Origin of the sequence: Fictibacillus sp. 5RED26 (genome assembly GCF_015903895.1) — a bacterium.
Lineage (GTDB): Bacteria > Bacillota > Bacilli > Bacillales > Fictibacillaceae > Fictibacillus > Fictibacillus phosphorivorans.
In genome coordinates, this window is the sequence record NZ_JACZDU010000001.1 from 1493834 (window position 1) to 1595545 (window position 101712).

The window sequence follows — 101712 nt, forward strand, 5'->3', positions numbered from 1 at the left end:
AGTGATTCGGGATTTGGAGTACTTATCATGAATGCGTACCGTAAAGGATCACAGATAGCTAAAACAGAAGTACGCCAATACATCCACCACATTGTCGCTATGAATCGTCATAGAATACCAGAGTATGAGGCAAGAGCCATTCCAAACGACAACAGCTGTATGATTGGAAATCGCCTACCCTATTCGATACCTAAAGCAGTCCGGCCTGAATTTACAGAGCCTCTCATTATTAGGGTAGCGGAGCATACAGAAGAAGTTTCCAGATGGCTTCTTGACACGTTTGCTCAATATGACATCCCAGTTAAAGTTATAAAAGTATCGTTTGAAGACGCTATTTTTAATAAACAACTAACTGACCAAACAGACATGTTTATACATGGTGAAATTTTCGAGTTGAATCAAGATCTATCTTTCTATTTTTTCTTAACAAATGGGTTTGCTCCATTGCCTTTAATTTTAGGGAAAAACAAGAGGTGGCAAAAACGTCTTTCTCAATATGTTCATACACCATTTGAGAATTGGACCGATTTGAATATTGCAGTCGAAAAAGAACTTATTGATGAAGCCATTATGATTCCACTTTATTATCAAAAAAGGTATATTCCTTTTTCAACTGAATTGATGAACGTGAACATCAAGCATTTCGGATATGTTGATTTTTCTAAACTATGGTTACGGCCTACAATGGATTAGTAAATTAGTAAAAGAAAAAAGGATCTGAGAATAAAAAATACTCAGATTGATTTCTGAGCATTCTCGGGTTCCAATTTTTCAATTATTTGTGCACATTCATTCCTTGTGTCCGGATGCAAAATTACACGATCCGTTAGAAGATTGGCGATCAAACGATCCGAAATGGTGGGTCCTGATCGTTTCCTTCCCCATCTTCTTGAGAACGATTTGTAATCACAGATCATCTCGAGTACATACTTTCGGGGAATCGGAACCGCTTCTTTTTTAAGCGGATCAACCACCCAATAATTCCAATGATGTTTATTGTGATGTTGATGATGAAGCCAAGCATATTGCCATTCCACTTCACTTGGCTTCTCATCTGAATAAAATTTCTTTGCATAGGTAAAAAACTCAGCTGGATGAAGCTTAGATAGATCATGTGTAAACGCTTGAACATAAAGTCCTAACTTCCAGCATTCTATAAAAACATTCAATTTATGTTCAACGATATAAAGAAGATATTTTCCGTATGCCGGCATGTTTTTTCACCCACTAAGTTAATAATTTACTCCCATAAAATATAATCAACGTAAAAATAATAACTTCAATCATTAATAGTTTCAATAGAGTTCCTTTGTACTTCATTCTTTCAAACAAATATTGTATGAACACAATTGCAATTGCCGTGAAAAAACTATTAAAAAGTGTTAATTTCATAGCGGATTTTCAAACATATTCACTACGAATACAAATACAAAAACTGTAACGAACGTGTAGCGGCTTCCTATAATTATGTTTTTATCTCCAAGGATCTTTTCAAAGAATACGTCAAGTATTCGATACAAAGTCCCACTTCCTAAAATGAAAATGATGAAGTAAAAGGGCTCATCCCAAATACGTTTAAATTCCAGAAATTGAATAATCGTTAAGATCACAATAAGTCCACAAAGTTCTCCGACATTGTTTTTGGATCGTTTAAAGAAAAAATGTTTCAGTGACTTCATAAGCTGTCCTCCGTTTATGTCTATAATCTGCGATTCATATTTCATTCCTTAAAAAACTCATTTTTCCTTCTTATACCTTCAAACTTATAAAGCATTTTTAATTCAATCATCAACATAAGATGAATAAACGAATTTAACAGGAGGTTCACTATGAAAGCTGTATTATGTCTGAAGTATGGTACGCCAGAAGTACTTAGCCTACAACAAGTTCCAAAACCATCGCCTAAAGAAAACGAGATACTGATCAAAATCCATGCTACTACCGTAACAACTGGGGACGTCAGAGTTCGTGGCTTTAATAGTCCTCTATTATATTGGCTTCCGATGCGCTTATTCCTTGGTATACGAAAACCGAGAAAACCGATTTTAGGAGTTGAATTAGCAGGAGTTGTAGAAGAAGTTGGCCAACGTGTTACTCGGTTTAAAAAAGGAGATGACGTGTATGCCATGACCGGAATGCGATTTGGCGCACATGCAGAGTATATATGCCTCCCTGAAGACGGAATTGTCACACATAAACCACAGAATGTAACTTTTGAAGAAGCCGCTGCCATTCCCTTTGGAGGGACTACAGCGCTGCATTTTTTAAGAAAAGGGAAGATTCAAAGCGGACAAAAGGTTCTGATTTATGGTGCCTCTGGAGCTGTAGGAACAGCCGCTGTCCAACTTGCCAAGTTTTTTGATACTGAAGTAACAGCTGTGTGCGGTTCAACCAATCTAGAACTGGTTAAATCATTAGGAGCTGATCATGTCGTAGATTATACAAGAGAGGATTTTACAAAATCGGATAAAAAATACGATATCATTTTTGACGCTGTAGGAAAAACATCAACGTCTAAAAGTCAAAATGCATTAACAGCTAACGGTAAATTCGTAACCGTTGATGGGCAAGGTATTGCAAAAGAGCGTACAGAAGATCTAGAATTCTTAAAGAAACGAATTGAATCTGGTCAAATGATACCCGTCATCGATCGTTATTATAAGCTAGACCAAATTTCAGAAGCTCATGAATACGTTGAAACTGGACGTAAGAAAGGTAATGTTGTCATAAGAGTGGTTTAAAACCCAACCAAAAAACGCACTTCTCAATCTAGAGAAGTGCGTTATTATTTTTGTATTTACTCACTAAGTTTTTGAAGACCTGAATGGTATTTAAAAAGCTGTCCTGCATTTGACCATCTTCAATTGTCCAACAAGTAGCTAACACAGCATGTGAATAGGCTCTTAACAAAACTCGTTCTTTATTCAGATTCAGTACATCTACAAAAATTTCAATTCGTTTTTCTGTTATCTCTTCCATTCGCTGTTCAGGTAATTTATTCAGCAAATATTGAACAACCTCATATTCACGGTCTCCGATCAAACCCTTAGGATCGATCACAGTCCAAGAATCTCCATTTGCTAGTATATTGTAGTGGTGAAGATCGCCATGAAGTATATAAGGTTTGTCTATAGAACGATTTAATTCTCTAAAAATGGATAAAGCTTCTTCGATGGTAGTATTTGAGACCGGTTGATAATCGTTGTAATTTTGATAGATTCTTTTCAAGCTATTCTCACGATCAAGTACAGTCGGGAGGTTAGTATCAGCTGAAGCAGGAGCCATTAACACTTTCATCACTTTAGCAGCAATTATAGTAGCCTGATCATCATCTTCTATTTCAGCTAATGTTTGTCCTGGCTTTATTCGTTCAAGGATCATAATTCCTCGTTCCTTCTCAAACGCTAACACTTTAACTGTACTTTCACCAGACAAAAGTTGAAGTGCGCGTAATTCCGCTTCGAATTCTTTCTGATCGATCACAATTTTTAAAACCACTTCACTTCCATCACTCCTTAAAGCCGGAGCAACGAAATTGTATGAAAGATTGAAAGTCTGTTGGATGTGAAGATTATAGATTTTTTCGCAGTCAGCGAGCATTTCTTCAAAATGTCTTAACCATTCACTAGCCTTTTCTCCATGAACACCTGTAATCTGTTTAATGAATGTATCAGGAAGTTTGTAACTCATCACATCTCTCCTTATGTCATCTGTTCTTGTCTTTGTTTGGTGTATTCGTGGTACAACAACTTCATAGACTCTACTATTCTTTCATCAGATAAAGTGTTTGAATAACGATTCGGGATATCATTAACTCCTAGTACATAGAGCAACGGATATTGATGAAATTCTCCTAAAATTCCTATATCCACCACTAAATTCTCTAAACCTCCGCTCATGTGATTCAACATATGGTTTGGAATCCCTTCAAAGTGATCTTGAGGTCGAACTAGACCATTCATAACAGGTAACCATAAATGCGGATGACGGTGATACCCTTCAAAAATAGCTATTAATACAGAAAGAACTTCACTAATTCTCCCTTTATTTTCAACATCCCGAGGATTTGAAGAAATATTTATGTGTTTGTAAGATCTATTTATCTCTGTATTTACCTTTTCCCACCCTCCACAGTAATTCACAATGCTATCAGCAGCTTTACTATCGTGACATTTGATCATCACTTCAACGAGATTACCTAAAGACAAAGACAGTATACCTTGAAAATGTGGAAATAATATGGCACTGTTCTCCTCTTTATCGAGTTGAAAATCCTCAATTAAGTCATTCCAATGAAACAAGCCTCTCTCCACCCATTTTGTTACGCAATATCCAACTACTACTTTTGCGGCCGAAGCTAAAGGAACGATCAAGTCAGGATTAAATGAACATACAACTTCTTGCAGTTTCGTTGAATAGATGATTATACCTACTTGATCGGATTCAACAGTCTTTAATGATGTTACTACATTTTGCATCTAGTTTACTCCTTCACATAATATAATTGTAACTTTTATCCAATTCAACAATAACACACTTCATTTCTAACTTTTTTAAAAAATTTCGTAAAAAGCGTATAATTTCCAGTAGAATATTCGTTGTACATAGTGAACGGTAAATAGAAGGGAGCAATAACATGTCTCAGTTAACGAAAACTCTTCACGCGCAGTCCAATGATTTACGTCAAAAACTAGACGAAGAAATCCAAGACTTCAGTGATGCACTATGGAATTATTGCAGATATCTTACGGGTTCACCATGGGATGGTGAAGACTTGTATCAAGAAACGATACTAAAAGTACTTGGTGGTCTTTTTACAAGATGGCATCCAACTAACTTAAAATCCTATGTATTTCGCATCGCAACCAACACTTGGATCGACCAGTGTCGAAAAGAAAAAAGAACACTCGGCGAACTACATGAAAACAATGAAGCTTTTGAAGAATTGTCGGACAATCTGGAGTTAGAAGAAGCTCTAGTAAAATTAGATGCCCTTTTTTCCCCACGACAAACTGCAGTGTTTCTTCTTTTGGAGATTTTTCGCTTTCAAGCTGATGAAGTTGCGAGTATCGTAAAAACAACGCCTGGCGCTGTTTATGCTTCAGTGAGAAGAATGAAATATAAATTACAAACCAATAGAGATCATTCGATTAAACCGAAGCTTGAAAATTCACCTCAACAATCAAAGACGATACAAGCCTATTTGAAGGCATTTAATCATGGTGATCTAAAAGGAGTGCTAACTCTTATAAGTGATCAAGCACATTACGAAGCATCATTAGGTTTCCTAGAAGTAAACAAAGAGGAAATCATAAATGGGTCACTTTCATACGGCTTACCTGGACATCATGCTATTGAATGTGAGCTATGGGGTAAACATGTCATTGTGGTATTGGCTGAAACGGATCAAGGTCAGCTTGTACACGATATTCAATATCAAGAAGTCGAAAATAACAAGATTGTTTACCACAGAAGCTTTTTCTTTAGAAAAGAGTTCATTGTGGCTGCCTCAAAAGAATTGGGATACAAGCCACAATTAAATAAGCCTCCTCTTAACTGGGAAGAGAAATGATACATTTCGGAATAATGCTCTTTTAGTTAAAAGACTAAATATGCAACCTCAAGACACTTAAAATTCAAAAAAATGTGACTGGTATGTCCAGTCACACAAAGTTTAATAGATTTAATTAGGAAACAATCTCACACTTTAACGTATTTCGATTCACTTGGATATATTCACCTGTTGTTTTATTCATTACTTGTGACACTTGATTGGTGTGTGTAATTTCACACCAATCATTTTGTATTTCTACCATTATTTTTATTTGAACATCAGCTTCTCCATACTTCAAACCGCTATAAGATAATTTTGTCATCGGCATAACTCCTTTCTTATTTTTTATTAATTTAATGAGTCCTCATCAATAAACGGTCTAGTAGCGCAGCCACTTCCAAATCTCACTTGGTGTCGCATTTTTTCCATAAAGTAAAATACCTGTCTTAAACACTTTTCCAGCTAATTTCATCAACAGCCAAATACTAGCTAATAAGATAACTAATGCAATAATGATCTCAACCCACGGCCATTCATCCAATAAGGAAAGGCGAAGGATAAGGATGCTTGGAGATGTAAGTGGAAAATATGTGGCAACTTGAGCAATGATTCCGCTCGGGTTTGCCAAAATAGGGCCGAGAAATATAAGCGGAAGAAACGGCAGCATCATGACGATTCCTTGAAAATTGCTTGTAGCTGTCATATCTTCAACCGTTGCACCAATACCAACGAAAATAGCAGCAAACATCAAGTAACCGGCTATAGAGATCGCTAGCAAGAGCAATAGTTCCGGTACAAAGAGATATTCCATGACTGGTAGCTTATATCTCCATGCTGCAATCGGAACAACGAGTAATAGCCAAGTTCCTACTTGAACAAGTCCTAATATGAAATAACCAATGATTTTCCCTTGCATTAAGTCTCCAGGTGTTACGGAGGATAATACAATCTCAGCTACTTTTTCCTTCTTTTCTTGAGAGGCACTCTGGAAGATCATCATACCTGTCATAACGATTGAAAATAGGACGATACCAGCAAATGCTCCTGGGATGATGCGTTCCATTGAGCTGTCATCCGCACTCTGTTTATCTGAAGGATTTAGAGAGCCTGAATCAGTTTGTGTTGAAGCTTCTTCTGACTTGATCTCTATCCCTTTTGTTATCGATTGAACGACTTCAGGAGAAAGGTTAAGCTGATCAAATTTCACCTGACGCAGTGGCTCTTGTAGAAACTGCACTTCACTTGAAAAGGTGTCAGGCATTTCATTACTTGTGAAAACCTTCACTTCTCCTGTTTTTACCGCATTATCTGTCAATGCCACATAAGCTTGGTTTTCGGATGATTCTATCTCTTTGAGTATCTTTTTTGAATCACCTGTTACTTCTTCCATCTTCCAAGATAAATCTTGAGACTTAACCAATGAATCAATATTATCAAAAAGGTTCAGTTCATCCTTCACATATACTGTAACGTTCTCTGAATCAGGTTCTCCTTCCAGCTTTTCAAGGAGTGTAGGGAAACTAGCGAACACGATAAATAAAAGCGGTGTCAAGAGGAGTGAAATGATAAACGATTTATTTTTCATGTTCCGCTTAAGTTCCCACTTTGCAACTTTCCAGCTGTTACGCATACTTCACACCTTCTTTCACAATCATGTTTTTATCAGAAGCGATATCAATAAAAATTTCATGAAGAGATACACGATCGATTATTAATTCATATACATTCAACTCTACTGGCAGCTCTCTAAGCCAGGTCGGGATGTGAACGTCTTGCTCTAAATAAAGAATCGCTCGATCCTCTTTACTTTCAACGCGATGAACAGAGGGGATATTACGCAACAATTCTTCAGGGTTGTCACCAATAATCGTACATTTGAAGTTTGCGTATTCCCTCTTTACATCTTCCATCTCACCATAAATCACTTTCTTGCCTCGATGTATCATAAATAATCGATCACATAATTCTTCGACCATGTTCATCTGATGAGATGACAGGAGAATTGCTGTGCCATTGGCTGCAAGTTCTTTAATTTCTTCTTTAAATACTTCTTGACTTACAGGATCAAGACCTGAAAATGGTTCATCTAAAATAAGCAGTTCTGGTTCGTGAATAATCGCCGCGATCAATTGAACTTTTTGCCCCATCCCTTTTGAAAGCTCTTCTACCTTTGTGTTCTCTTTACCAGCAAGTCCGAATTTTTCTAAATACTCCAGAGCACGTTTCTTCGCCTTTTTTTGTGGATAGTCTTTAAGTTCGGCGAAATAAAGCAAGATATCCATCACATTTACGTTTTTATATAAACCTCTTTCCTCAGGCAAATAGCCTATCTTATGACGAGGAATTTCAGAACTCCCATGAAAATGAATAGATCCTTCGTCTGGATACATAATGCCCATAATGTTCCGGATCGTTGTAGATTTCCCAGCACCATTTGGCCCAAGAATCCCCATGATTTCACCACGATGTACTTCAAAAGAGATATCCGAAATAATTCTCTTATCTTTAAACGATTTCCCTAATCGCTCTACTTTCAATATGCGCTCACTCATCTTCTCTTACCTCCCCATTAGCATGTAAGTAATAATTTCTTCTACTTCTAAAATCTCTGATTGCATAATTTTTATTTCATTTTTCTTCAGGAATGTGTCTGTTTGATCTACATTATTAGAAATGAGTAAGCGATCGTTCAAACGGTCGATCTCACCAGGAATCTTTTCAATCCCTAACCCATCTTCAAACCAATAGCGCTTGTATCGGTACACTAATTCTTCTTTTTCGTATTTACCTAATATTTTACCTTCGTTCATGATCACGATATAATCTGCTAACTTCTTAATATCATCAACTTGGTGGGTAGCAATAACGATCGCTCTCTCATCTCTTTCCATCCAATTCACAAGGATGTTCATTAATTTTTGTTTTGAAGGAATATCCATATTGGCAGTGGGTTCATCTAAAATTAAAAGTTTTGTGTTCTTAGAGAGAGCTAAAACAATGTTAAGTTTTTGCTGCATGCCTTTAGACATTTTTCCAAAACGTTTATTAAGGTCGATTTCAAAAGTTCTTACAAGATTCATAAACATTTCTTGATCCCAGTTTTTATACCAAGGTGCCATTAAATCTCTTAGATGATTTCCAGTTAACAAATCACAACCTAAAACAGATTGTGGTTGATATGCAACATCTTGTTTCCAATGTTCGCTGGACTTTATATTTGTACCAAAATGCAACAGAAGGCCGTTGTCCGGTTTCACTAGGTTCATCATCATTTTTATGAGTGTGCTTTTCCCTGCACCGTTGTTACCAATTAGTGCCGTAATCGTACCGAGTTCAATATCTAAATCTATTGGACCCACTGTGAAATCATCTACTGTTTTCTCTACTCTTTCAATTTGTGTACAAAGCTTCATTCACTACCACCTCGATCGTTATCTTTAAGTCTTGCTAGCACTTCTTCAAACACTGATCGAATTTCATCTACTGAGTAATTGTGTCGAAGAGCGGTCTCTACACCTTTTTCAATCGCTTCAGAAACAGATGACACAGCTAATTTCTCCATCTTTTTTACCTCCACTTCAGCAACGAAAGTTCCCTTTCCTTGCGTTGTTTTGATAAAGCCTCCGTACTCTAAATCTTGATAAGCACGCCGAGTAGTAATGACACTGATCTCTAAATCTTTTGAAAGTGCTCGAATGGAAGGAAGAGGTGAACCTGCTGGTAACTTACCACTAACAATTAGTGCTTTAATTTGTCCTTCTATCTGGTGGTAGATGGGAACCCTGGAATCTCTAGAAAGCTTTATAGGAAGTTCCATTTAGTAGCTTCCTCCCTTCTTTACTGAAAATAATCCAATTTATTCATGTGATTTTTCATATATCTCATCCAAAATGCAACACTTGCACCAGCTGCGATGACGGATATCACAGATGAAACAATGGGCCATTTGCTTGCAAGCACAATGGTGAGTCCAACTAATCCGTAACTCGAGAGATAAGGAACAGCAAATAATATTAACGAGAAGCTTCCCAATAAAACGACTGCGTAAAACGCCATCTTCACGTTCGTGACTTTATCTCCCGAATCACTCGCCGGATATACACTTCCATAACAGATCCCAAAGCTAAGCCAGATGAGTGAAAATGCTATAAACTCAAGAGGCGGTAACGTTTGTCGCAATTCAGGAGCAAAGCTATACATGATCACTAATACTGCTAGATGGAACGGAAGTGAGTAAATAAAATAAATAATAAATCGGCTTCTTACCACAATCTCTCTTGGAATAGGAAGTTGGTTAAGAAATACTGTAAAAGGTTGTGCCCACATATTGTCAGAAAGTTTTTGGTATTGATATTCCTTTGGTTTAGCCCATATGGCTGCAACACCAAAAGTAAGTAAAAAGAAAATATCATAAAGCATAAAGTGTTCTTCTAAGTAAGAACCAATAGACATCGTCAAGAAAAACGAATATGGCGCTAATAAAAAAAGTAAAAAGAAAATACTTTTCTTTGAATGCATTAATTCAAATTTTGATAGCCGAAATGCTTGTTGCCACCGGTTCATAAACATCATCCACCTTTTTGTAACTGTTATAGTGTTTATATCTATATACACACTATATAACATTCGTGATTGTTTTTCCACTCTTTTTCCAAGAAAATTTTGTAATGAGCTACATTCGCTGATAGTTCAAAAAAAAGAAGAGACAACTCATTTGAGATGTCTCTACTTGTATTATTATAGGTTAAAAGTATGACAGATAAGATTGGCCACATCATCCGCACTTAAATCTGTATTGTTAATACGCAGATAATTTTTCTTTTTCAACTCGCCTTCATAAGAGTTTAATCGATACATTTCCATTGATGTTCTTACATCAGTTTCTGACCAGGTTAGATCTCGTTTGGAAGGTTTATGTTCAAGACGATGAGAAGTCGTGTTTCTCTTAAGTCTTGTCTCTAGATCAGATTCAAGTTCGACAAAATAGATCTCTGCTCCTTCCTTCTCAAACACCTGGCACACACCTTCAACAAACTCCCAATCTTCCTTATAATTAAACGCCCATACATATGTAAATATCATTCCATACTGATCACTCTTCGCATATGTTTGAAAAATCTCTGAACGAAACAATTTCACCAGTCTTCTTCCCTCATCAGAACCATATTCAAAAAACGGTGTAACAAGATCGATCGTCATGTGATTATGGAAGAGCTTTAATTTTGTAACCTTCTCTAACTCATGTCCAACAGTCATCTTCCCAACCGCTTGCGGGCCAAATAATAATACGAGTTTCATCTCTTCACCTCTATATGTTAAATGTTTATTCTCTAGTTACACAAACGAATGAAAAACACCTCTTCTTCAAAACAGCTTAAAAGACGTATTTTAAAAAGGCCGTTAAATTTAAAAGAAAGACCAGCTACGAAACCTGGTCTTTCTAATCCTAAGATTGCAGATAATCTATGACAACTTGCTTAAACTTTTCTGAATCCTCGTAATGAGGTGTGTGACCACTTTCTTCAAAGATTAATATTTCTCCGTTAATAGCATCTCGCTCGAACACCTCAAAATGTTTATCACACGTACAAGCATCATATTTTCCAACAAGTAACAACATCGGATTTTCAACAAACTTTATGTCATCTAACAATGAATCAAAAATCTTGCCTTCTTCTCTTAACAAATTGTAGTGGTGCTCTGAACGGTCATAGAATTCGTCCCATTCTTCCTCAGAAAAAAATGAATAATAATCCGTTGGGTTATTATGATTATGCCGATAGATCTCCATACGGTTCTCACCTAACTCATCACTCAACTTCATATATTCTTCTGTAAATTTACGAATGGTATGATTCCCCTCAGCAAGTAACAAACCTTTCTCGTATAGTTCGTGTTTGCCATACTTTTTTAGTAAATGAGCAGTTTTTCTGATAAGACTTCTCGATGTTAGTTCAAAATCAAAAGTTGGTCCCTCGAAAATCACTTTTTCTATAGATTCAGGATGTTGCCGAACATAAGCTAGAGCTAAAAATCCACCAAATGAATGACCAATAAGTGACCACTTTTTTATATGTAAAAGTTCTCGAAGAGCTTCACAGTCATCGATTAAATCTTGAAAACCAAAGGGTTCATTCTTTTCTATGTTTTCAGAACGACAAACTCCTCTTTGGTCTATTAGAATTAGATTGAAATGCTTTCCTAATCTTTCAGCTTGATGAAAGGAAAAATCATGACATCCTTCCCCAGGACCTCCGTGAAGATAAAGGATAGCTGGTTTATCATCGGTACCGTAACGTTCTACATATAACTTTTTGCCTCTAATTTCAATTTCTTGACCGTTTAGTTGCTGAATCATTTCTTCATCGCCTTTCTTTTTTTCATGAAGTTCTTAATGTTTACTAGATTGATAGTACAAGTGAAGCAAATCTTCTACAGGAATGTTATCTATCTTCATACCGGTAATATCACATTTTTCAATTTCAACATGTTTAAGATCACAATTTACTAGTTTGGACCCAGTAAGATCGCACCTGTTAAATAGAAGAGGATTCCCTTTGTCCCCAAGATTTGTATCTATGAATTGGGCACCACTTAACGTCACGTAAATGAATTCACTATCAGATAAATTCAAATCGGCAAACATCGTATTTCTATAGTTAATATTTTGAAACTTTGAACGACTTTGATTGCAATTGCTCATATGTATTTGACTTACGTTACTGTTGCTTATCGAACAACGTTCCATCGTAACTTGGTAATATTCAGAATGACTTAGATCAGAGTTTTCATATTGATGATGAGATAAGGTTTGATTTTTCATCATACTCTCATGTTGAAACGGCTGCTTAATATGTTTTACAAAACAAAACTCTTCTTCACCTTCAAAGGTCACAACATACCCCATCTTTTTATAAAAGTAATGGTTATTCAGCTGTCTACTCGACGTCTCAAGATCCCAAGCTCTTACATAAGGAAATTCTTTTTCAATTAAATTTATAACTAAAGAACCAATCCCTTTACCTTGGTAATCTGGATCAATAAAAATTCGATCAATCCTGCCGTATGACTTTCCTGAGATGGTGGCTATGATTCCTCCAACAAGAAAACCATCGTACATTACTTTGAAATATTCTAATTCTCTAATCATATATTTAGTCATTTCAACAGATGTGTATCCTGGTGGCTGTATATTGAAGTCGATGGTATCTAGATGCGTAAGCCATTTTTCTGCTTCGCCATCAAACGTTTTTTTCATAATGGCAGTTAACAGTACTGCATCGCTAATTGTTGCTTTTACAAGTGTAGTCTGATCTAACATGTAAGCGTTCTCCTTTTTATGTATAAAAAACACTGTGTTATTTCTTAAAAGACAGTCCTCTTTCATGCAGTGCAGCAAGAAGTTGTCCCATCGCTTTCGGACCTATTCCGTGTAATTTCTTAAGATCTGATTCCCTCCAATCTGTAAGTTGCTCGATTGAAGATATGCCTGCAGAGGCTAAAGCTCTTTCAGCGGGTTTTCCTAATTTTGTGGGGAGATTTGTATTTTGCATACTTTCACCTCTTTACAGAATTAAATGTCTGGTATTCAGATTATCGTTTTTATTAATTTTATTGCTACCTCTTGAAGCAAAATACATAGAAACCAACCGCTTATACCTAAACCTAAACAGGTGATTAATGATAATGAGTGCTTTAATGAAATATATACAATCACTAATAAAACGGCAGTCGCCGGAAATCCCCATAGAACGCCAAGAGCGAATTTACTTAACGTTTTGGTTGGCTCTCCTTGTACATAAAGCCAAATGATGCTTAACAAACTGACAAGTGGAAGAGCAGCCACCACCCCACCAAAACTAGGAAACCTTCTAGCAATTTCGGTAACAGTTGCTATAACTCCTGCAGAAATTAAAATTTTCATAACTACATACATGATTTTGCACGCTCACTTAGGAGTTTGAATGCCTTTGAGATTAACTCCTTTTCAACTTCATCCATATTACTAAAAATATGATTCAACTTTTCTTCATCAAGACTCGTGTTTTCATGAAGTACGTTTGTGCCAAAATCGGTTAACCGAAGAATGACTTTTCTTTCATCCTCCTGATCACGTTTCTTTTCTATATAGTTTTTCTGAATCATCCGCTTTACATGCTCAGACGCCGTATTGTGAGAGATATCGAGATGAGTCGCTACATCATTTACAACTACCCTCTCTTTTTTATCAATCAATTGTAGAATCCGTACCATTTGATGAGTTATTTTCTCACCATGTGGATAATGTAAATGGAAATAGATGTCTGTCCAATATTGATTTAACTTTGACGAACTAAACAAGATAAGCACCTCTTTTTACATCGTTTATTAAGATTATATCTTATAACACGATATAAAAGAAGGGTTATATGACTCCGATGAAAGATAAAACTCCAAAAATAAAGATAATAAAGAACAAACCGATACCGCTGAATGCAGTTGAACGCCAGAAACCTTTCGTACTAATGAAAGCTGTTATAAATGCTAAAAGTACCCCGACTAAAAGGATGATAAAACCAATTTCACTTAATCGGTTCTCAATGACGAATTGTAAAATAAGTAAGGTGGTTAAGAGGATTAGTATAGATGCGATGCCCATATGTTTTCTCATTAATTAGGTCACCTTTCGTTTATTTTCACTAAACCAATGCAGGTTTTCACAAAGAAATAATTCTCAAATAAATAATAATAGATCATTCAAATACTTAAATGAACAAATTCTAGTATTATCAACTATTAATTTACTGAGTTTAATACTGATTGAAATTCTTGTTCCTCTTTGTTCTGATATCCTCTAAAAATAATATCTTCAATATCTGAATGATAAAAAAATATGTATGTTCTTCATAGATGTGTCCCTCAGGATAAGGAACCGAAATATAATCATATTTTACTTCTTGTTCATCAACAACTAGTTGTTTTCTGCCGTAAATCATTAATTTTTTATTTCCGCCTGTGAGTAACACTATTGAGCCGTTAGGTAAAAGGCTTTTTATTTTCATTAACTTATCTTTTTATTAAATCTATCAAAACTATCCCACTCTACTGATAATTTTATAAATTAAATAAATGAAATATTTTATTCAATTTTTTTCATTTAATTTTGCAGCTTTTGACTTCGACAGTTTAACTAAATGTATATTTGACTTCATAAATACGTATCTATGGAAAAATTTCACTGACATATCTGTAAAGAATATTATAAGCCCTGAGTACATAATTATCATATACGTATGAAGCAAGACAGATGATTGGTTTAATAGAATATGAACAATTATATATCCACTTGGTACTGACCAAGTTAGTACTTTATTCCAAATCAAACTGTATTTATTCTTTTTAACCTCTAAATGAATGGAGGAGAACTTTTTATTTTTTTGATAAATGAAAACGGAAATTAAAAAAACATATGTAACATGTGAAATGACGTAATATAAAGGGGAATCAATATTTAATAACCAATAACTCATTTTTTGGGTGAGAACAAAGTAGCAGAATGATCCTACAGCACCCAAAAATCCTAAATATAGCAAACTCTCAAATTCAGTTTCGGATGGTTTCTTTATTAATACTCGTATTGCCCAAACATTAATGAGGAGAATTAAGGGGACGGTTACAAATAACACTCCCTCAATAAATGGGAAAAGCAAGGGCATAATAATTACTAAATCAAGCCCAATAAACGTAAATACTCCTATTATTTGTTTAATTTGATATGATGCAAAGAAGCTTAAATGTTCTTTGAATGCATCAGGTAAATTTCTAAATTTAATCTTTTCATCAAGTTTCAGAATTAATCACCACACTGTCACAAAATTTAAATAACTATAATGTTTTTCATGTGAGTTTTTCTAATTATATCTTTTTAGACAGTTTAACCACATTTAAGTTTGATTTCATGAACAGATATCTATGAATATACTTAACAGCCATATCTGTGAAAAATAGTAATAACAACGAAAAGATAACTATCATATAAGTATTCATAATTGATAACGATTGATTTATAACTATTTGAGCAACCATATAACCTGCTGGAACTGAGATAGTTATTATACTGTTGGTAAATGTTGAGTGTTGTTCATTTTTCTTCTTCAAAACTATTATAGTTGAAAATTTCTTAACTTTAATATAAGAAAAAAAACATATAACTACTATATAAAGTAGAATGGATGCCATCAAATAAAAGAGGGAATTAACTTGTAAAACATAATAATTCATCTTTTGAATAAGTATAAAAACACTATAAGATCCTACAGTTCCTATAGCTCCAAGAAATAAAATACTTTCCAATTCTGTTTTTTCAGGATTTAATATTAATAATCGAATTGCCCATATATTAATTAAAAGTATAAAAGGAATTGTTAAATAAAAAGTTGTATCTATCATTGGATAAATAATAGGTAGTAATACTAATAGATCTAACATAACGAAAGTAAAACCCGCTATTAATTGCTTAATTAAAAAATGAGGAAAGAAGCTAAGATGCTCTTTAAAATGTTCAGGTAACGTACGAAACTTAATATCTCTTTCGAGTTTTAGCATAAAAACCTCCGTATATGTGAAAATCATACTTAAACATTTAGCTATTGTTTAAATACCTTTTTGAACTCCTTTTTTATTTTATCTGAAGCCGAATCTCCATCCTTTTCGATTCCGTCAATTACATAAGTTAAAATATTTGCTGCTATAAAACCTGCACCGGCAGCAAATAGTGCTGTTCCACCGGAGGCTACTATAAGAGCTGAAACATAAACACCAATACTTAAAGACACTCCCCCACTCCTACGTCAACTCCTGCATCTCCAATTATTTTGGTTTTAGACTCTCCATTCGCGATATTTTCTCTTGAATTTTGTGTTGTTGTTATTCCTGTCCCCAACCAGCCAAGTCTATTTTTCATGGCAATTTTTACTGCTCCCTTAGGATTTACATACTTTGCTACCTCCAGAATATTGCCACATTTCACTTGAGGATCTATCCAATTATTATGATAATTCTTTCCTTTTGATATTTACTACATGTCCATTTTTTACATTGATGAACTTACCATCTTTTTTTGAGCAGTTTTTGCTAACGCAACGACTTCTGAATGAACTTTAGCCTACGTATTACTTCGGAGTTTACAGAGGCAAATAAATCAATAACTACCTTTGTAATTAATTCCATCTCCAACCATTCTAACTTTGTATACTGGATTTTTGACATTTAACTTTTTTAGAGCATAATTCACTTCCATAAACTTCAGTTTTCACAAGTATTTATATGTTTAGGTTTAATTCGAAAATGTAAAAAGATCATTTGAAAAGCAAATGACCTTTTTGGATTTTCTAAATATTTAATTTTTACTGGTATTTAAAACCGCTTGAAAGTCAAATTCTTCTTCGTTCTCATAACCTCTAAAGATTATTTTTTCAATATCAGAGTGATTAAATACATATGTATGTTCTTCATTTATATGTCCCTCAGGATACGGGACAGAAATATAATCATATTCAATTTCTTCATCAGAGATTACAAGTTGCTTCCTTCCATAAATCATTAATTTCTTATTCGCTCCCATAAGTAAAACAATAGAACCATTAGGTAATAAGTTTTGATTTTTCATAAATCGCATCACTCCTATATATGAAGTTTAAAAACTTCAGTAATAATAATACTACGTCATACTCGTTTAGCTCCGCCTGGATTCTCTTTAATTTTTGTTTTCAAATAGGCAGTTTTTAATAAATGCATGTTAGCTTTCATAAACAAATATCTATGAATAAATTTCACTGACATATATGTAAAAAAAGTTGAGAGAATAACATAAACAATAATCATTAATGAACTTATAGCCATCTGAGATTTATTCATAAAATATTGTCCAATAATATAACCTGCTGGAGGAGCAATTGCTAGCAACTTATAATGCCAAGGTAAGTTTTTGAATTTCCCAAAATTGGAATTTAATGATGTATATTTTTTATTATGAAACCATACTTGAAAATAAAGGAAAGATAAGAACATTATTATGGATATAATTAAAAAGTACGGTGACTGTATATTCAAATTTATATAAGCAGTTTTTTGAATTAGAACAAAATAACAAATTGAACCAACTGCTCCAACAGTTCCTAAGAATAAGATAAATTCGAATTGTAAGCTTTCAACTTTTCTAATTAACATAGATAAAGCCCAAATGTTAACAATAAATAACAATGGCATAGTTATCCATACCGTTAGAGTGTGATAGGGGTACAATATTGGCAATATTATCAAAAGATCTAACATTATATAAGTGACTATTACTATGCTAGATTTTATCGATCCTGGATACGTAAAAGACAGGTGTTCTTTAAAATGTTCTGGCAATTCTCTTCGTTTAATAGTTGAGTCTATTTTCATTTTTACCCCCGGTTATAATTTACATCATTAATTACGAAAACCAATTGGCAATCGTTTTAACACTTTTTTGTACTTTATCCTTTATTTTGTCAGAAATGTTCTTTTGACCCTTGCCGGTTTTTATTCCTTCCAAAATGTATGAAACACCAATCGAGACTGCCAACCCCACAGTAGCACCTGCAAGTACAGGTGCACCAACTGTACCTACAACAAATGCTGCTGTTGCTGAACCTAACCCCAATGTCACAGCACCCAGACCCACATCAACCCCTGCATCACCCACTATTTTTGATGTGGATTCATTATTTTGGATATTTTCATATGCATTTTCAGTAGTTGTAATCCCTACTCCAACCCAGGCTAGTCCTCCTCTAACAGAACTCTTTAGGGCAGAGCTTGGCTTTACATTTTTAGCTATTTCTGGTATGTTACCTCTTTTTAATTGCGAATCAATCCACTTACTATGGTACCTTTTCCCCTTAATATTTACTACATTACCATTTTTAACGCGGAATACATCACCGTCCTTCTTAATTCCAAACCCTTTGACCTGAGTATTTATAGCTGTATTATAATAAGATACCGCTTCAGTTCCTGTACTAAACTTATTTCCGGTTGAACTTACAGGAGCAGATAAATCAAAAACTGTACTTGAATCACCATTGGTATACTCTAGTTCCCACCACTCTAATTCTTTATCTTTTACTGGATTTTTAAGCTTTGATTCTTTTGATTTTGAATTTCCATTCCCTACTTTAGCTTTATTCTGGCTCCACAATTGACCTGGTTTATAACTAGCTAGACTTAATTGACCACTTTGAAACATTGAATGGATTTGTTCAATAAATTGGTTCATCTTAAGTATCTGTTGTTCAATAGAACTAAGAGCATTAGTTTGCATTAAGTCAAACTCTACTAATTTCTCTATTGTTTGAATAGATGATCTGTTAGCCTCTTCTACTTGATTCACAAACTCTAATTCATTTAGCCTAGGAAGAAAGACGATATCACTTACACTTTGCATGCTTTGATTGGCATCTTGAGTTAATTCAATTGTATTTCCTTTCACTTTCCGCAAGCCGTTTGTTAACTCATTTTCTAAAAAACTTTGTCTGATAAATGCATTAGGTGAAGCATCTAGAGATTTTAACGCACTTTCAAAATTCTTTAATGTGTTTCCGTAGTTCGTTAAACATGAAATACAAAAGGTAAGAAATGGCTCATGACAATCTTGGAAGAATGCCCTAATTGAGGTACCTCCTTTTCCTTTTAAAGAATCTTCTAAAGAAACAAGTTCATTGATTGAAGATTGAATTTGTCTTAACTGATCTGTAAAACTAGACAAAATTAAATCTAACTCATGTACCCCTTTGTACAGGGAGTCTGCATCAAGCGTTTTCATTAATTTCCATATCCTCCTTACCTTTTTATCATAGTTGTTACTAAGCCCTCATCGGTCTCTTGCATCATTTTTACAGATTTATCAGTACCTTCTATATTCTTTATTGTTAATTGTTGATAAGTCAGTAAAGTTTGTTGAAGAATTTGATTCAAGCTATTTAATTTGTCTATACATTCTAAAACATTACCTTCACCAGTAGATGAAGGTATATTGGGCTGAAATGATTGAACAGCAGATTGTATTTTGGACAAAGACTCTTCAACATCACTATATTTAATTCTGATTTCACCCAAGTTAATCACTCCTTAAGAATACGTTAACTTTTTACACTAGTTTGTTTAGCAGCAGAAATTGAATCCTGAATAGATTTAATCTCAGATTGAATATCCATTATTTTATTACTAATTACATTAAAAACAGATTCAAATTGATTATTTTCCATATCTTCGTACTCTATCAACATCCTATTTTCTCGAATATCCTCAAATTGATTTGCTAACATCCCAGTCCAAGTTACAGAAGATAATTCAGGATTTAAACAGTGGTATTTGTCATTCTGAAATGCTTGTTGATGTTGTTGCATTTCACTTTGACATCTAATCAAGCGTGCCAACTGTTCCTCTTTAAGCCTTAACAAACTATATAGGGATGATAAATAAGCATCCATGAAATTTCACCGCCTTACATTAAATATTGATATAGGCACTATATCACAATTAATTGGATATTTTTTCTACTTTTACAAATACCCTTCAAAATTAGGACTTTAAACCTTATTTCAATATTTTTCTAGTAGTTATAACATTTTGATTCCAAATGTGATTATGAATACACTTAAACTTGTTCAACTTTTCTTAAGTATTTAGTAAAATAAGCACCTAACAGTAAAAGAACAACCGAAATTCCCCAGCTCCATATCCCAAGGAAATCAAACCAGTAGGCTAAAAGATTAACTATCGCGATTAAGAAAAAACAGATTGATGTTAATGCTGTCCTCAGACCTTTAATTCCTTGTGAACGCCTTTGCCGTATGACGTATGTAATGGAGAATATCAACGTTATGAGGACAAGAACGGATAAAATGGATTCCATCTTTACTTCCCTCCTATTTGGTTTCTACTTAATAATACGATTCATATTTCCGATATGTTTCATTTTTTTCCAATTTTCAGGAGTGTTAACAAATTGACATATCGAGAAAAACCGATTAGAGTATAAAACATGAACAATCCAATCGATGTATTTAAGGCGCTTTCCAACGACATTCGCCTCGATATTCTGAAATGGCTCAAAGATCCACATCAACACTTTGATAAACCCACTGCTCATCTATCAAAAACGATTAATGAGAAAGGCGGTATCTGTGTGGGAGATATACAGGAAAAAGCGAATCTATCGCAATCCACTGTATCCCAGTATTTATCGATGATGCAGAAAGCTGGTTTGCTGGAATCAGATCGTCATGGCAAATGGACGTACTATCGGAGAAATGAAAAAAACATACAAGAGTTAGCCACCTATCTAAAAGAAGAATTATAGGTTCTTCTTTTTTTGTTTTTATATCGATAATTTTAAATATGTAAATATGAAGGAGTTTTGTTTATGAAAATATGGACTTATCTTTTAGCATTACTTGCTGGTGTTTCGCTAAGTGTTGAAGGGGCGATATATGGCGAGCTTGGAAAAACAATCGGAAAATTAGAAAGCAGCTTTTACAACTTTTTTGTTGGTGCCATTATACTTGGAATCGTCGTTCTGTTCTTAGGTAAAGGTTCTCTAAGCTATACGTTTCAAGCTCCTAAATGGGAACTTTCTGGTGGTGCCCTGGGTACCATCTATCTAACAATCTTAATCATAGCGATACCGATTGTTGGTGTAGGCATTGCTATGATTTCTGTTATCATCGGTCAGATCGCTATGAGTATACTCATCGAGCACAAGGGCTGGTTAGGGAGTTCAAAGGCTTCCGTTAACAAAGAAAAACTTATTGCAGTATCGCTTATGACCATCTCACTGCTGCTCATTTTTTAGGAAGGAAGGGATAACAACATGAACATAATAATTCTTCTAGGATCAGTCATAGGTGGTATATTACTTAGTGCTCAATCATCAATAAATGGAGCTTTCAGCAGAAAATCCGGTACGTATGAAGCTGCGTTTTTAACATTTTTCTCTGGTGCACTCCTATTAGCCATTCTTATTCTTTTCTTTGGTGAAGGTAACATCTTAAAGGTCTTTGAAGCGCCTAAGTGGCAGCTTGCAGCCGTATGGTTCGGGGTTGGTTACTTATTTTTAACAGTAGTTGCTGTACCACGCATTGGTGTCATCGCTACTAACATTGCAACCGTCATTGGACAGCTTACCGCGGGTATGGTTATCGACCATTTTGGATTTTTTGGAGGACTATCCGTTCCCTTCACTTGGGAACGCATGCTCGCGATTCTTTTGATGTTCATTTCACTTCGTTTTATATATATCGGTAATAAAAAGCAAAGTAATGAAACGATGCGATTATAAGCTACGTAAGCGTTTGTATCACATTTCTATCACATAAACCTCACAGAACGTTCACAAAACCGTTGTGTAAAGTCTCTTAAGGTGTTCTATTATTTGAACTGGGAATTCATTTAGTGCTTTAATAGAAGTGGATTTAAGGTTACACTATATGGATAATATAGAGAGAGAATTATTGTGAAGATGGTGTCTTATAGTATGGAAAAAACAATGAAAGTAGAAAAACAAAAACGGTCAGCGATTCTGTCACAAACTGTGAAAACGGGAATCATTAAATCTAACCTCGTTCCTATGTTTGCCGGACTTACGCTGGCATTATATACGTACGATATCGATCCTGGCACTAAGTTACTTGATGTTGTATTCGCATTGATCGGAACCATTTTAGTAATAGGTGCTGCTGGTACGTTAAATAATGTATATGACCGCGATATTGATGCAATCATGGAAAGAACGAAGAGCAGACCTACAGTTACGGGTGAGATCGATACAAAATTTGCGATTACACTTGCTGGCATTATGGCTGTGCTTGGGATTATCGCTCTTGCGTTCACCACACCGCTTGCGGCATTACTAGGTTTCTTAGGTCTTTTCTTTTATGTCGTTCCTTATACGATGTGGACGAAACGAAGAACGATTTATAACACTGAGGTAGGTAGTATTTCAGGTGCGATGCCTCCCCTTATCGGTTGGGCAGCAATGACAGGGACGCTTGCACACCCCGCGATTGCCGCACTGTTCATCATTCAGGTCATCTGGCAGATGCCTCACTTTTATGCCATCGCCATTCGCCGACACGACGAATATAAAGCAGCTCGTATACCGATGCTCCCTGTTGTAAAAGGTGTTAAAAGAACCTATACACAAACAAACATCTATCTAGTGTTATTAAGTTTAACGAGCTTTTTGTTCCTGCCGTTAAGCTTAGGGTTAACGCTAGTTGCTCTTCTTATGAACGTGGGTTGGCTTGTGTTGAGCATCTATGGCTACAAAAAAAACAAGGATTCTGAGAAATGGGCAAAGCTGCTCTTTATCTATTCTCTAATCCACATGACGATCCTGTTTTCAACAGTCATCGTCTACTCGTTGGTTGGTATTTTTATATTAAATTAGAAAAAAGGTTCGGGATTGCTCCGTACCTTTTTCATTTGTTGGTCCTCTTATTTTGACTGAGCAGTAAGTGCTTGGGAACTACCATTAAAGTCGAACGGCGTCGAGGATTGTAGACTCGAGGATAAACTGCATAAACTTTTGGATTTAGGACCAAAACTCGTGGATAAATTGCACAAACTTTTGGATTCAGAATCAAATCTCGTGGATTAATCCCTTAAACTCCTGGATTCGTTTATCCACCACACATAAAAGCCTGCTCCAACTATTGGAGCAGGCTTTTTCGCTACAATTATTAATGCGCCGTATCCATTCGATCTACGTGCGCTAGATGTTTGTAATTCCAACCGATGAAGATGATTGATAAAAACACGAAACCAGCAGCTACATAAAACGGTAGATGTGGATTGAAGATCTCTGCTAGTTTTGCCGCCATGTAAGGAGAGATCGCCGCTCCTAAAAACCGCAAAAAGCTATATGCTGCAGATGCTGTCGATCGCTCAACAGGTGCTGCTTCCATAACAGCTGTTGTAATTAAGGTATTCGTATTCCCCAATATTGCTCCAGCAAAAACGATCGCTGAAATGATAACCCATTGAGTCGAAGTGAATAATCCCATGATTACAAGGTCAGCTACAAATAAGAACAGCATGATTGCCATAGATTTTACCGTTCCAAATGTTCTTTCTAGCTTTGGTGCCATAAATACGGATGTGATCGCTAGCAAAGTTCCCCAACCTAAGAACACATAACCTAGTCCCTTCGGATGTAACCCTAGAACAAATGGTGCGTAAGCCATGATCGTGAAAAATCCAATGTTATACAGTGCCGCAACGATTCCGAGTACTAAGAGTGAACGATGCTTCATCGCTTTAAACGGAGCAGATAACGGTGTTTTTTTCTTTTTCACAGATAACTGCGCATTCGGTTTAGGCATCAATACCAACAGTATCATGAATGCAAGAATCATAAGAGTCGAAACTCCTATGAAAGGCGATCTCCACGAAATACTACCTAAGGTACCTCCGAGTAGAGGTCCGATTGAGATTCCTAAACCAACCGCTGCTTCATACAAAATAATAGCCTTAGCTGTACCGCTGTTTGAAAGGGATACGATCGCAGCTAATGCAGTTGCTACAAACAGAGCATTACCTAATCCCCAACCTGCACGAAGACCAACTAGCGTCCATATGTTATCAGCAAATCCCCCTAGTGCGGATACTGTCGCAATAATGAAGACCCCTGCCAAGAGAGTTCCTTTATTGCCAAGTCTAGAAGACACGCTACTCGTTATAAGCATGGCAAAAGCCATCACTGCATTATAACTCGTATAAAGTAACGTCACTTCACTTGGTGATGCTTGAAGATTTTCAGCGATAGAAGGTAAAACAGGATTGACCAATCCCATCCCCATGAAAGCTGTTATACAAGCGAAAAAAACAGCCCATACGGAGATCGGCTGATGAAATAAACTTTGTTTATCAAGTGAAACTCCTGAAACCTTAGCTCCGCCAACACTTTGTGTGTTTGTTGACATTCTCACATCTCCTTTTCAATTTTATTATGAAAACAACTTATTGTATAATACAACTATATGATTGTATAATACAACTACTTTGCTGTCAAACCCACATCCTGTTGTTGAAACATGTTCTAATCGGTTATTATGTTGGTAGAGTTTTGAATGTAAAGGTGGCAAATACGATGAAGAATCCCATACTTGAAAAGATCGAACTTGAGATGGCCGTGCTTGTAAGGCGCGTCACTTCGATCACATCCAAAAATAAAATCGGTAATCTTGACAGATCAGCCTATCTCCTTCTGCATCAACTGTCTGTTCATGGCCCTCTTGGAGTTAAGACGCTAGCTGATAACTTGCAGCTGGATACCTCTACAGTCAGTAGACAAGCTGCTTCACTTGAGAAAAAAGGATATGTGTACAAAGTTCCAGATCATGTGGATCGTCGAGCTTACTTTCTACAGTTAACAGAATCAGGGACTGTAGATTTTAATGAGTATAAAAAAGCTCGGCTTGATCGTTTTGAAGTACTTACAGTTGATTGGACGGAGGAAGAACGCAAACAGTTTGGTCATCTCCTAAAAAAATTTAATAAGGCTATACTAGAAAAATAAACCCCGCTAAAGCATGTTTAGCGGGGTTTTCCTCATCCTTATTTACCTTTTTTCATGGAGATATATTCTTTTACAACTTCATAAACATAGTCTTGATTAGCAGCTGCTGTTGTAGGATCGTATTGGCCACCGTTGGTTTTATTGTTGGAAAGGACACGGATACCGAGGAATGCCACATCATAAGCTTTTGAGATTTGTGCTGCTGATGCACCTTCCATCTCTTCAACAGAAGTTCCAAAGTTCTCATGGAACCAGTTGATACGGTCAACTTCATTGTTCCAAACGTCTGCAGAACCGATCGTACCCTCTACAACTTTTCCTTTTGTATACTTATCTTTCACTGCGTGAGCAGCTTTTAACAGCTTTGCATCACCTTCAAAGAAACGTGCTTTTTCCGCATTCGGATCTTCCCCAGCACTACCTTCTGATGCCATCAAGTCCATAGGAATCCATGATGTAGGGTGTATCCCTTCATTCGCTTCTTTATGAGGTGTCTTTAAAGACCCAAGATTTACCGTTCTTTTTCCTAATACAATATCAAATACGTTTAAGCTTGGATCATGTCCACCAGATGTACCTTGATTGATGATAGCTGCAGGTTTATATTTTTCGATTGCAATAGCAGTAGCTGCTGCTGTGTTTTCCATGCCCTTACCTGTTTTGGCCACAATTACCGGATAGTTATTCAGTGTTCCTTTATAGAAAACAAAGTTCCCAGAAGTTTCTTCTTTAACGTTCTTTAAGCGCTTTGCAAAATTCTCAGCCTCAATCGGCATTGGTCCTTGAATGATGATCGGACGTTTTACTTTTCCTTTTCCGGATGCTGTTTGGTTAAAATTAAACCCGGCTAATGCAGATAAAAATAAAACTGCTGCGATTGCTAATAATCCGTATTTCTTCATTGTAAATTTACCCTCCAGATGTCACGGATTACACGTATATACGCAATAAAAATAGCCTAGAGAATGTAGATATGTTCTACCTCTAGACCGACAGAGTCAAAGTATCAATAAGCAAAGGAAATTTGCTAAATCAATGGCTGACATACTTATTTTTTTATAAGTATAACTACTCAACCTGTTACTTCAACTCGTAGTCCAGTTCTTTCATTGGGAACCGGGTAGAAACACTCAGACCATATTACCGAGCATATACGAGTAATTCGTTTTTTATGTATGTTACTTTGATAATATAACAATAATCCGTTTCGTTTTCAACATAAAACTTAACATTTTTAATTATAATTTGTTTAATGTTCGGTTTTCATCTTCTTTAAGCAATGAATAGATGAGAAGATCATCAAATTTGCCACACGTAAATTCATAATGTCTGAGCAATCCTTCTTTAACAAAACCTATATTCTCTACTAGTTTTTGTGATGGAAAATTATCAGGTTCAATCAGTGCTTCAATCCTTTCCAGTTCCATGTGTTGAAATCCATGTATTACAACAGCTTGCAACGCTTCTTGTGCAATACCCTTACCCCAATATTCTCTATTCAGTTCAAATCCAACTTCTGTTCGAAAATGCTTTTGTGTCCTATTTAGAAATCCACAGCTTCCAATGATTGTATCTGAACTTTTTAACGTGATTCCCCACCTTATCCCTGTATGTGCTTCTAAGATGGATTCATACCATTCTATTTCTCCATGTACATCCTCGACTGTTTGGTAAGGTTCGAGGCCCATATGTTTTACAACTTCAGAGTCCGATAGATAAGAAAACATATCCTTCGCATCATCCAGAGTTACCTTCCTTAAGATCAAGCGGTTCGTTTCAATTATAGGATGATCACTCATCGCATTCATGTCCTTTCTTTAACGAATTGTCACAGAAATCAATTTGCTTAGTTCCGCATACAAACGGTTCTTCATATCTTCCAACTCATCTTGAGACGGTCTTATTTCATCTGCAAACATCTCTTCTCTATCTACCCACCATACAGGACCTTTTACAGGTGAGTCGTTTTCTCTTCGAGGAAACAAATGCCAGTGAAGATGTGAATCACCATTTCCTAATAATTCATAGTTTAATTTTTCAGCATTAAACGCGTTATAAACCGCTTCAGCTACTAAACTCATCTCATTTAAGAATGTCTTCTTCATATCTGTCTCTAGAAAATGCAGTTCTGTCTTATGTTGTTTTGAAAGAAATAGCGTATACCCATTAAAATATTGATGATCTCCAATCACGACGAAACCTGTCTCAAGCTCTGCAACAAAATAAGGATTTGTTCCGTTTTGGATCATCTCAATCCGTTCACATATTAAACAACCTGGATGAGTCATTCTTATGACCTCCTTCAACTTTTATAGTTTAACATAATTTTCCTTTTGTCTGTTTATTATGTTTAATCTTGTATGTAGTTCCCATAGCGCCGTTTTGTTGCTATCCCACTTTAAAGCGGAGACAGCTTCTTCATAGCTAACCCATTTGTAGGCAGTGTGCTCTTTCGATAGATTCAATTTCTGATCATAGACTTCTAAACCAAATGAATACTCCGGTATAACGAACACTTCTTCACCCCAAAGAAAGTGACCTACTACGTGTTCTACTGGCAAAGAAGTTTTTGAATCTAAATGGATTAACCCGCATTCTTCACCTAGACCTGTTTCTTCAAAGGCTTCTCTCCTGGCAGACTGTTCAGGGGTTTCACCCATTTCCCCGCCACCAGCAATCGCTTGCCAGTAACCCATATCTGAACGTTGTAAAATTGCATATTCAATATCAAGTTCTCTAAATACAAAAGGAATAACCAAAACCTGGTAAGGCGCTCTCATTCCCATCAACTCTCCTCCTGCATGTTCTATTTTTGTAACACTTACAAGCGGTAATTCTTCGAAAACTAGGCTATTATAATAATACACTTATTTTTGTTGGGGGCTTTATTTTGGAAATGAATCTTTTACAAGAAGCAACAGAATTTATCACTTCCTGTTATCAGGAATTAAATAGAACGCAGATTGAGATTGATGATCGAATTTCAGAAATCGCACAAGAAATTGAGTTAATAGGTACATACAGTCACTTAGCATTTGAAATTGATTACGGCGCAAAAGTAGCGTGGAGAAACAGCAATCGATGTATCGGAAGATTGTTTTGGGACCAGATGACCACGTTCGATCAAAGACATGTTGAAACAGAAGAAGAAATCTTTATGGCAATCGTAGAGCACATGAACTATGCGACTAACCATGGACGAATTCGGCCAACAATAACCATTTTTCCTCCCAAAACTAAGAAACACCATGCGCGAATATGGAATCATCAATTGATTCGATATGCTGGGTATCAGACAGAAGCTGGAATTATTGGAGATCCATCATCTGTTGAATTTACTGAAAAGTGCATAGAGCTCGGTTGGGAACCCAAATACGGAAAATTTGATATCTTGCCCATTGTAATTCAAGTAAATGATAACGTTCCTAAGTTATTTGAACTTCCAAAGTCTTCAACGCTAGAAGTAGAGATACGTCACCCTGAATTTGATTGGTTTCAAGATCTTCAACTAAAATGGTACGGTGTTCCCCTCATTTCAGATATGGCTTTAGAGATTGGCGGGCTCCGTTACACGGCAGCTCCTTTCAATGGATGGTATATGGGGACTGAGATCGGTGCAAGAAATCTAGCTGATGAAGATCGTTACAATATGCTCCCACAGATTGCTTCATGCATGGGCATAGATACGAAAAGTTCGATCTCTTTATGGAAAGATAAAGCGCTTGTTGAGTTAAACATCGCAGTGCTTCATTCATTCCGAGAAGATGGTGTTAGTATTGTAGATCATCATACAGCAGCTCAACAGTTCAAAAAGTTCGAAGAAAAAGAGTCAGAGAGTGGCCGAAATGTAACGGGTAACTGGGCGTGGCTCATTCCACCTATGAGTCCTGCAACAACTCACATTTTTCATAAACCTTACAAAAATGATATCGTAAAACCCAATTATTTTTACCAGCCTAAACCGTATTCGAAAGAAAAATAGACGATATAACAAAACGTTCAGAACGTGTTTTCTGGACGTTTTTTCATATGATTTGCTAATGCCCAATATAATAGTGAATAGGATTTCGTTTCTCCGAAAGGAGCTGTTAGGATGTCGATCAAACCGCAGCAATTAAAGCAAGGCGATACTATTGGAATTGTAACATTGGGTAGCCCGCTCGAAGCGAACATAATTAATCAAGGAATCACAATGTTAAAAAATATGGGTTTTCAGGTGATTGTAGGAGACTATGTATACGCGACGAATGGTTTCTTGTCAGGAACCCCACAGCAACGTGCTTCAGATTTGATGAAGATGTTTCAAAACAATCAGGTGAAAATGATTCTTCCAACGCGAGGTGGTGTGGGAGTAGCAGGCATTCTACCCTATCTCGATTACAATATTATCAGAACCAATGCGAAGATCATCTCAGGTTACAGTGATATAACCATTCTCATAAATGTGCTGTATCAACTATCGGATCTCGTTACGTTTCAAAGCTTGATGCTCTTGGATTTCCGGTCCGGTACTCCTTCTTATAATTTCAATCAATTCTTTAATAGCATCACCCGAACAACTGCACCATGGCAGATCATGAATCCATCAACTATTCCGCTTGTAAGTAAAGTTGCAGGCAACGTTACAGGAGTTATTGTAGGTGGAAACCTAACATCGTTCGTAGATTGTTTAGGAACACCTTATGAAATTGATACCAAGGGTAAAATATTATTTCTTGAAGAAACTCACGAGCCCGTAAACACCGTCTATAGATACTTAAACCACTTAAAGCTCGCAGGTAAATTTGAAGATTGTATCGGAATCATCATAGGAGAATGTACAAAATGTGAACCTGCATATGGAGTAACATTTGAAAATGTAATCGATGAATTTCTTGTTCCACTCGGCAAACCACTCATGACCAATCTAACAAGTGCTCACGGCTATTATAAAGCGGCGATCCCACTAGGTGTAAATGTGAACATGAATACGGTGAATCGTACTTTAACTGTTATGGAGCCGACGGTTATACAATAAATAGATTTCTCATTCTTATGTATATTAGAAGGATGAGTCGTTGTGAACTCACTTGAAACTTTTAACTATTTGAATATAGTTTCATAAAAAAACACAAGGCTACTTCTCGATAGAAAGTAACCTTGTGTTTAACTGTTTTATCAATTGCTCAATCACAAAACAAATCATGTTTTTCCAAATTCATCTTGCTATATGAACGATTTAGAACCTCTTTTGCAATACCATTACCATGATGATACTTTTCAACATACATAGCTTTAACTATTCGTCTTACTTCAGATTTCGATATTTCTTGTTCTGTTTCCTGTTTCATGAATAGATGAAGAGGTACATCTACGCCATCATCATGTATAGGTGGCTGAAAATAGAGAAAATCCTCCACTTTATAAAAGCCATTTTTCATAAAGAAGTTCGTTCGCTTTACGCAGTCTTCTTTTTCTTTTTAGCTGTGTACCATCTCTTGCGTCTCAGTCTCAAGAACGATTGCTTTTAATGACTCATTTCCAGCATGAATACTATCTTGTTGTAGAACTTCTTCAATCTTTTGAAGAGATTTTGCTCCTAACCCTTTACTTCTTATTTGAGGATTTGTTACTAGATACACGATAAATCCTGCATTTACGTCAGCTAAATAGTGAGCTGTAACAACACTGATTAACTCATCTTCCAGATATCCAACTAGAAAACGATAATGATTTGGCCGGTTCGCTTCAGCATTCTTCAGACTTTGAAGAAAAACCGATTCTGGTTCCCGAACCTCAATCGGAAAAGAGTTGTGATACAAAGTAAGTGCTCCTTTCAAATTTTCTTGATTTGAAAAAGCCACTTCTTTCCAAGTGATTTCCATTTTTGATAACCGCCTTTTTCCTTTTAAAGCAAGTTAAAATATCTATTACTTTATTTATTCAATGTAATTTTGACAAACTTTCGCTTCCCAACTTGAATGACCATACCCTCAGATAAGATGAGGCAAGAACTTGCATCTTCCACTTTCTCATTATCTACTTTAACACCACGGTTGAGGATCATTCTACGAGCTTCGCTTTTTGATGAAAGCATCTTCAACTCAACAATTAAGTCTATAATTGACATTTCTAAAGGGCCGTCCCATTGAATGACCGGAATATCAGATGGCAGAGAGCCTTGTTGAAACACGGAGATAAAATGCTTCTCTGACTCTTCCGCTGCTTCTTGGCCATGGTAAATGCGGACAATCGTACGAGCTAGAAGCATCTTTGCATCACGTGGGTGAAGCTTCCCAGTTGCAACATCTGACTTTATTGTATCAATCTCTTCTTTGTCTAAGTCCGTTACGAGTTCGAAGTACTTGACCATCAGCGTATCTGGAATGGACATCGACTTTCCGTACATTTCATTGGGAGCTTCATCAATACCAATATAGTTTCTCTTGGATTTAGACATTTTTTCAACGCCATCTAAACCTTCTAAGAGGGGCATAAGCATAGCAACCTGCTTTTCTTTTCCAAATTTCTCTTGGTAGTGTCTTCCCATTAGTATGTTAAAGTGTTGATCCGTTCCACCTAATTCAATATCACAGTCTAACCTAACAGAGTCGTAACCTTGCATGAGCGGGTAGAAGAATTCGTGCAGTGAGATCGGCTTTCCTGTTGAGATACGCTCATCAAAATCATCCCGCTCCAACAGTCTTGCCACTGTAATTTTACCAGCAAGGTTTATTACATCTTCAAAATTCAGCTTAGAAAGCCATTTAGAATTGTAGTGCAGCTCTACTTTTTCCATATCTATGATTTTTCCAAACTGTTCGAAATATGTTTTCGCGTTGTGCTCCACTTCTTCTGTTGTCAATTGTTTTCTCGCAACAGACTTTCCTGTAGGGTCACCGATCTTGCCTGTAAAATCTCCAATGATCAATTGAATGACATGACCGTTTTGTTGAAACTGTCTTAACTTATTCAACACCACTGTGTGACCAAGATGTACATCTGGTGCTGAAGGATCAAGTCCAAGTTTAATTTTCAGTGGACGATTCTCTAAAATGGACTTTGCTACTTTTGTTTCTAACTCTTCGGTAGGGATTATATCCTGAACGCCTTGCTTATAGATTGCCATTTGCCTCTTCACTTCATTTTGCTGTTGCTCTGTTAGTTGTTCTAAAACTGGAATCATCCTTATTTCCTCCTCTAATTATTGTAAAAACCTAATCTTCAAGAAATTATAAAAAGACCACATCCCTATAACACAAGGGACGTGGTCTAAATTTACACGCGGTACCACCCTAATTGAAGAACAAATATTCTTCCACTCAAGTTAAATAACGGTTTTCCCGTTCTTCGTCTGTTTCTAATATAAGTGACGAAGAAAGCTCTTGGAAATGTAATTCACATGATCTTTGTACTGATTCACACCAACCACCAGCTCTCTAAAACAGGGAGATCATTGCTACTGCGTTTCCTGTCATCGCATTTTTTTATTAAATTTAAAAGTCGTTCTCTCGAATAACTCTTCTTAGCAAGCCTGAGATTAATTTCTGCTCTTCAACGGACAAGGAAGAAACGACTTCAACCTCACCTTCATGAAACCTTGGATACAGTTCCTCCATCACTTTTCTGCCTTTATCGGTCAGAACAACACACGTGATGCGTCGATCGCGATTATCCACCTTACGAAAGCATAATTCTTTTCTTTCCAATGTATTCGTAATGTTACTTATGGTTGCTTTTGAAACTCCAGCGGATAATGCTAGTTTTTTTGTTTCAACGGATTCCCATATCCACAGATCATACAGAATAGAAAATGACGTCCAAGATAACCCATGCTTTGCTAATACTTCTCGCTCCATCTTATTACGCAATCCTTGAGCAGCTCGATACAGATTTGTAACCACTGTAATAGAATGCAGATTGAGTGATTCGATCGGTGCTTTAGTCAATTGATTGATGGTGTCCTTCTCTTCCGGCAACAATTCACCGTACTCATCAAAAGAATAGATATGATCCACTCCTTATCAATTTTCATAATCGTTAGCATTGAAACGATAGTAACAGATAAAAATAGTAAATGCAAGATGTTATTTAATTCAAACTGATCTTCTTTTCCTATAGGGTTTTCCATACTTCACCAACACATGCCATAGAAGTTTCAGCTCTTGTACTATTTCTTTCTGCGTTCCTCTGTAGCTCCATGTCACTGGATTTCTTGTTAAATCCATTACAGCTTCACCTATAAGATGTGCATCTATCACTTGATTTTTCGCGATTCTTTTTGCTAAGGACGGCATTTCAGAACCTCTAAAATCTGAAGGGACCTGATCTACAGACAATTGAAATCCAGAATGATAATAAAGCTTAATATCATATTTTGCACAAAGACTTGTAAGCGTAACTCCGACCTTCGTTCCAATAAATGAGGGGTCTGCAACAAGAATTTCCACATCTTCTTTTAATACAAGATCACCGTGAACTTGTGCTTCGATATAATGATTTAGATTTCGATACACTTGTTTTTTAGCTGGGTCTTCAAACGGTAATTTTATTTTTTGAACAAGATGCTGGACCAATGAACCTATCATAAGATTTGATTCTCCGAGCGCATAATCTCTCGTGAAGATTTCCTCAAATAATGCTGCAAGTATCATATCGAACTCTCTAATAGTCCCTTTTTCTTTTGGATTTTGATGAGAATCAAGGTATGTAAAAGTAGCTCGTTTTGAAACTTCAGGCTTGAGTAAGAAGTAGCACGAACCAAACCGTGGCGCTGGCCCATCGGCATGCATCATAATGTTTAACGCACCATATTTTGCTCGCTCATTAAGGGTCGTTCCTTTTATCTGGTAAGCTCCTCCAAATAATTGTTCTTCCCACCGATCACGCAAACCTCCGGGATAGGCAGATACACTTCCGTTTGAAAGCAACGATTCAAACTGACTCTTGTATATTCCTTCTTGATGTAACGCTTCGGCAATACAATTCATTGAAGAGTTTGGCCGATCCGGATGAAAGTGAAGAGCGATTCGGGCATGCTCTTTAACATTATGGACTGCCTTATGAAATACATCAGTGGTTATGTTAGACATTCTTAATAAATGTTGAATCGTCGCTTGAGCATCGTCCTTATGTTTTGCAGCATAACGCTCAACATAATCTATTGCAGATTGTTGTGCTCCAGTTAATTTCATATAATAATCTCCGTTTCCGTCGGTAAATGATGTTATTCAAGAACCAATAAAGTGACTCTTCACGCTCATGAATAGTGGTTTAGCTTTAAGGAATATATTTTATAAAGGAGAGGATCATTATGGGTTATCGAAAAAAGAAAAGAATTACAGGATCTCGAAGCTTTAGGACTCCGAGTACATTTCCTCTCATCTTACTTTTGGTGATTCTGCTATTCTCTGCTATAAGTTTATTTTTATCTTCGACAGTATTTCAAGATCACCTTGTTCTGAGGGAGCTTTTCCTTTTTTTAGCTATGTCTCTGCTATTATTATTTATTGGCGTTGTTGCCAGTTATTTAAGAATACACAACTGGATAGAACGCCTACTTATTCTGGTTGTAATCATTGGATCCATTACAGCTGCGATTGGTTTTGCACACACCGTATTTCAACTCTACGAAGATATTGGTGACTATGAAGCTAGAAAATTCAACGTGATAGAAGGAATTCCTTCAACCTTAACGTATGGCTCGAAAAATGGTCCTGACTATGTCTCTTCCATAATGATTGATAATAAAAAAATTAATGTAGCACACTTGAATATAACGGCTAAGTCTTATAAAGATCATTTCAAAGGCAAATCCATTCGATTAAAATACCTTTCTCATAGTAAGTTTGCTGTAAGTATAGAAAAAAACGAATAAGTATTTCACATGTGATTTTGAACTAAAAAAAACACAGCCCTCTTTAGAGAAGCTGTGTTTTCTTTATTCACTGGTTTTAATACTAATGCAGAACCGCCTACCATACCCATGTTTGTAGTTTCAAAATACAATCATTACAGATTCTTTTTTCTGCTAAGCTCTTATGCGATTTACAGCAACAAGCATTAAGAATGATATACCAATAACACTTCCTACCCACATCCATGCAAGATCCATATTTCCTGATTCGATCGCGATATAGATTGCGGTGGATATCGTCTGTGTTTTTCCAGGTATGTTTCCGGCAAACATTAATGTTGCACCAAACTCACCTAATGCGCGAGCAAAACTTAAAATAGCACCTGATGTGATAGCTCTAACAGATAATGGAACAGAGATTTTTCGCAATACATCCCACTCGTTGGCTCCATCTACTCGCGCTGCGTTTTCGATGTCTGCGTCAATAGATTCAAACCCCGCTTTTGCGGATTGATACATGAGTGGAAATGCCACAACTGCAGACGCAATAACGGCTGCCCACCATGTAAATATAATCGGCTGATTAAAGAGCCACTCTACGAGCTGTCCCCCGGGACCATTTCGACCGAACAAAACGATTAACAAGAAACCTACCACAGTTGGGGGTAGTACGAGTGGAAGTAGGAATATTGTTTCGATTAACGTTTTCCCTTTAAACTTCTGGTGAGCCATGATCCTTCCGAAAAATAAGCCGGCTAAGATCACAATCAGTGAAGCTGTCACCGCTATGCCAAGTGATAATTTGACAGGTGACCAAAAATCTATTGCCATTTCCTTTTCCACCCGCTTATTCCATTGATTTATATGCTGTATTCATCTGTCTTCATCATATCATATCGCTCATTGCTGGTGATGAAAGATGCTGATATTGTCGAACGGCCTTTATTTTTGAGTTTAGACTTAATTCATGTCTAGTTTGACTTAATCAATGATCAGAACGACTTAATTTTTCTGAGTAAGACTTAATTTTTCTTATTTAGACTTAATATTCAAAAAAGATGCTCATCGGATGCCTTAAAAACATCTGTAAATGAAAAAAGCTGCTTAGATGAGTGGATTTCACCCATCTAGTCAGCTCATTCATCCTTATTCTTTAACAGCTAGCACTGAACCTTTATACTCTTTATCAATAAAATCGGTAATTTCTTTCGAATGAAGCACTTCTAACAAGGTTTTGATAGATTTCTTCTCTTTGTCGCCTTCACGAACTGTGATAATATTCGCAAATGGTGAATCTGAACCTTCAAGTGCGATGGAATCTTTCTTCGGGTTCAAATCCGCATCGATTGCATAATTTGTGTTGATCACAATCGCATCGCCTTCATCATTCTCGTACGCTTTAGTCAATAGCCCTGGATCAATGTCTGCCACAAACTCTAAGTTTTTCGGATTTTCTACAATATCGCTTATTTGCGCTTCGTAGCCCTTTCCTTCTTTTAGTTTGATCAGCCCCTCTGCTTCAAAGATTGACAGGATACGCCCGTGCTCAGCAATTGAATTACTTAAGATAACCTTCCCGCCTTCTGGTAGGTCTTTTAATGACTTATGTCTCTTCGAATAAACGCCCATCGGCTCTAAGTGAACAGCTCCTGCATTTTCAAACTTATACTTCGGGTTATCTTTCACTTGCTGTGTTAGATATGGAATGTGCTGAAAATAGTTCGCATCAATTTCTTTTTCATATAAAGACTTATTCGGTAAGATATAGTCTTGGAACTTAACGATTTCTAATTCAATGCCTTTATCCTCTAAAAGCGGCTTCGCTTCCTCTAAAATTTCTGCGTGTGGTACATTTGATGCTCCTACTACTAGCTTTTCTGTTTTCTCTCCACCACTTGTTGATGAGCCACAAGCCGCTAATAAAAATACTGCAAAACTTGCGAGTAATACTTGGATGATTCTTTTCATGATCTGATCCCCTATCCTTTAGTTTCTATAAGTTCTTTGATAATAGATGCTCTTTAAGAGGTGGTACAAAAAAACCTCCTGTTCTCATAACAGAGACAGAAGGCTTCTCGAAAAACGATTCCGATAATCCTCTCATCTCTCAGTGTGACCACTGTTAGATTTAGCACCGTTTTCATATTGATTATTATTCAACATGAATGGTTGCCGGGTTTCATAGGGCTAATTCCCTCCACCTGCTCTTAATAAGAGTATTCCTATCAAATTACTTTGTATTATCACAGGAATTTTGTAAAATGTCAAACACTTTTTTTCAAATTATTCTGAACAGAAACTTTAACATTCTTTACTAACCATTCAGAAGTGGAAGAAATTAATTTATCGAAGTGGACAATAGAAGAATACGTATGATTAGCACCTTCTATTAGTACTATTGAGCTTCCACAATTCTTCCTCTTTCTTGATTCTTCAAAATAGTGAGAGCAATATCTTGATGATATAACTGGATCGTCCGATCCATGGATGAACAGTGCGTTACCACGAAACTGTTTGATGTCTTCTAATGGAGAATAAGCTTGAAGGGAAAGTAAAAATTCTTCGGTTATCGCATACCCTAGATGATCAATCACAGGGTGCTCTCCGTTATAACCAACTATATCTTTAATATCTTCAAATGGATTTCCTACTGCAGACCACGTGATTACATTCCCAATCCTATCATCATCTGCTACAGTGCAGACCGCGACTGCACCGCCTAAACTATGTCCGATTAACGTTATTGCATTTTGATCAATGTTAGGTAGTTTGCTACCAAAAGAAATAACTTCCTTCGTCTGATCGATAAAACAAGCAAACTCATTATCTCCATATTCCCCTTCACTCTCACCACAGCCAGCATAGTCAAATCTCAATACAGCAAACCCTAGTTTAACGAGTTCTTGAGCCGTTTTAACAAACAGACGATCTACTCCAATTCGTGTACTCGTAAAACCGTGACAAATAATGATCAGCGGAAACTTCTCTTCACCTGCACCACTCCAATTAGGAAAATGAATGGTGTGAGCCAATTTTCTGTCTTTCCACCATATACAATCCGACATAACCATATCACCCACTCCTTTTCTCTCTATTGAAATTCACTTAACCAGTATGATAAACGCAAAAAAACCGTGTTCCCTTAGAGAACACGGTTCCATACATAAAATCCGTTCGTTCTCTCATCTCTCAGCAAAAAACTGCTGTTAGATTTAGCACCGTTTCGGTCAAAACATAGTTCATCCGATGGTTGCCGGGCTTCATTGGGCTAATTCCCTCCGCCTGCTCTTAATAAGAGTTTCATTATTAATTTAAGGATAATCATAGGCTACTTGCTAATTGTTGTCAATAAAAAAACAAACCATGATCAAGTTTGCCAACAGAATATTATTAAATGACGAGGAGATGATAAAGAAATGTAGTAGTTCATGACGTAACAACGAACGGGTGATTTCAATGATATTTTTTAAGAAGAAAAAGAAAAAACAACAAGAATCAAATACAGATCCTACAAAAGGTACATTGACATTCCCAGAGCTCATGAAAAAGCTAAGAGCTTCAGCAGACTTTTCTACCGTTAAGCAATCATCACTCAGCACATTTTATATCTCTTATTATTAAACACTTGTAAATCCCGAATTTGTTCATCGGGATTTATTACCCTATATAACAGACATTCAATTAAAGAACTTAAATGACATACAGAAGCATTTGCCGTTAGATGGGATGGTCAAAACGAATGATGTGGATGACATCGCTAACAAAGTAACAGAAGGGTTTATTCTTATTCAAATGAATAAAGAGGACCCAGAAGGACTGCTTGTTCCAAGTCTATCGACCGAAAACAGGCAGATTTCTATCCCTGAAACTGAGTTTAGCGTTGTAGGTCCAAAGGAAGCTTTTGTTGAATCACTAGACACAAATTTAAACCTTATTCGTAAACGACTTCCTATTCCTGAATTCACAGTTAAGGAAGTACGGGTTGGGAAACTATCAAAAACGAGAGTAGCCATCATTTATATCGACGGAATCGCGGATGAAGAAAATGTGAACACGGCGATTCAGCGAGTCAATGATATCGAGTACGATCATATTGTAGATAGTTCTTATATCAATCAAATGATCTCCGACAATGAGAACTCTCCTTTTCCACAGCTCATTGATACAGAACGGCCAGACCGGGTAGCGAGTGTTTTATCTGAAGGAAAAGTGGCGATTATGGCTGACGGATCTCCCCATGCGTTAACGGGTCCAACAACCATCGTGGAATTTTTCTCCGCTTTCGAAGACTATTTTCTAAATTGGACGCTCGCTTCTGCCTTTCGATTGATCCGACTCATGGCTGTCATGTTTTCCGTGTTATCAACGCCTCTGTATGTAGCAGTATTAACGTTTCATTATGAAATGATTCCGGAAAATCTATTAGCTACACTCGTTGCTTCACGTAATGATATTCCTTTCCCACCTATACTAGAAGCTATCGTACTAGAACTTTCCATTGAGTTGCTTCGAGAAGCTGGTGCCAGGCTGCCTTCTAAGGTCGGTCAAACAATCGGTATTGTAGGAGGTATCGTTATCGGAACGGCAGCGGTACAAGCAGGATTAACAAGTAACGTTTTGTTAATCATTGTTGCTTTAGCCGCTCTTGCTTCTTTTACAACACCTGTCTATCAGATGAGTAACACGATTCGTTTATTGCGTTTTCCCTTTTTATTGTTTGCCCAGTTTTTAGGGGTTCTAGGTGTTGGTATCTGTTTCGCTTTTATCGTTTCTCATCTGCTGAAACTAACATCTCTAGGAAGACCTTATATCGCACCATTATATCCGCTTCGTGCAAATGATCTAAAAGATGCTCTTGTACGACTGCCGTTCAGTATGCAAAATAGCCGACCATCTTTATTAAGACCACAGGATAAGGCAAGGATGAATAAAAAGCGGGCAACAGCAAAGCATGACATTGAGGACTAAAAAATGAGGGGTATTTATGTCTCAGATCAGTGAAAACAAGCAGATATCACCTTATATGGCTTTTTATATGGTTACAACCATGCAGATTGGAGTGGGCATTCTAGGATTTGAGCGTTATATCGCTAAATCAGCAGGACATGATGCATGGATTTCTGTAATCATCGGAGGTCTTTCATTTAATGTACTGATCTGGATGATTTATCGTGTTCTTTCAAAAGAGAACGCTGATATCATTGGCGTACATAAAAACTTGTTCGGCAGATGGATTGGCGGCGCATTAAGTTTTCTTCTCTTGATTTATTTTAGTTCTACGATTCTAACCGTACTTAGGACTTATATTGAAGTAATCCAAATCTGGGTGTTTCCCGAGCTGAATACGGCTGTTATAGCCATCATCCTCTTAGGATTAGCTTATTCGTATGTTATTGGAGGAATCCGCGTTGTCGCAGGATTATCCGTACTAGGCTTTTTTATCACCCTCCCTCTATTTTTATTAAAATATTACGCACTTAAAAATGCACACTATACAAATCTTTTTCCTATTTTAGATCATTCATTTAGCGACCTCATGGCTGCTACTAAAGGAGTTACTCTTGATTATTTAGGATTCGAGCTCATACTGTTGTATTTACCTTTTTTAAAACAACCTGAAAAATCACAAAAGTGGGCTCACTTAGGAAATCTATTTACCATGTTCACTTACCTCATTACTGTATTCGTATCTTTTGTCTATTTTAATCAAGAACAACTTCAACATACGATTTGGGCGACACTAACACTATGGAAAATTGTAGACCTCCCATTCGCACAGCGATTCGAATATGCCGGTATCGCTCTTTGGCTTTTCGTCGTTCTTCCTAACATCTGTATAGGTTTGTGGTCTGTGAGCCGCGGAATTCACCGTTTATATAAGATCAAACAAAAAAGTGCGCTGCGCACAATGCTTTTCGTTATTTTCATATGTTGCATCTTAGTCGTTGATCGCCAACAAGTAGACATACTAAATACGAAAGTTTCTCAAGTAGGTTTTTATATTCTCTATGCTTATATACCGTTTTTATTTGTGATCCAGCTGATTTCAGGAAAAGTGAGGAAAACAAAAAATGACTAAAAAGAAGCTTCTCATTATCTTCACATTAATGCTATTAACTGGCTGCTTTCCAAGCAAAAAAATCCTAGAAGATGTTCAACTCGTATCAGCAGTTGGATATGATTATAAATCGAATAACCAAGTAGAGTTGAACGGGATGGTAGCCATTCCACAGCGAGGAGAAGATGTTCCTCCAATTTCTCAAGTGTTTACAGCAACCACGAATACGAGCAAGATGGCAAGAGCTCTAGAACAAGCTGAATCTCCAAAACCATTTGAGATCGGTCGCTTAGAAATTGCTCTTTATAATGACCGATTAGCTGAAAAAGGCATATATGATCTAGTTGACACACTTCAGCGTGATCCTTCCTTAGGTCGAGACCTATATTTGGCAGTCGTTAAAGGAAGTACGAAAACATTGTTAAAAGAGCAGTATCCGCTTAGTGAAACGCCATCAAAGTATTTGCTCCAGCTTCTAAATCAAAATATGAACGCGAACATACCAAAGTCAAATCTACATGATTTTTTGTATACGTATTACGGAAAAGGCATGGATCCCAACTTGCCACTCTTGGAAATGCAGGGTGATCGAATACGAGTAAAAGGTACAGCCCTCTTAAAAGACGACAAAATGGTCGGGCAACTGAAGCTCGAAGATTCCTTTCTCTTAAAGCTGCTGATGGAACCTTTTGAAAAAGGCATCTATGAAGTGAAATTTAAAAACGATCAATTCTTTACGATTCAAAATTTGTCATCTAAAGTAGAATATCGTTTTAAAGACGTGAAACGATCTCCATCCGTAGACATTTTCGTTAAAATAAAAGGACGCGTAAGTGAAGCGCCGAAGATTCCTGTAAGCGATCCGTCACTCATCGAACAACTAGAAAGAGCAACCGAGAAAGCAATGGATAGGCGAACCAACAAGATTGTAGAAAAACTTCAAAAATTGAATGTAGATACGATCGGGTTAGGAGATTTGGCGAGGAGCAGAACAAGAGGATTTGATTTTAAACGGTGGGATGAACAGTACCCTGACATGCCGATTAACGTTAATATGAAGGTGGAAATTACTCAGGCAGGGATTACAGAGTAACGTTGTTAATTTTATCGTTCATTTCTTAAGTGGGTAAATGGCTTTTTTGTCGAAAATCGTTTAAAAAATTTTATCCGTGTATATATTGGCGTTTACCGTGAAATTATTTCCAATTACCGTGGATATATGATTGACAACTATCAAAGTGTTTTTATCGTGTGCACATTTCATGGTGATGTCTACTTCATATGGACATCACGATATAAAATTAAAAGCTTTTATTCAACATATTAGTTTAGTTGAATAAAAGCTATCTTAATTAATCGATATTAACTCCCAGCTCCTGCTCCTGCAGAAGATTGGTTGCGTTTCTCGATCGCGTTGACTCCCATTACAACAGCGATTAGCTCTTCTGTTAATAAAGCATCTGAGTTGTTTTTTAGCTCATAAGCAGGAGCTTGGAAAAATCCATTTACTTTATTAAACGTCGCAATTTCCGACTTACTTTCATCAAAGATGGTATATTCTTTTGAAAAAGCGGGAGCTTCAATTTCATATGTATGGTCATTCGTTATATACCGATAACGTTTGGAGAAGAATGCAAATGCAGATTTTACCACGCCTAATTCCTTACCATCAGATTGCTTCACGATCCATTTTCCTGACATAAAAGGAAAACTACCTTCAACCAGGACCCTTCCAGTTTCATTCTCGATACTCACGCCTGAAGAAAAGGCGCTTTTTAGATCGAGAACTCCTCGTTTCTGTTGCTCTGCATTGTAAATATCCGTTCTGCCTGACGAGAAAAAGGTATCTTTAAAATACACACATCTTTCCATAGCAGCCACCCCGCTTCAATATCGATCTTATTTTTGTTGTTCCTCCAACTGCTGAAGTCGTTTTTCAATTTTCTTTCGCTTTTCTATTTCTTGAAACACAAAAATGAAGGCTGTTGCAGCCATTAAAAAAGTTAACCATTCCATCTTGATCACCCCTTAATCTTAAGTAGTTCTTTAATCCTTTTATCATAAGCACGATTTACAAATTCGGGCTTGATGGCATACATTTTAATCACTTCTTTGATCTCTTCTGGTCGGTAGAACTCATTTCGGTTGTGGGCTAGTGAAGGATAGCCTGATCCACGCTGAAGATAATCTGAAGATGCAACGGAATACCATCTTTCTTTCTCTATTGGTTCACCGTCAATCCTCATTTCGACCACTTTCAATCCATCATAAACCACTTGTGCACCTGAAATATGCAGTCCCCCTATATACTTCCCTCTAAAGCCAGGACCTCTTCCATCTAATAAGCAGTGTTGAACATCAAGTGATTGTTGAATGGCTTCCAATATGTATTTACCTTGAATCTCGAAGGAAGTTGGATTTAAGGGAGATGGACAGATCTCAATCAATTTTTTATTAGAAACGTAAGAAAAGATTCCTGCGTTAACAATGCCACTGTTTATCAAGCCTATGTCGGTATTCAGCATGTCTTTTAAACCATCTGCGATAAGGTTTGTGATCGGATTCTCACCGACCACATCGTGCCATAACGGTTCATTAATCGTATATAGTGGTTTTCCTAAGATCTCGATCGCTGTTTCTTTACTCCTCTTAAGGATAGCTACAATTTCTTCGTCTGGCTTGGAATCTTTTGTGTTATAAACGGCAGATTGTAAAAGGATTTTATGTGATTTCTTCACTTCAATTTCTAATACACCAATCTGTTCACCAAAGTTTCCAGCACTTACGATGAATGTATCATTAACAACCTTCGCTTCTTGATAGAGAACATGATCATGTGAGGACACGATTACATCAATGCCAGATATCTCTTTTGCTAGATCCATATCCGCTACCGTTCCGACATGATTTAGAAGAATGCACAGATCGTATTTTCCTCGATTACGCTCCAACTCTTCTGCGATGGTGATAATATAGTTTTCACTATGAAACCCTAAGCCTTCATTAAAAGCACCTAAGTCAGGTGATGCGCCAGTTACGAAAATTCGAAGCCCATTTTTAGAAAGGATTACACTCGAACGAACACCAGGAATCGCAGTCTCGTCTTTTCTAAATAGGTTGTTGCTGATAAACGGAACGGAACTTTGAACAGCCATATGTTCTAACGTCTCTGCCCCATTAAACATTTCATTGTTGCCGATCGTTAAAGCATCATAGCCAACTGCATCTAGAAGCTCGACCGCGGCCATTCCTCTTGTTCCTTGTAGTTCAATACTTTTAAAATCTGCAAAATCACCTGCATCAACTAGTATAGTGTTTTCGTCTTTATGTTGATTAATCATCGTTACTGCTTTCGCAAAGTTATCAAAATGACTGTGAAGATCGTTCGTATGTATGATTTTTAATTTCATAAATCCCCCAAAATTATATAAGATTACCTTTACAAATAATGGTATCATAAAATAAAAAGTAAATGTTCAAAAAATACGGAGGAATTGAATGTCATATCAAGATAACGATTTAAAGATTCGATCGATTACTAACGAAGACCTTCCAAGACTTTGGGAACTGATATATAAAGACAAAGCTCCTGAATGGAAAAAATGGGACGCTCCATATTTTGAGCACAAGCAAATTCCTTTTGATGAATTTATGTGGAACAAAGATCACTATGTCAATCACGATCAGCGCTGGGCAATTGAAGTGGCTGGTGAGTTGATCGGAACAGTGAGTTACTATTGGGAGCACGAGCCCTCCCACTGGTTAGAGATGGGCATCGGTATCTACAATCCTACCTATTGGAGCGGTGGATATGGAACAAGAGCTATTATTCTGTGGATCAATCATCTGTTTAACTCGCTACCACTCGTCCGTGTTGGTTACACAACATGGTCAGGAAATGAGCGAATGATTAAAGTTGGCGAAAAGCTTGGCATGAAAATGGAAGGCAGAATGAGAAAGTGCCGCTATTATAACGGAGAATATTATGACTCGATTCGGATGGGAATTCTGCGAGAAGAGTGGGAGTCAACCATATTAGGAGGATAAGACCAGGGAGATTATAATAGCGCAATCCGGTTGTTTCATTTTATTTTTCGTAATCTATCTAACCATGAGGAGGGACAAAATTCTTGGCAAAATGGAAAACCATAACATCAGATTATATCTACAAAACGCCGTTTGGTCATTTAAGAAAAGACAGTTGTGAACTGCCGAACGGGCAGAAAATCGATAACTATTATGTTCATGAGTATCCAAATTGGGTAAATGCATTTGTTCTAACGAAAAATAAACAAGTCGTACTTGTAGAACAATACCGTCATCCAGGTAAAGACTTCTTTTTAGAAGTTCCAGCTGGAAAAGTCGAACAAAGTGAATCCTTTGAGGAAGGCATTATCAGAGAGGTTCAAGAGGAAACAGGTTTTACTTCCCATAACAAACCAATTGTACTCGGAGAATTCATGGTGAACCCTGCTACCCAAACCAACAAGGTTATAACATTTCTAATCTTGGATGCTTTCCAGTCTTCTTCTCAAAACTTAGATGAAAATGAAGATTTAACGCTTAAGCTGATCCCTTTTCATGAGATGGAAGGATTAATAGAAGATAAAAAAATTACTCAGTTGTTTACAATAAGTGCTTATTTATTAGCAAAGAACTACCTTTCCAAAGAAAAACTAGCTTAGTAATATTACTTCTAAGCTAGTCCTCTTTTCTTTATTCAACCTTCATTTTCACAGCACGTGTTGCAACGAAACTTTTAATATAAGTATCAATCGGTCTTCTTCCACCAAAGTCATCTTCATATAATCCAGCAATCACAAAACCTGCATCAATCTGTCCTTGTATTTGATCCTCTAAGGTATGCCCGAATTCTATCGTTTCATCAGACATAAGATAGTCAGACTTCTCTTTTTCAGTCATAGAATCGAGCGTTGAATAAGGTATCCTGTTACTGACGACTAGATTTCCCTTTTGATCTTCTTCATCATCAAAAATAAACAACAATGGATTTGTAAACCCCGATATGAGTATCCCTCTATCTTTTAACACACGTGACGCTTCTTTCCATACAGGAGAAATATCCTCTACAAATACATTTGCTACTGGATGAACGATCAAGTCAAACTCCCCTTCACTAAACATGGAGAGATCACACATATCTCCTTGGATAGCCGTTAGACTCAAATTATTTGCTTTTGCTACCATCTCATCATTTTCTAACTGTTTCTTTGAGATATCCATTACAGTAACGTCTGCACCTGCGGCAGCTAACACGGGGCCTTGTTGTCCGCCTCCAGAAGCGAGACAGAGAACCTTTAGTCCTGTCAACGATTCCGGAAACCACCGTCTAGGAACTGGTTTTTCTGTTGTAACGGTAATACGCCAATCTCCTAACTTACTTCTGTCAATTATGTCCTTAGATACAGCCTTCGTATAGCTCACACCATCTTCAACTTTTTTGTCCCAAGCTTTGCTATTGTGTTTAACGGTATTCATCTTTAGATCTCCTACTCTTTGTATAGTCATAGTAAACATTCCATAATAAGGTATAAAACTCCTTCATTAGTTATAAATGAACAGCCGTCTAATGGCAGAAAAAAAAGAGCCTATAAAAATGAATGGCTCTTTTTGGAGTACTATTTAAAAACTTGGAAAATGGAAGCACTTGAAATGGAAATTAACCGATTTCAAGTACATAAATAATCCTAAATCTTTTCTTGTAACTCTGTAGCATCTATATGCGAAAAGTCTGCTAAGGTAGGTTCTTTCGTATCAAGTTTAAGAGAACGGGCTGTAGAAGCATGAACTTTCTTCAACAAATCAGGATTGTTCATTAATCGCTGACCATAAGAAGGAATCATCTCTTTGATCTTTGGTTCCCATTTACCAATCTCTTGCGGGAAGCATTTGTTTAATATCTCTAACATAACGTGAACAGCTGTTGAAGCTCCTGGTGATGCGCCGAGTAATGCAGCGATCGAACCATCAGCGGATGTAATTACTTCTGTACCGAACTGAAGCGTTCCCTTACCACCAGTTTCAGTATCTTTAATTACCTGAACACGTTGCCCTGCTACGACGAGATCCCAATCTTCACTCTTAGCAGTTGGGATGAACTCTCTAAGTTCTTCCATGCGCTGTTCCTTTGACAATAATACTTGTTGAATCAAGTATTTGGTTAATGACATTTCTTTAGCACCAGCTGCCAACATAGTCAACACGTTATTAGGTTTTACTGAAGTCACTAAATCGAGCATCGACCCTGTTTTTAAAAATTTTGGTGAAAAGCCCGCGAACGGCCCGAAAAGCAAAGATTTTTTATTGTCGATATACCTTGTATCAAGGTGAGGAACAGACATCGGCGGAGCACCGACTTTAGCTTTTCCGTATACTTTCGCGTGCTGCTGCTCAATCAATTCTGGATTCTTACATACCATAAAGATCCCACTTACCGGAAATCCACCGATATGTTTTCCTTCAGGAATACCGGATTTTTGGAGCAAATGAAGGCTTCCACCACCACCGCCTATAAACACAAACTTCGCTGTATGGCGTTCAATTGAACCTGTGTTATGATTTTTCACCTTCAGTTCCCATAATTCATTGGGCGTACGCTTCAGGTTTTCTACACTATGTTTGTATTTAACATCTACATTCTTATTTTGAAGATGACTAAATAACATACGAGTAAGAGAACCAAAATTAACATCCGTTCCTGTATCGATCTTTGTAGCAGCGATACTTTCGTTTAACGAACGTCCTTCCATGATTAGTGGAATCCATTCCATCAATTTCTCTGGAGAATTCGAGAATTCCATCCCTTGGAAAAGAGGATTTTCTGTTAGCGCTTCCATACGTTTCTTTAAAAACTGAACGTTGTTTTCACCTTGAACCATACTCATATGTGGCAATGGCATGATGAAGTCTTCTGGATTATGAATCAACTTTTGATCAACAAGGTAGGACCAAAACTGCATTGACACTTGAAACTGTTCATTAATTTCAATAGCTTTCGATATATCGATAGATCCATCCGGTTTTTCCGATGTGTAATTTAGTTCACAAAGTGCAGCATGCCCAGTTCCAGCATTGTTCCACTCGTTTGAACTTTCCTCTCCTGCTTTATCAAGTTTCTCAAATACTTTAATTTTCATTTCTGGAGCTATTTCTTTTAAGATCGTTCCTAATGTAGCACTCATGATTCCAGCGCCAATTAAAAGGACGTCTGTGTTCGTTTCTCTGTTGCTCATCATTATCAACCTTTTCACCTAAAATTTACAGAAAAAAGCCATCGTCTCATGTATAAGAAGAGACAACTTGGTAACTGCTTTTCCTGTTTCCATGAAAACCATATCAACTAGTATTGCTAAAATTCAAGTCTTTAATATCTTTATTATATGATAATTATAAATTATTTGAAAGCCGATAAATAGTGATAATTATATGAATAGTGTGCCCAAACTCTCTAACCATCAGAGTTTATATAGGAATTCAGGAAAATTTTTAACAGAAGATCACATACTAATATATGTAACTTTAACTTTTTCGCATATCAAAAACGCCTGAATTACTTCATCAGGCGCTCACGCTTAAAATGATCTAAGTTAAGAGTAAATCACTGTTTTTCAATCCTTTTTCACTATCCTTTTCTAGACTTCGGTTCGTTCGAGTTATTAGTACACTTCTGTAATGAGCGGCTCGATGGAGTTTCCCTTTTAGGGATGTGGAGGTACTTTCAATAGGTAGATCCATTCCGTTTGAAAAAATGACTCTAACCTTTTTTCGGTCAATGGATACAATATCATCAATGTGTGGCTGTGAGAGCCAGATGCAGGAGTCTTTTCGTGGTGATTTCGTGGGAAAGAAGAATATATCAAGTTTCGTGTCAATCATGATCGGAGGGAAGCACATCCTCCCTAATATAATCTGTGTTGCATCTTTCTTGCCATCGTATGTACTTCCATAATAAGGACAGGAATCTTTGATGATTCGAAAAGGCTTTTTCTCTACAAGAAAGACAGCATCTTCTTCATAAATTTCTGCGCATACCCTTCCCCATTGATTAATAAATGGATGAATAGCAATGGTCCTATTCGTAATTAAATACTTTTCCACTTTCTCGTGCACAATTCTACGCTTCATTCAATACCTCCTCAATATTTTAATCCCCATGGAAATGAAAGACAGTACAAATGTCCCTAGTATTTGTACTGTATAGTAATATTTTACCATTTAAATGTGTAACTATCTACATATTTAGCGAATTTTGTCACAATATTTTGTTAATTTAAATATAGGGGTTGCATGACTGATGAATTCATCTATTTTAACTGAAGTGGTTATCCTATTTATAATTTTATCTTTTAAAAAAAAAAGGAACTCCACAAAAGGAAGTTCCCTCCTAAAACAATTTCATGTTGATAACTTACTTCATTTTAACTCAATCGATAAATCGGATTAAATCAATACAGGAAAGATCAAAAGTGATAAACCTTCTGATCGTTCCTTCTTGTACCTCTGCCTCATAAGAAAATGTAGCACAATTATTGTTTGAATCTATACGCTCTAAAGTAAATAGAGTTGGTGATGTTAAGCTGTCTAAAGATAACGGTTTACCTCCGATTAAAATTAAGAATTGTGCTTCACCAAACGGAGGAACCGGATCGGGAGTAGTTGAAATAAGTGAAATTGGAATAAGTAGTTCTTCCCCCTCTCGCACATTTACAGCCACCGAAAACGGTTCAAACCCGTTTGCAACAACACGCAGTTCATAAGAGCCAGAAGGAATGCCTGTTATTGAAAATACTCCTGCATCATTAGAGATTACTTCCCTAACCAAAACCCCTCTTAGATCAAACAACTGTATGACCGCTCCACTAACTGGCCGACCTGTTCGACGCTCAGATACTTGACCCGAAATATCTCCATCCGCTCCAGGACTTAAAGCAAAGTCAACACCTGTTAAACGCTCTCCCTCTGCAAGGGAAATAATGAGTGTTTCTTGCTGAAACCCTTGGGCATCCACTGTTATTACATATCTTCCTGAACCAAGATTACTAATGAAATACGTTCCATCATTACCCGTTCTCGCACTTCCTGCAAGAGCACCATTTTCATCAAATACATTTATTTCAGCATTTGGTAATGGTCCATTTCCTAAAATGATGACTGTACCCGTTATTGAAGCAGTTTGACGTTGACCAGGTAATGCAAAGTTCTGCTCTACAGTTGTATTAACAGGCAGTACCGATAGTCTGCTATCTGTACCATATCCTAATGCAGATGCTCGTAACGTATAAGATCCATTATTCAATCCAGGAATCGTGTAAAAACCGTCGATGTTTGTTAAGGCTACCGCTACTGGACGTCCATTGACTGCTAATGCATTAACTTCAGCATTTAGTAAACTCGCTTCAACTGGACCGCTTACTTGATCAAAGGTTTCTACAATCGCCCCTACAATCGGCAGTCCTGTATCTGCATCCGTAACAAAGCCGGTAAACAAACTTGGAACGGCAACTAGATTAAAGTTCACAACGCTTTGAACATTGGGAACAGCCGTAAAATCCAGTACGCTGCTTCTATAATCTGCATTGATGGCAGCAAGGCTAAAATCACCTGGTAGAAGACCTTCTATTAAATAATCTCCATCATTGTCAGTCTGTACCTCTGCAATCACAACACCGTTATTGTCCGCTAAACGAAGCAAGGTATTAACGAGAGGCTGTGAACCGCCAGCATTTCGAACCGTCCCTCTAACACTTGAAGTAACAGGTGCCAATTGAAGATCTGCGAAAGTCGTGTCTCCTGGGATAACTGAAATTTCGGCAGAGTCGTTTCCAAATCCTTGTTTAGTAGAAATAATCGTGTAGTTTCCGTTTCTCACTTGGCTAAAACGATATCTACCTTGTTCGTCAGTAAGCGTTGAGGCAACGACTGGTCCTGACGGGCTTATTAAACGAAGTTCAACACTAGCTCTAGCTATAAAAGAACCTGACCCTTCATTTGTAACGAAACCTTCTACACTGCCCGGTTCAAAAGCTAATGGTAAATTCGTAATCGTAGTCTCATTCGCTACAATAAAAACACTTAGTGAACGCTGTTCAAAACCGCGTGCACTCACGATCATTGTATAAATCCCAGGCAGTAAGTCCAATACTCTATAAGCACCATCTGACTGCGTTAGAACAGTTGTAACAACGGCTCGAGTGGCATCCAGAATTTGCACCACTGCCCCAGCAATTGAAACACCATTCGAATCGGAGATCGTTCCGATAAGATTACCTGTTTCCAAAGTAAGAGCAAGACTGACCTCTGTAGTGGCACCATTCACAATAATTCCGCCTTGCGAAAGACTTCCATAGCCCCCTTTAACAGTTGAAATAACTATCGCGCCTTCTTCCAAGTTCTGCTGAATAAATACACCGTTTTGGTCAGTTATACCCGAAGTAATAGGTATACCTGTTTCGTTAAAAATGTTCGTTTTAACTCCTGATATCGGATTGTTAGTCGCAGCATCAATGACCCTAATTGTAAGCGTACCTCCAAGAGCAATAAGTTGGAGATCAAGAGAAACCTCTTCTCCTCCGTTAACGGTTACAGCAAAAGTAGCAGCATTATAACCTTCAGTTGTAACAGTAACAAAATAATTACCTTCAGTGACTTCTGGAATAATATAGGTTCCGTTTGACTGTGCTAGAACGGTAGTTATTAAACTGTTATTGAGATCAAAAAGATTAATTTTAATACTTTGTTGAGTGATGAGATTTCCATCCTCATCTGTAACCGTTCCAAAAATACTGCCATAAAGACTTGATAAAAATAGATTCGTAGTTGTTACTATGTTACTGCTCACAACTGCTCCAACTGAAGATACAGCGTACCCTGAGAGATTTGCAGTCACTTGGTAAGAGTTTGGCTTTAAACTTCTAAAGGTAAAGCTTCCATTCTGTTCAGTAACGGTAGATGCGATAATAATATTGTTCAACAGGATGTTCATTACAACCCCTGGTAAAATAATTCCGCTTTCATCAGTAACGATACCTGTTATAGCTCCAGGATCAGGGATCAGATTTATTGAAACGTTTAGTGTCTCCCCTGGTGTAATGGTTATCCCTTCTGTTTCACTTTGGAAGTCAAGTGCCACAATCGTTAAGGCATAAGTTCCAACAGGTAGATTTCCAATAAAGAACGTCCCATCATCATTTGAGACAGCAGAGCCGATAACTGTTCCATTTACATCGATAACCTTAATACTTGCGCCACTTATTACATCACTCAGACCATTAACTATACCTGTTAGTACACCTGGGTTAGACAATAAGAAGCCATCAACTGTTGTAGTTGCATTCGCTTGAATCGTTGCTCCAGCTGAAAACGTATTATAGTTTGGTGTTGTCATCGATACGGTATATTGCCCTGGAGAAAGCCCGTTAATCACATACACACCTGCATTATTTGTCACTGCTCTGCCAGCAGGCTGAACACTCGTTCCAAAAAACAACTGAACGATCGCTCCAGCGTTCAATATACCTGTTTCTTGATCAATTATTGTTCCAGTTAGAATTCCTGGAAGTGCAGTGAGCTCAATATCAACAATTTGTGTTTGACCAGGATCCACCGAAAAGCCAACTGTATTAGTCTCATAATCCGGATTAGAAGTTCCTAACGAATAGATGCCTGATAAAAAGTTCTCGATTAAATACATTCCTTGATCATCTGTTTGAACTTCTGCTAGTTCTGCACCCGATTCATCAATTAACCTAATAACCGTATTGATAAGTGGAATCACAACGTCTTGAGCAGATATAGTAGTTGTTAAACTCTCATTTTGAATGATCCTTGCAGAAATCGTGCCTCGAACATTCGAGAGACTTGGTGTAAGAGCAAAGTTCTGGAATGTTGTTAAGCCATTTTCAATAAGAACTGTTCCTGTTGCCGTTCCAAAATTCTCTTTTGTAATGGTTAAAGTGTAAGTTCCAGCTGTTATCAATCCCGAGCTATAGTTTCCAGTACTATCTGTTAGAACCGTGTTGATTACAGGACCGAATGGTGAAATCGCCCTAATTTCAATAGAAGCTCCAATTAATGGATCACCTGTTGTTGAATTTCTTACGTTACCTGAGATGACTCCACCTTCTGGAATGAGGATAATGTCCACGACAGTTTCTTGGTCGGGTAAAACAACACCACTGCCAATTCCTGTTCCCGTTCCATTTCCTTTAGCAGTCACCGTATACTGGCCTTCAACCAGATTATCAACCTCGTAAGAGCCATTTCCATTCGTTATAACCGTTGAAATAGGTGTGTTTTTTCGATCTAATATCTGAACCGTGGTATTGCTAAGCGGTGCTCCACTGGGATTTTTTATCGTTCCAATGATTATGCCAGGATCCGGCTGCAGGTTAAGGGTTACATTTGATAGAGACAAAGAATTGATTATGACTCCAATGGACGCTGCACCATAGCCACTTGCTATTGCACGAATGTTTAGTGGACCAGTTTGAAGGTTACCTAGTCTAAAAAATCCGTTCTGGTCTGTTGTAATTGTTGCAACAAGAATCCCACTCACATCAGATACTTCAATGAAACTTCCTGATATCGGTAAACCTGTTACAACATCTTGAATAACGCCCTCTAAAGCACCACGATCTTCTGTAACCGGGACTATTAGATTTGTTGTTTCCCCGTTCACTACGATTGCACCTACTGTTGCTGTTTGATATCCGTCTGCTATTACGTTCACTTGATACGTTCCTGCTGATAAGTTCTGGAATGCAAAGCTCCCATCTGAGAGAGCGATCAGCGTCTGCAGCAATACACCACCATCATTGAGAAGTCGAATAGAGATTGTTCTATCTGAAATCGGATTTCCCGATTGATCAGTAACAGTTCCAACAATCGATCCTCCTACTTCCGACAATTCAAAAGATACCGCAGAAGTTTGATTCGGTAGAACAATAACACCGAGTTGATCCTGTACATAATAAGGTGAACTTGCAATAACAGTATACGTTCCAGGTGACAGAAGGATGGATGTAAAGCTACCCGCAGTGTCTGAATTAGTTGATATAATTGGAATTCCTTCCGGTGTAAGAATAGAAATGAGGATGCCTGGTAATCCTTCTCCCGTTTCTGCACTTACAACTGTCCCAAAGATCAATCCTCCTACCGGGGTTAAGATCACATTTAGACCCGTCAGCTGCTCTCCCGGCTGCAACGAAACTCCGGCAGTCGATGATGAATAATTTTCTACTCCAGCAATTACTGTATAAGACCCTTCTGGCAAGTTTCCGATAACATAGTTTCCTTCAAAATCTGTGATTCCGTTTCCGATTTCACTATCATTTTCATCAACCACTCTTACACTAGCATTCGATAAAGGTATTCCATTACCATCAGTTATGGTTCCTGAAATCGATGCTGGATCAGGCACTAAAGCGATCTGTACATTAGTTGTAGCATTCGAAGTTACGATTACACCTGTAGAGCGAATACTATAGTTTAGCTGAAAGGCGTTTAACGTATATGATCTTGGAGCCACGCCTTCTATTAAGAAGTCTCCTGCTGCACCTGTCGTTCTTCTTGCAATTGGTGTAACACCACTTGGTGCATACACTTCTACTTGTGCACCAACGAGTGGAGCAAGAGTTTGTTCATCGAGGATCACACCTGAAATTTGACCCGGTTCTGGAACTAAGCTTATATTAGCTGTTAGTGTCTCGCCTGGTCCGGCATTGATTGAAACTTGCCGTCTCTGGTAATCAGGGATAATAGCCGTAACTAGATATTGTCCTTCCGTAAAACCTAGTATTCTATAAAATCCGTTAGAGTCGGTATTAACAACTCGAACAGTAAAACCGTAAACATCTAAAAGCCTTACTGAAACATTAACTAACGGGTCACCAGAATCGGAAGTGATCGTCCCTTCCACTGTAGCTGGGAACGGTTCAAGTGCAAAATCAACAACTCTCGTATCGTTTGGAGGTACAAAAACAGAAGCACTCGATGATCCATAGCCGTCGTCAGTAAAAGCAACTATTGTATAAGGGCCAGAATACACACCTTGAGTTACATAATTGCCTTGCTGATCCGTTACAGTATTCGCAATAACTGGGCCAGTTGGTGATAAATAACGGACTTGAACCATGACTTGAGAAATCGGAATCCCTGTTACGGCGTCTGTGATAGTTCCCGAAACAGTCCCAGGTTCAGGAGTTAAAATAAAGCTCAAGGAAGTTGTTTCATCAGGTAAAACGGTAAATGTTGCACTCTGACTCGAATAACCATCAGCACTAACGATTGCACGATACGTGTCAGGTGACAGATTGGCAAATATAAATTGACCGAAACTATCCGAGACTCCTTTTCGTTCTAGTGGCTTTCCTGAAGATGAAACGATAATGATGGCATTGGATAATGGATCTCCCGTTAACTGATTTGTGACATACCCTGTAACCGCTCCTGGGTTTTGAGTTAATGAAACCGCAATGTTAAACCCAGTGATAGGCACAGTAACCGTAATAATCTCATTTCCATAGTTCACTGCGTTAACATTTAACAGATAAATTCCCGGTGCAATCGAGTCGAACGTGAATGTGCCATCGATACCTGGATACTGCTTTGCCACAAACATGCCCGTATTATTTGTTAAAGTAACAGAAACGGCAGTACCACTGATCGGATTTCCAGTTGCAGAATCTGCTATGGATCCTGTTAGAGTTGTAAGAATTTGCGATAACGGTATTGTAATACTGCTTACTGCACTGCTGTTGACAATAACAGCTGTCATATTTGGAGAATAACCGTCAAATTCTGCACTTACAAAATATGTGCCAATCGACAGTTCAGGAATTTGAAACGAACCATCAGTGTGTGCAATTAAAGCTTGCAGCAATTCACCGTTAGCTCCAAACAATTTTAATTGAATATTGTCTCCAGACAGCGGATTTCCATCTCCGTCAGTGACTTGCCCTGAAATGCTTCCTACAGTACTTGTTAATTGAATATCAGCTCCCGCAGTCTCATCACTTTGTACGATCACACCTGTAATTTCTGTAGAGTAGTTTTGTGCAGATGAAGTAACAGCATAGGAACCTGGAACAAAATTCCGTAGCAAAAAGTTGCCGAATTGATCAGTTGTTGAGAAGCGAACCAAAATTCCAAGACTATCACGCACAAGTATGGCCGCACCTGGAATTGGTGCACCTGATATTAAATCTGAAACCGTTCCAGAGATAGAACCACGGATCGTCACTAACTCAAAATTCAGCGCTGTGATGTCCTGACCTGGGGCAACCGCAACGTTCCCAGTCGCGTTTGCATAGCCCCCTGCTCGTATGACGACTGCATAAGAACCTGCCGGAATATTGCTGAGCGTGTAATTTCCATCAGCATCTGTTGTTCCATTTCCAATAGGTGTTTCATTTACATCAAGAAGAGAAACGGTACCGTTAGCTATCGGCGTACCAAGATCAGAAATTAACGTACCTGAAACAGTTCCAGGATTCGGTTGAATCGATAAAGAGATGTTCGTTGTTTGACCAGAAACAACAAAGGCTCCCGTACTTCCAACTGAATAATTTAGTGCAACAGCTTTTACAATATAGTTACCAGGAGCCAAACTCTGAAACAAAAAGTTTCCTTCCGGAGTGGCTGCAACTGTGTTTACGAACTGGTTATCCATTGTGTACAGCTGAAGCACAAGTCCGTCAGCGGCTGGAGCTACTGTTCCTGTAATGGTCCCAGGATTAGGTTGAAGTTCAAAGTTAACAAACTTATTTAATCCAGCGGGAACAACTACACCTATGATCCTGGTTTCATATCCTTCTGCAACTGCAGTAAGAGAATAAACTCCTCCAGGCAATCCAAGCGAAATGAACGTTCCATCCGCACTCGTTAAGGCTGAATCAACAAATGCTCCTAGTGTGTTGCTGATATTAATAGTTGCACCAACAACCGGCTGACCTGAAAGAGAATCGATTAATCTGCCTGAAACAAACCCCGGAGACGGAACAAGGCTAATCGTGATAGAAGAAACGTTTCCAGGTGATAACGTAACTGATGCAGAAGAAGTTTGGAAACTTTCTGCAGCAACGATGACTGTATATGTGCTCGGCATTAAATCTTCAACAATGAACACACCATCATTGTCTGAAAAAGTTGTATTTATGATAAGACCGTTAGCATTAAGCAGCTGTACTTCTACGGAAGCACCTGCAAGAGGATCTCCAGTCTCACTATTAATAACCGTTCCCGAGATAGAAGAAGGGTTTGGCATTAATGAGAAATTAACAACAGAAGTCACACCAGCTGTAATGATTGCTCCACTTAAGTTTGTTTGATAATCAATAATATTTGCTGTAACAACATAGCTTCCAGGGAGCAATTCACCAATCACATAATTTCCATTTGTATCTGTTACAGCTCTAGAGATAAGCACATCAGAATCTGCATTTTTCACAAGTATGACTGCACCTGGAAGAATGTTTCCTTCATTATCCAGTACACTTCCTGAAAGTAAACCAAAAATAGGCTGAAGTTCTGTACTGATCGCTGTTGTTTCATTATCCTGAATAACAGCACCAAGCGTAACCGGTGAAAACCCGTCTGCCCCAACAATAACGGTATATCGATCTGGTGCTAACCCACTTATCGTATAATTTCCATTGCTGTCAGTAATGGTCTTCGCTACCACGATGTTATTGAGAACGACATCCACTGAAGCACCACTAATTGTACTTCCACCTGAAGAAACATTACCTGTAAGAACACCTGCTAGTCTTCTAAGTGTGACATCTACCGTTGTAGTTTGATCAGACTGAACATACGTACCGATCGTTTTTGTACCATGACCATCAGAAGAAAAGGTGATTACATACGTACCGGGAGCTAGAGAATCGACTGAGAATTGTCCGTTTACATCAGTTGTTACAGAGGCATCCGTAATCCCAGAGCTGTTTACAACTTTTAGACTTGCACCTGGAAGTGGAGCACCGCTATCTTCATCAATCACTGTTCCGATGATTGAACCTGGATTTGCTAATAGATTCACATCTACTACCACAGTTTGACCGGCACTCACCGAGAAACCGACAACAAATGTTTGAAAAGCAGGTGCACTCACGCGTAATCTGTAAGAACCTGGTGCAAGACGATTTATTGTGTACTGTCCTGCCCCATCCGTCGTTGCGGTTGCCACGGCAATCCCTGTACCGCTAAGAGCTTCAACTATTGCACCAGCTATAGGTCCTCCACTTCCTGTTATCGTTCCACTTACCGTTCCAGGATTCGGCTGCAGTACAAAGTTTGCTGTCGTTGTCTGATTAGATGGCACATTTTGCCCAATTGTTGCAGCCTGAAAATTATTAGCAGAGACCGTGAGTGTATAATGCCCTGGGATTACAGCTCCAAATGTATAAGCTCCTGTTGGAGAAGTTGTTACACTTGCAATAACTGTACCAAGGTTATCTGATAACAAGACGGTCGCTCCACTAACAGCAGAACCTGTGTTTGAGGTAACCGTTCCTTGAAGAATTCCTGGAATAGCTATGAGGACAGGATTGATGACCGTTATCGTGCCAGATTGAATAACCACCGATTGCGCCAAGCTCGTGTAATTTGCTTTTGAGAATTCAATCGTATAAGTACCTGGTGCTATATTCGTAAGACTATACTTTCCGAATAGATCTGTTTGCGTAACGGCCACTGGTGTTTGACCCATTAAAAGTCTTACAGTTGCAGCATTTACTGGCTGAGCGTTTGAACTATCCAATAACGTACCTGCAGCTCCACCTGTTGCTTGAACATTCACGGAAATAGAAGCAGAAGCAGGGGTAAGATCTCCTCCAGTAAAGCTATCAATACCTGTTGCCCGTACTGTATTAAGTGCTTTCGTTCCTGCTGTATAAAAGATTCCGTTCTGTGTAAACTGAAGAGTCGCACTAGCGCCAGGAGCGATATTACCAACGGACCACGTAAGTGTTTTCGTTGAAGAGTTGTATGCTGTTGTCCCTTGCGAAACACTAAGAACTGAAAAGAGTGACACCTCATCTAATGAAACGATATCCGTAACATTGAGGATATTTGCAGCACTTTTTCCTGTATTCGATAAAGTAATTCTTCCCGTCCACTCCCCAACCTGACCGGCTAGAGGTGATTGTGGTCCTGAAAGCAGTACTTTTGAAACCTGCAGGTTAGCTCGGACATTTCCCGAATTTATTGTAACTGGATTGGAAAATGCATTTTGAAATTGAAACTCTTCTGAATCACGTAGAGAGTCTTTATTGTAGTTGTTGTTATTTGAAGCAGTAAACGCGACCATCCGTACAGAACTTTGAGCAGTAATACCGAGCAATGAGAAAAATGTAGAAGCTGGAACTAGAAAATCGATAAAATAGTTTTGTGTATTATCCAATGTAGAGTCAGCCTGAACGACCCGTGCGACGTCAAAATTGATGATGGACCGAGAATAGTTTGGGTTCCCTTTACCATCCGTCCCTTCTGCAGGATCACTCCAAGAGTTGACTTGTTTAGTTGTGTTCTGAACCAAATTCACTCTTTTGTTTAAACCATTAACTGCAAGCAGCCAGTCATAAGTCCCCGCTACGCCGGTCGTATTTAACAAAACACCCCATGCAAAGTTTGCAAAAGCGGTCTTGGCGCTATTTCTTGGATCTGATCGTACACGCATTCTAAAGTACACATTGATTTCATCATAAGCGAAGTAAAAGGAAGGAAAACTGGCATTCCCTACGATATCTGTTCCTGCAGGAGAAATATCACGTATCACATCTGCATAAGGAACACCGCCTACAGTAATGGCTGTAAACTGACTATTTGTGGGAAAAGACATCCCAACACCTCCGGCGAAAAATTAACATCGATTTAATATACGCGGAGAAACCTTGCAATGATTACCATTTTTTTCTATAGCGTAGCTTCACACGAAAAAAGAAGCTATTCAAAGAATCAGCTTCTCATTGTTTTAGATTGGATTCATATCACATTATTTAACTAACTTATACATCAACACATCATCCACATACTCGTCGTTACTAAACTTGAACTCTCTTACTTTTCGCCCTTCCTCTATGAATCCAAGTTTTTTATACAATTCTATTGCCCTAGTATTGGTAGAGAACGTCCCTAACGTAACCTTTTCAATGACCGGATGTTTTTCGGCCCAAGATAATAGCTCGTGAATCATTAGCTTGCCAATCCCTTTATTTCTAAATTCTTTACGAAGCATGATGGCAAAAGAGCCAGTGTGGTGCATTCTCATTCTTTCTTGTGACCTAAATACGATCCATCCGACCACATTGTTTTCATATTCTGCCACAAGCATCGTCTCACGTTCATGCTCAAGAATGCTTCGTATCCATTCTTCATGATCTTCTTTCGCCTTATTAAATTCTTTTGATACCGCAATAAAATAATTCTGTTCAGAAATCACTTCACTTTGAATCTGAAGAATAGCTTCTGCATCCTCAACCCGGACAATCCTGATGTTTGATTTCATTTCTTGTTTAGTCGACATCGTGTTAACCTCTTTTTCTTAAATAATTATGAGTTGACGACATGATTCTCATTCATGATGGAATGAACAATATGGATAGAATCCCACTCACCGCGAGAAAATTTGATGATAGGGAATCTTCTAGGAAACAGTTTTTGACGAATTTCTTCAGGGCTATCCCCTTTATGATGTAATGTTAATACTTGATTCTGTATACCTAATAGGTAGTCGAGCTTTCGTTGTAGTGCCCTTCTTCCGTCTTGAATAAAACCTGCATGATTACAAAACACTTCCTGAAAATCATATGTTAAAACACGTTCCAGTGATTGAATAATGGAAGGAATGCTTTCTTCTTCGAGAACCACTTTAGTCTTTTCCATTACATATAGGTCACCTGTGAAAAGCTGCCCTGTCTCACGGTTAAGAAATGCATGATGATCCTTTGCATGACCAGGAGTAGGTATTACATCCCAACGTGCATTCCTAGATTGAAATTCACTTGGCATCATTTGCGCATGAAATGGTTTTCTTCTTCCCCAAAAGAACTGCCTATATATGGGGTAATGTGCTCGTTTACCGCAATAATCAATTGTTTTTTCATCTAAATAGATTGGGACTTTCTTCGTTTTTTCAATATAACTAGCACAGCCTGTATGATCTTCGTGAAAGTGCGTTATGAATACGTGATCGAAATCAGCTTGATCAATAAAAGGTTTGAAGTATTGATGTAAAGATTGCGCGCCAGTATCAATTAATACGCCATCAACAAGAAAACTATATACATTCAGAGAGACGCCTTGAAAACGCACCTGTCCATTTAGATAAGTAACATTGTGAATTTTTCCAGATTGAGATGATTTTTTTAAAAACAAAGCTTCCAACTCCTCGCTACTCTCTTTTTCTCTCGTTACCATTTAGCCTCTATGAACTTTAATTCCATAAAAACCATTATAGTCCTTCCACCCTCATAATCATGTTTTCATTAAACGAAACAATAAGGTATCCACTACAGTGTCAGATTATTGGGAAAATTGATGAAAAAGTTGTCACTTAATGCTACCCTCTAGCACGGAATTTTCCCAAGTTTTATTTTTCCATTTTATGTTAGATTTAAATTACAAGTCTTATAGAAAGGAGTTTTCCATGAACGTCGGAACTAGAGAGCCCATCACACAGTCACTCGAGCGGTGGCATACAGCCATTCGGACAAATCACATACAACAATCAGAGAGTATACATAACGAGATTAAGAGTGAGATCTCACAGATCAAAGACCCGTCTACACAATTGTATTATCAATTGTTAAACAGCCGTTACTTGATTCTGAAGAAAGAGCTAACTTCTGCACACGCGATTTTAGATACGCTAAATGATGTTCATTTAAATCGAACAGATATTTTTGGGTACTATATGAACTTAATTACCGGAATGCTATTAACAGCTGAAGGAAATTATGAAGTAGCAGAATTGCGTTTTATCAGGGCATTTAACTTATTAAATGTATTAAGCAGCATGACGGATGATATCGTGCGAGCAGACTTTTATCATAAAGCTGCCGTTCTGTATTATCACATTCGTCAGCCACTCACTGCTCTGGATTATGCGAACGAAGCTTTAAAAACATTATCTGAAGCGGAAGATTTCGAACTGCTTCAATCCGGTTGTGAAAATATTCTGGGTCTTGCTTCTCTATCTTTGAAACAATACGGGAAAGCAGAAGAACATTTTCTGTGCGCACTTGATCTCGCTAAACGCATTGATCAGTCATATACTTCACTGATCAAATACAATATTGGTTATCTGTATGCTGAACAAAACATGTCCGAACTGGCAGTACGCTATTTGTTAGAGGTATTTGAAGAAGAAGAAGCCTTTTATAAGACACACTTCTTATTGTCTCGAGAATTCTATCGATTGAATAATGAAGAAAAAGCGATACCTTTCTACAATAAAGGAATCGAGCTCGCGAATGAAGAATATTTGCATCACTTCAAAATTCTGAACGCCTTAAATCAGGCAACAGATATAAACGAGCTTGAACGAACTGTTAAAGAAGGAAATGACTATTTTAAACAACACGAACTCTTTGGTTTCGTAGAAGATTATGCTGGAGAACTTGCACAGGTCTTCTTCAACAAAGAGAACCACAATAAAGCTAGTTATTATTTTAAAGAGTCTTACGAAGCAAAACGCGCTTTACAAAAAAAGGAGGCACTAAAATGAAAAAATTCGCTGCAGGTATTATCATCACTTCACTAGCACTTACGGCTGTATTTGTTGGACTATCCACAAATTCAGTTGAGCAAGCAGAGCATGGCAGAACGTTCTCTCTTTCTCAAAAATTATAAAACAAGCTGTTAACAAAAAAACGATCAGAGGTTTTCTGATCGTTTTTTTGTGTTGCCGAAATGGGAATGAAAAGCATCTTAATTCAAAACCCTAGAGTAGTTCAATCACTTAAGATTTTTAGTCATTTTAAAATTAATTAAGGAAACACCTTTGCGGACTACACTTTGAGGACAAACTACTTGGTAGCCTAGCTGTTCAAAGAAAGGTTTAGCTGTAATACTGGCATAAGTATCCAAACACACTAAATCTAATTTCCTTGCTTCAAATTCTATCAAATTAACTAATGTCGTAGCTATACCTTGCCGTTGGTAATGCTTATGAACATACAGTCTATCTAAATGTCCACTATATGTTAAATCGCAAAAGCCAACAATTTTATCCTTATTCTTAGCTACAAAAGTTATGTTTTGACTCAATGATTCCTTCCACGATTCCACTTTAGATTCTAATTCATCAAAGGATACCCAAGCATACAACTCTAGTGAAGAATAATCTTTGGCATTTACGGTATGTACAGTTTCATAAAACAGATTGATGATCTCCTCTGTATCAGTTTCCTTGTATTTTACAATTTTCAATTTCATCTACACACCTCTGTGGGGTAAACGTTATTCCTTTATTCACAATTCCTTAATCCAAACCGTTCCCATAGTGCCGATCCATGTAAGGAAAGGTATGGATAGACTTATTAACGCATGATACCATTTAATTTCTTTATTTCTTTTTCTTAATATCCTATCAGTAATAAAATACAAGACAGCGGCCATTAGACTATACCAAAGCAAGATTAACCCGAAAATCATATGCAATGCGCCAGAAATAATGAGTTCTGCGTTTTTATTTTCAGATTTAGTTGAAATAAATTCACCAACTTTATCACTAATTACAGAAGTTATTACACCATAGATTAATATCGCGGGAAAACTATACATCATATAAACAGGGATTATTCCAATACTAGCAAATACATAACTTAGAACTGAATTGAATGATTCATCTCCAAAGGGATTAGGCATAGAGAACCCTAGAATGCTGGCATAAATCGTACCTGATAAAGAAGCCGCTACTAATTTTCTTTGTAAAATAACTTTTGTCTCCTCTTCCATTCATTGAATTTTTTACTGCGCAACATCACTTAGATGGTAGTTTAATCGTAAATGTTGTTCCTTTTTTCAACTCGCTATGAATCGTAATTTTTCCTCCCATCTGTTTTACAATTTGGTGGCATACAGTTAAACCCAGTCCTGTTCCTTTTTCTTTAGTAGAGTAATACGGACTGCCTAGTTTTTTTAATTGTTCTTTAGACATGCCTACGCCATTATCTTTAATTTCGATACAAACAAAATTGTTTATATCTTTATAGGCCAATATCCTGATTTCGCCTTTCGACTTAATTGCTTCAATAGCATTCTTGATGATGTTGATCAAGACTTGTTGAATCTCCAATTTAAGTCCTTCGATTTTAAGAGAGGATTCTACGTGTTGTGCAATATGTATACTGTTCAAAATGGCATAAGAGTGCATCACATCAATTGATTGTTGAATAGTTAATGTGAGATCGATGGTTTCATATTGATCTGTTTGAGGTTTAGCCAACGCCAAATACTGATTGATAATTTCCTGTGCCCGATCCAATTCTTCAATCGAGATACTTATGTACATCTGCTGTTCCTTCGTTAAATCTTCTTTTTGCATGAGTTGCATAAACCCTCGTACGGAAGTCATGGGGTTTCTAATTTCGTGAGCAACTGAAGCAGCAAGCTGACTGACGACATTCATTTTTTCGGTTCGAAGAAGCTCTTGTCTCAATTCCATCTGCTCTTTCATATTCTCAATTAAGTGCACGACTGCAATTAACGTTGCCAATACGATAAGGGAAGAACTCAACTCGAAAAAGAGTTCCTGCTCATCCCCGTTTATAAGTAGTGAGATTCCTCTAGTAATGGGTATCAATGAATAGAATAAACTAATTACGGTAACCTTGCCTTTGATACCGTAGCGATGAAAAAGCTTTGTAATGGGCAATAACAATAAGCAGAGCACCATGTAGTTTCCAAGCAAAATAGCTAGATTCTGATCAGTGAAGTAACCCACCATAAGAAGTGCTAAAAGACTCGAAAACCCCACCCTTTTTCCTCCGTATAAGAAGGACAAAATAATAGCAACCGATTTAAAGTCGTACTTATAGATTTCAGAATAAACGACTGGCTGACTCATCGTGAAAACTAAAATGATCAGCATAAGCAGAAAGAACTTCGAAGTAATTCGTTTTCGTTCGTCATCTCTTTCATTAAAAAACACTTGATAAATAAGGATGGTAAAAAGGATAAAGACCACGTGTAAGCACATGCTTTGGATAGACTCTAACATTCTGTTCCCTACTTCCTAGATTTACCTGTCTTACATGATTTTCGACAACTTTTAAGCATATCCTTGTCAAAAAGACAAACTTACTAGGTATTAGTATCTATTACTTCATAATAAAAAGCACTTCTCCCGCTAAGAAGAAATGCTCTAATAATCATCAGCATTAGAAAGCCCTACTGTATACCTGCCCCTTAAAACGCATTGCGTCCTCAGCTCGAACTCGCTGACTCTCACTTAATTCTGTTAGATCGGCCCATCTTAGGGCAGAGTGTTCGGAGCTAAGAACGATCTCGTCATCATCTGAAATCATACATCGGAATATTGCTGCATGTGTGTTAATTGAACGGTGATAATACAAACCTGTTAAAACAGGATCGATTACATTAATCCCAAGCTCTTCTCTACACTCACGAAACAATGCCTGATGTATCGTTTCACCAGGGTCGACAGCACCTCCAGGCAAACTCCAACCTTTGTTACCGTAAGTTCGTTTTAACAAAAGCACCTTATTCTCTGCATTAAATACCATAGCATGAGAACCAAATCGAAACGTATCATGAATTCCCAAGGTAATCCCTCTTCTACTTAAAATGTATAGCGAGTTATATTCTACTTAAGAACATAGATATCCTTCCTTAGCTTATCAGTTTAAGTCCAACTGCGGCACTGAGTACCATTGCCATAAAAAGAATTCTTAATCCATTTTTTGATTCACCATAAAACAAAATTCCTACGAGTCCAGAACCTACCGTACCGATTCCTGTCCAGATTGCATACGCTGTACCCATAGGCAAAGATTGCATAGCGAGACTCAACAGAAGAAAACTACTGCTGAACCCTAGAACAAGAACAAGAAAAGATACGATGTTTCTCTTCTTAGCAACAAGGTTCATGCCTGTTACACCAACTACTTCAAATAGACCTGCAAACACCAGAAAGATCCAGCCCATTATTGAACCCCTCCTTCTGATTTTGGTTTTCCAGTTACCAATTTAAGTCCCATAACTCCTGCAAGTAGAACAAGAATGAGTATAATTTTTAACATTTTAAAAGGTTCACCGAATACAAGCATCTCCATCAAAACAGTTCCACTTGCTCCTAATCCCGTGAATACGGCGTAAACTGTACCTACAGGAAGATGTTTGGTTGCTAAGATGAGTAGCGAAAAGGAAAAAATAATAGCGATCGTTGTTCCCGTCCACGTCACAAAATCATAAGAATGCTTTAAACCGATTACCCAACACACTTCAAACACTGAACCTAAAAGGACATAGCCCCATGAACGATTCATTACAATTCACCACTTTCATTACAAATACCCCGCCAGAAAACAAGCCACGACTGTGTAGACCTTTTTTGAAGACGCTCTGGAATTCCATAGATCAACTCAACAAGGAGTCCATCTAACATCGTCAAAAATGAAAGAGCCGCTGTTTCAGGTGTAATATCCACTCGTAACAGATCCGAATTCTGTTCAAACAACTCTGTAAACAAACTCTCTAAACGATCGACAAATTTGTTGCTTCCCATTTTAATGACTTCTTCATGCTTCACTGGTGGATAAAAAGAAGTTCTCATAAAAAATTTCATATTATTATTTTTCTCAAATCGCTCTAAATACTCCGTTAAAAATTTGGACAAAACTTCTCTTAATTGAAGAGATTCCTGATCTTCAATAAATTGTTTTACGAAATCGATTTCACAGTCTGTTGCTTCATGAAACGTTTGTATATAGAGATCATCCTTACTCTTAAAGTGAGTGTAGATCGATTGTTTTTTTATTCCCACTTCGTTTGCGATTACAGATAAAGAAGCACCTTCAAACCCTAGTTGGGCAAACTGAATAAGTGCTGTTTGTTTCAATTGATCATATGTCATTGTTTAATCACCTTCCGAACGGTCGTAAGGTAATCTTATCACACTATTTTTTTTAGTCAACATATCGAAATGACTTAATTTTGTATCAACCCATCCAAAATGTGGTATCATTATTTTTGGTAAAATAATGAAAACAGGAAGAAGTGCGGTACATGGAGACTCCAAAAAGTAAAACTTTTATAGATAAATTGGATTATGGAATTCTATTTATACTCTTCTTACTAGCAATTATTAGCTTTATGTTCATATATAGCGGCCAACAGTCTGGTCAATATAACGGTAATTTTGTTCCTAAACAGATTTTTTGGTACACCTTAAGTACCATTTTAATGCTAGCTATAGCGCGCTTAGATTTTGAGCAGCTTAAAAGAATGTCTTGGTATTTTTATGGCATCGTATTATTTTTTATTGTGATGTTAATTTTCGCACCGGAAAGTATAGCAAAACCGATCAACGGCTCAAAAGCGTGGTATCAATTACCTTTTCTTGGCTCTTTTCAGCCATCTGAATTTATGAAGATCGCTTTGATCTTAGTTCTTAGTAATATCGTCGAATCACATAATTATCAATATATTCAGCGAACGATACGATCTGATCTCTATCTCATCTACAAAATGGGATTAGCTAGTTTAGCTCCTATTATTTTTGTCGCCATCCAGCCCGATTCCGGAATGATCATGCTCTACCTATCCATCATTCTGTCCATCATCTTCATATCAGGTGTTAGCTGGAAGATTATTTTGGCCGTTATTTCACTGCCATCTATCGTCATATCAGCATTAATCGTCATCTATTTTAAATTTAATGACTTTTTTCAGACGAAACTGCTCGTCTTACTTCTTCCTCACCAACGAAGTAGAATAAACGGCTGGTTAAATCCATTTGAATACACAGACCAAGGTTATCAAACAAAACAGGCCATTACTGCGATCGGTTCAGGTTGGTATTCAGGTAAAGGATGGATGGAAGGGATCATGTATGTACCTGAAGCACATACAGACTTCATCTTTTCCATTATTGGCGAAGACACTGGTTTTCTAGGGACATCCATCGTAGTCAGTCTGTTTTTCTTATTAATCTACAAAATTGTGATATTAGGTGTGAAGTCAAACTATTCTTTTGGCGGATATATGTGTTCAGGGATAATTGGACTTCTTTCGTTCCAGATCTTTCAGAATGTGGGTATGAATATAGGGTTGTTGCCGGTAACAGGAGTCACCCTCCCGTTTTTAAGTTATGGAGGGAGTTCATTATTATCCAATATGATGTTAATGGGGATCGTACTCGGAGTAAGTGTGCAAACGAATCGTTATATGTTTGAGATTGATCAATAAGATATATAAACAACGACGACTAGATGAATTCTAGTCGTCGTTGTTTTTGAGATATTCTTCGTAATATTTGTTACTATCTGTAGACAAGATAGCGAATGAGGGTTTCAAGTGGTCCATTCAACTGAAATTTTTCCAAGAGAGAAGCCATGTATATACCCGTTAACCATATCAAAAAGGCAATCCCTGTCACACTAATGATACTTAATTCTCCTCCTAAACCAAAAGCGACTGGTGATAGTAAGAGCACTAATAACGTTTCATTCAAGACGTAAAATGTAAGCGAGCGTTTTCCCAGAGCAATGAGTGAATTTGTTAAGGGACCCGGCTTTTTAATTTGGCAGCCAAACAGCCCAAATAACGCTGCATATCCAAAACCACCTGCAATTCCTGTAATCATTTGAAAACCGTAAATGTTTCCTGCTGTAAATAAACTTGGTTTCCATACTTCATCAATCAGTACTAATGGGATCGAACCTAATAACGATATTGAGATTCCCACTAAAGTAATCATTTTTAATTCTCTTGTATATTTATGTGACTCTGTTAAAAATCGTTTTCTTCCCATCCAAATCCCTATAAGTACAGAAGGAAGGATTGGGAAAAGGAAATGAATAAGAACAGGAATAGTCGGGAAATTGAAGATAGTTTCCATAAACAACTGACTATATGACTGATTTGAAGAAAATTCATTGCCAAATCCGTAACTACCTATTTCCTTTAGGAAAAAGCCCCAAATGACCGGTATATAAAGTATAAAGACTATGGTCAAAGAAACAGTAACCTTTGCTAAGACCTTGTTATTATACATAAGTAGTTTACTAGTGAGTAGACCCGCAATTCCATAAGCCATTAAAATATCTTGCCCACCAACAACTACTGCTAATACGATTCCAAACAAGATTAAATATAATGAGCGTCTGTTAATCGTCTTCCTTGCTATGTTGGACGACTTTCCTTTCGATAATTGACTTTCGTACATCATGACCATTCCATAACCAAACAACACTGCAAATAATGGCCGTGCACGATTATCAATAAAAAGCTCACCTGCGGAATTAAAAATACTCTCAAGAGCACTCAAACTATCAGGACGACTCATGACTCCTGGGTTAGATTCATATAAGAATAAAGGAGCATGAGCCAACACGATCAATAAAAGCATGAACCCTCTTGCTACATCCAAGGAGATTGCTCTCTTTTTTTCCGTATTAGATTGGGTTTGTGTATTCATTTTTCCTAACCCTACTTTCTAATGTTTATTCCACCTTATATTTTTCTTTAACGATTCCGGATCCAATTCCTCCACCAACCATGAATAGCAAAGGTCCAAAGTTCCACAGAAATTTTCCTTCAGGCAATGAAAAATCTGCATTTGTAAATTTATTTATCCCTAGAAATCCTAGTTTAATGATTAACAAGGAAACACCGAGTAAGAACACAACATCAAACAGAAACTTTAATTTAGGATGAGCTAGTTGTTTACTATCTTTTATCACTTTCTCTTTTAGTTCTTCATCCGTTCTAAGTAATTCATCAATCGTTACTTCAAACAGATCACTTAGCTTAATGATAACTTCAATGCTGGGATAATTTTGTCCGTTCTCCCATTTAGAAACAGATTGTCTGCTCACAAACAGCTTTTCTGCTAATTCTTCCTGAGACCAGCCTCTCGCCTTCCTTACGCTTTTCAATTTCTCACCAAAAACCATCGATCGTAGCCACCTTTTTGTATGTATAAGCTCATTATTGTGAATTTATGGTCAAAAAGTAAAGATAACTTTAGTTGCATAGAGGCGCAACTCCTAGTTGCATAGTGAAATCTCCCCGTTTATGGCCAAAATGAGGTGAATATCGCAATCTTAATCCATACCACACGGGGTATATATACTCTTAATTCAAGAAGTTTTGGAAATAATTCTAGAAATTTCGGATATATTCCGGCGAGTTTTAGCCATAATTCAGCGAGTTTTTAACATATATCGGCGAGTCGACATATTCTGACAACAACGCACTTCTATAATACCCTCAAACCATTATGCGAACAAACAAAATAAAAAGCACTCCTCCCATTTGAAGAAGTGCTCCACACAACCTATTCACTTGTCTGCAGGATCTCAGTAACTTTAACGGTTTCTTTCAATTTAGGACTACCCGCGTTATCCGCAAATCCAAAAATACTAAACAACACAATCGTCATACCAAGTATGAATTTCTTGTTTATTTTCATCATTTCACCGCGTCCAGTTCAACTGTCGCTTTAAACAGATCACCATCAACGTCGATGTCCATACTGCCCTCATGAAGATCTACGATGGATTTTGCGATGGCGAGACCGAGGCCAGAGCCATCTGTATGACGTGATGTGTCTCCGCGTTTGAATCGTTCAAATAATTCTTCAAAGTTACCGCCTAGTTCGTACTTCGAGACATTCTTGAATGAAACGACGACCTTTTGATTTTCTTCTGTAACGGATATATATACTCTTGTATTGTCCATAGAATACTTTAAGACGTTGCCGATCAAATTCTCAAACACACGCCACATCTTTTGTCCGTCCACATTAGCAAAAATCGGGCCATTAGGAGTTGCTACTCTAAAAGTTAGTGACGATTCTTTAATGGTTTCACTGTATTCAGCCATGGCTTGTTGAAGCAACTGGACAATATCTACTTTATCTTTAATAAGTTCCAGATTCCCGCTTGCCATCTTAGATACTTCGAACAAATCATCAATCAAAACTTTTAGACGCTTCGACTTGCGATCTATAATTTCTAAATAAGCATTTTGATCCTCTTTTGTTACCTCTTGTGACTTTAAGAGTTCCGTATACGTAATGATTGATGTCAAAGGAGTTCTCAGGTCATGACTGACATTCGTAATCAGCTCCGTTTTGAGCCTCTCACTTTTTGCTTCAGCTCGTTTTGAAGTTTTCACACCGTGCTTGAGTAAGTTTAGGTTTCCAGCTAACATGGCTAATGCTGATTTTCCCTTGTGAGGAAGATCTTGTTCCATTTGTCCTGCCGCAAGCTCATTCGTGTGCTGGATGATTCTGTTAAAGAACCCGATTCTTTTAAAAAGGTAGATTAATACCGGTACAGTAAAGAATAAAAACAGAATGAAATAAACGATGAAAGCCGTGGGATGAAAGAATACGACTGCAGCACCGAAACCTGACAAGAAAATAACGATAAGTAGCAGCATAATTTGTATAGCAACACTTCTATTGTAAAAAGCGTCAGAAACTAATCGGTGAAACCATTGGGCTGACTTTGAGATAAACGCATCTCGATATAACTGTTTATTTCTCACATCACGGTAGATCCAAGTCGTTTGGATAAGAGTGATACTCAACATAAGCGCTGTGACCAGAAATTCGAATAGACCATCACTATACATGAATGAGAATACCAAATTATCGTAGTTTTGTGCGTTCATAACAATTGCCATGATTGCAAAAAACAAACTTAACAATAACAAACCTAACCGAATATCAATAGGTATTTTACGATAGATATTTACTTTTTCTGATGAAGTAACCATCTGTAGAGGATGAAGTCTTCTGCCCCATAAAAACACAAGAAATAGAATCACAATGCTGCAGATCGATATAATGTAAAACACCGTTTGTCTCTTCTCAAAATCATCTACTTGTTTTTGTAACCAACTTCCTTGTCCAGGAAGAGTAATTATGCCCTGAAGTGTTTTTGGCTTTTGAGGAAAATATTCGTAATGATATTCTATGAAAGTATCTAGGCCACTAATACGTAAGTTGCCGTTTTCAGATGATGATGAATACTCTCTAGTGAACAAATTTGTTTTACTCTTAAGATCTTTAGGGCCTTCTGCTGAAGAAAGATTAGTAAATACCTCTTTTGAGTTCATATCTACCATATAGTAGTTGAAACCCAAAAGGTTAGGATCATAATCAGAAATATAGCTTTGTCTTTCTCTAACAAGTGTCTCTACTTCCTTTTCTTTTTCCTTCACGATCTTAGCTTTGATATGATCGTCACTTTTGAAGTTCTCCATGATATCTTTAACTTTTGCATCTCTTTGTTCTTCATAAAGCTTAACAACATCATCGTTCTTAGCAGCCCTCGCTTCATCAATCTGGTCTTCATACTGACTTTTGATATCGGCTATTTGCTCTGATAGACTTCCATAGCGCATGCGATGTTCTTCAATCTCTTCTTTAGAAACTTTTATATTGTCCTTAAGCTCATCTTCAGATAGATAATTGATTTCAGAAATACTTATATAATTGATAAATTCCTCAAATTGTGAGTTGAATTCTTCTGTATGAAAATAATCCTTTTTAAAATACCAATGACCATTTTCTAAGATCGAAACGATTCCACTTAACCCAAAAGTCAACAATATGATCCAAACAACCCACTTGCTTCTATTTTTCCATTTTGTATCCAATTCCCCATACCACCTTTAAATATCTAGGATTTTTCGGATCGATCTCAATCTTTTCTCTAATCTTTCGGATATGAACAGCCACTGTGTTTTCAGCATTGTAACTGGGTTCTTTCCAAACTCGCTCATATATGTCATTAATGGAAAAAACTCTTCCAGGGTAAGACATGAGCAACTCCACAATCTTGTATTCGATCGGAGTTAATTTTACTGAGTCCCCGTTTATGGCGACTTCCTTTGCTTCCTTATCAAGTGTCAAACCGTTCAGATTAACTAGATTTGTCTTTCCCTCATATGTACCAAGAGTCACGTAACGCCGTAGCTGAGATTTAACACGAGCGATCAGCTCTAAAGGATTGAACGGCTTTGTCACATAATCATCTGCACCGATCTGCAGTCCTAGTACTTTATCTGTATCTTCACTCTTTGCACTTAAGATAATAATCGGTATGTTTTTTTGTTCTCTAATTTTAAAGGTAGTCGAGATACCATCTAATTTTGGCATCATAATGTCCATGACGATAAGATGGATCGGATGTTCGTCTAATTTCTCTATTGCTTCAATGCCATCTCCAGCTTGAACAACTGTTATTCCTTCATTTTTCAGATAGATCTCTATCGCATCACGTATTTCTTTTTCATCATCAACAACAAGTACGTTAAAATCATTCATATTCTCACACTCCCTTCTGCATTATAGCATGGCATATATTTGAAATTATCTTTATTCTACACAGCAATCCTTTACATTTAGTTAGCAAAAATCTTAAGACTTTCTTAAGACTCATAATGTTCCATAATTCAAAAGATAGGCAAACAAAAAAGCGCAAATCTATTTAAAGAAATGCACTCTCTTTTAAAACACTATTAGTTTTGAGCTTCACTATACCTTTTAAAATTATCCATGAAGGCTTGCCATCCTGCTTCTTGCATCTCAACTGGATTCGTCGCTTCGGCTTCAAATGTTTCTACGACTCTCGTTTCATTTTCTAAACCGACAAAAGTAATCGTAACTTTTCTTCCATCATCTAGCGTATAAGCAATATATTCATTTGTTTTGACTTCATCATACTTCCCGCTAAAATCAAATCCAAAGCTGCCATCTTTTGCTTCCATTCTGGTAAGAAACCTTCCGCCATCTCTCAAATCGTTTTCCGCTTTTGGTGCGTGCCACTCGTCAGAAGCAAAGCTCCAACCTGTAATATGCTGTGGCTCGGTCCAATATTTCCAAACTTCTGCAACTGGTTTGTTCACGGTTGTTTCCACCATGATGGTTACTTTATTACTTGTTTCCATAACATAAACCACCTTTCCGTCACTCACAATTTATTAACTCAATGCTCAAAACTATTTCAACAAAAAAATGCATTTCCCTGCTACGGGAAATGCATACCAGCAAAATATTATTTTTTCTTATTCAATCGCTTTCTTAGCTTCTTCATACTTTGCATTAGCAAGGTTATTAATCTGTGAAAGATAATCTTCTAACTTAATTTCACCCTTAATCGATGCTTCAAGAAGACTATGAATATTTGCGTTTGGTTGCTCTGAAATACTAACTCCTGTTGGAGCTTCCCACCGTGACTGAACGTAACCAGGTACAGCTTTTACGGGTTCGACTATAGCATTGTCCAAATTATCAAACGCTGAACGAACGCCAGGAAGGTCTTGTAGTTCAAAATATGCATCCAGCACATCTTGATCTGTTGTGACTGGCACACCATTTAGTACTTTCCCTTTTTCTGCAGCAATATCAATTCGTTTCAGATATCCTTCTTTTCCAAAAGACATCCATTTCGAAAATAAATAAGCTTCTTTTGGATGTTTCGTATTCTTTGATATTCCCATATAATCATTTGCGACAACGGTTCTTCCGCCGGGAATTCCAATGAAATCATAATCAAAATCAAGGTTTTCCTCAAACGCAGTCAATGCCCATGTCCCATCCCAGATTAAACCCATATTTCCTGATGCCCAAACCTCTCCTGCATTACTTCCATCGAAGCTACTTTTTTGTTCCTCTGTTAATGATTCATAAGCATAATCGTTCGTAACGATATCTTTTGCAATTTGTTGACCTTCTTTGAATTCAGTGCTGTCTAAATGATATCCTTCTTTTGTGTAGGTATACCAACCAAGAGTCTTACTTACTGCTGCAGGATACCAGTCAAGGATTGCCATTGGGTTGTTTATACCAACCTTGCCTTTACTGATATTTGTTATACGTTTTACAGAATAAACGAATTCATTTATGTTTGCACCACTTTCTGGCGCATCCAAATTAGCGTCATTAAACATATCTTTATTAACGTAATATCCTAAAAATTGCTGACCTGCAGGTATTGCGAAAAGAGTGTCACCGTATGTTGCTGCCTTTCTTACGGCCTCAGGGACTTTTGCAAGATCAGCATCATCAGAGGACAATTTAGAAAGATCTAATAACCAGTCATTTGCTACACCAGGTGGTATTTCGGACAGCATGAATACATCAGGCATTTCATTTGCACTTGCCGCAGCTGCTAATCCATCATTCCATTTATCATTAGGTATCGACTCAACTAATTTTATCTCGATGTTTGAATATTTTTCTTCAAACGCTTTGATCATGAGTCTTTCTATATTTTGTTCTTTTTCTGTCCCTAATCCCCAACTTGCATAAGAAATGGTTACCTTTTTGCCGTCCGCATCATTACTTTTTCCACCTTCGCTCGATGCGTTACATCCGAACAACATTGTAATGATTAAAATACTTATGGCTAATTTAAGACCTTTCATGAACACACCTCAATTCTAGTATTCTGCTTAAACGATTAACTTAATTGCTCCTGATTTATTTTGTAATCGCTTACATTTTCGGTTTTAGGTATAGGGTGAAGCATTGTCGATTTAGACATTTTAATAACCTCATCAGCCGTCACCTCTCGCTCTAATGAATCTGATAAGTAGATTCCTTCACTGATTAACATTGTTTGAAGTGCAATCTCAGCGGTCGGCAGCAGTTCCACTCTTCCTTGAAGCGCGGCAATCCAATGTTCTTGTGAGGAGTCATAGGCATCCGGGTTCTCTTGAAGTTGATGCCATCGATAATTCGCCGCACCTAGATCAAATGTAGCATCCATATCCATGTCACTCATCGTAGTATGATAGCTTAATGGCGTATTTATTCCGTTTACTTGTCCGTGAAGGGATAGTCCACCTTTATTCCCTACTAAACTGCTTCCTCCCAATCCATTTAAATGAATCGCCCAGGATTCGATAATATCAAGTGTTAGACCCCCATCGAACCGAACAAATCCTAAACCAAGCTCTTCAACATCAAATCCACTTATCATTTTACGTTTTTCATCCATATCCATTTCTTGATACGTTTTACCTGTAATCGTTTTAACAGAAGGCATATTCATTAAATACAGCAATTGGGATATTCGATATACACCCATATCAAACAACGCTCCACCTGATGCCTTCTCTTTTTGATTAAATTCTTTCGTGCCATATCCGTCAACAAACGGTCTACCTCGTCTTCTAAATCCGGTAGAACGAGCATGATACAGTCTGCCAAGCTTTCCTTCATCTATTAACATCTTTGCGGCTTTCGTTTCGATCCCATAGAGAAAGCTTAGTTGAACATGCAGTTGTTTACCGCATTCTTTTGCAGTATCAATCATTTTCTTTCCATCCATGTATGAGCCTGCAATTGGTTTTTCACAGTATACATGCTTACCAGCTCTTAATGCTTCAATCGTAATCCCAGCATGTAAATTATTATGCAGACAAACATCAACTGCATCCAGGTCTTCACGTGCTAACAGCTCTCTATAATCACTGTACGTGTCAGGAATATTGAACTTTTCCGCTACTTGTTTGAGTTCAATTTCATCAATATCACATGCGGCAACGATTTCTGCACCAGATATCTTTTCATAGTTTTCTAGATGAACTTTACCAATCATGCCAACACCAATAATACCGATTCGCACTTTTTTCATAACCTTATACCCCTACTTTCTTATGCTGGGCGGATATTAGGTTTCTCCACGTATTACGTGCTGTAGCTAATTGCCATTCCACTTGACTGTATTCATTTTCTCCTGAGTGATGTTCGATGCCAAGATATCCTTGATAATCAACATCTTGCAGAATCTTGATCTTCTCTTCACAGTCAGGTATGACCCAAGCTGCTAAATGTGTATGAAAGGCATATTTTGCACAAAGTACATCACCGTTCTCTTTATCCACATCCCAATTATCAAAGTGCAGAAGAATACCGAATGAAGGATGATCAACTGCCTCATAAACTTTTTTAATGTTTTCAGGATCCCTTGATGCTCCCCAATGGTTTTCAGGCCCTACTTTAAAACCGCAATTCTGTGCTATTTTTGCATATTCTTGATAACGGTTCACTGTATACTCAAATTGTTCATCTGTCATTTTCAAATCTCTTCCACCCATATCGATTCTAACGGTACGTGCTCCTAATATTTCTGCAGCTCGCAGATTTTTAAGTGCGTTTTGATACCACTTTTCCTTAGCATTTGGATCTGGGTCCCATACCTCTGCACAGTCAACGCAAAGATTAGCAAGGGTTAACTCCTTCTCATCCATCGCTTCTTTTATTTTCTTGAGATAATCCTCATCATAGCTTGTTAACATCATGTTCCAAATATCAGCTGAGTTCAGGTGATAACGATATTTGACACTTTCTAAATACCCAAAAAGATCTATTTTCCCTTGATTAAATAAGCCATTAAATGAATACGAAGCAACTGTATATTTCATAATGCCCTCCCGTTTAATTCAAGATTCTTGTAAAATGGAAATTTGGATAATTCAAAACTCGATTTAAAAAATATCTTATACTGCTTACCTTTCAGATTCACCTGAACAGTTAATGGTTCATTAACGCATGTAAATGTAGTCGCCTCACCCCACTTGATTATAGATATTTTCTGATTATTTTGATAATATCAACATTGAGGCTACTAATGGAATTAACAAAACCCTTTCCATTTGTATAATTCACCAGTATTTTTTTAATTGGAGTTGAATATATGGAAATTCAAGGCGTTTATCATGACGTTAATCCTACTTGGAGGATCGGAAAAGACCGTGGATGCGCAACACTTGTTTATGTTACACAAGGTAAAGTGATGTATTGGATCGATGGAGTCGGTGTGGAATTGGTTAAAGGTGAGATCCTGTATATTCCATCTGGTGTAGATCGCGCATGGGAAAACCACGCCGATGAGAGTCACCAAAAATATACAGTGGTTTTTTTATGGGAAAGTGAAAATCTGCGGAAAATCTTGCACTATACAACTAAGAATGAGATGTATCGTTATAAGACTTTTAACACCCCTTATTTTGAACAAAGATTTTCATCACTTTTTACACAAATCCTGTTGAAGAAACCTTATTTTGAATGGATGGCAAGGTGTATATTGTCAGAATTACTCACTCAAATCGCGCAAGAATCATCTGAAGTAAGAACGGCTCCTTCAAAAGAGCGAATTGCAAACGAGATACAAGATTATATTCTCCGCAACTTTAGAAGTAATATAACCATTGATGACTTGAGTTCACTTGCAGGTGTAACCCCTAACTACGTATCAGGGATCTTTAAGGAAGTAGTGGGAAGTACACCCATACAATACTTACACCAATTAAGAATTAACACGTCCTTACATCTACTACAAAATACACAGATGACAATCAGTGAGATCGCTGAGTATCTTGGGTACTGTGATCAATCGTATTTTAATAGGATGTTTAAAAAATGGATGGGGGTAGCGCCTAGCAAGTATAATCATCATTACGTAGTAAGTTGAAAAACGTATTCTGGTCTGCGAATGGTAAAGGTAAACTTCATAGCTATTTATTCAAATAAAAAAAGCATGACTCTGACATCATGCTTTCGATCGTTACTCACGCCAAAATTTCGTGTATTCTGCTTTGTCCTGTATATTAAACGCTATTATATCCTCAAGCAGCTCATAATTCACTTCATCTTTCCAGCGAATACGAAACAAGCCTTTAGTTGAGCTATAACCAGACTTTTTGATACTCTCGGCAAACCGCAACATAGCTATTTCTTCAGGAGCAATACTCATGTGTTGCTTTGCCATTGAGATACCGATGATAAATGTGCCATGATCGGTATACATCGGTGTGTTCCACTTGAATTGCGGTTCCAATGTAGGAAATTTTTGAGCGATCCACTCCAAAACCTCCTCCGTTCGGTGTCTATGATCGGGGTTATCAATTCCAGCTAGGTATTGCGAAAAGATTTCCATGTAATATCTCCTTATCACTGATAAAATTTACAGAGTCTCATTACTTATCAGTTTATATGAAGATTCCTTGATAGTAAAACGCCTGTCTATTCGTTATCTATAAAGAAACATGGCTGTTGATATACATTATCGACTTTTTTAATCGGTAGGAATAGCTGCTCACAAATGTTACAATTTTTATTTCATTAAGAAGAACAAGAATTACACCCGACTCCCTTCACACGATCCTTCACCCTTGCTGTGTATTCGTCACCACATTTCCTACATCGCCACCAAACATTGTTGTATGACGTAACGGAAACATCTTTAGGTGTTTTATGAACCCCGAACATTGTACCATTACGATCTGGATGCCACTCTGCTGCAATCTCAGGAAACATATTGAAAAGTGATTGCTCAATTTTCACACAGTCTGGACATCGCGATTTATTTTTAATTCTTTTACGAATTCTCTCTCGCCAAACATGCCCTTTTTCGCATACCCATGCCACTTCCTCGTTTGAGTTATACACGACATCATGTGGACTTTTCCCATTGTTCACTGTAGACCATTCTTTTACAAGTTCGGGGTGGATCGTCGCCAAACAGTTCTTTTCATACGCCTTTTTGTCTGAGCAATACACACATACACTTTTAGGATTATGTACTCGATCAATCACGGTTTCTTCCCACTCATGTCCTCTTTTGCAAATCCACCACCTACGTGGCCAATCTTCCTTGCTGTCAACATCCGCAGTGGTAAGATTTTTGTTCAGAGTCGGATGCCACTGCTGACATAGTTCAGGATCTGCGTCTGCTAACGTTTCACTTTTAACTTCTTCAAACTGATACGATCGTTTTAACGCTCTTTCTTCTCTTACACAATCCGAACATTCCAAATTCTTCTTATAGCGCTCCCGAATAGTCGCTCCCCATTCATGCCCTTTTGAACAAACCCACCATATGTATTCATAACTGCCAAAACTAGTCTGGCACGGTTCAATTCCATGATTTTTTGTAGGATGCCATTGTGATAGTAGCTTATTCGGTAATATCAAGTGCTTCAAACTCTTCAACCCTTTCTCTATAAATACAATCACATAATAAAAAAGAACTATAAAAATCAGTCCTATATGGTTAATTATACCTATAATATTTGATTATGAACTTGGGAAAATCGTAGTCGAAAAGGCCTTGTAAAGACAGGTGTCGCTTATTGTTTTTCCCAACTTAGAAAAAGTTTTTCAGATGGCAACATTTTTGAGATATTTACCTATACATGAAAAATTTCCTTTCATATACTAAAATGCTAAAAAAAGATCAAAGGAGAAAAATTCTGATGACAAACAAGGGACATTGCATATGTGGGTGTTTAAAAGAGATTCCTAGTGGACGAAGCATTATTATTGTCACAGATCGTGGTGGTCTTTTTAATCTAACTTTTATAGATGTTATCGATCATTGCGTTAGAGGAATTGATCCTTTAGGAAGATCCCAAATAATTGATTGTGAGTGTATTGCGGGAATTGATTTAAGACCAAGTACAGGCGGGAACTTAACTCTTCAATCTGAAGCCGTTATTGTTTGTACTGGTTTTATTAGCGGGACAGTAACATGCAATGGTATCCCAGTAGCCGGAGCTCCAGTTACTTTTACAGATGATATCGCTGCCGGTTTAACATATACGCCAAATCCAGCAATAACTGATTCATCTGGTAGAATCCTTGTAGAAGTAAATATTCCAGAAAGTACACCTGAAATTCCGGCTAATATTATTGGTACAACTGTTATAAATGGTGACACCATTTCGGCTATAGACAACTGCATGGTCATGTGCCCTTCCTCACAATGTTCAATCGAATTAACAGCATCCGGTGAAAGCATTGATTGTACGGGTAATGTCTTTGCAGTGGTAACGTGTGGAGGAGTACCTGTCGAAGGTGTAACGGTTGACTTTAGTAGTGATAATCCAAACTTTACTCTCAACCCAACATCTGACGTTACGGATTCACAAGGTGATGTGGCAGCGGGGTTAAATATCGCACCTAACACTCCTTCCCAAGTTACAAATATTACAGCCTCAGCTACAATAGGTACTCAAACATTGAGTACAACGATATCTGTTTCTGGCCAATGTGCGAATACTTGTGCCCTAACATTATCATCTGCATCAGAGATTGATTGTTCCGGTGTATTATCTGGTACTTTATTATGTGGCGGAGTACCTCAATCAGGTGTAACTGTTACCTTTACTCAATTCCCTGAAGCAGTCGCCACTATACCTTCCGCAACTACAAACGCTTCTGGTAATTTCACAACCAATATAACCGTTCCACCAGGTACAGCCTTAACGTCAACTGTAGTTAGCGGAACAGCAATCGTTGCCGGCCAAACTGTTTCCTCATCTATTGACATTGATTTCAGTTGTCGTGCAACGACTTGTCCATGTAAGTTCAGACTTGGTGTTCGAGGATCTAGTGCCCCAGCTACTGCAAATGTAGTGAATCAGGGCGTCCCTTCAACTGTTACCGGTAACATAAATGTTACAGCGAATCAATGTTATAGCAGAGGAGAGAGATGTGATCCGACGGTTGACAACTTTAGTATCTCATTCTCGGGCGCAACATTTACCTTTAACTTGGCTCAAGGCAGAAGAATTAGGTTCTCTTGTATCGGTGAAAGAGGAGCGACATTGGAAGGAACAGCTATTGCTACAGGATCGTCTACCATTCAAGGGCTCTTTGACGTGTTCATCGGTTTTACTCGTTCTGGCAGCACAGCAACGTGGAACATTCTTGCTACAAACCAAGCTGGTGATTCCTTCAGTACTACCTTCACATCCGGTATCTCATCAGAAACAGAGATTGAAGATTGTGATGATTAAATTCACTCTTTAATAAAGTCGAAAGCTCTTCTTCATTAGTGAAGAAGAGCTTTCTGAATTTTATACAGTCTTGTTATCAGAGTTTATTAACGCTAACTCTCCCCGAAAAAAAGGTTGCTCCCCCACCCATATCTGCTATGCGATCAGGAGTTAGAGAATTGACTAGATGTTTCGTATCTTTATCTGCTCCCCAAAGACCTTGAGTAACGGCAACACCTCGTAGAACATTATCACCAACGCTCGCTTTTAGTACACATTCTCCTTGCTCATTCCACACTCGTACCTTTTCGCCATCTTTTACTCCTGCCAGATCAGCGTCAAACTGATTCATAACAATTACAGGTTCTTTTTCAAGTCGCACATGTTTGTCTTGATTTGCAAACGTTGAGTTTAAAAAATTATGGTTCGGTGCTGCAATAAATTGAAGAGGATGGTCAGAATCATTAATCAAAGGGATATATGTCGGCAGCGCTGGATAGCCGTCCTGTTTCATCTTCTCAGAATACAGTTCTATTTTTCCGCTCGGTGTTGGAAGCTTAGTTGGAAATTCCACCTCTGCCTTTACATATTGTTTTTTATCCAATACGTCAAAGTTTATTCTATGAATATAGGGATTCTCTGTTGAATCTAATGCTTGGTCAATTAGTTCTTCTTCTGTATCATCAAATGCATTCTCAGTAAAATCCATGCCTTTAGCAAGTAATCGAAACACCTCTACATTAGACTTCGATTCTCCGTAAGATTCAATCACAGGCTGTTGAAGCTGAATGTAATGGTGCCAGTACGACGTGTAAAAATCTGTGTACTCAAACGAAGACGTAGCGGGCAAAACAATGTCTGCATACATTGCCGTCTCTGTTAAAAATAAATCATGTACCACTGTAAATAGGTCTTCTCGTTCTAATCCTTTACGAACCTTATTCCCTGCAGGTGCAACCACAGCTGGATTCGTCCCATATACAAAAAGTGATTTGATGGGAGGATCTATAGCAAGCAATGCTTCTCCAAGCAGATTCATGTTTATTACACGCGTGTTTTTGTTAGGTTGCAGATCCGGCCGTTGCAGGTTATCAGTGTTGAACGCGAGATAAGCCGAATTTCCTTTGATCGCCCCTCCACCTTTAACAGCCCATTGACCTGTTAAAGCCGGCAAACAAGATACCGTTCTCACAAACATACCGCCATTATCGTGATGCTGTGGGCCGTTTCCAATCCGTAGAAACGCAGGAGACGTTTGGCCATACATCCGAGCAAGCTTCAGTATATCCTCTACTGGTATTCCCGTGATGCTTGAAACTGTAATAGGGTCATATTGTTCAACATGTTCACGGAGCTCTTCAGATCCAACGGTGTACTGTTTCAAAAATGAATGATCCACCATGTTCTCAGCAAACAGAATATGCATCAAGCCTAATGCAAGAGCAGTATCGGTTCCTGGTAAAATAGGGATGAACCAGTCTGCAAATTTAGCAGTTTGGTTTTTATGGACGTCAATGACAACAATCTTCGCTCCATTTTGTTTACGTGCTTGTTGTGCAAGTGATACTTGATGCATATTCGTACTAACAGCGTTAATACCCCAGAAAATGAACAGTTTAGAATGAATCGTATCTTCAGGATCAATACCATAGCTGCCGCCCATCGTATACTTGTAACCGGCTGCCCCTGCTGAGTTACAGATGCTTCGATCAAGCTCTGAAGCTCCTAGTCTATGAAAAAAACGACGGTCCATTCCTTCAGCAGCAAGATTACCCATATTCCCATAAAAGCTATAAGGTAGAATGCTCTCGGCGCCGTCTTTTTGAAGCAAGTCCTTCCATCGCGAGGTGATGGTAATAATGGCTTCATCCCAGCTTATTTGTTCAAAATGTCCTTCACCTTTCGCTCCAATACGCTTCATCGGATATTTTAATCGCTTTTCATCATATAGACGTTCAGTCATATTTCGAACTTTATTACAAATAAAGCCCTTCGTGACCGGATGATCCGGGTCACCTTCCACTTTTACAATTTTTCCGTTTTCTTTATGGAGGAGCAACCCACACTGATCGGGACAGTCTAAAGAACAGACCGATGGAAAAATACCGTTGGGACTATCTACAAAACTGGTCATATGTGTTCTCCTTTCCAAGATGTCACATTCATTTTATTCCTTCATTCAACATTAAATTGTTAATCTAAAATTTCCCAATCAGGGTTCCAAACGATTTCCCACAAGTGTCCATCTGGATCTAGAAAGTGACCAGAATATCCACCCCAAAACGTTTCGTGAGCTGGATCTGTTATGATGGCTCCTGCACGTTCCGCTTCTTCCATGACCTTATCAACCTCTGCTATACTTCCAACATTATGACCGAGAGTAAATTCAGTAGGATTTGGTTTTCCACCTGAAACCTTAGCTTCATGTGCCAAATCTTTGCGATTCCAAATGGCAAGCTTTAATCCCTGTTGCAAGTCAAAGAAAGCAACAGCTCCATGCTCAAACTCTTTACCTATAATTCCTTTAGTCGAGAACCCTAAACCATCCCGATAAAACTGTAGCGATCTCTCTAAGTTTTCAACGCCTAACGTAATGACCGTAACTCGTGGTTTCATAGTCTCATCTCCCAGGTAACTTCTAATTGTTATCTTAAGAATAATGCCAGTTTAACATAAGCCTTTTTATTAACACGTAAGTTGAAGTTAGAGATATCCAACTAGTCAATATTAAGCTCCTTTGAATGGTTTTACTTTTTTGACGCTTTTATAATAAAAGTGGCTGGAACAAGGTTTGCTTTTTGAGTGGAATACCATCTGGACGGATTCTCCGAGTGCTCTTCAGGTAAGTAAACATCATCTATTACTTTTTCTATCATAAAACCTGCATCGATTAAAGCATTTATGTAGGTGCTTAATTTTCTATGATGAATGACAGCTAAATTCTGCCAACCTTCATTATATTCCGGGCCTTCATTCACATAAGATTTGTTAAATATGAACGTAGACTGTTCCTCTTCGTATTTTAATCGATCATGAAGAGGATGTTCCCAGCTGAAAATTAAAACACCACCTGGTTTAAGATAACTATAAATATTTGCGAACGTAAGACTTAAATTTGTTGTCCAGCCCAAAGCATAGATTGAATAAACCATATCGAAATAATTGCTTGGTAATCCCGGGTTCTCCTCCATAGGTGATTCTATCAATGTAACCTCTACTTGTTGATCGTGTAAAAGTTTTCTAGCTGTCTCAATCTGCTTCGTACACATATCTAGTCCCCATAATTCTTTGGCACCTTCTCTACCCATATATTGCAGTGAATGGCCACTACCACACCCTATATCCAACACCTTATTACCTTTTATTGAGCCAAATAACTTTAGTTGCTCTTCATTAAAAGCAAAAGGTCCGTATTCTGGAAGTGCCGTTCTACCAAAAAAGCGTTCGGCTGATACCTCCCACCTTTGTTTATTCATTTTTAAAATTTCAGTTGCTTCCAAAAGTTCCACTTCCTTTAATGTGTGTTTTTTTCGATTATTCACCGTTTCTTTAGTAGTAGCTGATGGTTAATGATTGTATTGAACATCTAGCATCAGCTGATTTGATCTCCCCGCAATTTTTAGGTTGTTTTTAACTCCATAAAATCACGGTTGGGAAAACAAAACCAAGCGCGAAGGATATAACTGCTGCAAATTTTGTTTGCTTGATGGTGCGATGATCATTTAATTTCAAATAATAAAAATAGGACAAGGTAAAATAAAAACACATCACCATTGAAAAGATAGAAAAAATTAAGAACACATTACTTACAATTAAAGTCATTTTCTTTACACCCCTAAATCAAATACCATTTCTTTTTTTACAACACTATACTTTCCATATAAAAAAGTGCATTCCTTCTATGAATGCACTTTGACTGAAATAGGTTTGATTAAGATAAAAAAATGGTGTACACATATGAAATGGTACACCGCATTGAACCTTATTAATTTGAAGAGTCAGTTACGTTACCGGACTTTTTAGCAGGTGCAAACCATCCGATTACCGCAATACCCACTAACACACCATAGAAGATGATCGTCCAAACCGTACTATGTGGAAAATCGTGATCTAATACTCCAATATCATTATGAGCAAGTGTAATGACCGCAAGTTTCACACCTACCCATGCAACGATCGCATAAGCTGTTGTTTCTAAAGCTGGTCGTTGATCTAGTAGCTGAACAAACCAAGTTGCTGCATACTTAATTAAGATCAGACCCGCAATTCCTCCGAGAACAACAACTATGAATTGTCCACCATCCATACCACCGAAGTCGCCAAGAGGTGAATCTGGAAGTCCTAGTGCCAATGCAACGGCTGCTAGAATTGAATCGATCGCAAACGCCAAATCAGCGATAGCGATCTTACCAACTGTTGGCCAGAAACCTTTTCCTTTTGCTTCTTCTTCTACTTCTTCTTGGATCTTCTCATTCTCTTTACCGAATTTAGCTTGTATTACATGCTTTAATCCGAGGTATAAAAGATAAGCTGCTCCGATCGCCTGTATCTGCCAAACGTTCGCGATGAATGAAATGGCAAAAAGTGCACCAAATCTGAAAACGAACGCCATAAGAATCCCATAACTAATCGCCCGTTTCTTCTCATCCTCAGGTAAATGTTTTGCGATAACCGCTAGTACAAGGGCATTGTCAGCAGATAACAAACCTTCTAGTCCAATTAATATCAATAATGCCCAGCCGTACTCTAACCAAATTGAATCCATCCATGAATCTCCTTTCAAATCATACAAATAATATGTAATATCCATAGAATGACCATTTTAGTCGCAAGATACTCTTCGAGAATATACTTGCACTACTAGGAACAACTCTATACTTACAAGATTATATATTATTTTTTAGATTTTTACCTTATTTAAGCGAATTTAAAACTTAACAAAGTTAGATATTTAAAGGGTTTATCTTGTTTTTTCCTCATGGGTATTTGCATTTTAAATGGTGAATTCTACTTGAAAACACAGAGAACGAAATGAACAGAAAAACAGTTGATAAAATTCTTACATACTCAAAAACGAGGCGCCTTTATTAGGCAGCCTCGTTTATTCTGGTGATTAAAGTGATTAATTGTTATCATTCTCATCAACGACAGCTTCACCTGTTACAGCATCTACGTTAACGTCTACATCCTTACCGTCTTTTTGAATCTCAAACTCGTAAACATAATCATCATCAAGACTCATTTCTTTTATAGTTCCAGAAACTTTTTTCAATGCAATGGACTGCGCTTGTTCAGAAGTGATCTTGATTTTTGCAGGATCTATCTGATCATCGCGATCCGAGCTATCATTGTCATCACCACTATTGTTATCGTCATCACCATCATCGTCGTTGTCATCTTGATCTTTCATACCTTCTTCAATTTTAGAGATCTTACCTGTTTCAGCCGCAATATCAAGATCGTATTCCTTTTCGCCGTTATAAACCTCAATCTCATATTTGTCTTTTAGACCATCTCGATCAAGTTCCATCTCGGTAATTGTTCCGCCTTTTGTTTTTTCTAAAGCGATGTCTTTTGCTTGTTTCTCTGAAATTACATTCTTAGCAGCAAACGCGCTAGGTGTGTTTTCTACATAAGTATATGTTCCTAATCCAATACCACCGACTAATACTGTACCTGCGATAATTTTTGTTAGTTTTTTCATTTGTTGTTTCCTCCTTGTTTTTAACTATAACCTTATAATAGACAGGTAAAATGAGAACAAAGAGAAGAGAAGATTAGAAAACGATGAGAAAAGCTGGTGTTTTTCTCAAAAAAATAAGAACGCTCTAGATTAGAGCATTCTTAGTCACTATCTTTTGTTTCCATCGTTACGGAGTTTACCTCACCTGAAAACGCATTTATGATTACTTGTGCTTCTTTCGTTTTCGTTTCAATCTCAACTTCATAAACGATCACACCGTCTTCATCATCTAACTCAATATCTGTGATGGTCCCTTTTACTTCTTTTAGGGCGATTTGTTTGGCATCTTCTTCTGTTATTTTTGTGTTCGGCTCAGCCGGTTCATCTCTAGATTCAACCTCGTTTTTACTCTTGATACCACCAGTTTTCCCGTTAATTTCCAAACGATATGTTTTCCCTTCATTCTGGACAGAAACAAGATAGACTTTGTTTTCTTCATTAAATTCAGCAGACATCACTTCACCGTGTTTGGCAGCTATTTTTTCTGCTTCATCCTTTGTTATACGTTTGCCTGAAGGTTCTCCATGTTCTGTTCGATTCATGTCGAGAATTTCTCCAGAAACCGCATCAGACCAGATCACATATACACCTTGTTCACTTTTCAACACTGTTTTGTATTGTCGTGTATCTTCTCTATTCGTTAATTCTGTAGATAGAATCTCTCCTGGATATTTTGCGCTTACGATTTGGTTCATTTTCTCTTTTTCTAATGTACTACCTTGGTTTCCGTTCACCCACTCTCTTGTTCCGAAGACAAGAAGGAGAATAACGACTATTATTCCAGAAATCATAGCTGTTTTTTTGTTCATACGTATTCCCCCTTTACATGAATTTTCTCATGTAAGAATGAAAGCTCCATAAGAATCAGATGAGAAAGTGATGAGAATTAACTCTGTTTCACAGGAATCTCCATTGTAACCGTTGTTCCCTTTCCTTCTTCACTCACCAGATGAAGCTTCCCTTGGTGAGCAGAAACGATTTGTTTCGCGATGGAAAGTCCTAGCCCTGCTCCACCTGTATCACGGCTCCTAGCTTGATCAACTCGAAAGAATCGATCATAGACTTTTTCGAGATTTTCTTTAGGAATGCCGATTCCATAGTCTGTTACGGAGATACTGACAGAGTTTCCTTGTTTGGTTAACTCCACTTCAATTGACTTCGAGCTATACTTAATGGCGTTATCTAAAAGGATGATAAGAACTTGCTTAAGTTTTAATGAATCACACTCTATATGGATTTCATTTATGTTGGATTGAACATGTATTTCACGTTCGTACGCCTTGTTCATATTCTTAGTTGCATTTTTAGCCATCTCAACCAACTCGGTTTGTTGAAGTTGCAGGTCCACTTGCGATTCATCTCTTGCCAAAATAAGCATTTGTTGGGTTAACTCTTTCATCCGAATGGATTCTGAGTGAATCGCTTCTACAGCTTCTTCTAAAATTTCTGGCCGACTTCCTCCCCAGCGCTTCAGCATTTTCGCATAGCTTTCAATTACAGTAAGCGGCGTTCTAAGTTCATGTGAAGCATCAGATACGAACTGTTCTTGCTTTTTGTAGTTGTTTTCAAGAAGATCCATCATATGGTTAAACGTTCTTGCCATCTTATTCAGCTCATCATTCGATTTCTTATTGATCGTGATCCGTTTATACGTCCCACGCTTCTGGTTTTCTTCCATCGTTCGCGTTAAGTTGCTGATGGGTACTAAAATCAACCGGCTCAAGAATCGCCCTCCCAAGTAAGAGGGGATTAAAATGAGTAATGTAGCTAGGATTAAAACGATTCTTAAGATCTGCATTGTGTTTGGAATGGATGCTTCTTTTTCGATCAACTGTAAAGAAACAACCTCCCCGTCCGTCCAAATGACCGGGTGTTGAGAAACCGTATATACCATTCCGTCTAACTTCTTAAAATCACTGTATTGATTCGATCTATAGATATGTTTGATTTCCTGAAGCTTATCGTCATCAGTAATTCTTGATGAAGTAGCGGCTACACGGTTTTCACTAGTAATAATACGAATCATTGAATCTGCAGGAAGGTAGGCACGCAAAAGCTGTGTCATGTTCATTTTTGTCTCAGATGACGTTTTAACCGCTTCTGTTAAGCTCTCCATTCTTGTCTCTGAACCTTCTAAAGCATTATCATATAGATTCTTTTGAAACAAAAGATAAATGCCACTATTCGTGATAAGTAGAATGATTAAAAGCCATACCGTTGAAAACAAGGTTATCCGATTTTTTATGTTCATGGGTTACTCCTTCATCGTGTAGCCTACTCCACGAATCGTATGAATATAGGGGTGCGAAAAGGTAGAATCAATCTTCTTTCGCAGATAACGTATGTAAACATCTACAACATTGGTATCGCCATAATAATCATAACCCCATACCTTAGATAAGATCTGGTCACGGTTTAATACCTGGTTTTTATTTCTCATCAAGAAAACAAGAAGATCAAACTCCCTTGGTGTTAACTCTACTAAGGAAGAATCTCGCTTAACTTCCCTTGTTTTCAAATCAACGGTCAGTTCACCTAGCTCAAACATTTCGCTTTCTTGATCTTCTGTGTAGTGTTGATTCATGCGGAGAAATGCACGGATTCTAGCTAACAGTTCTTCAATTTCGAACGGTTTAGTCACATAATCGTTTGCGCCAAGATCCAGCCCACTCACTTTATCTGGCAGGGCATCTCTGGCCGTTAATAAAATGATTGGAATATGACTACCAGTTGCTCTGATTCTTCTAAGAACCTCCAAACCACTTAGCTCAGGCAGCATCACGTCAAGTAGGATAAGATCCCACTTACCAGATTTAAACCTTTCTAATCCTTCCATGCCCGTCGTAGCTGTCTCCGTTTCGTATCCTTCGTGTTCTAGTTCAAGTTGAATGATTCTTGCTATCTTTTTCTCATCTTCAACAATCAGAATTTTTTCAGCGCTCATCGTTGTTCCTCCTAAGAAAGAAGCTTGTTAGCATTATTATAAAGGAAGTTTGTAGTAAGTCCACGAATGATTCCCTTTTATATGGAAAGTAATGAATCGACGAGATCCAATAAAAAAAGAGACCCAATGAATAAATTTATCAGATCTCTTACATAAACTTCTCTATAGACTTACTTTCATAGTTCACAAAGAAATTGAGCAATTTCTTTAACCCGATCCATTGTAATTCCTTGTAGTTGCTCAATCGATAATGGGTGATCAGTAGGCTCAAGCTCAATAAAAGGTCGCAAATTTTGTGAGCGGGTATGTACATTCGTTTTTAAATTTACCGTTTCAGGATACATGGGAAGATGTGTAGATAACCACCCAAACATCGGATCCAGTTGTTCACTATTTGGGTCATCCCATTGCTCTAAAGTACGTTCAAAGTTTTCTTTACTAAGTGACACCCATACACCCCATACAAAGAGTTCAGTAGATCCAATAATGGGAATCTCAATACAACCTCTTATGAAAAAATGTTCACCGTCCATTACACAAAAATCATTAGTAAGTTCAAAATGCTTTTTTCTCTCTTTTATTGTAGCTTCTTCATAATATACAGGTGCTTTAATTCCATAATTTAAGGGAAGTTCATCATGATATTTTCCACAACATGTGCATTGGTATCCGCTAACTAAATCTGTCATCAGATTGCTCCTCAATTAAAATAACTTACTTTTTAAGAACAACAGGAGATTCCCACCCGTCATATTCACCATTATGTTTCTGAGATATTTCGATAATCAGATTTGTAACACAATCGATCAAGTCGTAATCTACACCGTCTTCTCGAGAGATTTTGATGTTAAATGTTCCTTCTTCATTCTTTTCCTGTTCGAAATCCTCCGTTTTAAATCCTTCTTTAATAATGTCTTGTTCAAATGCTTTTAAATCTTTTAATGTACGAAACTCAATCCAATGCTGAATCTCTCTGAGTTGTTCTAGATCGTCATTTTCTTGCTCAAGCAATTCCACTAAATCACGGTTACTCATCTGTTGAAGATGAAATTCATTTGGATAAAGGAATTCGTAATAAAATGACCACGGTTCCTCTTCTTCTATACTTGAGATTTCCGTTTCGTATTTATTATTATCAAAAATAGCGAATGTCAGTTTATCTATAATTTTGATCTGTTTTTCTTTTTTAGCGTAATAGAAGAATTCTCGTGTTCCATTCGTAGTTAATCGTCCAACTTGAATGATATCTTTATCATACAATTTTTCCATCAAATCGTATTCAAGCTCACCAAGTAATTCATCTTCTAATTCTTCAGGGAAACCTAACTCAGTAGGGGACTTAATAGTAAGTTTTACTGTAAACAACCAATTGTATTTCTTAATATTAATTTCTTCAGTTACATCCAAATCAACAACAAATGAAGCAAGATTCCCATCCAATTCATCGATATAAAATTTCCAGTTATCAGACATGTGATGACTCCTCCTTTTCTTAAGTATACGAAGGGCTAATATTTCTATCTATAGTTCTATTTTCCTGATGAAAAATGGTATTCACCTAATCTATTACATTCCTGAATAACTAAAGGAATTTCCAACAAACCATCCACAATATAATCCGCTTCAACATCTTCCCAATGAGCATCTCTCTTCCAAATCCCTTTCATCCCACCATCTTGCGCAGCTTTTACATCATTCTCAGGATGATCACCTACAAAAATAGCCTCATTAGGAGATACTTGTAGTTGCTTTAAGGCTACATTAAAAATTCGAGGATCTGGTTTCTTTATCCCTTCCCATTCAGAAATTAATATCACATCAAAATATTCTTTGATTCCTAATGCATTTATATTATCAATCTGAAATTGTCCGAATCCGTTTGAAATGATTCCTAGCTTGAAGTTATTACGTTTTAAATCCTCTAACATTTCAATAAGATGAGGAAAAGGAAGGCAGTGGTTCTTAAATTCATTTATGTAATCAGAAAGAAGATCTTCCCACGAAGGTTCAGGTAATGAAAATTCATAAACGATCTGCTGATATACTTTATCCTTCCAAACATATCCTCGGTTATCTAATTCTATAAATCGTTTAACATACATGTTCTTCGTTACATAAACTTTTAGCTGCGGAAATCTGTTGTATTGTTCCTCAATAAATAGTTTCACAGACTCATCCCGATCTAATAGTGTACCATCTAAATCAAACATAACAGCTTTTATCATTTGTAGCACACACTCCCCTAGTATCATTTTTTTTACATTGCTTATAAATAATCCAAACTATTAAAAATCAGTATGATTCCAACGATACACATGATCCATGAAAGAGCTGAACCAGAATTCTTAACCAGGCTTTCACGTAGAATTTTTAAAGGTTTATCCATCCATCTACCAAACAAAAGGTAAATGAAATACAACAAGAGCGGTGGCAAAACCATGATTAAATTGTATCCAGCTAATATAGAAACCCATTCCACACTTGAAAGATTAGTAGTAGATAAAATACTAATCGCTGCAAAGTAAGGAAAAGCGGTTCCTACTTCAATAAGTGAAGTAGACAACCCAAGAATTAAGATAGAAATCAAACGTTTAGACTTTGGAGTAGGCAGATCCGCATTTTTCTTTTGGGGAACATAGAAACTCGCAATAAACAAAATGGCTCCAATGAGAAAGATAATCCAACTTATGGTTTGATTTTGAAAAATGTTAGAGACACTTTCAATCAAAGTTGATATTCCTAACATGAGTGAAACACCGACTATAAAATAAAAACCAGCAACGGTTACTAGGTAGAAGAAAATACGGGATGTTCGTTTCTCTTTCTCATTTAAAAGGAGATATACCGTGACCCCTATTGTCGAAGGACTTAGCATATCTAATACAGCTAACCCACCAATTAAAAGAAGTAAATCTACAGTCACCAAATTCCTCCTCTATTCAGAATGAGCTTCAGCCTTTTTCGTTATAAATATTTCATAAGCGGAGTTCATGAATTGAAGTACATCTTGATCAATGGGATATAACCCCAGTTTTTCTGATTCTGTTTCTGACATCCTCATTTCCCATAATTTATCTATGAATTCCTTTTCACCATCAAATGCTTCTAGTCTCTTTTCTTCCATTCTTCTAATAATGTTTTGAACCTTAGGAGAACTTGGGTCTGTATGTACAAACCGTTTTAACTGCCCAATAAGAGCAATCCATTCTAAAGAATCTGCGTTGTCGCTAGTCATGTTTGGAACCTTCTCCCAAAGCAATAATTCTCTTTCTTTAAACAATGATTTTCTATATTTCTGCTGAAGTTCTTTATTGTTATTGGCTAATTGCATAACCTTTTGTATGGCAATCTCATTATTCTCATCTTCAATTGCCATGCCATGTATTAACTCCCGTAGCGCACTCTCCATTTTGTTTAAGTTTTCTTGCTCTTGTTTTATATAAGAAAGTTGATTTCTTAGGCTATCTGACCAATCCCAGTCACTCGAATTCAGCATGTTCTTAATCTCGTTTAAACGAAACCCAATCTTTTTCATGAATTGAATCTGTTGTAACTTCTTTAAATCACCATTGCTATAGAGACGATGTCCGCCTTCCGTTTTGGATGTTGATTGTAATAATCCTATCTGATCGTAGTGCCGCAGAGTTCTGACGGTGACCCCTGTCATCTCACTTACCTTATGAATGTGCAGCAATTGATAAACCCACCTCTCAAGATCTATTGTTATTTTATATAAGTGTTCAGCAAGTAACCTGCTCCTAAACCAATGAGAACACCAGCAAACGCTTGATCTATAATTAAACCAACACCAGCTCCGATAATGACACATCCATAGATAACAACATCTTCACGTTTCATCTCATCATCCTTTTTATGTAAGTCGTTATCTATTAGTATACAAAATGACGTTACGTCAGTTTCAAGTGTTAATCAGCATTTATTTCATAATGAGTGGAGAAATTAAAAATAAAAGCAATATTGCTCCTCTTTTCAATTATCAATACACTTTCTTCATAATCAATTAATATTGAACATTATAGAGATATTATGGTAACATTTATAAAAATAAACAAATAAGTATAAGTATACATAATTTGGAATTTATTTAAGGGGTGACACGATGTCAGTTGTACTAAATAAATTTTACGACAACAAGAAAGGATATTTTCACCTCCCTGTTGTATGGCGAGAAGAATTTCAGTTTCAAATTGGAGAAAAAGTAGGCGTAGATGTTGAAGACGGAAGAATTATCATTGATAAGACAAATGCAAGACGGTTTACTCCAATAATCGGAGTCAAAGGAAGACTTACAATTCCGATTGAAATTAGACAAGAATTAAAAAGCCATACGTATCAATTAATCGCGATACAAGAAACCGAACAGTTTGTTTTAATACCAGCATAGTAAAAGCTACATCGCTAATATAGGATCGTAAAAAGTACATAGGAATACAAAACGATTTCTATAATTGAAATCGTTTTTAGTTTGAACTATTTTGTAAACAAATTATACTAATTAACGCGTGAGTAACATTTTTGAAGTTTTGTATATCAACTATTCAATGATTGACCTTTCTCTCATTATGTTTTAATTTAAAATCCGTTCACCAACGGAAAATAATTTTGCTTATTAACCGCATTCTATTGGTATAGTGTAAGAGTGGGAGTTGAAAGAATGTTTAACTTAGAATTATTTAACAAGTTACCTGTGAAAATTTTAATTGTAGCCGTTTTAATTGTAGTAACCGCTTATTTTATCCGGAAATCTGTTCAGCTTTTCTTTGACAAGACGAGTTTTCTAGATGAAAACCGTGAAGAAACGTTAATGCATTTTACAGATCAAGTTCTGAAAGTCATCGGTTTGGTGTTCTTCTTCATTTATGTCCTAAGCCATTTCTATGATCTAACTAGACTCGTTACTGGTTCGGTCGTTGTAGCCGGTGCCCTGGCATTGATCTTCCAGCATATTATCCGTGATTATATTATGGGACTTGCTTATCTGTTTGAGAGACAGATCAACCTAGGCGATTATGTCATCATCAACGGCAACAGACAAGGGAAAATAGAAGAGATCAGCATGCGTCACCTCAAGATTCGTCAATACGACGGTTATCTCTATACCGTTTCCTACGGAAGTATCAATGAACTTCAGAACGGTAACCGTGGCATGCGCCGTGTGAACGAAAGTCTTATTCTAAACTATAGACAAAACCCTGACGAGGCTTTTAAAGTGATGGAAGAAGTCGCAAGAACGTGCAACGAGAAATATAGTGATTACCTATTAAAGGATTTGAACGGTGAACCAGTTGAGGGTTTTAAGTTCAACCAAATTACCGAATTAAATGTAGATTATAAAGGACACCGATATTCACTTTCTGGTCTCGTAAAGGAAGCTTATTTTGTAGATGCAAGTAAGCGAGTAAGGTATGAATTAGCACTTGCCGCATATGTAAATCAGTTGGCGATGGCTGAGAATGGTGAAATGGAATTGGATAAAAACACCGATTCCCAAGCATCTCATTAAGAAAAAAGTTTAATGAATGCAGGCTTTAAGGATTGCCGCCTGCATTCATACCTATTAAATTTATATATCCTCATCATTAATAATGGCAAGTACCTGATGATCTTCCCACCTGCCATTAATCTTCACATTTTTCTTAGAAACTCCTTCTTTATGAAATCCGTTTTTCATTAATAATTTGATTGAGCCGATATTGTGAGGCATCACTTCTGCTTCTAGCCGATGAAGTTTAAGCTCTTTAAACGCAAAGTCTATTATAAGCGGAAGAGCTTCTGTCATATAACCTTTACCGTTATGAACCATATCAAGAGAATAACCTACCATTCCTTTTTGCGCAGGTCCTCTTTCAATCTTGAACAGACCAATCTGTCCGATTAGTTCATGAGTTTCATGAAGAAAAATTCCAAAAGAGTACCCAAGACCGCTTTCTCTTCGTTCCTCAATTTCTTTTAAGCGTCTTTCTTGCCCATCTAACGAATAAAAATCTGAATCCCGCTCTGGTGCGTATTGTTGAAAAAATTCCTTGTTCCTACTTTCAATATCAAATAAAGATTGTAGATTAATTATTGTTAGAGGCTTAATATATATGTTCTTCATCATGTATCCCCCATGCTTGATAGTTACCTTATTTACGTTCAACTTAGCTTAAATAAATCCTCTTAGTTTGAAGTTGACGCTTCGATGTTTAACACATGTACAAAATATGTAGAAGTTTAATTAAAGTAATGATATATTATTATAAACATAAAGACTCTATAGGAGAGACAATGATGACTACAAAATTAAATACGTGGATACTAAAACACAATCTAGATCTACAATGGCTGCAAGAAGCTAGTAAGTTTCCTTCCTATCAAGTGCAGAAACTGTTAAATGACCCCCTCTACAAACCAGACGGTACTACGATGAGAATTGTACTAAGTATTGTAAAAAAGAAAGAGGACACAGCGAAATTAAGTGATTTTTGGGATGTTTAAATAAATTTCTAACACATTTTGAGTAAAATAGTGACTTGTCTAGATCATTTTACCCTCCAACTGCATCTACTAAAGTATGAAATGTAGGAGGTGCTATCTTGGGTAAAGACAAGCATTGTAAGAAAAAGAAGAAAAAAGTAATCTGTTGTGATCCTGTTTATATCATTGAGGATTCATATACAGAGAAAGAAGTTACTTTCGTTCATCCGATCATTCGTGTAAAACGTGAACACATTAAGTATGTTCGCCGTGACGTGTATGAGGAGAAAGTAATCAACGAAGTAATCGATCCTGGTTCTCCAACTAAATGCGATTGCAATAAAAAACACAAAAAATGTAAGAAAAAAAGCAAAAAGAAGTAGTTTCTAAGTATAATTACTCTTTCTGAATGGAACCCCCGACATTATGTTTCGGGGGTTTTGCTTTGTTTTGAGATAGAAGTTTTTACGGTATGTGTTTTTATAAGTCTTACACGTTGGCCGATAAATGAGGTGTTACCACCTGTAAAATTGTCCCCATCACCTTCGTTGTACAAAACTTCACCGGCAAATGAATCTTAACCACCTAGGCGTTGGAGCTGACCACCTGAAGTGGCACAAGCCACATAGAATTTTGGCATTAGTATGCTACACTCTCCTGTTAAATACCTCACTAAAAATTTATTTTCTATAGAAACAAGTAATTCTTGATTTGATATACTGTTAACGTACATAAAATTCAAATTTTCTATCAAATATAGGAGTTGAGAGAACAAATGAATGATAATTTTAAGGTAATTGTTGGTGAAGGTAATGCAGAGTTAGATCAACGACTTTCTGATGAATTAGATAAAGTGAACGCTGCAGCTACGGCTGGCATCTCTCCTGCTCGGGAGCTGACGGTACAAATTGTAGATCATTGTGGTCAGCTTGCAGCCGGTATGAGTGGATGGACTTGGGGCGTAGCTGCTGGTATCGCGATGACATGGGTCCGTGAAGATGTGAGAAAAGACGGTCTAGGCACAAAATTGCTACATGATTTTGAACAAGAAGCTCTAGAACGAGGTTGTACACACGTATTTACTACTTCATTCACATTTCAAGCACCTGGTTTCTATGAACGACATGGCTATGATGAACTGTTTCGTTGGGAAGGATTACCGACTCCAAATGCGGCAGACATTCATTTTCGCAAAGAGTTAGTCCCCTATAACAGAAAAAGGTAAGCTGATCTATCTCATAGGAAAATGATACCTAACTCGCTTGTTAGGTGTATGGTGAAAACCTATACCTTAGTGTTTATGAACTAAACTTTCTACCTCTTGCACAATTTTCTTGAATTTTTCCACTTCACCATACAAATTATCTTGTTTATTAGTAATTGATTCAAAAATATCATTAATGCGAAGCTCAAGATTCTCAGGAGTATATCTAAAGCGACTTGCTAACTTGATAGCTCCTTTTTCATTTATAAGAAACATTTCATTCAGAGCAAATAACACTTGAGTTAGACAAGAGGCACATCGAAAAAAGCAACCTGAGATATACGAAAGGTCATTAATAACGACCCCCTTCTTAGCATTTTCCAATGAGAAATTTGCTTCCCAAAAAAACTGATTAATGATCGCTTTCTTTAACGCTTTGGGATAAGGAACGGTATAAGACTTTAGCTTCTCTATTTTTTCATAGGGGTCCCATAAAGGTTTGCAAATGGCTATCTCTCCAAAGTAAATAGAATTTTGAAAGCCGTGTGGATGCCCAGGTTGATAATCTATTGAGATATTCCCAGCAATACAATCTTCAACAACGGTAGAAATTATGTTTAGATCCCGATATAAAAAATCCACTGGCATATTATTCACCTTTAACCAACCACCACCATTGATCCAAGGTCCCCATTCTCCAATTGGAGTAACTAAACCTTCTCTATGGAAGTCATCAATTTCTGAAGCAATTTCATCTAGTTTTTTTATATCAAACGAATCAGCCGAACGATAATAGATTCCAATATCAATATCTGAAGCTTGAGTATGTGTGTCCTTCGCTCTAGATCCGCCGAGGACAATCGCTTCTACTCCTGGCACTTCCTTCACACGGTCTACAATATCTTTGATAATCAAGTTTGTACTCAATTGTTCACACTCCTATCAACAAAAATGAAATAGTAAAATGATTATTTAAACAAGGATAACTACATCAATTTAATTCTTGAACTTTAATTCTTTGGCACTTTACTTTTTCGATTTAGCTTTCTATAATCCTTTTAAAGTCGTGAATGGAACAATGAAACACAAGAACATGCCACTTTACTACTATAAATCTACATAAAGAAATGGTTTTGCCCTACATAACCAATACATAAACAAAAAACCAGGCAGCTAAGCAAATATAGACTAGCTGACTGGTTGCATAATTTTTGGTTTGTGATTGAGGTAATTACTTACCAAAGTAAATCTGATTCATATCCTAATTCAATGAGTAATTGGCCAGCATTTTCCTTAAATGCAAGGGTAATCTCTTCGTCAAACTCCTCTTTCCAGTTGCCAATCGTTCCTTTTCTAAACGTAGCGGAGTCTTGAGTTGATATGTTTTCTTTTGCACGTTTAATTATGGTATGATCGATGCTCTCTTTATCCTCTTCTGTAACAAACTGAACGATCTTCTGAACCGATTCGTCTAATGATCCTTCACTCCTTAGTAGATTTTCAAACTTAATGGAAAGCACGTTAGGTGCAGATAACCATCCTTTAAATTCAGAAAACCAATCGTGAATATCCTGATGACCCAATTCAGGAATTCCTCTTATGATCGATAGCATTCGTTCTTTTTTGGACAGCTGCTTATTCTTGAAATATTGATGAAGTGGAGCATTTACCTTCTCAATATAATAATTATAAGAGACCACAACATCTCGCAAGTCTCGATATAGAAAAATCTGTTTCATATTGAGAGCTTGTAGAAGACTTGCCCATGATGCGGAATAATAGATATGCCCTGACAAAAACTCATTATTGCTTAGTTTCTCTAACTCACGCTGATGTTCAGCCAATTGTGCAGAAACACCTTCGTAAAGATGCAGGTTTTGATCAAATGTTATTGAGTGAATACCTGTTAATATTTGAAACATAAGATGTGTTCCACTTTTTGGAAACGAATTAAAGAAAAAAGGACTTATTGTTTTTTTATTCATTTTTATAGATCACCTTTTCTATTTACATGACATGCCTTATATATCTTATTCGTTCGTCTCCTAAACGCTTGTACAACTGCCTGAAATCTCATACTTCTATGCGTGAAAAATAATTTTATACATACATACACTTTTACCGTTCAACGCACGAAAGATATAGAGCAAGACCTTAACCCCTAATTGTTAGCAAGATGAAACCATGGAAAAGGCAGGGATACGCTCCCTGCCTTTTTTCTGTGCACCTTTTATTTAGGATCTCTTAAAATCCATTTTGGCACTATTTTAATGTAGATTAATTCTCCAATCAGCTCAACAATCGTTTGCGTCACAATCACTGCTGCCGCTAATGTTCTCCAAGACTCTGGTAACGCAAGCGCTAACGGAAGAACGACAAGAGAATTTCTTGTTCCCATGCTGAAGATTAGTGCTCTTCCTGCACCTATATCTAAAGTGAATACGCGTGCGATAAAGCGAGAAACAATTGGCATGATGATTAAGAAGAATAGATAAATTGGTACTACTTGAACGATACTATTAAAATCATTGTAGACTTTTCCTATTTGTGAAGCGACTATGACGAATAAGACAAGAGCCATAAACGGGACAGGTAACCATGCTGTCATGTTTAATGCTTTATCACCAATGGTCTGTTTTCTCGCCCATAGTTGTGTAAGAACCGCTAATAACAAAGGCACCACGATCAATAAGAAAAAGGCTTCTAAAAATGGTCCGATCTGAACGATTGACATCACCTCTTTACCGATAAATAACCATAGATAAAGAGGAAGCAACACCATCTGGACAACAAACAAAATAGGTGTTGCCGCTAGAATCAGTTTTTCGTTTCCTTTTCCTAGCTGAGTAAAGACGATGACATAATCAATACACGGAGTAAGAAGAACTAAGCAAATCCCCAATACGATTGGTGCAGGCAGTGGGAAAATGGAAATTAGACCCCAAACTATGATGGGTACGATTACGAAATTTCCGATTAGCAAAGCTATCATAAATCTGACGTTTGAAACAGCTTCTCTTATCTTTAAGAAAGGAATCTGGGCGAACATCCCGTACATGAGGATAGCGATTAGTGGAGAGATTGTCCATTGAAGTCCAGCTCCGAAATTTTCAAAGGTAAGACCGGTAAAGCCACCTATTAGTAAAGATATACCATAAATCCATATTTGTTGATTTTCTAGACCTTCCCTCGTCATGTAATATCTCCTTCTATTCCAAAACTTCGTCGTGAAGTTTATGTAAATTACATTCAATAACTTTTAAATTATTAATATACCATTTCCATTATCAATAAAAAAGAACCGCCTT

109 protein-coding genes, 2 pseudogenes, 3 riboswitches and 1 other annotated feature (1 of these 115 running past the window's edge) are annotated in these 101712 nt (G+C 37.3%); of the genes and pseudogenes, 27 read left to right on the top strand and 84 right to left on the bottom strand.

The annotated features are described in order from the left end of the window. Positions 1-693, top strand: partial view of an ABC transporter substrate-binding protein gene (locus tag IHV10_RS07745; protein WP_197128028.1) — the end only. Its footprint begins 960 nt before the window's first position; 693 of the gene's 1653 nt are visible here — the last part of the coding sequence; its start codon lies off the left edge, out of view; its stop codon occupies positions 691-693. Positions 694-734: 41 nt separating this feature from the next. Here IHV10_RS07745 and IHV10_RS07750 read toward each other — a convergent pair whose 3' ends face one another. Together IHV10_RS07750 and IHV10_RS07755 are read right to left on the bottom strand one after the other, a co-directional pair. Next, a complete protein-coding gene (locus IHV10_RS07750) occupies positions 735-1214 on the bottom strand; it encodes a DUF5662 family protein (protein WP_197128029.1) in 480 nt (159 codons plus the stop codon). A 174-nt stretch (positions 1215-1388) separates the two neighbouring features. Then, the gene (locus tag IHV10_RS07755; protein WP_197128030.1) at positions 1389-1679 is read right to left on the bottom strand and encodes a hypothetical protein; all 291 of its coding nucleotides are present in this window, start codon (positions 1677-1679) and stop codon (positions 1389-1391) included. Positions 1680-1829: 150 nt separating this feature from the next. Between IHV10_RS07755 and IHV10_RS07760 the strand changes: the two genes are divergently transcribed. After that, positions 1830-2741 (top strand): NAD(P)-dependent alcohol dehydrogenase, encoded by a 912-nt coding sequence (locus IHV10_RS07760; protein ID WP_197128031.1) that lies wholly within the window; start codon positions 1830-1832, stop codon positions 2739-2741. Between the two features lie 28 nt (positions 2742-2769). Here IHV10_RS07760 and IHV10_RS07765 read toward each other — a convergent pair whose 3' ends face one another. Continuing rightward, positions 2770-3690 (bottom strand): aminoglycoside phosphotransferase family protein, encoded by a 921-nt coding sequence (locus tag IHV10_RS07765; RefSeq protein ID WP_197128032.1) that lies wholly within the window; start codon positions 3688-3690, stop codon positions 2770-2772. Between the two features lie 11 nt (positions 3691-3701). After that, positions 3702-4478 carry a serine hydrolase gene (locus IHV10_RS07770; protein WP_197128033.1) on the bottom strand — a complete coding sequence of 259 codons (777 nt, stop codon included), beginning with the start codon at positions 4476-4478 and terminating at the stop codon, positions 3702-3704. A 158-nt stretch (positions 4479-4636) separates the two neighbouring features. Between IHV10_RS07770 and IHV10_RS07775 the strand changes: the two genes are divergently transcribed. Further along, on the top strand, positions 4637-5572 hold the full coding sequence (locus tag IHV10_RS07775) for an RNA polymerase sigma factor (RefSeq protein ID WP_197128034.1): 936 nt from the start codon (positions 4637-4639) through the stop codon (positions 5570-5572). Positions 5573-5687: 115 nt separating this feature from the next. On the opposite strand, the gene IHV10_RS07780 is transcribed toward IHV10_RS07775, so the two are convergent. From IHV10_RS07780 to IHV10_RS07890, 23 genes and pseudogenes are all read right to left on the bottom strand, one after another. Next, positions 5688-5876, bottom strand: a complete 189-nt coding sequence (locus IHV10_RS07780; RefSeq protein WP_197128035.1) for a hypothetical protein — start codon at positions 5874-5876, stop codon at positions 5688-5690. A gap of 57 nt (positions 5877-5933) precedes the next feature. Next, complete coding sequence (locus IHV10_RS07785; RefSeq protein WP_197128036.1) at positions 5934-7184, bottom strand: ABC transporter permease; 1251 nt, start codon at positions 7182-7184, stop codon at positions 5934-5936. Further along, on the bottom strand, positions 7177-8106 hold the full coding sequence (locus tag IHV10_RS07790) for an ABC transporter ATP-binding protein (protein ID WP_197128037.1): 930 nt from the start codon (positions 8104-8106) through the stop codon (positions 7177-7179). Before IHV10_RS07790 ends, IHV10_RS07785 begins: the two co-directional genes overlap by 8 nt. Positions 8107-8112: 6 nt before the next feature. Next, positions 8113-8967 carry an ATP-binding cassette domain-containing protein gene (locus IHV10_RS07795; protein ID WP_197128038.1) on the bottom strand — a complete coding sequence of 285 codons (855 nt, stop codon included), beginning with the start codon at positions 8965-8967 and terminating at the stop codon, positions 8113-8115. Continuing rightward, positions 8964-9371, bottom strand: coding sequence for a GntR family transcriptional regulator (locus tag IHV10_RS07800; RefSeq protein ID WP_066394544.1), 408 nt, complete (start codon positions 9369-9371; stop codon positions 8964-8966). Before IHV10_RS07800 ends, IHV10_RS07795 begins: the two co-directional genes overlap by 4 nt. A gap of 20 nt (positions 9372-9391) precedes the next feature. Next, a complete protein-coding gene (locus IHV10_RS07805; protein ID WP_197128039.1) occupies positions 9392-10117 on the bottom strand; it encodes a hypothetical protein in 726 nt (241 codons plus the stop codon). Between the two features lie 174 nt (positions 10118-10291). Continuing rightward, a complete protein-coding gene (locus IHV10_RS07810; protein ID WP_197128040.1) occupies positions 10292-10852 on the bottom strand; it encodes an AAA family ATPase in 561 nt (186 codons plus the stop codon). Between the two features lie 148 nt (positions 10853-11000). Continuing rightward, positions 11001-11912, bottom strand: coding sequence for an alpha/beta fold hydrolase (locus tag IHV10_RS07815; protein WP_197128041.1), 912 nt, complete (start codon positions 11910-11912; stop codon positions 11001-11003). Between the two features lie 33 nt (positions 11913-11945). Continuing rightward, the gene (locus tag IHV10_RS07820) at positions 11946-12875 is read right to left on the bottom strand and encodes a GNAT family N-acetyltransferase (protein ID WP_197128042.1); all 930 of its coding nucleotides are present in this window, start codon (positions 12873-12875) and stop codon (positions 11946-11948) included. Between the two features lie 37 nt (positions 12876-12912). Continuing rightward, a complete protein-coding gene (locus IHV10_RS07825) occupies positions 12913-13107 on the bottom strand; it encodes a helix-hairpin-helix domain-containing protein (protein ID WP_197128043.1) in 195 nt (64 codons plus the stop codon). 35 nt (positions 13108-13142) lie between these two features. Beyond that, entirely contained in the window at positions 13143-13490 is a 348-nt protein-coding gene (locus tag IHV10_RS07830) for a DUF3147 family protein (RefSeq protein ID WP_197128044.1), read from the bottom strand. Next, positions 13481-13897, bottom strand: a complete 417-nt coding sequence (locus IHV10_RS07835) for a MarR family winged helix-turn-helix transcriptional regulator (protein WP_370568955.1) — start codon at positions 13895-13897, stop codon at positions 13481-13483. The genes IHV10_RS07830 and IHV10_RS07835 overlap by 10 nt, the downstream gene beginning before the upstream one ends. A 61-nt stretch (positions 13898-13958) precedes the next feature. Continuing rightward, positions 13959-14204 (bottom strand): hypothetical protein, encoded by a 246-nt coding sequence (locus IHV10_RS07840; protein ID WP_197128045.1) that lies wholly within the window; start codon positions 14202-14204, stop codon positions 13959-13961. 125 nt (positions 14205-14329) lie between these two features. Continuing rightward, positions 14330-14595, bottom strand: a pseudogene (locus tag IHV10_RS07845) (DUF4176 domain-containing protein). 853 nt (positions 14596-15448) lie between these two features. Continuing rightward, on the bottom strand, positions 15449-16138 hold the full coding sequence (locus IHV10_RS07850; protein ID WP_197128046.1) for a hypothetical protein: 690 nt from the start codon (positions 16136-16138) through the stop codon (positions 15449-15451). A gap of 41 nt (positions 16139-16179) precedes the next feature. Then, entirely contained in the window at positions 16180-16368 is a 189-nt protein-coding gene (locus tag IHV10_RS07855) for a hypothetical protein (RefSeq protein ID WP_197128047.1), read from the bottom strand. After that, positions 16359-16562, bottom strand: a complete 204-nt coding sequence (locus tag IHV10_RS07860) for a hypothetical protein (RefSeq protein ID WP_197128048.1) — start codon at positions 16560-16562, stop codon at positions 16359-16361. Before IHV10_RS07860 ends, IHV10_RS07855 begins: the two co-directional genes overlap by 10 nt. A 369-nt stretch (positions 16563-16931) precedes the next feature. Further along, a complete protein-coding gene (locus IHV10_RS07865; protein ID WP_197128049.1) occupies positions 16932-17210 on the bottom strand; it encodes a DUF4176 domain-containing protein in 279 nt (92 codons plus the stop codon). 47 nt (positions 17211-17257) lie between these two features. Continuing rightward, the gene (locus IHV10_RS07870) at positions 17258-17980 is read right to left on the bottom strand and encodes a hypothetical protein (RefSeq protein ID WP_197128050.1); all 723 of its coding nucleotides are present in this window, start codon (positions 17978-17980) and stop codon (positions 17258-17260) included. A 31-nt stretch (positions 17981-18011) separates the two neighbouring features. Next, positions 18012-19382, bottom strand: coding sequence for an LXG domain-containing protein (locus IHV10_RS07875; protein ID WP_197128051.1), 1371 nt, complete (start codon positions 19380-19382; stop codon positions 18012-18014). Between the two features lie 17 nt (positions 19383-19399). Further along, on the bottom strand, positions 19400-19675 hold the full coding sequence (locus IHV10_RS07880; protein ID WP_197128052.1) for a YwqI/YxiC family protein: 276 nt from the start codon (positions 19673-19675) through the stop codon (positions 19400-19402). A 23-nt stretch (positions 19676-19698) separates the two neighbouring features. Then, positions 19699-20049 carry a YwqH-like family protein gene (locus IHV10_RS07885; RefSeq protein WP_197128053.1) on the bottom strand — a complete coding sequence of 117 codons (351 nt, stop codon included), beginning with the start codon at positions 20047-20049 and terminating at the stop codon, positions 19699-19701. Positions 20050-20216: 167 nt separating this feature from the next. Beyond that, positions 20217-20474 carry a hypothetical protein gene (locus IHV10_RS07890; RefSeq protein WP_197128054.1) on the bottom strand — a complete coding sequence of 86 codons (258 nt, stop codon included), beginning with the start codon at positions 20472-20474 and terminating at the stop codon, positions 20217-20219. A 129-nt stretch (positions 20475-20603) separates the two neighbouring features. On the opposite strand from IHV10_RS07890, the gene IHV10_RS07895 reads away from it, so the two are divergent. From IHV10_RS07895 to cyoE, 4 genes are all read left to right on the top strand, one after another. After that, the gene (locus IHV10_RS07895) at positions 20604-20921 is read left to right on the top strand and encodes an ArsR/SmtB family transcription factor (protein WP_197128055.1); all 318 of its coding nucleotides are present in this window, start codon (positions 20604-20606) and stop codon (positions 20919-20921) included. 63 nt (positions 20922-20984) lie between these two features. Then, positions 20985-21413, top strand: coding sequence for a DMT family transporter (locus IHV10_RS07900; RefSeq protein WP_197128056.1), 429 nt, complete (start codon positions 20985-20987; stop codon positions 21411-21413). A gap of 18 nt (positions 21414-21431) precedes the next feature. Beyond that, positions 21432-21899 (top strand): DMT family transporter, encoded by a 468-nt coding sequence (locus tag IHV10_RS07905; protein WP_197128057.1) that lies wholly within the window; start codon positions 21432-21434, stop codon positions 21897-21899. Between the two features lie 195 nt (positions 21900-22094). After that, the gene (cyoE, locus tag IHV10_RS07910) at positions 22095-23009 is read left to right on the top strand and encodes a heme o synthase (protein ID WP_197128058.1); all 915 of its coding nucleotides are present in this window, start codon (positions 22095-22097) and stop codon (positions 23007-23009) included. A 292-nt stretch (positions 23010-23301) separates the two neighbouring features. Here the strand turns inward: cyoE and IHV10_RS07915 are convergent, their stop codons facing one another. Continuing rightward, a complete protein-coding gene (locus tag IHV10_RS07915; RefSeq protein ID WP_197128059.1) occupies positions 23302-24543 on the bottom strand; it encodes an MFS transporter in 1242 nt (413 codons plus the stop codon). Positions 24544-24710: 167 nt separating this feature from the next. Between IHV10_RS07915 and IHV10_RS07920 the strand changes: the two genes are divergently transcribed. Further along, positions 24711-25139, top strand: coding sequence for a MarR family winged helix-turn-helix transcriptional regulator (locus tag IHV10_RS07920; RefSeq protein WP_197128060.1), 429 nt, complete (start codon positions 24711-24713; stop codon positions 25137-25139). Between the two features lie 38 nt (positions 25140-25177). Here the strand turns inward: IHV10_RS07920 and IHV10_RS07925 are convergent, their stop codons facing one another. From IHV10_RS07925 to IHV10_RS07940, 4 genes are all read right to left on the bottom strand, one after another. Further along, positions 25178-26041: a 5'-methylthioadenosine/S-adenosylhomocysteine nucleosidase gene (locus tag IHV10_RS07925; RefSeq protein WP_197128061.1), complete on the bottom strand. Its 864-nt coding sequence runs from the start codon at positions 26039-26041 to the stop codon at positions 25178-25180. 171 nt (positions 26042-26212) lie between these two features. Next, positions 26213-26316: riboswitch (purine riboswitch) on the bottom strand. 61 nt (positions 26317-26377) lie between these two features. Beyond that, a complete protein-coding gene (locus IHV10_RS07930; RefSeq protein ID WP_197128062.1) occupies positions 26378-26938 on the bottom strand; it encodes a GNAT family N-acetyltransferase in 561 nt (186 codons plus the stop codon). 18 nt (positions 26939-26956) lie between these two features. Continuing rightward, a complete protein-coding gene (locus IHV10_RS07935) occupies positions 26957-27427 on the bottom strand; it encodes an HIT family protein (protein WP_197128063.1) in 471 nt (156 codons plus the stop codon). A gap of 21 nt (positions 27428-27448) precedes the next feature. Further along, positions 27449-27919, bottom strand: a complete 471-nt coding sequence (locus IHV10_RS07940; protein WP_197128247.1) for an NUDIX hydrolase — start codon at positions 27917-27919, stop codon at positions 27449-27451. A gap of 116 nt (positions 27920-28035) precedes the next feature. Here IHV10_RS07940 and IHV10_RS07945 point away from each other — a divergent pair, with 116 nt between their 5' ends. Together IHV10_RS07945 and IHV10_RS07950 are read left to right on the top strand one after the other, a co-directional pair. Continuing rightward, positions 28036-29121, top strand: a complete 1086-nt coding sequence (locus tag IHV10_RS07945; RefSeq protein ID WP_197128248.1) for a nitric oxide synthase oxygenase — start codon at positions 28036-28038, stop codon at positions 29119-29121. Positions 29122-29232: 111 nt separating this feature from the next. Further along, the gene (locus IHV10_RS07950) at positions 29233-30156 is read left to right on the top strand and encodes a S66 peptidase family protein (protein WP_197128064.1); all 924 of its coding nucleotides are present in this window, start codon (positions 29233-29235) and stop codon (positions 30154-30156) included. 148 nt (positions 30157-30304) lie between these two features. On the opposite strand, the gene IHV10_RS07955 is transcribed toward IHV10_RS07950, so the two are convergent. From IHV10_RS07955 to IHV10_RS07975, 5 genes are all read right to left on the bottom strand, one after another. Continuing rightward, positions 30305-30559, bottom strand: coding sequence for a hypothetical protein (locus IHV10_RS07955; protein WP_197128065.1), 255 nt, complete (start codon positions 30557-30559; stop codon positions 30305-30307). 39 nt (positions 30560-30598) lie between these two features. Then, on the bottom strand, positions 30599-31003 hold the full coding sequence (locus IHV10_RS07960) for a GNAT family N-acetyltransferase (RefSeq protein ID WP_197128066.1): 405 nt from the start codon (positions 31001-31003) through the stop codon (positions 30599-30601). Between the two features lie 50 nt (positions 31004-31053). Continuing rightward, positions 31054-32304, bottom strand: coding sequence for a tyrosine--tRNA ligase (gene tyrS, locus IHV10_RS07965; RefSeq protein WP_197128067.1), 1251 nt, complete (start codon positions 32302-32304; stop codon positions 31054-31056). 72 nt (positions 32305-32376) lie between these two features. Beyond that, positions 32377-32605, bottom strand: a binding site (T-box leader). 9 nt (positions 32606-32614) lie between these two features. Then, on the bottom strand, positions 32615-33127 hold the full coding sequence (locus tag IHV10_RS07970; RefSeq protein ID WP_370568667.1) for a MarR family transcriptional regulator: 513 nt from the start codon (positions 33125-33127) through the stop codon (positions 32615-32617). Positions 33128-33214: 87 nt separating this feature from the next. Next, on the bottom strand, positions 33215-34312 hold the full coding sequence (locus tag IHV10_RS07975; RefSeq protein WP_197128068.1) for a DUF3626 domain-containing protein: 1098 nt from the start codon (positions 34310-34312) through the stop codon (positions 33215-33217). A gap of 119 nt (positions 34313-34431) precedes the next feature. On the opposite strand from IHV10_RS07975, the gene IHV10_RS07980 reads away from it, so the two are divergent. Beyond that, entirely contained in the window at positions 34432-34995 is a 564-nt protein-coding gene (locus IHV10_RS07980) for a hypothetical protein (RefSeq protein ID WP_197128069.1), read from the top strand. Positions 34996-35148: 153 nt separating this feature from the next. On the opposite strand, the gene modB is transcribed toward IHV10_RS07980, so the two are convergent. The 3 genes from modB to IHV10_RS07995 all read right to left on the bottom strand — a co-directional run bounded on the left by modB (position 35149) and on the right by IHV10_RS07995 (position 38045). Then, positions 35149-35805: a molybdate ABC transporter permease subunit gene (modB, locus tag IHV10_RS07985; protein ID WP_197128070.1), complete on the bottom strand. Its 657-nt coding sequence runs from the start codon at positions 35803-35805 to the stop codon at positions 35149-35151. A gap of 315 nt (positions 35806-36120) precedes the next feature. Beyond that, positions 36121-36942 (bottom strand): MetQ/NlpA family ABC transporter substrate-binding protein, encoded by an 822-nt coding sequence (locus IHV10_RS07990; RefSeq protein ID WP_197128071.1) that lies wholly within the window; start codon positions 36940-36942, stop codon positions 36121-36123. 129 nt (positions 36943-37071) lie between these two features. Beyond that, positions 37072-37191: riboswitch (SAM riboswitch) on the bottom strand. Between the two features lie 47 nt (positions 37192-37238). Further along, positions 37239-38045, bottom strand: coding sequence for an alpha/beta hydrolase (locus tag IHV10_RS07995; RefSeq protein ID WP_197128072.1), 807 nt, complete (start codon positions 38043-38045; stop codon positions 37239-37241). 108 nt (positions 38046-38153) lie between these two features. Next, positions 38154-38272, bottom strand: a riboswitch (SAM riboswitch). A 158-nt stretch (positions 38273-38430) separates the two neighbouring features. On the opposite strand from IHV10_RS07995, the gene IHV10_RS23100 reads away from it, so the two are divergent. From IHV10_RS23100 to IHV10_RS08010, 4 genes and pseudogenes are all read left to right on the top strand, one after another. Next, complete coding sequence (locus IHV10_RS23100; protein WP_370629651.1) at positions 38431-38595, top strand: hypothetical protein; 165 nt, start codon at positions 38431-38433, stop codon at positions 38593-38595. A 27-nt stretch (positions 38596-38622) separates the two neighbouring features. Continuing rightward, positions 38623-39942, top strand: a pseudogene (locus tag IHV10_RS08000) (spore germination protein); the annotation flags it as partial. A gap of 16 nt (positions 39943-39958) precedes the next feature. Next, positions 39959-41053 (top strand): GerAB/ArcD/ProY family transporter, encoded by a 1095-nt coding sequence (locus IHV10_RS08005; protein ID WP_197128073.1) that lies wholly within the window; start codon positions 39959-39961, stop codon positions 41051-41053. Next, entirely contained in the window at positions 41046-42125 is a 1080-nt protein-coding gene (locus IHV10_RS08010; protein ID WP_197128074.1) for a Ger(x)C family spore germination protein, read from the top strand. Before IHV10_RS08005 ends, IHV10_RS08010 begins: the two co-directional genes overlap by 8 nt. Before the next feature lie 269 nt (positions 42126-42394). On the opposite strand, the gene IHV10_RS08015 is transcribed toward IHV10_RS08010, so the two are convergent. Together IHV10_RS08015 and IHV10_RS08020 are read right to left on the bottom strand one after the other, a co-directional pair. After that, a complete protein-coding gene (locus IHV10_RS08015) occupies positions 42395-42904 on the bottom strand; it encodes a hypothetical protein (RefSeq protein ID WP_197128075.1) in 510 nt (169 codons plus the stop codon). A gap of 149 nt (positions 42905-43053) precedes the next feature. Next, a complete protein-coding gene (locus IHV10_RS08020; RefSeq protein WP_197128076.1) occupies positions 43054-44442 on the bottom strand; it encodes a bifunctional metallophosphatase/5'-nucleotidase in 1389 nt (462 codons plus the stop codon). An 88-nt stretch (positions 44443-44530) separates the two neighbouring features. On the opposite strand from IHV10_RS08020, the gene IHV10_RS08025 reads away from it, so the two are divergent. Together IHV10_RS08025 and IHV10_RS08030 are read left to right on the top strand one after the other, a co-directional pair. Continuing rightward, the gene (locus IHV10_RS08025) at positions 44531-45079 is read left to right on the top strand and encodes a GNAT family N-acetyltransferase (RefSeq protein ID WP_197128077.1); all 549 of its coding nucleotides are present in this window, start codon (positions 44531-44533) and stop codon (positions 45077-45079) included. Positions 45080-45162: 83 nt separating this feature from the next. Next, positions 45163-45717, top strand: coding sequence for an NUDIX hydrolase (locus IHV10_RS08030; RefSeq protein WP_197128078.1), 555 nt, complete (start codon positions 45163-45165; stop codon positions 45715-45717). 31 nt (positions 45718-45748) lie between these two features. On the opposite strand, the gene IHV10_RS08035 is transcribed toward IHV10_RS08030, so the two are convergent. The 6 genes from IHV10_RS08035 to IHV10_RS08060 all read right to left on the bottom strand — a co-directional run bounded on the left by IHV10_RS08035 (position 45749) and on the right by IHV10_RS08060 (position 61423). Beyond that, positions 45749-46531 (bottom strand): class I SAM-dependent methyltransferase, encoded by a 783-nt coding sequence (locus IHV10_RS08035; RefSeq protein WP_197128079.1) that lies wholly within the window; start codon positions 46529-46531, stop codon positions 45749-45751. A 209-nt stretch (positions 46532-46740) separates the two neighbouring features. Then, positions 46741-48285: a malate:quinone oxidoreductase gene (locus IHV10_RS08040; protein WP_197128250.1), complete on the bottom strand. Its 1545-nt coding sequence runs from the start codon at positions 48283-48285 to the stop codon at positions 46741-46743. Between the two features lie 349 nt (positions 48286-48634). Beyond that, a complete protein-coding gene (locus IHV10_RS08045) occupies positions 48635-49177 on the bottom strand; it encodes a competence protein ComK (RefSeq protein WP_197128080.1) in 543 nt (180 codons plus the stop codon). A 298-nt stretch (positions 49178-49475) separates the two neighbouring features. Further along, complete coding sequence (locus IHV10_RS08050; RefSeq protein WP_197128081.1) at positions 49476-59888, bottom strand: carboxypeptidase regulatory-like domain-containing protein; 10413 nt, start codon at positions 59886-59888, stop codon at positions 49476-49478. A gap of 153 nt (positions 59889-60041) precedes the next feature. Then, positions 60042-60572 (bottom strand): GNAT family N-acetyltransferase, encoded by a 531-nt coding sequence (locus IHV10_RS08055; RefSeq protein ID WP_197128082.1) that lies wholly within the window; start codon positions 60570-60572, stop codon positions 60042-60044. A gap of 26 nt (positions 60573-60598) precedes the next feature. Further along, positions 60599-61423 (bottom strand): MBL fold metallo-hydrolase, encoded by an 825-nt coding sequence (locus IHV10_RS08060; protein ID WP_231619429.1) that lies wholly within the window; start codon positions 61421-61423, stop codon positions 60599-60601. A 271-nt stretch (positions 61424-61694) separates the two neighbouring features. Here IHV10_RS08060 and IHV10_RS08065 point away from each other — a divergent pair, with 271 nt between their 5' ends. Further along, the gene (locus IHV10_RS08065) at positions 61695-62774 is read left to right on the top strand and encodes a hypothetical protein (protein ID WP_197128084.1); all 1080 of its coding nucleotides are present in this window, start codon (positions 61695-61697) and stop codon (positions 62772-62774) included. Then, positions 62771-62899, top strand: coding sequence for a hypothetical protein (locus IHV10_RS22950; protein WP_255520074.1), 129 nt, complete (start codon positions 62771-62773; stop codon positions 62897-62899). Before IHV10_RS08065 ends, IHV10_RS22950 begins: the two co-directional genes overlap by 4 nt. Positions 62900-63004: 105 nt before the next feature. On the opposite strand, the gene IHV10_RS08070 is transcribed toward IHV10_RS22950, so the two are convergent. The 7 genes from IHV10_RS08070 to IHV10_RS08100 form a co-directional block, all read right to left on the bottom strand. Then, a complete protein-coding gene (locus tag IHV10_RS08070; protein WP_197128251.1) occupies positions 63005-63478 on the bottom strand; it encodes a GNAT family N-acetyltransferase in 474 nt (157 codons plus the stop codon). A gap of 42 nt (positions 63479-63520) precedes the next feature. Then, the gene (locus IHV10_RS08075; protein WP_197128085.1) at positions 63521-64006 is read right to left on the bottom strand and encodes a hypothetical protein; all 486 of its coding nucleotides are present in this window, start codon (positions 64004-64006) and stop codon (positions 63521-63523) included. A gap of 25 nt (positions 64007-64031) precedes the next feature. Then, the gene (locus tag IHV10_RS08080; protein ID WP_197128086.1) at positions 64032-65270 is read right to left on the bottom strand and encodes an ATP-binding protein; all 1239 of its coding nucleotides are present in this window, start codon (positions 65268-65270) and stop codon (positions 64032-64034) included. A gap of 160 nt (positions 65271-65430) precedes the next feature. After that, the gene (locus IHV10_RS08085) at positions 65431-65835 is read right to left on the bottom strand and encodes an NUDIX hydrolase (protein WP_197128087.1); all 405 of its coding nucleotides are present in this window, start codon (positions 65833-65835) and stop codon (positions 65431-65433) included. Between the two features lie 67 nt (positions 65836-65902). Continuing rightward, positions 65903-66217 (bottom strand): DMT family transporter, encoded by a 315-nt coding sequence (locus IHV10_RS08090; RefSeq protein ID WP_231618149.1) that lies wholly within the window; start codon positions 66215-66217, stop codon positions 65903-65905. Beyond that, positions 66217-66558, bottom strand: coding sequence for a DMT family transporter (locus IHV10_RS08095; RefSeq protein ID WP_197128088.1), 342 nt, complete (start codon positions 66556-66558; stop codon positions 66217-66219). The genes IHV10_RS08090 and IHV10_RS08095 overlap by 1 nt, the downstream gene beginning before the upstream one ends. Then, on the bottom strand, positions 66558-67145 hold the full coding sequence (locus IHV10_RS08100; protein ID WP_197128089.1) for a TetR/AcrR family transcriptional regulator: 588 nt from the start codon (positions 67143-67145) through the stop codon (positions 66558-66560). Before IHV10_RS08100 ends, IHV10_RS08095 begins: the two co-directional genes overlap by 1 nt. Before the next feature lie 152 nt (positions 67146-67297). Here IHV10_RS08100 and IHV10_RS08105 point away from each other — a divergent pair, with 152 nt between their 5' ends. Continuing rightward, positions 67298-68479: an FtsW/RodA/SpoVE family cell cycle protein gene (locus tag IHV10_RS08105; RefSeq protein WP_197128090.1), complete on the top strand. Its 1182-nt coding sequence runs from the start codon at positions 67298-67300 to the stop codon at positions 68477-68479. A 73-nt stretch (positions 68480-68552) separates the two neighbouring features. On the opposite strand, the gene IHV10_RS08110 is transcribed toward IHV10_RS08105, so the two are convergent. The 9 genes from IHV10_RS08110 to IHV10_RS08150 all read right to left on the bottom strand — a co-directional run bounded on the left by IHV10_RS08110 (position 68553) and on the right by IHV10_RS08150 (position 77680). Further along, complete coding sequence (locus IHV10_RS08110; RefSeq protein ID WP_197128091.1) at positions 68553-69710, bottom strand: DUF418 domain-containing protein; 1158 nt, start codon at positions 69708-69710, stop codon at positions 68553-68555. A gap of 25 nt (positions 69711-69735) precedes the next feature. Further along, the gene (locus IHV10_RS08115; RefSeq protein ID WP_197128092.1) at positions 69736-70188 is read right to left on the bottom strand and encodes a helix-turn-helix domain-containing protein; all 453 of its coding nucleotides are present in this window, start codon (positions 70186-70188) and stop codon (positions 69736-69738) included. A gap of 383 nt (positions 70189-70571) precedes the next feature. After that, entirely contained in the window at positions 70572-70709 is a 138-nt protein-coding gene (locus tag IHV10_RS08120) for a hypothetical protein (protein WP_197128093.1), read from the bottom strand. Continuing rightward, on the bottom strand, positions 70706-72904 hold the full coding sequence (locus IHV10_RS08125) for a histidine kinase dimerization/phospho-acceptor domain-containing protein (RefSeq protein WP_197128094.1): 2199 nt from the start codon (positions 72902-72904) through the stop codon (positions 70706-70708). The genes IHV10_RS08120 and IHV10_RS08125 overlap by 4 nt, the downstream gene beginning before the upstream one ends. Next, positions 72882-73574, bottom strand: coding sequence for a response regulator transcription factor (locus IHV10_RS08130; protein WP_197128095.1), 693 nt, complete (start codon positions 73572-73574; stop codon positions 72882-72884). Before IHV10_RS08130 ends, IHV10_RS08125 begins: the two co-directional genes overlap by 23 nt. Positions 73575-73768: 194 nt before the next feature. Further along, positions 73769-74197 (bottom strand): SRPBCC family protein, encoded by a 429-nt coding sequence (locus IHV10_RS08135; protein WP_197128096.1) that lies wholly within the window; start codon positions 74195-74197, stop codon positions 73769-73771. A gap of 117 nt (positions 74198-74314) precedes the next feature. After that, positions 74315-75676, bottom strand: coding sequence for an ABC transporter substrate-binding protein (locus IHV10_RS08140; RefSeq protein WP_197128097.1), 1362 nt, complete (start codon positions 75674-75676; stop codon positions 74315-74317). Between the two features lie 35 nt (positions 75677-75711). Further along, positions 75712-76890 (bottom strand): Gfo/Idh/MocA family protein, encoded by a 1179-nt coding sequence (locus IHV10_RS08145; RefSeq protein WP_197128098.1) that lies wholly within the window; start codon positions 76888-76890, stop codon positions 75712-75714. A gap of 4 nt (positions 76891-76894) precedes the next feature. Next, positions 76895-77680, bottom strand: coding sequence for a sugar phosphate isomerase/epimerase family protein (locus IHV10_RS08150; protein WP_197128099.1), 786 nt, complete (start codon positions 77678-77680; stop codon positions 76895-76897). A gap of 272 nt (positions 77681-77952) precedes the next feature. On the opposite strand from IHV10_RS08150, the gene IHV10_RS08155 reads away from it, so the two are divergent. Beyond that, positions 77953-78729: a helix-turn-helix domain-containing protein gene (locus IHV10_RS08155; RefSeq protein WP_197128100.1), complete on the top strand. Its 777-nt coding sequence runs from the start codon at positions 77953-77955 to the stop codon at positions 78727-78729. A 93-nt stretch (positions 78730-78822) separates the two neighbouring features. On the opposite strand, the gene IHV10_RS08160 is transcribed toward IHV10_RS08155, so the two are convergent. Both IHV10_RS08160 and IHV10_RS08165 read right to left on the bottom strand, forming a co-directional pair. Further along, a complete protein-coding gene (locus IHV10_RS08160) occupies positions 78823-79194 on the bottom strand; it encodes an iron chaperone (RefSeq protein ID WP_197128101.1) in 372 nt (123 codons plus the stop codon). Between the two features lie 185 nt (positions 79195-79379). After that, positions 79380-80240 (bottom strand): zinc-ribbon domain-containing protein, encoded by an 861-nt coding sequence (locus IHV10_RS08165; protein WP_197128102.1) that lies wholly within the window; start codon positions 80238-80240, stop codon positions 79380-79382. A 272-nt stretch (positions 80241-80512) separates the two neighbouring features. Between IHV10_RS08165 and IHV10_RS08170 the strand changes: the two genes are divergently transcribed. Beyond that, positions 80513-82057 (top strand): hypothetical protein, encoded by a 1545-nt coding sequence (locus tag IHV10_RS08170; protein WP_197128103.1) that lies wholly within the window; start codon positions 80513-80515, stop codon positions 82055-82057. Positions 82058-82133: 76 nt separating this feature from the next. On the opposite strand, the gene IHV10_RS08175 is transcribed toward IHV10_RS08170, so the two are convergent. The 14 genes from IHV10_RS08175 to IHV10_RS22955 form a co-directional block, all read right to left on the bottom strand. Then, the gene (locus IHV10_RS08175) at positions 82134-84170 is read right to left on the bottom strand and encodes a molybdopterin-dependent oxidoreductase (RefSeq protein WP_197128104.1); all 2037 of its coding nucleotides are present in this window, start codon (positions 84168-84170) and stop codon (positions 82134-82136) included. Between the two features lie 59 nt (positions 84171-84229). Then, on the bottom strand, positions 84230-84652 hold the full coding sequence (locus tag IHV10_RS08180) for a VOC family protein (RefSeq protein WP_197128105.1): 423 nt from the start codon (positions 84650-84652) through the stop codon (positions 84230-84232). Between the two features lie 131 nt (positions 84653-84783). Further along, complete coding sequence (locus IHV10_RS08185) at positions 84784-85536, bottom strand: class I SAM-dependent methyltransferase (protein WP_197128106.1); 753 nt, start codon at positions 85534-85536, stop codon at positions 84784-84786. A 485-nt stretch (positions 85537-86021) separates the two neighbouring features. Further along, a complete protein-coding gene (locus IHV10_RS08190; RefSeq protein ID WP_197128107.1) occupies positions 86022-86801 on the bottom strand; it encodes a TerC family protein in 780 nt (259 codons plus the stop codon). Between the two features lie 357 nt (positions 86802-87158). Then, positions 87159-87740 carry a PepSY domain-containing protein gene (locus IHV10_RS08195; protein ID WP_197128108.1) on the bottom strand — a complete coding sequence of 194 codons (582 nt, stop codon included), beginning with the start codon at positions 87738-87740 and terminating at the stop codon, positions 87159-87161. A gap of 140 nt (positions 87741-87880) precedes the next feature. After that, positions 87881-88588, bottom strand: coding sequence for a PepSY domain-containing protein (locus tag IHV10_RS08200; RefSeq protein WP_197128109.1), 708 nt, complete (start codon positions 88586-88588; stop codon positions 87881-87883). Between the two features lie 77 nt (positions 88589-88665). Then, positions 88666-90030: a sensor histidine kinase gene (locus IHV10_RS08205; protein WP_197128110.1), complete on the bottom strand. Its 1365-nt coding sequence runs from the start codon at positions 90028-90030 to the stop codon at positions 88666-88668. Between the two features lie 3 nt (positions 90031-90033). Beyond that, positions 90034-90723: a response regulator transcription factor gene (locus IHV10_RS08210; protein ID WP_197128111.1), complete on the bottom strand. Its 690-nt coding sequence runs from the start codon at positions 90721-90723 to the stop codon at positions 90034-90036. Between the two features lie 176 nt (positions 90724-90899). Then, positions 90900-91412 (bottom strand): DUF2199 domain-containing protein, encoded by a 513-nt coding sequence (locus IHV10_RS08215; protein WP_197128112.1) that lies wholly within the window; start codon positions 91410-91412, stop codon positions 90900-90902. Between the two features lie 25 nt (positions 91413-91437). Then, positions 91438-92196 (bottom strand): DUF695 domain-containing protein, encoded by a 759-nt coding sequence (locus tag IHV10_RS08220; RefSeq protein WP_197128113.1) that lies wholly within the window; start codon positions 92194-92196, stop codon positions 91438-91440. Between the two features lie 56 nt (positions 92197-92252). Beyond that, the gene (locus IHV10_RS08225; RefSeq protein ID WP_197128253.1) at positions 92253-92948 is read right to left on the bottom strand and encodes an HAD family hydrolase; all 696 of its coding nucleotides are present in this window, start codon (positions 92946-92948) and stop codon (positions 92253-92255) included. Between the two features lie 41 nt (positions 92949-92989). Beyond that, positions 92990-93646: a GAP family protein gene (locus tag IHV10_RS08230; protein ID WP_197128114.1), complete on the bottom strand. Its 657-nt coding sequence runs from the start codon at positions 93644-93646 to the stop codon at positions 92990-92992. Positions 93647-93658: 12 nt separating this feature from the next. Further along, positions 93659-94417, bottom strand: a complete 759-nt coding sequence (locus IHV10_RS08235) for a MerR family transcriptional regulator (protein ID WP_197128115.1) — start codon at positions 94415-94417, stop codon at positions 93659-93661. Between the two features lie 29 nt (positions 94418-94446). Then, on the bottom strand, positions 94447-94581 hold the full coding sequence (locus IHV10_RS22955) for a hypothetical protein (RefSeq protein ID WP_255551379.1): 135 nt from the start codon (positions 94579-94581) through the stop codon (positions 94447-94449). A gap of 262 nt (positions 94582-94843) precedes the next feature. Between IHV10_RS22955 and IHV10_RS08240 the strand changes: the two genes are divergently transcribed. Continuing rightward, positions 94844-95128: an AbrB/MazE/SpoVT family DNA-binding domain-containing protein gene (locus IHV10_RS08240; RefSeq protein WP_197128116.1), complete on the top strand. Its 285-nt coding sequence runs from the start codon at positions 94844-94846 to the stop codon at positions 95126-95128. Positions 95129-95398: 270 nt separating this feature from the next. After that, the gene (locus IHV10_RS08245) at positions 95399-96247 is read left to right on the top strand and encodes a mechanosensitive ion channel family protein (RefSeq protein ID WP_197128117.1); all 849 of its coding nucleotides are present in this window, start codon (positions 95399-95401) and stop codon (positions 96245-96247) included. Positions 96248-96307: 60 nt separating this feature from the next. Here IHV10_RS08245 and IHV10_RS08250 read toward each other — a convergent pair whose 3' ends face one another. After that, complete coding sequence (locus IHV10_RS08250) at positions 96308-96844, bottom strand: GNAT family N-acetyltransferase (RefSeq protein ID WP_197128118.1); 537 nt, start codon at positions 96842-96844, stop codon at positions 96308-96310. A 170-nt stretch (positions 96845-97014) separates the two neighbouring features. On the opposite strand from IHV10_RS08250, the gene IHV10_RS08255 reads away from it, so the two are divergent. The 3 genes from IHV10_RS08255 to IHV10_RS08265 all read left to right on the top strand — a co-directional run bounded on the left by IHV10_RS08255 (position 97015) and on the right by IHV10_RS08265 (position 98425). Continuing rightward, positions 97015-97221, top strand: coding sequence for a hypothetical protein (locus IHV10_RS08255; protein WP_197128119.1), 207 nt, complete (start codon positions 97015-97017; stop codon positions 97219-97221). A gap of 98 nt (positions 97222-97319) precedes the next feature. After that, positions 97320-97583: a hypothetical protein gene (locus IHV10_RS08260; RefSeq protein ID WP_197128120.1), complete on the top strand. Its 264-nt coding sequence runs from the start codon at positions 97320-97322 to the stop codon at positions 97581-97583. A 392-nt stretch (positions 97584-97975) separates the two neighbouring features. After that, a complete protein-coding gene (locus IHV10_RS08265; RefSeq protein ID WP_197128121.1) occupies positions 97976-98425 on the top strand; it encodes a GNAT family N-acetyltransferase in 450 nt (149 codons plus the stop codon). 66 nt (positions 98426-98491) lie between these two features. Here the strand turns inward: IHV10_RS08265 and IHV10_RS08270 are convergent, their stop codons facing one another. The 3 genes from IHV10_RS08270 to IHV10_RS08280 form a co-directional block, all read right to left on the bottom strand. Beyond that, positions 98492-99331: a nucleotidyltransferase domain-containing protein gene (locus tag IHV10_RS08270; RefSeq protein ID WP_197128122.1), complete on the bottom strand. Its 840-nt coding sequence runs from the start codon at positions 99329-99331 to the stop codon at positions 98492-98494. A 308-nt stretch (positions 99332-99639) separates the two neighbouring features. Then, complete coding sequence (locus IHV10_RS08275; protein WP_197128123.1) at positions 99640-100389, bottom strand: sulfotransferase domain-containing protein; 750 nt, start codon at positions 100387-100389, stop codon at positions 99640-99642. A 245-nt stretch (positions 100390-100634) separates the two neighbouring features. Then, positions 100635-101600 carry an arsenic resistance protein gene (locus IHV10_RS08280; RefSeq protein ID WP_197128124.1) on the bottom strand — a complete coding sequence of 322 codons (966 nt, stop codon included), beginning with the start codon at positions 101598-101600 and terminating at the stop codon, positions 100635-100637. Positions 101601-101712 lie beyond the last annotated feature (112 nt).

Excerpts from the sequence above, each read along its gene's own strand:
- IHV10_RS07750 (WP_197128029.1), bottom strand. The coding sequence starts at position 1,214 with ATGCCGGCATACGGAAAATATCTTCTTTATATCGTTGAACATAAATTG.
- IHV10_RS07755 (WP_197128030.1), bottom strand. The coding sequence starts at position 1,679 with ATGAAGTCACTGAAACATTTTTTCTTTAAACGATCCAAAAACAATGTC.
- IHV10_RS07760 (WP_197128031.1), top strand. The coding sequence starts at position 1,830 with ATGAAAGCTGTATTATGTCTGAAGTATGGTACGCCAGAAGTACTTAGC.
- IHV10_RS07765 (WP_197128032.1), bottom strand. The coding sequence starts at position 3,690 with ATGAGTTACAAACTTCCTGATACATTCATTAAACAGATTACAGGTGTT.
- IHV10_RS07770 (WP_197128033.1), bottom strand. The coding sequence starts at position 4,478 with ATGCAAAATGTAGTAACATCATTAAAGACTGTTGAATCCGATCAAGTA.
- IHV10_RS07775 (WP_197128034.1), top strand. The coding sequence starts at position 4,637 with ATGTCTCAGTTAACGAAAACTCTTCACGCGCAGTCCAATGATTTACGT.
- IHV10_RS07780 (WP_197128035.1), bottom strand. The coding sequence starts at position 5,876 with ATGACAAAATTATCTTATAGCGGTTTGAAGTATGGAGAAGCTGATGTT.
- IHV10_RS07785 (WP_197128036.1), bottom strand. The coding sequence starts at position 7,184 with ATGCGTAACAGCTGGAAAGTTGCAAAGTGGGAACTTAAGCGGAACATG.
- IHV10_RS07790 (WP_197128037.1), bottom strand. The coding sequence starts at position 8,106 with ATGAGTGAGCGCATATTGAAAGTAGAGCGATTAGGGAAATCGTTTAAA.
- IHV10_RS07795 (WP_197128038.1), bottom strand. The coding sequence starts at position 8,967 with ATGAAGCTTTGTACACAAATTGAAAGAGTAGAGAAAACAGTAGATGAT.
- IHV10_RS07800 (WP_066394544.1), bottom strand. The coding sequence starts at position 9,371 with ATGGAACTTCCTATAAAGCTTTCTAGAGATTCCAGGGTTCCCATCTAC.
- IHV10_RS07805 (WP_197128039.1), bottom strand. The coding sequence starts at position 10,117 with ATGAACCGGTGGCAACAAGCATTTCGGCTATCAAAATTTGAATTAATG.
- IHV10_RS07810 (WP_197128040.1), bottom strand. The coding sequence starts at position 10,852 with ATGAAACTCGTATTATTATTTGGCCCGCAAGCGGTTGGGAAGATGACT.
- IHV10_RS07815 (WP_197128041.1), bottom strand. The coding sequence starts at position 11,912 with ATGATTCAGCAACTAAACGGTCAAGAAATTGAAATTAGAGGCAAAAAG.
- IHV10_RS07820 (WP_197128042.1), bottom strand. The coding sequence starts at position 12,875 with ATGTTAGATCAGACTACACTTGTAAAAGCAACAATTAGCGATGCAGTA.
- IHV10_RS07825 (WP_197128043.1), bottom strand. The coding sequence starts at position 13,107 with ATGCAAAATACAAATCTCCCCACAAAATTAGGAAAACCCGCTGAAAGA.
- IHV10_RS07830 (WP_197128044.1), bottom strand. The coding sequence starts at position 13,490 with ATGTATGTAGTTATGAAAATTTTAATTTCTGCAGGAGTTATAGCAACT.
- IHV10_RS07840 (WP_197128045.1), bottom strand. The coding sequence starts at position 14,204 with ATGAGAAAACATATGGGCATCGCATCTATACTAATCCTCTTAACCACC.
- IHV10_RS07850 (WP_197128046.1), bottom strand. The coding sequence starts at position 16,138 with ATGCTAAAACTCGAAAGAGATATTAAGTTTCGTACGTTACCTGAACAT.
- IHV10_RS07865 (WP_197128049.1), bottom strand. The coding sequence starts at position 17,210 with ATGCGATTTATGAAAAATCAAAACTTATTACCTAATGGTTCTATTGTT.
- IHV10_RS07870 (WP_197128050.1), bottom strand. The coding sequence starts at position 17,980 with ATGAAAATAGACTCAACTATTAAACGAAGAGAATTGCCAGAACATTTT.
- IHV10_RS07875 (WP_197128051.1), bottom strand. The coding sequence starts at position 19,382 with ATGAAAACGCTTGATGCAGACTCCCTGTACAAAGGGGTACATGAGTTA.
- IHV10_RS07885 (WP_197128053.1), bottom strand. The coding sequence starts at position 20,049 with ATGGATGCTTATTTATCATCCCTATATAGTTTGTTAAGGCTTAAAGAG.
- IHV10_RS07890 (WP_197128054.1), bottom strand. The coding sequence starts at position 20,474 with ATGGAATCCATTTTATCCGTTCTTGTCCTCATAACGTTGATATTCTCC.
- IHV10_RS07895 (WP_197128055.1), top strand. The coding sequence starts at position 20,604 with ATGAACAATCCAATCGATGTATTTAAGGCGCTTTCCAACGACATTCGC.
- IHV10_RS07900 (WP_197128056.1), top strand. The coding sequence starts at position 20,985 with ATGAAAATATGGACTTATCTTTTAGCATTACTTGCTGGTGTTTCGCTA.
- IHV10_RS07905 (WP_197128057.1), top strand. The coding sequence starts at position 21,432 with ATGAACATAATAATTCTTCTAGGATCAGTCATAGGTGGTATATTACTT.
- cyoE (WP_197128058.1), top strand. The coding sequence starts at position 22,095 with ATGGAAAAAACAATGAAAGTAGAAAAACAAAAACGGTCAGCGATTCTG.
- IHV10_RS07915 (WP_197128059.1), bottom strand. The coding sequence starts at position 24,543 with ATGTCAACAAACACACAAAGTGTTGGCGGAGCTAAGGTTTCAGGAGTT.
- IHV10_RS07920 (WP_197128060.1), top strand. The coding sequence starts at position 24,711 with ATGAAGAATCCCATACTTGAAAAGATCGAACTTGAGATGGCCGTGCTT.
- IHV10_RS07925 (WP_197128061.1), bottom strand. The coding sequence starts at position 26,041 with ATGAAGAAATACGGATTATTAGCAATCGCAGCAGTTTTATTTTTATCT.
- IHV10_RS07930 (WP_197128062.1), bottom strand. The coding sequence starts at position 26,938 with ATGAGTGATCATCCTATAATTGAAACGAACCGCTTGATCTTAAGGAAG.
- IHV10_RS07935 (WP_197128063.1), bottom strand. The coding sequence starts at position 27,427 with ATGACTCATCCAGGTTGTTTAATATGTGAACGGATTGAGATGATCCAA.
- IHV10_RS07940 (WP_197128247.1), bottom strand. The coding sequence starts at position 27,919 with ATGAGAGCGCCTTACCAGGTTTTGGTTATTCCTTTTGTATTTAGAGAA.
- IHV10_RS07945 (WP_197128248.1), top strand. The coding sequence starts at position 28,036 with ATGAATCTTTTACAAGAAGCAACAGAATTTATCACTTCCTGTTATCAG.
- IHV10_RS07950 (WP_197128064.1), top strand. The coding sequence starts at position 29,233 with ATGTCGATCAAACCGCAGCAATTAAAGCAAGGCGATACTATTGGAATT.
- IHV10_RS07955 (WP_197128065.1), bottom strand. The coding sequence starts at position 30,559 with ATGAAAAATGGCTTTTATAAAGTGGAGGATTTTCTCTATTTTCAGCCA.
- IHV10_RS07960 (WP_197128066.1), bottom strand. The coding sequence starts at position 31,003 with ATGGAAATCACTTGGAAAGAAGTGGCTTTTTCAAATCAAGAAAATTTG.
- tyrS (WP_197128067.1), bottom strand. The coding sequence starts at position 32,304 with ATGATTCCAGTTTTAGAACAACTAACAGAGCAACAGCAAAATGAAGTG.
- IHV10_RS07975 (WP_197128068.1), bottom strand. The coding sequence starts at position 34,312 with ATGAAATTAACTGGAGCACAACAATCTGCAATAGATTATGTTGAGCGT.
- IHV10_RS07980 (WP_197128069.1), top strand. The coding sequence starts at position 34,432 with ATGGGTTATCGAAAAAAGAAAAGAATTACAGGATCTCGAAGCTTTAGG.
- modB (WP_197128070.1), bottom strand. The coding sequence starts at position 35,805 with ATGGCAATAGATTTTTGGTCACCTGTCAAATTATCACTTGGCATAGCG.
- IHV10_RS07990 (WP_197128071.1), bottom strand. The coding sequence starts at position 36,942 with ATGAAAAGAATCATCCAAGTATTACTCGCAAGTTTTGCAGTATTTTTA.
- IHV10_RS07995 (WP_197128072.1), bottom strand. The coding sequence starts at position 38,045 with ATGGTTATGTCGGATTGTATATGGTGGAAAGACAGAAAATTGGCTCAC.
- IHV10_RS23100 (WP_370629651.1), top strand. The coding sequence starts at position 38,431 with ATGATATTTTTTAAGAAGAAAAAGAAAAAACAACAAGAATCAAATACA.
- IHV10_RS08005 (WP_197128073.1), top strand. The coding sequence starts at position 39,959 with ATGTCTCAGATCAGTGAAAACAAGCAGATATCACCTTATATGGCTTTT.
- IHV10_RS08010 (WP_197128074.1), top strand. The coding sequence starts at position 41,046 with ATGACTAAAAAGAAGCTTCTCATTATCTTCACATTAATGCTATTAACT.
- IHV10_RS08015 (WP_197128075.1), bottom strand. The coding sequence starts at position 42,904 with ATGGAAAGATGTGTGTATTTTAAAGATACCTTTTTCTCGTCAGGCAGA.
- IHV10_RS08020 (WP_197128076.1), bottom strand. The coding sequence starts at position 44,442 with ATGAAATTAAAAATCATACATACGAACGATCTTCACAGTCATTTTGAT.
- IHV10_RS08025 (WP_197128077.1), top strand. The coding sequence starts at position 44,531 with ATGTCATATCAAGATAACGATTTAAAGATTCGATCGATTACTAACGAA.
- IHV10_RS08035 (WP_197128079.1), bottom strand. The coding sequence starts at position 46,531 with ATGAATACCGTTAAACACAATAGCAAAGCTTGGGACAAAAAAGTTGAA.
- IHV10_RS08040 (WP_197128250.1), bottom strand. The coding sequence starts at position 48,285 with ATGAGCAACAGAGAAACGAACACAGACGTCCTTTTAATTGGCGCTGGA.
- IHV10_RS08045 (WP_197128080.1), bottom strand. The coding sequence starts at position 49,177 with ATGAAGCGTAGAATTGTGCACGAGAAAGTGGAAAAGTATTTAATTACG.
- IHV10_RS08050 (WP_197128081.1), bottom strand. The coding sequence starts at position 59,888 with ATGTCTTTTCCCACAAATAGTCAGTTTACAGCCATTACTGTAGGCGGT.
- IHV10_RS08055 (WP_197128082.1), bottom strand. The coding sequence starts at position 60,572 with ATGTCGACTAAACAAGAAATGAAATCAAACATCAGGATTGTCCGGGTT.
- IHV10_RS08065 (WP_197128084.1), top strand. The coding sequence starts at position 61,695 with ATGAACGTCGGAACTAGAGAGCCCATCACACAGTCACTCGAGCGGTGG.
- IHV10_RS22950 (WP_255520074.1), top strand. The coding sequence starts at position 62,771 with ATGAAAAAATTCGCTGCAGGTATTATCATCACTTCACTAGCACTTACG.
- IHV10_RS08075 (WP_197128085.1), bottom strand. The coding sequence starts at position 64,006 with ATGGAAGAGGAGACAAAAGTTATTTTACAAAGAAAATTAGTAGCGGCT.
- IHV10_RS08080 (WP_197128086.1), bottom strand. The coding sequence starts at position 65,270 with ATGTTAGAGTCTATCCAAAGCATGTGCTTACACGTGGTCTTTATCCTT.
- IHV10_RS08090 (WP_231618149.1), bottom strand. The coding sequence starts at position 66,217 with ATGGGCTGGATCTTTCTGGTGTTTGCAGGTCTATTTGAAGTAGTTGGT.
- IHV10_RS08095 (WP_197128088.1), bottom strand. The coding sequence starts at position 66,558 with ATGAATCGTTCATGGGGCTATGTCCTTTTAGGTTCAGTGTTTGAAGTG.
- IHV10_RS08100 (WP_197128089.1), bottom strand. The coding sequence starts at position 67,145 with ATGACATATGATCAATTGAAACAAACAGCACTTATTCAGTTTGCCCAA.
- IHV10_RS08105 (WP_197128090.1), top strand. The coding sequence starts at position 67,298 with ATGGAGACTCCAAAAAGTAAAACTTTTATAGATAAATTGGATTATGGA.
- IHV10_RS08110 (WP_197128091.1), bottom strand. The coding sequence starts at position 69,710 with ATGAATACACAAACCCAATCTAATACGGAAAAAAAGAGAGCAATCTCC.
- IHV10_RS08115 (WP_197128092.1), bottom strand. The coding sequence starts at position 70,188 with ATGGTTTTTGGTGAGAAATTGAAAAGCGTAAGGAAGGCGAGAGGCTGG.
- IHV10_RS08120 (WP_197128093.1), bottom strand. The coding sequence starts at position 70,709 with ATGATGAAAATAAACAAGAAATTCATACTTGGTATGACGATTGTGTTG.
- IHV10_RS08130 (WP_197128095.1), bottom strand. The coding sequence starts at position 73,574 with ATGAATGATTTTAACGTACTTGTTGTTGATGATGAAAAAGAAATACGT.
- IHV10_RS08135 (WP_197128096.1), bottom strand. The coding sequence starts at position 74,197 with ATGGAAACAAGTAATAAAGTAACCATCATGGTGGAAACAACCGTGAAC.
- IHV10_RS08140 (WP_197128097.1), bottom strand. The coding sequence starts at position 75,676 with ATGAAAGGTCTTAAATTAGCCATAAGTATTTTAATCATTACAATGTTG.
- IHV10_RS08145 (WP_197128098.1), bottom strand. The coding sequence starts at position 76,890 with ATGAAAAAAGTGCGAATCGGTATTATTGGTGTTGGCATGATTGGTAAA.
- IHV10_RS08150 (WP_197128099.1), bottom strand. The coding sequence starts at position 77,680 with ATGAAATATACAGTTGCTTCGTATTCATTTAATGGCTTATTTAATCAA.
- IHV10_RS08155 (WP_197128100.1), top strand. The coding sequence starts at position 77,953 with ATGGAAATTCAAGGCGTTTATCATGACGTTAATCCTACTTGGAGGATC.
- IHV10_RS08160 (WP_197128101.1), bottom strand. The coding sequence starts at position 79,194 with ATGGAAATCTTTTCGCAATACCTAGCTGGAATTGATAACCCCGATCAT.
- IHV10_RS08170 (WP_197128103.1), top strand. The coding sequence starts at position 80,513 with ATGACAAACAAGGGACATTGCATATGTGGGTGTTTAAAAGAGATTCCT.
- IHV10_RS08175 (WP_197128104.1), bottom strand. The coding sequence starts at position 84,170 with ATGACCAGTTTTGTAGATAGTCCCAACGGTATTTTTCCATCGGTCTGT.
- IHV10_RS08180 (WP_197128105.1), bottom strand. The coding sequence starts at position 84,652 with ATGAAACCACGAGTTACGGTCATTACGTTAGGCGTTGAAAACTTAGAG.
- IHV10_RS08190 (WP_197128107.1), bottom strand. The coding sequence starts at position 86,801 with ATGGATTCAATTTGGTTAGAGTACGGCTGGGCATTATTGATATTAATT.
- IHV10_RS08195 (WP_197128108.1), bottom strand. The coding sequence starts at position 87,740 with ATGAAAAAACTAACAAAAATTATCGCAGGTACAGTATTAGTCGGTGGT.
- IHV10_RS08200 (WP_197128109.1), bottom strand. The coding sequence starts at position 88,588 with ATGAACAAAAAAACAGCTATGATTTCTGGAATAATAGTCGTTATTCTC.
- IHV10_RS08205 (WP_197128110.1), bottom strand. The coding sequence starts at position 90,030 with ATGAACATAAAAAATCGGATAACCTTGTTTTCAACGGTATGGCTTTTA.
- IHV10_RS08210 (WP_197128111.1), bottom strand. The coding sequence starts at position 90,723 with ATGAGCGCTGAAAAAATTCTGATTGTTGAAGATGAGAAAAAGATAGCA.
- IHV10_RS08215 (WP_197128112.1), bottom strand. The coding sequence starts at position 91,412 with ATGACAGATTTAGTTAGCGGATACCAATGCACATGTTGTGGAAAATAT.
- IHV10_RS08220 (WP_197128113.1), bottom strand. The coding sequence starts at position 92,196 with ATGTCTGATAACTGGAAATTTTATATCGATGAATTGGATGGGAATCTT.
- IHV10_RS08225 (WP_197128253.1), bottom strand. The coding sequence starts at position 92,948 with ATGATAAAAGCTGTTATGTTTGATTTAGATGGTACACTATTAGATCGG.
- IHV10_RS22955 (WP_255551379.1), bottom strand. The coding sequence starts at position 94,581 with ATGAAACGTGAAGATGTTGTTATCTATGGATGTGTCATTATCGGAGCT.
- IHV10_RS08240 (WP_197128116.1), top strand. The coding sequence starts at position 94,844 with ATGTCAGTTGTACTAAATAAATTTTACGACAACAAGAAAGGATATTTT.
- IHV10_RS08245 (WP_197128117.1), top strand. The coding sequence starts at position 95,399 with ATGTTTAACTTAGAATTATTTAACAAGTTACCTGTGAAAATTTTAATT.
- IHV10_RS08250 (WP_197128118.1), bottom strand. The coding sequence starts at position 96,844 with ATGATGAAGAACATATATATTAAGCCTCTAACAATAATTAATCTACAA.
- IHV10_RS08255 (WP_197128119.1), top strand. The coding sequence starts at position 97,015 with ATGACTACAAAATTAAATACGTGGATACTAAAACACAATCTAGATCTA.
- IHV10_RS08265 (WP_197128121.1), top strand. The coding sequence starts at position 97,976 with ATGAATGATAATTTTAAGGTAATTGTTGGTGAAGGTAATGCAGAGTTA.
- IHV10_RS08275 (WP_197128123.1), bottom strand. The coding sequence starts at position 100,389 with ATGAATAAAAAAACAATAAGTCCTTTTTTCTTTAATTCGTTTCCAAAA.
- IHV10_RS08280 (WP_197128124.1), bottom strand. The coding sequence starts at position 101,600 with ATGACGAGGGAAGGTCTAGAAAATCAACAAATATGGATTTATGGTATA.